At 66.8% G+C, this 86,937-nt stretch carries 87 protein-coding genes and 3 pseudogenes (1 of these 90 cut by a window edge); 44 read left to right on the top strand and 46 right to left on the bottom strand.

Translation table 11 applies throughout. The features are described 5' to 3' along the window. Positions 1–56: 56 nt before the first annotated feature. From AC3WL8_RS10390 to AC3WL8_RS10375, 4 genes are all read right to left on the bottom strand, one after another. Positions 57–443, bottom strand: coding sequence for a hypothetical protein (locus AC3WL8_RS10390; protein WP_492378249.1), 387 nt, complete (start codon positions 441–443; stop codon positions 57–59). A gap of 471 nt (positions 444–914) precedes the next feature. Then, positions 915–1,910: a lipoyl synthase gene (gene lipA, locus AC3WL8_RS10385; protein ID WP_013955210.1), complete on the bottom strand. Its 996-nt coding sequence runs from the start codon at positions 1,908–1,910 to the stop codon at positions 915–917. A gap of 40 nt (positions 1,911–1,950) precedes the next feature. Next, the gene (lipB, locus tag AC3WL8_RS10380) at positions 1,951–2,706 is read right to left on the bottom strand and encodes a lipoyl(octanoyl) transferase LipB (RefSeq protein ID WP_013955209.1); all 756 of its coding nucleotides are present in this window, start codon (positions 2,704–2,706) and stop codon (positions 1,951–1,953) included. Between the two features lie 171 nt (positions 2,707–2,877). Continuing rightward, positions 2,878–3,246 carry a DUF2917 domain-containing protein gene (locus tag AC3WL8_RS10375; RefSeq protein WP_013955208.1) on the bottom strand — a complete coding sequence of 123 codons (369 nt, stop codon included), beginning with the start codon at positions 3,244–3,246 and terminating at the stop codon, positions 2,878–2,880. Positions 3,247–3,494: 248 nt separating this feature from the next. Here AC3WL8_RS10375 and AC3WL8_RS10370 point away from each other — a divergent pair, with 248 nt between their 5' ends. Beyond that, positions 3,495–4,451, top strand: a complete 957-nt coding sequence (locus AC3WL8_RS10370; protein WP_013955207.1) for a transcriptional regulator GcvA — start codon at positions 3,495–3,497, stop codon at positions 4,449–4,451. Between the two features lies 1 nt (position 4,452). Here the strand turns inward: AC3WL8_RS10370 and AC3WL8_RS10365 are convergent, their stop codons facing one another. The 7 genes from AC3WL8_RS10365 to AC3WL8_RS10335 all read right to left on the bottom strand — a co-directional run bounded on the left by AC3WL8_RS10365 (position 4,453) and on the right by AC3WL8_RS10335 (position 12,562). Beyond that, positions 4,453–5,535, bottom strand: a complete 1,083-nt coding sequence (locus AC3WL8_RS10365; protein ID WP_492378248.1) for a tyrosine recombinase XerC — start codon at positions 5,533–5,535, stop codon at positions 4,453–4,455. 25 nt (positions 5,536–5,560) lie between these two features. Beyond that, a complete protein-coding gene (locus tag AC3WL8_RS10360) occupies positions 5,561–6,247 on the bottom strand; it encodes a DUF484 family protein (protein ID WP_436220569.1) in 687 nt (228 codons plus the stop codon). Positions 6,248–6,336: 89 nt separating this feature from the next. Beyond that, entirely contained in the window at positions 6,337–7,479 is a 1,143-nt protein-coding gene (gene rodA, locus AC3WL8_RS10355) for a rod shape-determining protein RodA (RefSeq protein ID WP_013955205.1), read from the bottom strand. Between the two features lie 11 nt (positions 7,480–7,490). Beyond that, positions 7,491–9,794: a penicillin-binding protein 2 gene (mrdA, locus tag AC3WL8_RS10350; RefSeq protein WP_013955204.1), complete on the bottom strand. Its 2,304-nt coding sequence runs from the start codon at positions 9,792–9,794 to the stop codon at positions 7,491–7,493. A 53-nt stretch (positions 9,795–9,847) separates the two neighbouring features. Continuing rightward, positions 9,848–10,360, bottom strand: a complete 513-nt coding sequence (gene mreD / locus AC3WL8_RS10345) for a rod shape-determining protein MreD (protein WP_013955203.1) — start codon at positions 10,358–10,360, stop codon at positions 9,848–9,850. Further along, complete coding sequence (gene mreC, locus AC3WL8_RS10340; RefSeq protein WP_013955202.1) at positions 10,357–11,322, bottom strand: rod shape-determining protein MreC; 966 nt, start codon at positions 11,320–11,322, stop codon at positions 10,357–10,359. The genes mreD and mreC overlap by 4 nt, the downstream gene beginning before the upstream one ends. Before the next feature lie 196 nt (positions 11,323–11,518). Continuing rightward, positions 11,519–12,562 (bottom strand): rod shape-determining protein, encoded by a 1,044-nt coding sequence (locus AC3WL8_RS10335; protein WP_008648066.1) that lies wholly within the window; start codon positions 12,560–12,562, stop codon positions 11,519–11,521. A gap of 602 nt (positions 12,563–13,164) precedes the next feature. Between AC3WL8_RS10335 and gatC the strand changes: the two genes are divergently transcribed. From gatC to tam, 6 genes are all read left to right on the top strand, one after another. Next, positions 13,165–13,464 (top strand): Asp-tRNA(Asn)/Glu-tRNA(Gln) amidotransferase subunit GatC, encoded by a 300-nt coding sequence (gatC, locus tag AC3WL8_RS10330; protein ID WP_035819367.1) that lies wholly within the window; start codon positions 13,165–13,167, stop codon positions 13,462–13,464. Between the two features lie 91 nt (positions 13,465–13,555). Further along, positions 13,556–15,061 (top strand): Asp-tRNA(Asn)/Glu-tRNA(Gln) amidotransferase subunit GatA, encoded by a 1,506-nt coding sequence (gene gatA, locus AC3WL8_RS10325; RefSeq protein ID WP_153954995.1) that lies wholly within the window; start codon positions 13,556–13,558, stop codon positions 15,059–15,061. Then, on the top strand, positions 15,058–15,543 hold the full coding sequence (locus AC3WL8_RS10320) for a hypothetical protein (protein WP_492378247.1): 486 nt from the start codon (positions 15,058–15,060) through the stop codon (positions 15,541–15,543). Before gatA ends, AC3WL8_RS10320 begins: the two co-directional genes overlap by 4 nt. 17 nt (positions 15,544–15,560) lie before the next feature. Then, on the top strand, positions 15,561–16,652 hold the full coding sequence (locus tag AC3WL8_RS10315) for a dienelactone hydrolase family protein (RefSeq protein WP_211980522.1): 1,092 nt from the start codon (positions 15,561–15,563) through the stop codon (positions 16,650–16,652). Positions 16,653–16,733: 81 nt separating this feature from the next. Further along, a complete protein-coding gene (gene gatB, locus AC3WL8_RS10310) occupies positions 16,734–18,191 on the top strand; it encodes an Asp-tRNA(Asn)/Glu-tRNA(Gln) amidotransferase subunit GatB (RefSeq protein WP_211980521.1) in 1,458 nt (485 codons plus the stop codon). An 85-nt stretch (positions 18,192–18,276) separates the two neighbouring features. After that, positions 18,277–19,047: a trans-aconitate 2-methyltransferase gene (gene tam / locus AC3WL8_RS10305; protein ID WP_013955196.1), complete on the top strand. Its 771-nt coding sequence runs from the start codon at positions 18,277–18,279 to the stop codon at positions 19,045–19,047. A 4-nt stretch (positions 19,048–19,051) separates the two neighbouring features. Here tam and AC3WL8_RS10300 read toward each other — a convergent pair whose 3' ends face one another. After that, positions 19,052–19,438 carry a VOC family protein gene (locus AC3WL8_RS10300; protein ID WP_492378246.1) on the bottom strand — a complete coding sequence of 129 codons (387 nt, stop codon included), beginning with the start codon at positions 19,436–19,438 and terminating at the stop codon, positions 19,052–19,054. A 31-nt stretch (positions 19,439–19,469) separates the two neighbouring features. Further along, positions 19,470–19,907: a PaaI family thioesterase gene (locus AC3WL8_RS10295; RefSeq protein ID WP_492378245.1), complete on the bottom strand. Its 438-nt coding sequence runs from the start codon at positions 19,905–19,907 to the stop codon at positions 19,470–19,472. Positions 19,908–20,081: 174 nt separating this feature from the next. On the opposite strand from AC3WL8_RS10295, the gene AC3WL8_RS10290 reads away from it, so the two are divergent. From AC3WL8_RS10290 to AC3WL8_RS10265, 6 genes are all read left to right on the top strand, one after another. Then, the gene (locus AC3WL8_RS10290) at positions 20,082–20,903 is read left to right on the top strand and encodes a CHAD domain-containing protein (protein WP_041228265.1); all 822 of its coding nucleotides are present in this window, start codon (positions 20,082–20,084) and stop codon (positions 20,901–20,903) included. Between the two features lie 72 nt (positions 20,904–20,975). Beyond that, positions 20,976–22,403: a tRNA uridine-5-carboxymethylaminomethyl(34) synthesis GTPase MnmE gene (gene mnmE / locus AC3WL8_RS10285; RefSeq protein ID WP_492378244.1), complete on the top strand. Its 1,428-nt coding sequence runs from the start codon at positions 20,976–20,978 to the stop codon at positions 22,401–22,403. Positions 22,404–22,510: 107 nt separating this feature from the next. Next, complete coding sequence (locus AC3WL8_RS10280; protein WP_211980519.1) at positions 22,511–23,755, top strand: glycosyltransferase; 1,245 nt, start codon at positions 22,511–22,513, stop codon at positions 23,753–23,755. 41 nt (positions 23,756–23,796) lie between these two features. Next, the gene (locus AC3WL8_RS10275; RefSeq protein WP_492378243.1) at positions 23,797–24,366 is read left to right on the top strand and encodes an OB-fold putative lipoprotein; all 570 of its coding nucleotides are present in this window, start codon (positions 23,797–23,799) and stop codon (positions 24,364–24,366) included. A 31-nt stretch (positions 24,367–24,397) separates the two neighbouring features. After that, positions 24,398–24,601, top strand: a complete 204-nt coding sequence (locus AC3WL8_RS10270) for a hypothetical protein (protein WP_013955189.1) — start codon at positions 24,398–24,400, stop codon at positions 24,599–24,601. A 139-nt stretch (positions 24,602–24,740) separates the two neighbouring features. Beyond that, positions 24,741–25,283, top strand: a complete 543-nt coding sequence (locus AC3WL8_RS10265) for an Sbal_3080 family lipoprotein (RefSeq protein WP_013955188.1) — start codon at positions 24,741–24,743, stop codon at positions 25,281–25,283. Positions 25,284–25,374: 91 nt separating this feature from the next. Here the strand turns inward: AC3WL8_RS10265 and AC3WL8_RS10260 are convergent, their stop codons facing one another. The 3 genes from AC3WL8_RS10260 to AC3WL8_RS10250 all read right to left on the bottom strand — a co-directional run bounded on the left by AC3WL8_RS10260 (position 25,375) and on the right by AC3WL8_RS10250 (position 28,495). Next, positions 25,375–26,349 (bottom strand): M14 family metallopeptidase, encoded by a 975-nt coding sequence (locus AC3WL8_RS10260; protein WP_211980518.1) that lies wholly within the window; start codon positions 26,347–26,349, stop codon positions 25,375–25,377. Positions 26,350–26,459: 110 nt separating this feature from the next. Then, entirely contained in the window at positions 26,460–27,428 is a 969-nt protein-coding gene (locus AC3WL8_RS10255; protein ID WP_013955186.1) for a Bug family tripartite tricarboxylate transporter substrate binding protein, read from the bottom strand. A gap of 122 nt (positions 27,429–27,550) precedes the next feature. Beyond that, positions 27,551–28,495 (bottom strand): LysR family transcriptional regulator, encoded by a 945-nt coding sequence (locus AC3WL8_RS10250; protein WP_211980517.1) that lies wholly within the window; start codon positions 28,493–28,495, stop codon positions 27,551–27,553. A gap of 98 nt (positions 28,496–28,593) precedes the next feature. On the opposite strand from AC3WL8_RS10250, the gene AC3WL8_RS10245 reads away from it, so the two are divergent. Further along, positions 28,594–29,424, top strand: coding sequence for a MerR family transcriptional regulator (locus AC3WL8_RS10245; RefSeq protein WP_211980516.1), 831 nt, complete (start codon positions 28,594–28,596; stop codon positions 29,422–29,424). Positions 29,425–29,475: 51 nt separating this feature from the next. Here AC3WL8_RS10245 and AC3WL8_RS10240 read toward each other — a convergent pair whose 3' ends face one another. Next, a complete protein-coding gene (locus tag AC3WL8_RS10240) occupies positions 29,476–30,180 on the bottom strand; it encodes a tetratricopeptide repeat protein (RefSeq protein ID WP_153954984.1) in 705 nt (234 codons plus the stop codon). 154 nt (positions 30,181–30,334) lie between these two features. Further along, a complete protein-coding gene (locus AC3WL8_RS10235; protein ID WP_211980515.1) occupies positions 30,335–31,306 on the bottom strand; it encodes a magnesium and cobalt transport protein CorA in 972 nt (323 codons plus the stop codon). A 231-nt stretch (positions 31,307–31,537) separates the two neighbouring features. On the opposite strand from AC3WL8_RS10235, the gene minC reads away from it, so the two are divergent. From minC to AC3WL8_RS10215, 4 genes are all read left to right on the top strand, one after another. After that, positions 31,538–32,362, top strand: coding sequence for a septum site-determining protein MinC (minC, locus tag AC3WL8_RS10230; protein ID WP_211980514.1), 825 nt, complete (start codon positions 31,538–31,540; stop codon positions 32,360–32,362). 66 nt (positions 32,363–32,428) lie between these two features. Beyond that, positions 32,429–33,244, top strand: coding sequence for a septum site-determining protein MinD (minD, locus tag AC3WL8_RS10225; protein ID WP_013955180.1), 816 nt, complete (start codon positions 32,429–32,431; stop codon positions 33,242–33,244). A 21-nt stretch (positions 33,245–33,265) separates the two neighbouring features. Further along, positions 33,266–33,520 carry a cell division topological specificity factor MinE gene (gene minE, locus AC3WL8_RS10220; RefSeq protein WP_010811451.1) on the top strand — a complete coding sequence of 85 codons (255 nt, stop codon included), beginning with the start codon at positions 33,266–33,268 and terminating at the stop codon, positions 33,518–33,520. Between the two features lie 365 nt (positions 33,521–33,885). Continuing rightward, positions 33,886–34,989, top strand: coding sequence for a porin (locus AC3WL8_RS10215; RefSeq protein ID WP_013955179.1), 1,104 nt, complete (start codon positions 33,886–33,888; stop codon positions 34,987–34,989). Positions 34,990–35,038: 49 nt separating this feature from the next. Here AC3WL8_RS10215 and AC3WL8_RS10210 read toward each other — a convergent pair whose 3' ends face one another. After that, complete coding sequence (locus AC3WL8_RS10210; protein ID WP_492378242.1) at positions 35,039–35,200, bottom strand: hypothetical protein; 162 nt, start codon at positions 35,198–35,200, stop codon at positions 35,039–35,041. Positions 35,201–35,384: 184 nt separating this feature from the next. On the opposite strand from AC3WL8_RS10210, the gene AC3WL8_RS10205 reads away from it, so the two are divergent. Next, positions 35,385–36,065, top strand: a complete 681-nt coding sequence (locus tag AC3WL8_RS10205) for a response regulator transcription factor (protein WP_211980513.1) — start codon at positions 35,385–35,387, stop codon at positions 36,063–36,065. A gap of 32 nt (positions 36,066–36,097) precedes the next feature. On the opposite strand, the gene AC3WL8_RS10200 is transcribed toward AC3WL8_RS10205, so the two are convergent. The 3 genes from AC3WL8_RS10200 to AC3WL8_RS10190 all read right to left on the bottom strand — a co-directional run bounded on the left by AC3WL8_RS10200 (position 36,098) and on the right by AC3WL8_RS10190 (position 38,446). Beyond that, on the bottom strand, positions 36,098–37,081 hold the full coding sequence (locus tag AC3WL8_RS10200) for a Bug family tripartite tricarboxylate transporter substrate binding protein (protein WP_492378241.1): 984 nt from the start codon (positions 37,079–37,081) through the stop codon (positions 36,098–36,100). A 105-nt stretch (positions 37,082–37,186) separates the two neighbouring features. Further along, positions 37,187–37,486, bottom strand: a complete 300-nt coding sequence (locus AC3WL8_RS10195) for a hypothetical protein (protein WP_013955175.1) — start codon at positions 37,484–37,486, stop codon at positions 37,187–37,189. A 45-nt stretch (positions 37,487–37,531) separates the two neighbouring features. Next, positions 37,532–38,446: an EamA family transporter gene (locus AC3WL8_RS10190; RefSeq protein ID WP_211980511.1), complete on the bottom strand. Its 915-nt coding sequence runs from the start codon at positions 38,444–38,446 to the stop codon at positions 37,532–37,534. A gap of 106 nt (positions 38,447–38,552) precedes the next feature. Here AC3WL8_RS10190 and AC3WL8_RS10185 point away from each other — a divergent pair, with 106 nt between their 5' ends. Then, the gene (locus tag AC3WL8_RS10185; protein WP_492378252.1) at positions 38,553–39,104 is read left to right on the top strand and encodes a MarR family winged helix-turn-helix transcriptional regulator; all 552 of its coding nucleotides are present in this window, start codon (positions 38,553–38,555) and stop codon (positions 39,102–39,104) included. A 3-nt stretch (positions 39,105–39,107) separates the two neighbouring features. Here AC3WL8_RS10185 and AC3WL8_RS10180 read toward each other — a convergent pair whose 3' ends face one another. Beyond that, positions 39,108–40,343, bottom strand: coding sequence for an MFS transporter (locus tag AC3WL8_RS10180; RefSeq protein WP_041227674.1), 1,236 nt, complete (start codon positions 40,341–40,343; stop codon positions 39,108–39,110). 127 nt (positions 40,344–40,470) lie between these two features. Between AC3WL8_RS10180 and AC3WL8_RS10175 the strand changes: the two genes are divergently transcribed. Then, positions 40,471–41,343 carry an AraC family transcriptional regulator gene (locus AC3WL8_RS10175; RefSeq protein WP_492378240.1) on the top strand — a complete coding sequence of 291 codons (873 nt, stop codon included), beginning with the start codon at positions 40,471–40,473 and terminating at the stop codon, positions 41,341–41,343. Positions 41,344–41,360: 17 nt separating this feature from the next. Here the strand turns inward: AC3WL8_RS10175 and AC3WL8_RS10170 are convergent, their stop codons facing one another. The 3 genes from AC3WL8_RS10170 to AC3WL8_RS10160 all read right to left on the bottom strand — a co-directional run bounded on the left by AC3WL8_RS10170 (position 41,361) and on the right by AC3WL8_RS10160 (position 44,498). After that, positions 41,361–42,608 carry a M20 aminoacylase family protein gene (locus tag AC3WL8_RS10170; RefSeq protein ID WP_211980509.1) on the bottom strand — a complete coding sequence of 416 codons (1,248 nt, stop codon included), beginning with the start codon at positions 42,606–42,608 and terminating at the stop codon, positions 41,361–41,363. A gap of 269 nt (positions 42,609–42,877) precedes the next feature. Beyond that, complete coding sequence (locus AC3WL8_RS10165; protein ID WP_013955169.1) at positions 42,878–43,726, bottom strand: fumarylacetoacetate hydrolase family protein; 849 nt, start codon at positions 43,724–43,726, stop codon at positions 42,878–42,880. Between the two features lie 25 nt (positions 43,727–43,751). Next, a complete protein-coding gene (locus AC3WL8_RS10160; RefSeq protein ID WP_492378239.1) occupies positions 43,752–44,498 on the bottom strand; it encodes a GntR family transcriptional regulator in 747 nt (248 codons plus the stop codon). A gap of 188 nt (positions 44,499–44,686) precedes the next feature. On the opposite strand from AC3WL8_RS10160, the gene AC3WL8_RS10155 reads away from it, so the two are divergent. The 6 genes from AC3WL8_RS10155 to gstA all read left to right on the top strand — a co-directional run bounded on the left by AC3WL8_RS10155 (position 44,687) and on the right by gstA (position 51,051). Continuing rightward, positions 44,687–45,985 carry an MFS transporter gene (locus AC3WL8_RS10155; protein WP_013955167.1) on the top strand — a complete coding sequence of 433 codons (1,299 nt, stop codon included), beginning with the start codon at positions 44,687–44,689 and terminating at the stop codon, positions 45,983–45,985. Positions 45,986–46,089: 104 nt separating this feature from the next. After that, positions 46,090–47,286: a serine hydrolase domain-containing protein gene (locus tag AC3WL8_RS10150; RefSeq protein ID WP_492378238.1), complete on the top strand. Its 1,197-nt coding sequence runs from the start codon at positions 46,090–46,092 to the stop codon at positions 47,284–47,286. A 70-nt stretch (positions 47,287–47,356) separates the two neighbouring features. Then, on the top strand, positions 47,357–48,085 hold the full coding sequence (locus AC3WL8_RS10145) for a maleate cis-trans isomerase family protein (RefSeq protein WP_114132353.1): 729 nt from the start codon (positions 47,357–47,359) through the stop codon (positions 48,083–48,085). A 4-nt stretch (positions 48,086–48,089) separates the two neighbouring features. Next, a complete protein-coding gene (hydA, locus tag AC3WL8_RS10140; protein ID WP_492378237.1) occupies positions 48,090–49,511 on the top strand; it encodes a dihydropyrimidinase in 1,422 nt (473 codons plus the stop codon). 31 nt (positions 49,512–49,542) lie between these two features. Next, positions 49,543–50,280 (top strand): aspartate/glutamate racemase family protein, encoded by a 738-nt coding sequence (locus tag AC3WL8_RS10135; RefSeq protein ID WP_013955163.1) that lies wholly within the window; start codon positions 49,543–49,545, stop codon positions 50,278–50,280. A 144-nt stretch (positions 50,281–50,424) separates the two neighbouring features. Then, on the top strand, positions 50,425–51,051 hold the full coding sequence (gstA, locus tag AC3WL8_RS10130) for a glutathione transferase GstA (RefSeq protein ID WP_013955162.1): 627 nt from the start codon (positions 50,425–50,427) through the stop codon (positions 51,049–51,051). Here gstA and AC3WL8_RS10125 read toward each other — a convergent pair whose 3' ends face one another. The 3 genes from AC3WL8_RS10125 to AC3WL8_RS10115 form a co-directional block, all read right to left on the bottom strand. Further along, positions 51,052–51,837: an oxygen-binding di-iron domain-containing protein gene (locus AC3WL8_RS10125; protein ID WP_492378236.1), complete on the bottom strand. Its 786-nt coding sequence runs from the start codon at positions 51,835–51,837 to the stop codon at positions 51,052–51,054. A gap of 145 nt (positions 51,838–51,982) precedes the next feature. After that, positions 51,983–52,627 carry a glutathione peroxidase gene (locus tag AC3WL8_RS10120; protein ID WP_492378235.1) on the bottom strand — a complete coding sequence of 215 codons (645 nt, stop codon included), beginning with the start codon at positions 52,625–52,627 and terminating at the stop codon, positions 51,983–51,985. An 80-nt stretch (positions 52,628–52,707) separates the two neighbouring features. Continuing rightward, the gene (locus AC3WL8_RS10115) at positions 52,708–54,273 is read right to left on the bottom strand and encodes an MDR family MFS transporter (RefSeq protein ID WP_249221228.1); all 1,566 of its coding nucleotides are present in this window, start codon (positions 54,271–54,273) and stop codon (positions 52,708–52,710) included. 248 nt (positions 54,274–54,521) lie between these two features. Here AC3WL8_RS10115 and AC3WL8_RS10110 point away from each other — a divergent pair, with 248 nt between their 5' ends. Next, positions 54,522–55,562, top strand: coding sequence for a Rieske 2Fe-2S domain-containing protein (locus tag AC3WL8_RS10110; protein ID WP_492378234.1), 1,041 nt, complete (start codon positions 54,522–54,524; stop codon positions 55,560–55,562). Positions 55,563–55,612: 50 nt separating this feature from the next. Here AC3WL8_RS10110 and AC3WL8_RS10105 read toward each other — a convergent pair whose 3' ends face one another. Both AC3WL8_RS10105 and AC3WL8_RS10100 read right to left on the bottom strand, forming a co-directional pair. Continuing rightward, a complete protein-coding gene (locus AC3WL8_RS10105; protein WP_013955157.1) occupies positions 55,613–56,053 on the bottom strand; it encodes a CBS domain-containing protein in 441 nt (146 codons plus the stop codon). Between the two features lie 154 nt (positions 56,054–56,207). Further along, complete coding sequence (locus tag AC3WL8_RS10100; protein ID WP_492378233.1) at positions 56,208–56,921, bottom strand: TetR/AcrR family transcriptional regulator; 714 nt, start codon at positions 56,919–56,921, stop codon at positions 56,208–56,210. 67 nt (positions 56,922–56,988) lie between these two features. On the opposite strand from AC3WL8_RS10100, the gene AC3WL8_RS10095 reads away from it, so the two are divergent. Further along, a complete protein-coding gene (locus AC3WL8_RS10095) occupies positions 56,989–58,104 on the top strand; it encodes a DUF2855 family protein (protein WP_492378232.1) in 1,116 nt (371 codons plus the stop codon). A gap of 32 nt (positions 58,105–58,136) precedes the next feature. Here AC3WL8_RS10095 and dbpA read toward each other — a convergent pair whose 3' ends face one another. The 3 genes from dbpA to AC3WL8_RS10080 form a co-directional block, all read right to left on the bottom strand. Beyond that, entirely contained in the window at positions 58,137–59,546 is a 1,410-nt protein-coding gene (dbpA, locus tag AC3WL8_RS10090) for an ATP-dependent RNA helicase DbpA (protein ID WP_013955154.1), read from the bottom strand. A 33-nt stretch (positions 59,547–59,579) separates the two neighbouring features. Beyond that, entirely contained in the window at positions 59,580–60,485 is a 906-nt protein-coding gene (locus tag AC3WL8_RS10085) for a DUF72 domain-containing protein (RefSeq protein WP_492378231.1), read from the bottom strand. Positions 60,486–60,626: 141 nt separating this feature from the next. Beyond that, entirely contained in the window at positions 60,627–61,799 is a 1,173-nt protein-coding gene (locus tag AC3WL8_RS10080; RefSeq protein WP_211982074.1) for a DUF4382 domain-containing protein, read from the bottom strand. A 553-nt stretch (positions 61,800–62,352) separates the two neighbouring features. On the opposite strand from AC3WL8_RS10080, the pseudogene AC3WL8_RS10075 reads away from it, so the two are divergent. Next, positions 62,353–64,134 (top strand): annotated as a pseudogene (locus tag AC3WL8_RS10075) (methyl-accepting chemotaxis protein). A gap of 126 nt (positions 64,135–64,260) precedes the next feature. Here the strand turns inward: AC3WL8_RS10075 and AC3WL8_RS10070 are convergent. Continuing rightward, a pseudogene (locus AC3WL8_RS10070) lies at positions 64,261–65,071 on the bottom strand (Fic family protein). 109 nt (positions 65,072–65,180) lie between these two features. Then, a complete protein-coding gene (locus AC3WL8_RS10065; RefSeq protein ID WP_211980499.1) occupies positions 65,181–65,624 on the bottom strand; it encodes a helix-turn-helix domain-containing protein in 444 nt (147 codons plus the stop codon). Between the two features lie 74 nt (positions 65,625–65,698). Between AC3WL8_RS10065 and AC3WL8_RS10060 the strand changes: the two genes are divergently transcribed. The 3 genes from AC3WL8_RS10060 to AC3WL8_RS10050 all read left to right on the top strand — a co-directional run bounded on the left by AC3WL8_RS10060 (position 65,699) and on the right by AC3WL8_RS10050 (position 68,478). Beyond that, on the top strand, positions 65,699–66,589 hold the full coding sequence (locus AC3WL8_RS10060) for a class I SAM-dependent methyltransferase (RefSeq protein WP_211980498.1): 891 nt from the start codon (positions 65,699–65,701) through the stop codon (positions 66,587–66,589). Next, entirely contained in the window at positions 66,582–67,085 is a 504-nt protein-coding gene (locus AC3WL8_RS10055) for a DUF2938 domain-containing protein (protein ID WP_211980497.1), read from the top strand. The genes AC3WL8_RS10060 and AC3WL8_RS10055 overlap by 8 nt, the downstream gene beginning before the upstream one ends. 538 nt (positions 67,086–67,623) lie before the next feature. Continuing rightward, entirely contained in the window at positions 67,624–68,478 is an 855-nt protein-coding gene (locus tag AC3WL8_RS10050) for a hypothetical protein (RefSeq protein ID WP_492378230.1), read from the top strand. A gap of 22 nt (positions 68,479–68,500) precedes the next feature. On the opposite strand, the gene AC3WL8_RS10045 is transcribed toward AC3WL8_RS10050, so the two are convergent. After that, positions 68,501–68,824, bottom strand: coding sequence for a nucleotide pyrophosphohydrolase (locus tag AC3WL8_RS10045; protein WP_013955146.1), 324 nt, complete (start codon positions 68,822–68,824; stop codon positions 68,501–68,503). A 145-nt stretch (positions 68,825–68,969) separates the two neighbouring features. Here AC3WL8_RS10045 and AC3WL8_RS10040 point away from each other — a divergent pair, with 145 nt between their 5' ends. From AC3WL8_RS10040 to AC3WL8_RS10010, 7 genes are all read left to right on the top strand, one after another. Continuing rightward, positions 68,970–69,629 (top strand): methyltransferase family protein, encoded by a 660-nt coding sequence (locus tag AC3WL8_RS10040; protein WP_013955145.1) that lies wholly within the window; start codon positions 68,970–68,972, stop codon positions 69,627–69,629. A gap of 134 nt (positions 69,630–69,763) precedes the next feature. Continuing rightward, on the top strand, positions 69,764–70,558 hold the full coding sequence (locus tag AC3WL8_RS10035; protein ID WP_035828185.1) for an IclR family transcriptional regulator: 795 nt from the start codon (positions 69,764–69,766) through the stop codon (positions 70,556–70,558). An 80-nt stretch (positions 70,559–70,638) separates the two neighbouring features. Continuing rightward, on the top strand, positions 70,639–71,394 hold the full coding sequence (locus tag AC3WL8_RS10030) for a glutamine ABC transporter substrate-binding protein (protein WP_013955143.1): 756 nt from the start codon (positions 70,639–70,641) through the stop codon (positions 71,392–71,394). Positions 71,395–71,412: 18 nt separating this feature from the next. Then, on the top strand, positions 71,413–72,081 hold the full coding sequence (locus AC3WL8_RS10025) for an amino acid ABC transporter permease (protein WP_492378229.1): 669 nt from the start codon (positions 71,413–71,415) through the stop codon (positions 72,079–72,081). Further along, positions 72,078–72,839 carry an amino acid ABC transporter ATP-binding protein gene (locus AC3WL8_RS10020; RefSeq protein WP_492378228.1) on the top strand — a complete coding sequence of 254 codons (762 nt, stop codon included), beginning with the start codon at positions 72,078–72,080 and terminating at the stop codon, positions 72,837–72,839. The genes AC3WL8_RS10025 and AC3WL8_RS10020 overlap by 4 nt, the downstream gene beginning before the upstream one ends. A gap of 2 nt (positions 72,840–72,841) precedes the next feature. Continuing rightward, a complete protein-coding gene (hutG, locus tag AC3WL8_RS10015; RefSeq protein ID WP_492378227.1) occupies positions 72,842–73,786 on the top strand; it encodes a formimidoylglutamase in 945 nt (314 codons plus the stop codon). Between the two features lie 179 nt (positions 73,787–73,965). Further along, positions 73,966–74,181 carry a saccharopine dehydrogenase NADP-binding domain-containing protein gene (locus AC3WL8_RS10010; protein ID WP_035828191.1) on the top strand — a complete coding sequence of 72 codons (216 nt, stop codon included), beginning with the start codon at positions 73,966–73,968 and terminating at the stop codon, positions 74,179–74,181. Position 74,182: 1 nt separating this feature from the next. Here AC3WL8_RS10010 and AC3WL8_RS10005 read toward each other — a convergent pair whose 3' ends face one another. From AC3WL8_RS10005 to AC3WL8_RS09990, 4 genes are all read right to left on the bottom strand, one after another. After that, positions 74,183–74,875 (bottom strand): helix-turn-helix domain-containing protein, encoded by a 693-nt coding sequence (locus AC3WL8_RS10005; RefSeq protein WP_492378226.1) that lies wholly within the window; start codon positions 74,873–74,875, stop codon positions 74,183–74,185. A 15-nt stretch (positions 74,876–74,890) separates the two neighbouring features. After that, positions 74,891–76,261, bottom strand: a complete 1,371-nt coding sequence (locus AC3WL8_RS10000; protein ID WP_492378225.1) for an MFS transporter — start codon at positions 76,259–76,261, stop codon at positions 74,891–74,893. Between the two features lie 185 nt (positions 76,262–76,446). Then, positions 76,447–77,835 (bottom strand): GABA permease, encoded by a 1,389-nt coding sequence (gene gabP, locus AC3WL8_RS09995; protein WP_492378224.1) that lies wholly within the window; start codon positions 77,833–77,835, stop codon positions 76,447–76,449. Between the two features lie 170 nt (positions 77,836–78,005). Continuing rightward, the gene (locus tag AC3WL8_RS09990; protein ID WP_013955135.1) at positions 78,006–78,356 is read right to left on the bottom strand and encodes a DUF2958 domain-containing protein; all 351 of its coding nucleotides are present in this window, start codon (positions 78,354–78,356) and stop codon (positions 78,006–78,008) included. A 579-nt stretch (positions 78,357–78,935) separates the two neighbouring features. Between AC3WL8_RS09990 and AC3WL8_RS09985 the strand changes: the two genes are divergently transcribed. Both AC3WL8_RS09985 and AC3WL8_RS09980 read left to right on the top strand, forming a co-directional pair. After that, entirely contained in the window at positions 78,936–79,229 is a 294-nt protein-coding gene (locus AC3WL8_RS09985; RefSeq protein ID WP_492378223.1) for a helix-turn-helix domain-containing protein, read from the top strand. Positions 79,230–79,472: 243 nt separating this feature from the next. Next, positions 79,473–79,721 (top strand): annotated as a pseudogene (locus AC3WL8_RS09980) (IS4 family transposase); the annotation flags it as partial. A gap of 31 nt (positions 79,722–79,752) precedes the next feature. Here the strand turns inward: AC3WL8_RS09980 and AC3WL8_RS09975 are convergent. The 4 genes from AC3WL8_RS09975 to AC3WL8_RS09960 form a co-directional block, all read right to left on the bottom strand. Continuing rightward, positions 79,753–80,676, bottom strand: a complete 924-nt coding sequence (locus AC3WL8_RS09975) for a hypothetical protein (RefSeq protein WP_492378222.1) — start codon at positions 80,674–80,676, stop codon at positions 79,753–79,755. Continuing rightward, complete coding sequence (locus AC3WL8_RS09970; RefSeq protein WP_492378221.1) at positions 80,651–82,156, bottom strand: hypothetical protein; 1,506 nt, start codon at positions 82,154–82,156, stop codon at positions 80,651–80,653. Before AC3WL8_RS09970 ends, AC3WL8_RS09975 begins: the two co-directional genes overlap by 26 nt. A 25-nt stretch (positions 82,157–82,181) precedes the next feature. Then, positions 82,182–83,969, bottom strand: coding sequence for an OmpA family protein (locus AC3WL8_RS09965; protein WP_492378220.1), 1,788 nt, complete (start codon positions 83,967–83,969; stop codon positions 82,182–82,184). Between the two features lie 828 nt (positions 83,970–84,797). Continuing rightward, the gene (locus tag AC3WL8_RS09960; protein ID WP_148271554.1) at positions 84,798–85,061 is read right to left on the bottom strand and encodes a hypothetical protein; all 264 of its coding nucleotides are present in this window, start codon (positions 85,059–85,061) and stop codon (positions 84,798–84,800) included. A 200-nt stretch (positions 85,062–85,261) separates the two neighbouring features. On the opposite strand from AC3WL8_RS09960, the gene AC3WL8_RS09955 reads away from it, so the two are divergent. Next, complete coding sequence (locus AC3WL8_RS09955; RefSeq protein WP_492378219.1) at positions 85,262–86,068, top strand: YdcF family protein; 807 nt, start codon at positions 85,262–85,264, stop codon at positions 86,066–86,068. A 285-nt stretch (positions 86,069–86,353) separates the two neighbouring features. Here the strand turns inward: AC3WL8_RS09955 and AC3WL8_RS09950 are convergent, their stop codons facing one another. Then, positions 86,354–86,611, bottom strand: a complete 258-nt coding sequence (locus AC3WL8_RS09950) for a hypothetical protein (RefSeq protein ID WP_371827382.1) — start codon at positions 86,609–86,611, stop codon at positions 86,354–86,356. Between the two features lie 286 nt (positions 86,612–86,897). On the opposite strand from AC3WL8_RS09950, the gene AC3WL8_RS09945 reads away from it, so the two are divergent. Next, positions 86,898–86,937, top strand: partial view of a bifunctional diguanylate cyclase/phosphodiesterase gene (locus AC3WL8_RS09945; protein WP_035817987.1) — the 5' portion only. It continues 2,603 nt past the right edge of the window; the window shows 40 of its 2,643 coding nt (coding positions 1–40); the start codon lies at positions 86,898–86,900; its stop codon lies beyond the right edge, outside the window.

Here is an 86,937-nt window from a genome sequence, read left to right as displayed (position 1 = left end):
CGCACTTCAGGGCATCTTCGGAGGCAACATTCCTACACTTAACTGTGAGAGGTGCATTATGAGATCACCGTCGGGATGCCCAGTGTCCTCACCCCGCCCGCAGGCTTGGGAATGTCCACCGCACGCACCGCCTGCGGGATGTACTGGCCGACCAGCAGCGCCGCTTTGACGCTCGGCCAGTGCACCTTCAGCCAGTCGCGCAACGCCGTCACTTCCAAGGCATCCACCCCGGCCGCGCCACCGTTGCTGACCACCTTCCGGTACGCCAGCCACATGTTGCCCTTCTCGACCACCGCTTCCATCAGCGATGGCGCCTGCGCTTTCGTTTGCCCGACAGCCGCCGTGCCAGCCTCCGCACCCCCATCGGCCCCAGGCAGGTTCCGCCCGCCTTCCTCCGCTGTGGGCTGCACTCGTTCGTGCATTTGGGCTTCGTCGGTTCGCATCGAGGTCTGTCGTCCTAATCGCGCTCGTTCATGTTCGGCCCTTCAGTGCCAACCGCGCACCTAGTATGGCCTCTGCTGACTTCTGCACCGCCATCCCAACACCTCTCGACGTCGGTAGCACCATGGCAGCGATGCAGATCTCCCCGGGTATGACGCACTCACCTTCACGCTTATGCCTGTCGGATTTACGCCGTATCGTTCCGCGCAAGTACTGGGCTTTGGCAATTTGGGCTACCTCACCCCGATACGTCGCCTCGTATCCGCTTCCTGTTCGTCAGGCCAGCGCTTTGCCTCGGACTTCCTTCAGACTCCCGGTCGCCCGGGAAACCCTTGTCTCTGGCTAACACTTCCCCTTGCCGGGCGTGTAGGGGACTCCCACCCCCAAGTCAGTGCGCCCTGCCGGGCGCACCCAAAGAAAAACGGCCGGGAAATCCCGGCCGTCTCGGCTCAATCAGTGTGCAGCGCTGTTGCTCAGGCAAACCCCGCCTGATGCGCCTGTTGGTCAGCATGGTACGAGCTGCGCACCATCGCGCCCACCGCAGCGTGGGTGAAGCCCATCTTGTAAGCCTCTTCCTCGAACATCTTGAACGTGTCGGGATGCACGTAGCGCAGCACCGGCAGGTGGTGGTTCGACGGCGCCAGGTACTGGCCGATGGTCAGCATGTCGATGTCGTGGGCGCGCATGTCGCGCATGACCTCGAGGATTTCCTCGTCGGTCTCGCCCAGGCCCACCATCAGGCCGGACTTGGTCGGCACGTTGGGGTTGCGGCGCTTGAATTCCTGCAGCAGCTTGAGCGAGTGCGCATAGTCCGCGCCCGGGCGGGCCTGCTTGTACAGGCGCGGCACGGTTTCCATGTTGTGGTTCATCACGTCCGGCGGGCACGCCTGCAGGATGTCCAGCGCCTTGTCCAGGCGACCACGGAAGTCGGGCACCAGCACTTCGATGCGGGTAATGGGCGACAGCTCGCGCGTCTGCGAGATGCAGTCGACATAGTGCTGGGCGCCGCCATCACGCAGGTCGTCGCGGTCGACGCTGGTGATGACCACGTAGTTCAGCTTGAGCTGGGCGATGGTGCGGGCCAGGTTGCCCGGCTCGTTCACATCCAGCGGATCGGGGCGGCCGTGGCCGACGTCGCAGAACGGGCAGCGGCGCGTGCACTTGTCGCCCATGATCATGAAGGTGGCGGTGCCCTTGCCGAAGCATTCACCGATGTTCGGGCAGCTGGCTTCTTCGCACACCGTCACCAGGTTGTTGGCGCGCAGAATGTCCTTGATCTCGTAGAAGCGTGAGCTGCCGGTGGCGGCCTTGACGCGGATCCAGTCCGGCTTCTTGAGCTTTTCGGCCGGCACGATCTTGATGGGGATGCGTGCGGTCTTGTCGGCCGACTTCTGCTTGCGGGTCGGGTCATACTGCTCCGCGGGGGACTGCGGGGCTTCGCTGGAAGTGGCGATCAGGGCGTCGCTCATACATTTCTCCGCACGCGCTCAGCGTGCATTTCGCTTTTGACTAGGAGGCCAGGGCCGTCTCACCCGGCTGCTTTGCTTCAGCCGGGGCGGCAGTTCCTTCGGCAGCCAGCGCGCGGGCTTCATGCGCTGCCAGCACCTCGCACAATGCTGCCGCCAGGCGCTGTGCGATTTCCGGTTGTTGTGCCGCGGTCACGGGCAAGGGGTCGCCGTTGGCATCCGCCGCCGCGAAGGTGGCGCCCGCGCTGGCCATGTCGACTGTTTCCAGCCCGGCATAGCCGCAGGGATTGATGCGCAGGAACGGCGACAGGTCCATCTGCACGTTGAGGCTGACGCCGTGATAGCTGCAGCCGTTGCGGATCTTGAGGCCGAGCGCGGCAATCTTTGCGCCCTGGTGCGGCCCGTCGGACAGGTAGATGCCGGGGGCGCCGGGCTTGCGTTCGGCTGCGAGATTATACGCCGCGAGCGTGTCCAGCACCGCCTGCTCGATGCTGTGCACCAACTCGCGCACCATCAGGCGGCGGCGGCGCAGATCGAGCAACAGGTAGGCCACGACCTGGCCGGGACCGTGATATGTGATCTGCCCGCCACGATCGATCTGGACGACGGGAATCTGGTCGTCCGGGGCCAGCAGGTGCGCGGGGTCGCCCGCCTGGCCCAGGGTATAGACCGGCGGATGCTCGACCAGCCAGACCTGGTCGGGCGTCTCGGGCGTGCGTGCGGCGGTGAAGGCGCGCATCGCGTCGAAACACGGCTGATAGTCCTCGCGGCCGCGTTCGATGACTTGAATCGGATGCATGGCGAGAGTGTAACGAAAAGGGCCGGCTTGCGCCGGCCCTGCCTCGGTCACTTCTGCTGCCCGCTCAGGGCGTCAGTCCGGAGGGAATCGTCCGATGCGTCACGCGACCAGACCAGGCGCAGATGCCCGCGGTCGCGATGTGATGTGGACGATGCTCCGTCAGCCTTTGCCTCAGGATGCGGTGACCTGGTCCTGGTTCGGCGTCCACTCCGTGCCTCGAACCAGGCGGCGCAGGCTGCGGTACACCAGGTGCGGCACGTCAGCGAGCGCCAGCGCCGGGCGGCGCGCTTCCGCGATCAGGGCGAGGCGCACCGGGTGCAGCGCACGCGGGTCTACACTCAGCACCACCTCGTCACCCGAGCGCAGCAGCAGGCTGCCGCCACAACGCAGCCAGTAGTCCTCTGAATCTTTCTCGCGGGTCAGCCATACGTCGGTGCCGCGGGCCTCTTCGACATGCAGGCGCTGGGCAGCATGCACCGACAGCGTGGTGACTTCGCCAGGATTCAGTGTGAACACGGTCGTTGTGAGCACGGTTTTCATGGTGGTTCTCCGTTCAGCCGGCCTCGGCGGGAATACGCTAGGCGCAGTACGAATTCGCGGCGGGCCACCGGAACTGGCCCGGCAAGGGGACCAGGCCAGTTAAATCCTACGAATATCGCCGTGAAGTAAATAAGTACTGCGGGGGCCGGTGATGGAATATTAGTGATTGCCCGGCCACTATCAAAACGATATATTTTCCTTGTTCTTGTTAGACAAATTCACATACACACGACCGCCTGGAGACCACCATGGCCTGGAAGAGCGCCTGGGAAAAGGACCTGCCGCGCGGCTGGCACCGCGAACTGCCGCGCCTGCCGGCGCTGACCGCGCTGCGCGCCTTCGAGGCCGCGGCGCGGCACGAGAGCTTTTCGCGCGCGGCCACGGAGCTGTTTGTCACGCACGGCGCGGTCAGCCACCAGATCCGCGCGCTGGAAGAAGAACTGGGCATGCCGCTGTTCGAGCGCCACGGCAAGCGCGTCGCGCTGACGCCGTCGGGGCGCCTGTATGCCGAGCGCGTGCGTGACGCGCTGCTGCAGATCGCCGATGCCACGCGCGCGCTGCAGGCCGGCAACCGCGACAAGCGCCTGACCATCAGCACCATGCCGTCGTTTGCCGCGCGCTGGCTGACGCCGCGCATCGGCAGCTTTATCGAGCGCCACCCGGAGCTGGATGTCGAGCTGCTATCGTCGAACACGCTGGTCAACTTTGCGCATGAGGAAGTCGATATCGCGCTGCGCATGGGCAGCGGCGACTATCCCGGCCTGTATGTGGAACGGCTGCTGGACGACGTCTTCTTCCCGGTCTGCAGCCCCGGCTTCAATGGCGGCCGCCTGCCCGAGCGGCCGCAGGACATGGCCGGCCTGCCGCTGCTGCGCGGCGAGGGCGATCCGTGGAAGCCGTGGTTCGAGGCCGCCGGGCTGGATTGGCCGGAACCGCGCAAGGGGCTGCTGCTGGAAGATTCCTCGCTGCTGCTGCAGGCCGCATCCGAAGGCCAGGGTATTGCGCTGATCCGCTCCTCGCTGGCCTACAACGACCTGCTGGCCGGGCGCGTGGTGCGGCTGTTCGATGTCAGCATCGCCTGTCCCTGGCTGCTGTACTTCGTATGCGCGCCGGGCTCATTGAACCTGCCCAAGGTGCAGGCGTTCCGCGGCTGGCTGCTGCCCGAGATCGAGCGCTTCCGCGAGGTGCTGGCGCAGTGGGAGTGAACTAGTCTTCCGACGCTTCGTCGGCGTCAGCAGGATCGGCGGCCGCCGCGTCTGCTGCCGGCCTGGCGCGCGCCCGGCCGGCCCGCGGATGGGCCTTGTCGTAGACCTTCGCCAGGTGCTGGAAATCCAGCGCGGTATAGACCTGCGTGGTCGAGATGCTGGCATGGCCCAGCATCTCCTGCACCGCGCGCAGGTCGCCCGACGACTGCAGCACGTGGGTGGCAAACGAATGCCGCAGCATATGCGGATGCACATCGGCCGGCACGCCGGCGCGCAGCGCCTGTTGCTTGAGCCGCAACTGCACCGTGCGCATCGACAGGCGCCGCCCGCGCGGGCCGAGGAACAGGGCGTGCGCATCTTCCGGCAAGGCGCCGGGGCGCAGCAGCGTGTCGCGCACCGCCAGCCAGTCGCGCAGCGCCTCGACGGCCTTGCTGCCGACCGGCACCGAGCGCTGGCGCGAACCCTTGCCGGTCACGGTGACTTCCGCCCCGGCCAGGTCGAGCCAGCCGCTGGAGCGGTAGCCGTCGGCATCGGCATAGCGCAGGTCCAGCTGTACCAGCTCGGACAGCCGCAGCCCGCTTGAATAGAACAGCTCATAGACCGCATGGTCGCGCAGTGCCTGGGCATCCGTGCCAGCAGGATGCGCGACGAGTGCCACCGCGTGTTCGACCGACAACGCCTTGGGCAGCGCGTGGCCCGAGCGCGGCGCGCGCACGCCGTCGACCGGATTCACCGTGACGCCATGGCCGTGGCGCGCCGCCCACTGGAAGAAACCGCGCCAGGCCGACAAGGTGCGCGCGATGCTGGTGCCGACCAGCCCGGCGCCATGCAGCCGCGCGGCAAAGTTGCGGATATGGTGGGTCTGCAGTGCCAGCAGGGCCACGCCAGGCGCGTAGCGCGCCGCGTGCCCCTGCAGCACGCGCAGGTCGCGGCTGTAGCTGGTCAGCGTGTGCTCAGCCAGCTTGCGGCTGCCGCGCAGCCAGTCGAGGTAGCGCGTGACCAGCGGCTCGGGTGCCGGCGGCGGGGTGTCGCTGGCAGGCGCGACATCCGCAACCACGCTGCGGGGCGGCCGGCGTGCAGTCATGGCGTCAGGCGTGGGCCGCCGCGCCTCAGTCGCGCAGCCGGTGCAGCGCGGCGCCGGCGACTTCGCCGATCTGCGACAGGTAGGCGGTGCCCATGCCTTCGTGGAAACGGCGCGGATCGGGCGAGCCCAGCACCAGCAGGCCAAAGGCTGCGCCGCGCACGTCGGCACCGGGCTCGGCATCCCCCGCGCGCACCGGCACGCGCAGCGTCACCATCGCCAGCGAGGTGATATCGTCGCGCTCCAGTAGCCCCGCCGCCTCGAAGCCGCCGTTGCTGCCGCAGTACGGCGCACGCAGGCCTTCGGCAAAGATGCGCAGGTCTTCGCTGGCGCCCTGCGCCACTTCCATATGGACGTATTGCTCGGCCACGTCCCACAGCCTGAGCGCCACCGCCGGCACGTCGAACACCTGCTGCAGGCCGTCCTGCACCGCATAGGGCAGCGCGTGCGAATCGGCTTCGGCCAGCAGGCGCAGCTGCCAGGCATGCATGCGCTGCTGGGTGCGGTCGTTGTCATGGCCGTGGCGGACCAGGTCCGCCAGGCGCAGCTCAAGGCCCTTGTTCTTCTCGCGCAGGATTTCCATCTGGCGTTCCTGCAGCGACACGGCGCGGTGGCTGTGCGGGCTGGTCAGCTGCACCGCGGCCAGCAGCTCGGCGTGTTCTTCGAAGAATTCGGGGTGGCTCTGCAGGTAGGCGGCAACGTCTTGGGCGTTCATGGGGCGTGGACCGGTAGAGGTAAAGTGGGTGGCAGTTTAGCAAAGGGGGCCGGCGGCACAGCCGCGGCCCCCTTTTTACGCCGGCTGCGCTACGTCTGGATCAGCCGCTTCTGCCGCGAAATACTCATCAGAATGCCGATGCCCGCGCCCAGCGTCACCAGCGCGGTGCCGCCATAGCTCATCAGCGGCAGCGGCACGCCCACCACCGGCAGGATGCCGCTGACCATGCCCATGTTGACGAAGGCATAGGTGAAGAAGATCAGCGTGATCGATCCCGCCAGCAGCCGCGAGAACAGCGTCGGCGCATTGGCCGCGATAAACAGGCCGCGGAAGATCAACAGCAGATACAGCACCAGCAGCACCGCATTGCCGATCAGGCCGAACTCTTCCGAGTACACGGCGAAAATAAAGTCGGTGTGCTTTTCCGGAATGAACTCCAGGTGCGTCTGCGTGCCCTTGAGCCAGCCCTTGCCCTCGACCCCGCCGGAGCCGATGGCGATGATCGACTGGATGGTGTGGAAGCCCTTGCCCAGCGGATCGCTGGTCGGGTCCAGCAGCGTGCAGATGCGGTGCTGCTGGTAGTCGTGCAGCACCGGCCAGTTCACGCCCGGCGCGCACATATCGTTCTGGAACGTGATCAGCAGCGTGACCGCCACCACCAGCAGCCCCAGCAGCGGCAGGATCAGCTTCCACGACAGGCCCGCGAAGTAGATCACGTACACGCCCGCGGCCATCACCAGCAGCGCCGTGCCCAGGTCGGGCTGCTTGGCGATCAGGCCGACCGGGATCAGCAGCAGCACCAGCGCCACCACGAAGTCGAACCACTTGACCACGCCCTCGCGCTTCTGGAAGTACCACGCCAGCATCAGCGGCATCGAGATCTTCATGATCTCGGACGGCTGGATCACCATGCCGACATAGAGCCAGCGGCGCGCGCCCTTGCGGATCAGCCCGAACATGGCGACCGCGATCAGCAGCGCCACCCCGACCGTGTAGATCGGCACCGCCACCCGCATCAGCGTCTGCGTGGGCAGGTAGGCGATCACCATCATCACCACATAAGACAGCAGGATATTGCGCAGCTGGTCCTCGACCCGGCCCGGCATGTCGATGGCGGCCGAGTACAGCGCCACGATGCCGGTGGCGAACAGCAGGAAGACGATCAGCGAGAGTGGTTTGTCAAAACCGGTCAGCGCGGTCTTGATCAGGGACAGGACGCGGCGTCGATCCATGCGCGTCTCCTTCAGCGAGTGGCGTCGGCACCGCTGGCTGCCTTGGCAGCCACGGGCTTGACGCGTGGTTTGGGCGCGGGCGCCTTGGCCGGCACGACCGGCACGGAAGCCGGCGGCACCTTCGGCTTGCTGTGGCCCAGCGCCTGCAGCATGCGTTCATCCAGCGTCTGCACGGCCGAGGCCGGTGCGATCGCGGCCGGGTCCAGCGCCGCCGCGATCGCGTCAGACGCCGCGGCGTGCGCGCCCGAGGCCGCGGCCACCGCGCTGGCGGCCGCGCCGCTGGCCGGTGCGCTACCGCCCGACATCACGGTAGCGCTGGCGATGCTGGCAGTCTGGCCGGTGGTAAACACGCTCGGCGTGGCCACCGGCGGGCGGCCCGCCATGCGCTCGGCTTCCGGCGGAGCGATGGCTTCCAGCTCTGCCGGCCATTTGCCGGTCAGGTAGTAGTCCATCACCTTGCGCGCGATCGGCGCGGCCACCGCGGCGCCGAAGCCGGCGTTCTCGACGATCAGCGCAATCGCGATCCTCGGGTTGTCCGCTGGCGCGAAGGCCGTGTACAGCGAGTGGTCGCGCTTGCGCTCGTCCAGCGCGTGGTGGTTGTACTTCTCGCCCTTGCCCAGGCTGTAGGTCTGCGCGGTGCCGGTCTTGCCCGCCGATTCATAGGCCGCACCGGCGAACACGCGCGCGGCCGTGCCGGAGTGCGTCACCGCCACCATGGCGCGCTTGATCACGTCGATATCGGCCTGCTTGAGCGGAATGCGATAGCTTTCCTTTGGCACCGTCAGCGTGCGCTTGCGCGTGACCGCGTCTTCCACGGCCTTGACCAGGTGGGGCTTCATCACGCTGCCGTTGTTGACGATGACCGAGGTGGCCTGCGCCAGCTGCAGGATGGTGAAGCTGTTGTAGCCCTGCCCGATGCCCAGCGAGATGGTCTCGCCGTCGTACCACTTCTGCTGCTCGGGCTTGCGGTACGCGCGGCGCTTCCAGTCGGTCGACGGCAGGATGCCGCGGCTTTCGCCCTCGATGTCGATGCCGGTGATCTGGCCGAAGCCGAGCGGCTTCATGAAGTCATGGATGCCGTTGACGCCCATGTCGCGCGCCAGCGCGTAGTAGTAGGTGTCGCACGATTGCACGATCGAGCTGTGCATGTCGACCCAGCCGTGGCCGCCCGGCTTGTCGTCGCGGAAGGTATGGTTGCCCAGCGTGAAGAAGCCGGGATCGTGCATGCCCCAGGCCGCGGTGCGCTTGCCGGTGGTCAGCGCCGCCAGCGCCATGAACGGCTTGTAGGTCGAGCCCGGCGGGTAGGTGCCCCTGAGGGGCCGGTTCAGGAGCGGCTTGTCGGGCGAGTTGTTGAGCTCATTCCAGGTATTGGTGTCGATGCCTTCGACGAACAGATTGGGGTCGTAGGTCGGCTTGGAGACAAAGGCCAGGATGTCGCCGGTGGCTGGCTCGATCGCTACCAGCGCGCCGCGGCGGTCGCCGTAGAGCGCCTCGGCCAGCTGCTGCAGGCGGATGTCGAGCGACAGGATCAGGTTGTTGCCGGGCGTGGCGGGTGAGGTCGAAAGCGTGCGGATGGGGCGCCCGCCCGCGCTCACTTCCACTTCCTCGAAACCGGTCAGTCCGTGCAGCTCGCTCTCGTAGCTCTGCTCCAGGCCGATCTTGCCGATGTAGTTGGTGCCCTTGTAGTTGTCGGCATCCTTGCGCGGATCGTACTTGGCGCCCTCGGCATCGTTGGCCTCGTCCATGGCCTCGATGCGTTCCTGGTCGCGCTGCGAGATGCGGCCGAGGTAGCCGATCACGTGCGAGGCCGACTCGCCCAGCGGGTACTGGCGGAACAGCCGCGCGCGCACGTCCACGCCCGGGAAGCGAAAGCGCTGCGCGGAAAAGCGCGCCACTTCCTCGTCGGTCAGCTGGCTGCGGATCGGCAGGCTTTCAAAGCTGCGCGACTCTTCCATCAGCCGCTTGAAGCGGCGCCGGTCGCGCGGCTGGATATCCACCAGCCCGGACAGGCTCTCGATGGTGTTGTCCAGCGTATCGGTCAGCTTGGACGGCGTGATCTCCAGCGTGTACGCCGAATAATTGCGCGCCAGCACGAGCCCGTTGCGGTCCATGATGATGCCGCGGTTGGGCTCGATCGGCGCCACCGAGATGCGGTTGTCCTCGGCCTTGGCCGAGTACTGGTCATGCTTGTACCACTGCAGCCACAGGAAGCGCGTGAACAGCAGGCCAAAGCAGATCACCGTGAACAGGGCCGCAGCCGCCACGCGGATGCGGAAGCGGCCGATTTCCAGTTCGACGTTGCGGATTTCGGTCATGGTACTGCGTAGGCCAGGGATGAGCGTTTAGGTGCGGTCAGATGCGTGCGGCGTCAGATCGGACGCGTCTCGTCGACATCGCTCGAACGGCGCTGCGGCGCCAGCAGCAGGCTGGTGGCCAGCGGCCACAGCAGCGCCTCGATCGCCGGCGCCAGCAACAGTGGCCAGCCCGGCAGCGGCGCGCCCATGGCCAGCCGGATCAGCACCGGCACCGCATGCACGATGAACAGCAGCGGCAGCACGTGCAGCGCCTGGGTATAGACGGTGAACCACAGCACGCGGCGGTGGATGGTGATAGCAAAGTAGGCCAGCAGGGTGTAGGCCAGCGCGTGCTCGCCCAGCAGCCGGGCATCGTGCACGTCCATCAGCAGGCCCAGCAGGAAGGCCACGCCCATGCCCACCTTGCGCGGCTGGTGGATGTTCCAGAACACCAGCACCAGCGCCACCATGTCGGGGACCCACAGCGTGGTGCCCCAGGGCATCAGGTTGAACAGGAACGCCAGCACGAAGCTGAAGGCGATAAAGGCGGGATTGACCGGCCGCAGCAGGTATTGGGGATTGGTCACCGTGGTGCCTCCTTGGCGGGCGCGGCCTTGGCAGCCGCCGCGCTGTCGGCGGCTGCGCGCGCCGCGGCGGACTTGGCGCCCCTGACCGGCGCCTCCGGCTTGGCCTCGACCGTTTCGCGCGCGGGGATGGCCGCGTCGTAGCGCACCACCAGCAGCTGGCGGTGCGCGCGCACGCCGGCCACCGGCTCGCAGTACACGCGCGAGAACGCGGTATCGGCCTTGCGCTCGATATGGATGATCTTTGCCACCGGCAGGCCCGGCGGGTAGGTGCCGTCCAGGCCAGAGGTCACCAGCAGGTCGCCCTGCTGCAGGTCGGCGGCGGCGGCCATGAAGCGCAGGTCCAGCTGGCCCGCGCGCGCGCCGCCGAAGGCCACGCTGCGCAGGCCGTTGCGCACCACCTGCACGGGGATGGCCTGGTCCTTGTCGGTCAGCAGCGTCACCTCGGACTGGAACGGCGACACGCGCGTGACCTGCCCCACCACGCCGCGCTCGTCGATCACCGGGTAGCCGGCACGCAGGCCGTGCTGGCTGCCCTTGTCGATCACGATGCGCTGGCTGTAGGGATCGCGCGCGTCATACAGGATCTCGGCGGCCGTCACCGGCGTGGCCGACTGCTGCGCCAGCCCGAGCAGCTTGCGCAGCTGGTTGTTCTCGGACTCAAGCTGCGCCTGGCGCACCGCGGCCTGGGCCTGCTGCACGGCGTTCTGGCGCAGTTCGCGGTTCTCGGTGGCGAGCATCGCCGACGACTGCGCGTAGTCGAACATCGTGCGCAGCGCGTCGCGCGGCGTCAGCACCAGGCGTTCGACCGGCATCAGCACGGTGGCGGCAACCTGGCGGCCCACGCTGAGCGCGTCGAAACGGGCATCGACCACCAGCAGCGCCAGCGCGATGGTCACGTACAGGACCAGCCTGGCGACTGCCGAGGTGCCTTGCTTGAAGAGCGGCGGAGGGGAGTAATCCATTTACCCGAACAAAGGCCGGAGCCCACGCGGAAACGCCCCGCCGCCCGCCGTGCCGCGCCCGAGGCCCTTGCGGGGACGGGAGCGGCACAGTCGGGCGGCGGGAGCTGCCGGGGCCTGGCCCCGGCGGATGAGGCGCCGCGACACCGCCCTGATCGCTGGATCCGGCAGGCCGCGCATCGCCACGTGAGCGTCCTTCTTACTCGTAGGAGAAGATGCTGCCGAGCTTGTCCATGCGTTCCAGCGCCATGCCGGAGCCGCGCACCACGCAGGTCAGCGGGTCTTCGGCCACCAGCACCGGCAGGCCGGTTTCTTCGGCCAGCAGGCGGTCCAGGTCGCGCAGCAGCGCGCCGCCGCCGGTCAGCATCATGCCGCGCTCGGCGATGTCGGCGCCCAGTTCGGGCGGGGTCTGTTCCAGCGCGATCTTCACCGCCGACACGATCTGGTTCAGCGGATCGGTCAGGGCTTCCAGGATTTCGTTGGAAGACACCGTGAAGGCGCGCGGGATGCCTTCGGACAGGTTGCGGCCCTTGACTTCCATCTCGCGGACCTCGGAGCCCGGGAAGGCCGAGCCGATTTCCTTCTTGATGGCTTCGGCGGTCTGTTCGCCGATCAGCATGCCGTAGTTGCGGCGGATGTAGTTGACGATGGCCTCGTCGAACTTGTCGCCGCCCACGCGCACCGAACCCTTGTAGACCATGCCGCCCAGCGAGATGATGCCCACCTCGGTGGTGCCGCCACCGATATCCACCACCATCGAGCCCGACGGCTCCGACACCGGCAGGCCGGCGCCGATCGCGGCCGACATCGGCTCCTCGATCAGGTACACCTGGCTGGCGCCGGCGCCCAGCGCCGATTCGCGGATGGCGCGGCGCTCGACCTGGGTCGAGCCGCACGGCACGCAGATGATGATGCGCGGGCTCGGACGCAGCAGCTTGCTGTCGTGCACCATCTTGATGAATTGCTTGAGCATCTGCTCGGTGACGGTGAAGTCGGCGATCACGCCGTCCTTCATCGGGCGGATCGCCTCGATATTGCCCGGCACCTTGCCCAGCATCTGCTTGGCTTCCTTGCCCACCGCCGTGATGGTTTTCTTGGCGTTGGGGCCGCCTTCCTGGCGGATCGCGACGACCGAGGGCTCGTCCAGCACGATGCCCTTGTCGCGCATGTAGATCAGCGTATTGGCGGTGCCGAGGTCGATCGCCAGGTCGTTGGAGAAGTAGCTGCGGAGAAATCCGAACATCAGGAATCCTGTCTGTGGTGGTGTTCGCGGGTAGGCGAAGCGGCCGGCACCGCGGGCGGTCCGGCCACGAAATACGTTGTGTTGAATACGGAATGGTTCCCGGCTTCCCGGTCCGCCCGCCGTCCGGCACGGGGCCTGCCCGGGCCGGGATGGGATTGGGAACGGCACCGCCGGCGCACTGTGCGCGCCGGCACTACGGGAACCTTTGATTAGACCCCGCGGAAAAGTTCGCGGAAATGTGCAGGCACCGGCGCACAATGTCGTTGACATGCGACATGCGCTGGCCGGTTGCAGAGGCCTAATCAGAGGACCCAGGTTCGCCCTTCGGGCGCCTGTGGATGCCAGGCGCAGGCGTGCCGGCCAACGGCCGCTTTGCGGCCATGTGACGTGGGCGTTGCCAAGGGTCGGTAACTCGCAATGATACCTTATAATTCCTGCTGCTTCGGGCGTTTACGGCCTGAAAATACCTGTAATTCCGACGACTCCGGGGCGCCACTCCGGCGCCCCCGGTCAGGCCACGGGCCGTGCGACTCAGCCGCCCCATGAGCCAGCCGCCGGCGCAGCCCGCGCCCCCCGCATCCGAGCATCCGAACCACCACGCCATGGCCCTCGCTCTATCCGACGTCAAGCGCATCGCCCACCTGGCCCGCATCGAAACCAGCGATGACGAGGCCGCCCAGACGCTTGCGCAGCTGAACAACTTTTTCTCACTGGTCGAGCAGATGCAGGCGGTCGACACCACCGGCATCGAGCCGCTGGCCCACCCGCTGTCTGCCGTGCGCGACATGGTCCAGCGCCTGCGCGAGGACGTGGTCACCGAATCCGACCGCCGCGCCGACTACCAGCGCCCCGCGCCGGCCACCGAAGACGGCCTGTACCTGGTGCCCAAGGTCATCGAATGACCGCCGCCCGGCCCGGACCCGACGCACCCGTGCATGCCTGTCCGCCGCCGGCCACCCGCCAGTACGCTACCCCTGATGCCAACCGACTGTCATGCCCTTTTCCGCTGATTCCGTGACCTCCCTGCGCCAGCTTGCCGATGCGCTGGCCGCGCGCTCCGTCTCCGCCGAGGAACTCGCGCGCGAGTACCTGGCCCGCATCGAGCAGGCCGCCGCGCTCAACGCCTTTATCCACGTCGATGCCGAGCGCACTCTGGCCCAGGCGCGCGCCGCCGATGAACGCCGCGCCCGCGGCGAGGCCGCGCCGCTGACCGGCGTGCCGATCGCGCACAAGGACGTGTTCGTCACGCGTGGCTGGCGTGCCACCGCCGGCTCGAAGATGCTGGGCAACTATGAAAGCCCGTTCGACGCCACCGTGGTCGAACGCATGGGCGCGGCCGGCATGGTCACGCTGGGCAAGACCAATATGGACGAGTTCGCGATGGGCTCGTCCAACGAGAACTCGCATTTCGGCCCGGTGCGCAACCCGTGGGACACCAGCCGCGTGCCCGGCGGCTCGTCGGGCGGCTCGGCCGCAGCAGTCGCTGCGGGCCTGGCCCCCGCCGCCACCGGCACCGACACCGGCGGCTCGATCCGCCAGCCGGCGTCGTTCTCGGGTATCACCGGCATCAAGCCGACCTACGGCCGCGTGTCGCGCTACGGCATGATCGCCTTCGCCTCGTCGCTGGACCAGGCCGGCCCGATGGCCCATAGCGCCGAAGACTGCGCGCTGCTGCTCAACGCCATGGCCGGCTTCGACCCCAGGGACTCCACCAGCATCACGCCCGCGCAGGGCGGCGTGGACGAGGACTACACCCGGCTGCTGGGCCAGCCGCGCGCCGGCGCCACCGCCGAGCGCCCGCTGGCCGGCCTGCGCATCGGCCTGCCGAAGGAATACTTCGGCAAGGGCCTGTCGGCCGACGTCGAGCAGGCCGTGCGCGCTGCGCTGGCCGAGTATGAAAAGCTGGGCGCCACGCTGGTCGAGGTGACGCTGCCCAAGACCGAGCTGTCGATCCCGGTGTACTACGTGATCGCGCCGGCCGAGGCCTCTTCCAACCTGTCGCGCTTTGACGGCGTGCGCTACGGCCACCGCGCGGCCGAATACCGCGACCTGCTCGACATGTACAAGAAGAGCCGCGCCGAAGGCTTCGGCGCCGAGGTCAAGCGCCGCATCATGGTCGGCACCTATGTGCTGTCGCACGGCTACTACGACGCCTACTACCTGCAGGCGCAGAAGATCCGCCGCATCATCGCCGACGACTTCCAGCGCGCCTTCGCCCAGTGCGACGTGATCATGGGGCCGGTGGCGCCGACGGTGGCGTGGAAGCTGGGCGAGAAGACCTCGGACCCGGTGCAGATGTACCTGGCCGACATCTTCACGCTGTCCACCAGCCTGGCCGGCCTGCCCGGCATGAGCGTGCCGTGCGGCTTCGGCGAAGCCGGCATGCCGGTGGGCCTGCAGCTGATCGGCAACTACTTCGACGAAGCACGCCTGCTGCAGACCGCGCACGCGTTCCAGCAGGCGACCGACTGGCACCTGCGCCGTCCGGGCAAGGCATGAACATGACCGCACGCTCCTCGCTGACCCTGCGCCTGATGGCCGCGGCCGCGCTCGCCGCGGCGGTGGCCGGCTGCATCCCGCTGCCGGGCGGGCTGGGACGGCCCGCGCCTCCGGCTCCGATCGCCAGCCGCAACATCGACCTGGCCGGCGATTGCCGCCGCACCGAGGAAGACGGTTTCCGAGAAGATGCCCAGCTGCGCGTGTCGGACAACAGCGTGCAGCAGCTGTCGTGGAAGCTGTGGGTAGGCAAGCGCGGCTCGTGCAGCTTCAACCTGGCGGACTTCCGCCAGGTCCAGAAGAAGCCGCATATCGAGCTGCGCGCCAATGACGGCAGCGGCTGCAAGCTGATGGTCTGGCAGGACCCGCGCCGCGTCACGCTGGCGCACGCCAATTGCCAGCAGCGCTGCACCCCCGGCATCTACGAAGAAGCCTGGCCCGTGATGTTCGAGCCGGGCAGCGGCGCCTGCGCCCGCACGCGCTGAAGCCACCGAAGCCAGTCATGACCCACGCACCCGCCACCCCGCAACGCTCACTGTGCGCCGCCCGCCCGGCGGTGGCGGTGCTGCGCGCCGTGGTGGCACTGGGGCTGGGCGCATGGCTGGCCGGCGCATCCGCGCATACACCGGACCTGCCCGCCCCCGCGCTGGCACAGCCGGCGCCGCTGACGCCTGCCGGCGTGCTGGCGCCGAATGCGGTGAGCCGGGCCGCGCCAGGGTCTGCGGTAACCGCATCCGTGCCCGCGCAGCGCGTCGAGCTGCGCGGCGATGCGGCCACGCCCGCGCTGACTGCCTACTGGTTCCTGCCGCGCGAAGGCATCAGCCAGCGCGCACTGCCCGTGGTAGTGGCATTGCACGGCTGCGGCGGCCTGCTGTCCGCGCGCCCCTCGCGCGCGAGCGCGGCAGGCGCCGCGGGAACCGACAAGGCGGACGTTTCCGGACTGCTGCAGCAACGCTACCGCGAATACGCACACTGGCTGACCGAGCGCGGCTATGCCGTGCTGATGCCCGACAGCTTCAGCGCGCGCGGCAGGCCCCACGGCATCTGCTCCGACCCCATCGACACGCGCGGCATCGACGACCGCACGCGCCGCGCCGATGCGCTGGCCGCACTGCGCTGGGTGGCGCAGCAGCCGGCGGTCGACACCGCGCGCATCGTGCTGCTGGGCTGGTCCAATGGCGCACAGGCGGTGCTGGCCACCGTCGATGCCAGCCGCCCGTGGCCGGCCGGCACGCCCCAGGTGGAGCGCGCCGTGGCGTTCTACCCGGGCTGCAAGCGCGCGGTGCAGCAGCACAACTACCGCCTGCGCGCGCCGATGCTGCTGATGATCGGCGGCGCCGACGACTGGACGCCCGCCACCCGCTGCGCCATGCTCCAGAGCGCGGTGCTGGCGCGCCAGCCGGGCGCGCGCTTCCGGCTGGAGATCTACCCGGGCGCCTACCACGGCTTTGACGGCACCAGCGAGCTGCATATGCGCCGCGACGTGCCGGCAGGCATACGCAAGACCCAGGGCGTCACCGTCGGCGGCGATGCGGTTGCCCGCGTGGCCGCGCTGGCCCAGCTCGACTCATGGCTTGCCAGCCCCGACCCTTGAGGACCGGGGCAAGACCAGACTGAACCCCGGAGCGGCGCCGCCGCTCCACCGCAACAGACAGAACCGAACAGGAATACCGCCATGCAATGGGAAGTGGTGATCGGCCTCGAAACGCACGCTCAGCTTTCGACGGCCTCCAAGATTTTTTCCGGCACCTCCACCGCCTTCGGGGCCGAGGCCAATACGCAGGCCTCGCCGGTGGACCTGGCGCTGCCGGGCGTGCTGCCGGTGCTCAACAAGGGCGCGGTGGAGCGCGCCATCCAGTTCGGCCTGGCGATCGGCGCCACCATCGCGCCGCGCAGCATCTTTGCGCGCAAGAACTACTTCTACCCCGACCTGCCCAAGGGCTACCAGATCAGCCAGTATGAGATCCCGGTGGTACAGGGCGGCACCATCACCATCCAGGTCGAAGGCAAGAAGGGCGAGTTCTACGAGAAGACCGTCAACCTGACCCGCGCCCATTTGGAAGAAGACGCGGGCAAGTCCCTGCACGAAGACTTTGCCGGCATGACCGGCATCGACCTGAACCGCGCCGGCACCCCGCTGCTGGAAATCGTCACCGAGCCCGACATGCGCAGCGCCGCCGAAGCCGTGGCCTATGCCAAGACGCTGCACTCGCTGGTGGTGTGGCTGGGCATCTGCGATGGCAACATGCAGGAAGGCAGCTTCCGCTGCGACGCCAACGTGTCGGTGCGCCCGCTCGGCCAGAAGGAATTTGGCACCCGCCGCGAGATCAAGAACCTGAACTCGTTCCGCTTCCTGCAGCAGGCCATCGAGTACGAAGTGCAGTGGCAGATCGCCGAGATCGAGGACGGCCGCAAGATCCAGCAGGCCACCGTGCTGTTCGACCCGGAAACGGGCGAAACGCGCGCCATGCGCACCAAGGAAGACGCGCACGACTACCGCTACTTCCCCGACCCCGACCTGATGCCGCTGGAGATCGACGCGAGCTGGGTCGAGCGCGTGCGCGGCGAGTTGCCGGAGCTGCCGGCAGCGATGCAGGCGCGCTTTGTCTCGCAGTACGGCCTGTCGGCCTATGACGCCACCACGCTGACCGCCACCAAGGCCTTCGCCGCCTACTACGAGGCAGTGGTGGCCGACGCCGGTGCCGCCAACGCCAAGCCCGCAGCCAACTGGCTGATGGGCGACGTGGCCTCGCAGCTCAACCGCGAAGGCATCGCCATCGATGCCGCGCCGGTCACGCCGGCGCAACTGGCGAAGCTGCTGACGCGCATTGCGGACGGCACGGTGTCGAACAACACTGCCAAGAAGGATGTGTTCCCGGCGATGTGGGCCGGCGAGCATGGCGGCGATGCCGATGCCATCATCGCGGCCAAGGGGCTGAAGCAGATGTCGGACAGCGGCGAGCTGGAGAAGATCATCGACGACGTGCTGGCGGCCAACGCCAAGTCGGTCGAGGAATTCCGCGCGGGCAAGGAGAAGGCGTTCAATGCGCTGGTCGGGCAGGCGATGAAGGCCACCAAGGGCAAGGCCAATCCGGCGCAGGTGAATGAGCTGCTGAAGAAGAAGCTGGGGTAATGGGAAAAGGGCGGGCTGACAGCCCCAGCGAACCGCCAGCGGCAGGCGTATCCTACTGGCCTGCCCTAAGCATCAGGAGATCCCCATGAGCTGGTCCGCCCACCAATACGTCGCCTTCGAAGACGAACGCACCCGCCCGGTCCGCGACCTGGTGGCTGCCATCCCCAATCAGACCGCGCGCAGCGCGGTGGATATCGGCTGCGGGCCGGGCAATTCCACCGAGGTGCTGCTGGCGCGCTATGCGGGGGCGTCGGTGACCGGGCTGGACAGCTCGCAGGACATGGTCGACGCGGCGCGCAAGCGCCTGCCCGACGTGCAGTTCCGCGTGGCCGACATCGGCGCCTGGGACGAGGCCGGGCCCTATGACGTGATCCTGGCCAATGCCGTGCTGCAGTGGCTGCCTGACCACGCCAGCCTGTTCCCGGCACTGGTATCCAGGCTCGCTCCCGGCGGCACGCTGGCCGTGCAGATGCCGGACAACCTGGAAGAACCCGCGCACCGGCTGATGCGCCAGGTGGCGGCGGATGGCCCGTGGGCCGAAAAGCTCGCCGGCGCCAGCAAGGCCCGCGCCGAGCGCGCCCCGGCGCAGTGGTACTACGAGCTGCTGCGCCCGCTGTGCCAGCGCGTGGATGTATGGCTGACCACGTACCACCATCCGCTGGCGGGCGGCCCAGCCGCTGTGGTCGAGTGGTTCAAGGGCAGCGGCCTGCGCCCCTTCCTGCAGCCGCTGGACGAGGCCGAGCGCGCCGCCTACCTGGCGCGCTACGAAGCCGAGATTGCCAAGGCGTACCCGGCGCTGCCGGACGGGTCGGTGCTGCTGCCGTTCCCGCGCCTGTTCATCGTCGCGACACGCTGAGGCCCTACGCAGGCTTGTGGCAGACCGCTTCGATGTTGTGCCCGTCCGGGTCCAGCACGAAGGCGCCGTAGTAGTCGGAATGGTAGTGCGCGCGGATGCCCGGCGCGCCGTTGTCGCGCCCGCCCGCGGCCCGCGCCGCGCGATAGAAGGCATCGACGGTCTCGCGGCTGTCCACGCGGAAGGCCACGTGCAGCGGCGGCTGGTTGGGCGTGCCGCGGTGGATCCAGAAGTCGGGTTGCCCCGGCGGGCCGAAGCCGGCCACGTCGGTGCTGCCGGTGACGCTGGCCGGGAACTCCTTGTCCAGCACATAGCCGATGGCGCCCAGCGCCGCCTGGTAGAAGGCGCGGCTCTTGCCGTAGTCGCTGACGCTTACGCCGGTGTGGTCGATCATGGGTCGCTTCCTTTCAAGGGTGGGAGGGCGCTCAGGCCAGGTCCAGCACGCTCATGGTGGCGTTCAGGCGGCTGACCAGCACGGATTCACCGTGGACCTCGGCAAAGACATCCGCCTCCACCACGATGATCGCGCGGCCGGACTTGAGCACATCGGCACGGCAGCGCAGCCGTTCGCTGCGCACGGCCCTGAGCAGGTTGATCTTGAACTCCGCGGTGACCACGTGCTGGCCTGCCTCCAGGATGGTCGATGCCGCCGCGCCCGCGGTGTGGTCCGCCATGGTGGCCTGCACGCCCGCATGGACGATGCCGCCATGCTGCAGGTGGCGCGGCGTAATGGCCAGCGTGGATTCGCACCAGCCTGGCCCGCAGTCCGCCAGCGAGATGCCGACGTCGTTGACGAAGGCGGTCTGGCGGAAGCCCGCCTCGATGGTGTCGCGCAGCAAAAGCCGTTCCTGTTCGGTGGTCATGGCTGTTCCTTGTCGGGTCACTGCATCACCGGGATGTGCGCATTGCAGCGTGAAGGCACGGGGCTGTCAACCATCCATGCGTCTTTTACGCCGCGCCGAAGCGGGCCGGCGTGCTGTCGCCTACACTGGAAGCATCCGCGACCCGCATGCGCGCCTGAGCGCATGCAGCCCGCCATGATCGCCGACGCCCATCCCCCCACACTGCACCGCAAGACGCGGCCCGCCGCCGCCTTTGCCGCGCTGACGCAGGCAAGCCTGGCGCGCATGGAAGCAAGCCTGGCCCAGTTGCTGCACCGCGACGAGGCCGAAGACCTGCACGCGCTGCGCGTGGCGGTACGCCACGCGCGCGCGGTGCTCTGGGCCCTGGGGCCGTCGTTGCCGCGGCAGGAGCGTGATCGCTGGAAGCATGACCTGCGCATGCTGGCGCGCGCCACCAGCGATGTGCGCGACTGGGACGTGTTCCTGGCCGAAACCATTGCCCCGGCACGCAAGCTGGAACCGGACGATACCGTGCTGTCGGCCATCGCCGACACCGCCCGTGAGCGCCGCGACACCGCACGGCAAACCATGCTGTCGGCCCTGGCCGGCTACCGTGACTGGCCACTGCCCGCGCTGCATCGCGACCTGGCGCACCTGGACCATCTGGCCGCCCGCGCCCGCAGTGACGGTGGCCGCCTCGGGCCCCTTGCGCGCAAGCGCGTGCGCCGCGGCCGCAAGCGCCTGCGCGCGCTGGCAAAGGCTGCACGCCGCGGCAATCCTCGCGCGGTGCATGAACTGCGCATCGCCGGCAAGCGACTGCGCTATGTGATCGAGGCGTTCGCGCCGGTGCTGCCATCCCGCTACAGCAAGGACCTGCATCGCAAGCTGGTCAAACGGCAGGCGAAGCTCGGCCGCTTTGTCGACGGCATCGTCGCGCGCCGGCTGCTGGCCGACTGCCTGCAGGCGCAGGCAATGCCGGACGAGGCGCCGCCGCAGCCGCTGCCCGGCGCCAGCTGACCACCCCGCCCGCCATGGCGGCCTGCCCACCGCGTGCCACGCCAACTGCACCCGATCTGCGACAATACCGCCATGACTGCTCCCCAGGTTCCCATTGCCGCCATCGCCACCGCGCCCGGACGCGGCGGCATCGGCGTGGTGCGCGTGTCGGGCCCCAATGTCGGCCCGGTGATGCGCGCCGTCTGCGGCCAGGCGCTGAAGCCGCGCCACGCCACCTACCTGCCGTTCCTCGATGGCCATGGCAAAGTCATCGACCACGGCCTGGCGCTGTATTTCCCGGCGCCCAACTCCTATACCGGCGAGGAAGTGCTCGAGCTGCAGGGCCACGGCGGCCCGGTGGTGATGCAGATGCTGCTGACGCGCTGCCTGCAGGCGGGCGACGGCATCGGCCTGCGCCTGGCGGAGCCCGGCGAGTTCACGCGGCGCGCCTTCCTCAACGACAAGCTCGACCTGGCCCAGGCCGAGGCTGTCGCCGACCTGATCGAAGCCAGCACCGAGGCCGCGGTGCGCTCAGCGGCGCGTTCGATGGAGGGCGAATTCTCCAACGCCATCCGCCAGCTTGTGGATAAGGTCATCCACCTGCGCATGCTGGTGGAAGCCACTCTGGACTTCCCCGAGGAAGAGATCGATTTCCTGGAGCAGTCCGACGCCCGCGGCCAGCTTGCCACCATCCGCACCGAACTTGGCGGCGTGCTGGCGCAGGCGCGCCAGGGCGCGCTGCTGCGCGAGGGCCTGTCGGTGGTGCTGGCGGGCCAGCCCAACGTGGGCAAGTCGTCGCTGCTGAACGCGCTGGCCGGCGCGGAGCTGGCCATCGTCACGCCCATCGCCGGCACCACGCGCGACCGCGTGCGCGAGACCATCCAGATCGACGGCATCCCACTGCATATCATCGACACCGCCGGCCTGCGCGAGCACGCCGCCGACGAAGTCGAGCGCATCGGCATCGAACGCACCTGGGACGCCATCCGCCGCGCCGATATCGTGCTGCACCTGGTCGACGCCACCGACTACCTGCGCCACGGCCTGTCCGAGACCGACGACGCCATCGACGACCAGCTCAGCGGCCAGCTGCCGCCGGGCTCGCCGATCGTGCGCATCGTCAACAAGATCGACAAGGCCCCCGCGGTTGGCGATGTCGTCTTCGGCGGCAACCGCCCGCATGTGGTTGCGGCCAACGGCCCCAACCCGACCGAGATCTGGATCTCGGCGCGCACCGGGGCCGGCATTGAACTGCTGCGTCGTGAACTACTGCGGCTGGTGGGCTGGCAGTCAGGCAATGAAGGCAACTTCCTGGCGCGCGAACGGCACCTGACGGCGCTGCGGAATGCGCAATCGCACTTGGATATCGCCGCGGAGCAGGCCGAGCACCAGGCGCAGGCGCTGGACCTGTTTGCCGAAGAGCTGCGGCTGGCGCAGGATTGCCTGAACAGCATTACGGGTGAGTTCACCAGCGATGATCTGCTGGGGACGATCTTTACGCGTTTCTGCATCGGCAAGTGATACCCGCAGCCGCGGCCCCATGTCGCGGCGCGGAAGGCGCCGGTACAAGTAAACTGCAGGCTACTCGCTGACATGCCGGCGCCGGGCCCTTCGGCGCCTCTCCCGCCATGCGCCTGACCCTCATCACCTTCGGTACCCAGGGCGACTGCCGCCCCATGGTCGCGCTGGGCCTCGGCCTGCGCGCCGCCGGCCACGACGTGCTGATGCTGGGCGAACGCTCGGCAGCCACGCTCGCGGCAGAGCACGGCCTGGCCTTTGCGCCGATGGCGGGCGATATCCAGCAGACGCTGGCGCCCGGCGGCGCGCTGCACAAGCTGATGACCGAAGGCGGCAACGTCGCCGAGGCCACGCGGGCATTCGCGCGCATTGCCGAGGACAACACCGAGGCGTGGATGGCACAACTGGCGGAAGCCGCGCGCGCTGCCGATGGCATCGTGTTCTCGGGGCTGACGGCGTATGTGGCGCTGTCGGTGGGCGAGCAGTTGGGCAAGCCGGTGATCGGCGCGGGCATGTTCCCGATCTCGCCGACGCGGGCCTTTCCGTCCGCGCTGCTGCCGCCGTTCAGGATGCCGGGGTGGGCCAATCGCGCCAGCCACCACGTGATCAACTTCGTGCTGTGGCGCATGTTCCGTAGCGCGACCAATGCTGCGCGCTCCAGGCTGTTCGGCGCGTCGGCGCGCAAGGCGATGTGGGCGGACTTTCCGACGCTGTACGCGATCTCGCCGCAGCTGGTGCCGCGTCCGCATGACTGGCATGACGACTGGCTGGTGAGCGGCGCGTGGACCATGCCGCCGCAGCCGGACTGGCAACCGGACGCGCCGCTGCGCGACTTCCTGGCGGCCGGCGAGGCGCCGCTGTATATCGGCTTTGGCAGCATGGCGGGCTTTGACCGGGACAAGGTGGTGACGGCGCTGATACAGGCGGTCGATGGCCGGCGCGCGCTGTTCTATCCGGGCTGGAGCGGCATCGACGTGGCGGCGTTGCCATCCAGCTTCCACGTGGTAGGCGCCACCCCGCATGACTGGCTGTTGCCGCGCGTGTCGGCGGCAATCCATCATGGCGGTGCGGGCACCACGCATGCAGCCGCGGCAGCGGGCGCCCCATCGATCGTGCTGCCGTTTGCGGGCGACCAGTTTTTCTGGGCGGGCCGGCTGGCGGCACTGGGCGTGGCGCCGCGCTATGTCGCCGGGCACAAGATCGACGCGCCGCGGCTGGCGTCGATGATCGCCTTCGCGGAGCAATCGGCCACGCGCGAACGGGCCGCCACGCTGGGCCGCGCGATGGCCGCCGAGCGCGGCGTCGACCATGCCGTGGCGGCGATTGAGCGCTTTTGCGGCAGGCAGGGCGCATAATCCCGTTCCGCCTTCCGCATTCACTGACGCAGGACCTTCCGATGTTGAACCGTACCCAGCAAATCCTTATTGCCATCGTCGCCGTGGCTGTCCTTGGCATGTTGTGGTTTGCCGGCAATGACCGCCGCGACGATGTCGGCGGTGCCGCACCCGAGGCGCAGGCCGAAGCCAGCGCGGTGCCGGCAAGCGTCGTGCGCGGGGTGCCGCGCGATGGCACGCTCGACCCGATCAGCATCGACCCGGAGCGCCCCGCGGACCGGCTGCCGCAGCTCCAGGCCGACACGCTGCTGAATGACTACCGCGGCAACCCCAAGGAAGCCGACACCCGCTACCTGGACCAGTACCTGATCGTCGAAGGCGTCGCCAGCGGCATTCGCCGCGAGGGCAACCAGGTCTTTGTCGATATCCGCACCAACGATCCCGGCGTGAATGTGCGCGCACTGCTGCTGCAACGCCAGATCTGCGGCCCGGCAGGGCGGGTGTGCGAGGTGGAAGCCCGAGCCACCATGGTGCGGCGCGGCCAGAAGGTCGCGCTGGAATGCAACGGCGCCGGGCTGGCGGATGGCGCACCGCTGCTGCGCGACTGCCTGCTGCGCGGCGGCGCCAACTGATCGCGCTTGTCCTAGATTCCGGAGTCCCGCCATGCAATCCGTTCTGTCCGTCCTAGCCATCCTGATCATGGTTGCCACCATCGTCGGCGTGGTTTCGCCCGCCTGGCTCAGCCAGACGCTGTTTGGCGGCAGACCCGTCACGCGGCTGCAGGTCGTAGTCATCGGGGTCTGCCTTGCCGGGCTTTGCCTGGTCCTGGTGGGTCGGCTGGCGCAAGGCGGCGGCGCGGGCGGCTGAGCCGCCACCCCGGCGCAGAAGCGGCCGTTTTGCGCTTCTGTTTGGACGATTGGATCGGCGTACCGGCGCCTACAGTGTGAAGGTATGCGGTGGCCACTGTGTCTTGCAGGGCAGCCCGCCCCAGCCACACAGGACATCCATGTACAAAACTCTGCTGGCCGCAGGCCTTGGCCTGCTGATCACCGCTTGCTCGACCTACCAGGCAGTGACCCCGGTCGACCGGCCCGACCGCACCGATCCCCTTGTCGCGTTCCAGGTGCCGGCTGGCGGCGGCCCGCTGGGCAACTACGGCGCCAACGGCACGCTGCTGTGCGTGGTGGTGAATCCGGTCACGGGCAATGACTTTGTCGAGAGTTTTCTCTCATCGCTGCGGCGGCGCAATTTCGAGGTGAAGGTGCTGCAGGCGCAGACCTCGATCGCGGCGTGCCCGGTGGTGGCGCTGTACACGGCGCGCAGCGCCTGGTACTGGACTGCGTACCTGAACAGCGCCGATATCACCGTGTTCCGCAACGGCGACCGTGTCGGCAAGGCCATTTATAACGCCAACCGCAGCGCGGGCGGGCTCAACCTGAGCAACTTCGTGCAGCCGTCGTCCAAGCTGGATGAACTGGTCGAACAGCTGTTCCCCGGCATGCTGCCGCCGCCCCCGCCGCCGGCGGGCACGGCCGCCCCGGCGGCCTAGCCTGTCTGCAGTCAACCGAAGGAGGGCCGGACCATGCCGCTCTGCGCAGCCTCTTGCCGGGCGCAGCCGCGCCCGGCCCAGCGTACCCGCATCAGCGCTCCAGCCGGCCCAGGCGCACCACGGTCACGCCCGGGCGCAACTGGCGCAGCGACGGCATCACCAGCACGCAATCCGGATACGGCGTCACTACCGGCTCGCCGTCGCGCCAGCCGATTACGGTCCCGGCCTCGGTAAAGGTCTCCAGCCCGGTATAGGGGCCGGCAAAGCGGAAATCCATGCTGGTGGCCACCACCGGCTCGGTCACGCGCACCACACGCTGCGTGGCGGGCAGCGGTTGCAGCCAGCCCGCGGGCAAGTCCATTGCATCGATCACGCCGGCATGCAGCAGGAAGCGCGCGGTGCTGTCCTGCGCCACGGTCACGGCGGCGGGCTCCCAGTGCTGGCCGCATTCGATCAGCAGTGCATTGCGCGCGCTGGCGGCATCGCCAAAGCCATCGTAGTCGCGCATGCGGCGGCCTTCGGGGTGGCCTTCGTCGACGATCACATCGGCCGGCGCGCCCAGCGCGCGCGCCAGGGCGATGCCCTTGTCGAGCGGGCCGGAGACGATCAGCGGCCGGCTTTTCTCGTGCATCGAATGCAGGTCCAGCAGCAGGTCGACGGTATCGATCACCGGGCGCATGGCGCGAGCGCGGCGCAGCTCCGATGAATCCAGGCTGGCGTCATCCAGCACCCTGGCGGTCCATACGCGGTTGAAATCCTGGTCGACAAAGCGCGATGCGTCGGGCCTGGCGGCATCGAAGCGGTGGTACGCGTCAACGTTGGCAAACGCCAGCGTCAGCCGGCCGCGGCGCGGGCGCAGGCCGTGGTCCAGCAGCGCCTTGACGGCGATGGCGCCGCAGACCTCGTTGCCGTGGGTCAGCGCGTTGACCATCACGTGCGGGCCAGGCTGGCCGCTGTCGAAGGTGAACAGGTAGGGGATGCCGGTGTTGCCGGCGGCGCAGGCGCGGATGTCGGGGAATGCGACATTGACGGGGTAGGCGTCGATCGGTGCGGTGGGCTGGGTCATGAGAATCGGTGCGTTCAGGGTGCCTGGCGGGTCGGTGCCGCCGGGTCGTGTTCTGGGGATCAGGTTGAGGATGGGCGGCGGGATCTTGCCAGCGCCGCCTGCCCCAGCTCTTACTCGTGAATGCCAGCCGTCTGCACGATGGTGCGATAGCGCCCCGTCTCGCGCTTGATAAAGCTGCCGAACTGCGCCGGATTGGCCGGCGCCACTTCCACGCCGGCTTCTGCCAGCTTCTTCTTCACATCCGGCATGGCCAGCACGGCCTGCATCTCAGTGTTCAGGCGCTCCACCACCGCTTGCGGCAGCTTGGCCGGGCCCATCAGGCCGAACCACACGCCCATGTCGACGCCCTTGAGCGCGGGCGTCTCGGCCAGCGCGGGCACGTTCGGCGCCACCGGCGAGCGCTTGGCGTTGGTCACGCCGTAGGCCTGCACGCGGCCGGCCTGGATATGCGGCAGCGCCGACGACAGCACCATCACCGCCAGGTCGATCTGGCCGCCGAGCAGGTCGGTGGCCATGGCCGACGCGCCCTTGTATGGCACGTGCGTGATATTGACCTTGCCCTGCTGCTTGATCAGCTCGCCGGCCAGGTTCAGCGGCGTGCCCACGCCCGACGAGGCATACGCCAGCTTGCCCGGCTGGGCCTTGGCCAGCGCGATCAGCTCGGCCGCATTCCTGGCGGCCAGGCCGGGCTTGCCGACCAGCACCATCGGCTGGGTGCCGACGAAGGTCACCGGCGCCAGGTCCTTCTCGCCGTCATAACGCACGGCGGGGTTGGTCAGGCGGGCGATCGACACTTCACTGCCCGAGCCCATCAGCAGGGTGTAGCCGTCGGCCTCGGCCTTGACCACCTTGGCCGCGCCGATGGTGCCCCCGGCGCCGCCCAGGTTCTCGATCACCACGCTCTGGCCCAGGCGCTTGCCCAGTTCCGGGGCGATGGTCCGGGCCACCAGGTCGACGCTGCCGCCGGCGGTGTAGCCCACCACCAGCGTGATCGGCTTGGCGGGCCAGGCGGAGGCAACGGCGCCGGCGGAAGCGGCAAGGCAGAGTGCGGCAGCGGCCGCGCGCAGGATGGTCTTCATGGTCTTGGCTCTGGGGGTCCCGGAATGGTTGTTGTGGAGCGATGGTAGTGAGCGCGCAACCGGCCCGGCGTGCAGCTTTGGCAAGGGGGGTTGCCGATTCGGCAATGGTGGCCGAAGGCGCATCAGCGCGGTGCCCGCACCGCCGCCTGCCAGAAGGCCTCGGCCAGCGGGCGCATCGGCGCGCGCGGGCGGTACAGGCGGATATCGAGCGCCAGGTCGCCGCCATCATCGCTGCGTACGCCGCCGATGGCGCGCACCAGGCGCCCGGCGTGCAGGTCGTCGGCAATCAGCCGTGCCGGCAGCCAGGCCAGGCCCATGCGCTGGCGCACCATCTCGTGCACCGACTCGGCAAAGTCGCTGACCGCGATCACGTCCAGCCGCGGCGCCAGCTTGCGGCGCGCGATCTCCTGGTTGACCATGCGGCCAAGTGTCAGGGTCTCGGCGTAGGCGATCATCGGAACCGGCTTCGCCGCAGCTTTGCCGGTCGCCAGCCGGTGCAGCGGCGCGCCGCGCCCATCGGCAGCGCTCACACACACCAGCCGCTCCACGCCGGCCAGGTGGAACTGGTAGCGCGCGTCATCCAGCATCACCGGCAAGTCCGGCGGGCTGTAGCAAAGCAGGAAGTCGGCATCGCCCTCGGCAAACATGGCCAGCGCGTCATGCATCGGGAAGGTCGACAGCCGTGTGCGGAAGCCGGCCGCCGCGGGGTCGTGCCGCAGCGCCTCGCGCAGGCCCGCCAGCCACACCGGCACCATCGAGCGTGCCAGGGTCTTGCCGGTGGCGATGGTGACCGTGCTGGCGTCGGCGCGGTGCGCGGCGCGCAGCGCCAGGCGGGTCTCGTCCAGCGTGCGCAAGGCGCTCTGCGCGGCTTCAAGGAACTGGCGCCCTTCGGCGGTCAGCCGCACCGGGAACGCGCTGCGGTCGATCAGCGGAGCGCCGGCCCAGACCTCAAGCGCTTGCATGCGCCGGCCAAACGCGGGCGGGGTCACGTTGCGCAGTTCGGCGGCGCGCGCCAGGCTGCCGGCCTGGGCCAGGCAGACGAAGTCTTCGAGCCAGCGGATATGCATGGAGGGCGGACCGTTGAGGGTGGGGCGGCAATGCCCTCATTATCGGCAAAACCGGCCGCCACCTTTGCCTGCCGCATTCCTCGGTTAGAATTTTTCGCATGACACTGATCCGGCGCCGCCACCCATCGTCCCCGACCAGCCAGGCGTCCGACACCACGCCGCCCGCCCCGGAATACACCATCGACGAGCTGGCGCGCGTGGCCGGCACCACGGTGCGCAACGTGCGCTCCTACCAGGACCGCGGCCTGATAGATCCGCCGCAGCGGCGCGGGCGCGTGGGTATCTACACGCAGGCGCACCTGGGGCGGCTCAAGCTGATCCACCACCTGCTGGCGCGCGGCTACACGCTGGCCAATATCACCGAGCTGCTCAAGGCCATCGTCGAAGGTCACGACCTGCGCTCGATCCTGGGGCTGGAGACCGCCATCAGCAGCCCGTGGACCAACGAGACGCCGCGACACTACTCCTACCTGGCGCTGGCGCGGCTGTTCGGCCGCGCGATCTCGCGCCCGGCCCTGGCCAAGGCGATCTCACTGGGACTGCTGGAACCGGACGGCCTGGGCTATCTCGCGCGCAGCCCGCGCGCGCTGGCCGCGGGTGCGGAGATCGCCCAGGCGGGCTTTGCGCTGGAAGACGTGCTGGAGATCATCGCCCAGTCGCGCGGGCATTTCCAGGCGGTATCGGACCATATCGTCGCTACCGTGGTGCGCGAGCTGGACCGCTTCGGCGTTGGCAAGCTGCCGCCGCCGCAGGACGTGCCGCGGCTGGTGGAGATCCTGTGGCGCATCCGCCCGCTGGCGCTGGTGATGGCGGAGACGGAGATGATGCGGGCGCTGGAGATTTCGGCCAACAAATACCTGGGCGACCGGGTGGCGGCGATCATCGAGCATCTGCATGATGAGGAAGGCGGGGGCGGCGGACACAGGTGACAGGCATGCGAGGACATGGTTAACGCTTCCGGGCACAGTCAGCCCGCTGCGCTACCTCGCTGCCCTTCCCCGCACCGACTCCTCCAGCAACGACCGCAACTTCGCCAGCGCGCCCGGATCGCCGTGCGCGGCTGAGCGCGCATACCAGATCTTGGCCTGCTCGAGATCCCGGTCGACCACCCCGGGCTCGCCGTGCTCGTAGAAGCTGCCGACGATGTATTGCGCACCGCCGTCGCCGGCACTGGCCGCGCGGCTGTACCACGTGAACGCCTGTCCGTAGTCGCGCGGCACGCCCCGGCCAGTGAAGTAATTCGTCGCCAGCGCCATCTGTGCCTGCACATGCCCACCCTGTGCGGCCAGCGCATACCAGCGGTTGGCTTCCTCCAGTGACTTCGGCACCAGTTCGCCGCGCTCATAAAGGTCGCCCCAGGTGTACTGGGCATGCGTCATCTGGTTGTCGGCCGCTTTTTTCAGCCAGACCAACGCCTCCTGCGGGCGGGCGGCGGTGCCCTCGCCGCGCAGCAGCATCATTGCGTAGTTGAATTGGGCCAGACGGTTGCCCCGCCGGGCCGCGTCGGCAAAGCCGCGCAGGGCCTGGTCGAAGTTGCCCGCTTCATACGCGGTGACCGCGTCGCGGGTCTGGGCCTGCGCGGGGGCAGACGGCTGCGGTGCGGAGGTCGCCGGCTGCATGCACAACAGCCATGCGGCGGTGGCGCCGGCGAGCAAGGCGGCAATCGGGGGGCGGGCAATCGACATGGCGGACTCCGGGTACAGCGCCTTCCTGATTCCAGTGTAGGAGTCAGGGCACCGCGCCGGTAGGCAGGCGCGGTATCGCCGGAATATCCATGCGAATAATCAATCAGCCACAATATCTGCCACGATCATTCATCGTGCAGATAAAACCAGGTATTCAGATCCACCCGGCCCGATGCAGCCGCCGCCACAGTCCCCCGCAGGCGACCGCGGTCACGCCGATCACCGCCGGGTAGGCGAAGGGGACTGTCAGCTCAGGCATGAAATCGAAGTTCATGCCGTACAGGCTGAAGATCACGGTCGGGATCGCCAGGATCGCGCCCCAGCCAGCCAGGCGCTTGACCACCTCGTTCTGGCCCACGGTGACCAGCGCCAGGTTGACCTGCACGGCGGTGGTCAGCATTTCGCGCACCACGTCGAGGGTGCGCACCAGCCGGCTGGCGTGGTCTTCGATGTCGCGGAAATAGGCGCGCAGCTCCTTCGGCACCAGGTCTTCGTGCAGCCGGATCAGCTGGCCGCACATGTCTTCCACCGGGCTGACCGCATTGCGCAGGCGCAGCACCTGGCGCTTGATCTGGTACAGGCGCTCGATCGCCTTGCGGTCGAACTCGTCGCGGAAGATGCCCTCCTCCAGCGCCTCGAAGGTGTCTTCCAGGCGCGTGACGATGGGCATGTAGTGGTCGACGATAAAGTCCATCAGCGCGTACAGCACATAGCCCGGGCCATTGGCCAGGCCGTGCGGGTCCTGCTCGCAGCGCTCGCGCACGGGCGCATAGGTGCTGCTGACACCGTGGCGCACCGAAACCACATAGTTGGGGCCGACAAAGAGATGGGTCTCGCCGACCACGACTTCATCTTCCACCAGTTGCGCCGTGTTGAGCACCACGAAGACCGAATCGCCGTAGGACTCGAGCTTGGGGCGCTGGTGCGCATCGAGCGCATCCTCCACCGCCAGGTCGTGCAGGCCGAACGCCTGCTGGGCCTGGCGCAGCAGCGCGAGGTCAGGCTCATGCAAGCCCAGCCAGACAAAGGTGCCCGGCACGTCCAGCACTGTGCGGATCTCCGCCATGCCCACCGTGCTGAGCCGCTTGCCCTGCCGGTAGGCCACGCAATTGACGATGGCGCCCATGGAAAACTCCGCTGATCAGATGGCGCAATCGTAACAAGCCTTTACGCTGCGCCGGACTTGATGCGCGTTGCCCCGCGCGGCAAACCACGCTGGCCGCACTTACCCGGCGCTACGGTGTGCCGTGCACGCGCATATGGAACCCACGCGCCACCTGCTGTACATATCGATCCAATTGTTACAGTTCGCGACAGATACGACGTTAGAATGTGGCATTTCCACGGTCACCCGGCTATGTCCCAGAAGAAATCGCCACGCTTCGAGCTGCGCAGTGGCAACGTAGACGCCCTCCTTCTCGCCCTCCAGACCGCCGACATGGCTGCGCTGCGGGATGACCTCCTCTCCCGCTTTGAAGCCACCCCCGACTTCTTTTCCAATGACGTGATCGCGCTGGACCTGCGTGCGCTGGAAGATGACAGCGAAGTCGCGCTTGGCACCGTGATCGAGACGCTGGCCACGCTCAAGGCCCGCGCCATCGGCGTGGTGGCCCGCCCCGGCCAGCGCGAGTGGGCCGAGCGCTTCGGCCTGCCGCTACTGGACAGCCAGGCCCGCCGCGGCAGTGGCGCCGATCGCGCCACCGACCGCGCCACCGACCGCGCCGCCGAGGCCAGGGCCGCAGCCGCGGCGGAACAGTCCGCCGCCGAACAGGCCGCGCGCGAGGAATCCATCCGCGCCGCCGCGCAGGCCACCACCGACGCCGCCGTGGCCGCTGCCATCCGCCAGACCCAGACCATGCTGATCGACAAGCCGCTGCGCTCGGGCCAGCAGGTCTACGCGCAGGGCGACGTGGTCATCCTGGACGTGGTCAGCTACGGCGCCGAGGTGATTGCCGAAGGCAACATCCATATCTATGCCCCGCTGCGCGGCCGTGCGCTGGCGGGCGTCAAGGGCAACACCGGCGCGCGCATTTTCAGCACGTGCATGGAGCCTGAACTGATTTCCATCGCCGGCATCTACCGGACCGCGGAGCAGACGCTGCCGGCCGATGTGCTCGGCAAGACCGCCCAGGTGCGCCTGGCCGATGAAAAACTGATTCTCGAAGCGCTGCGGCTCAAGTAACCGCGCAGCCCTCGGGACCGAATTGCAGAGAGCGCAAGCTTCAACTTATTACTGGACCAAAGAGCCATGGCAAAAATCATCGTTGTGACCTCCGGCAAGGGAGGCGTCGGCAAGACCACCACCAGCGCCAGCTTTGCCGCCGGCCTGGCCCTGCGCGGCCACAAGACTGCCGTGATCGACTTCGACGTCGGCCTGCGCAACCTTGACCTGATCATGGGTTGCGAGCGCCGCGTGGTGTACGACCTGATCAACGTGGTGCAGGGCGAAGCCAACCTGCGCCAGGCACTGATCAAGGACAAGAAGTGCGAAAACCTGTTCATCCTGCCGGCCTCGCAGACGCGCGACAAGGATGCGCTCACGCGCGACGGCGTCGAGAAGGTCATCAACGGCCTGATCGAGATGGATTTCGAATTCATCATCTGCGACTCGCCCGCCGGCATCGAGTCGGGCGCGCTGATGGCGATGTACTTCGCCGACGAGGCGCTGATCGTGACCAACCCGGAAGTGTCGTCGGTGCGCGATTCGGACCGCATCCTGGGCATCCTGGCGTCCAAGACCAAGCGCGCCAGCGAAGGCGGCGACCCGATCAAGGAACACCTGCTGATCACCCGCTACAACCCCAAGCGCGTGCATGGCGGCGAAATGCTGTCGCTGACCGACATCCAGGAAATCCTGCGCATCAAGCTGATCGGCGTGGTGCCGGAGTCTGAAGCCGTGCTGCACGCCTCGAACCAGGGCACGCCCGCCATCCACCTGGAAGGCAGCGACGTGGCCGACGCCTATGGCGACGTGGTGGACCGCTTCCTCGGCAAGGACAAGCCGATGCGCTTCACCGACTACCAGAAGCCGGGTCTGCTCTCCCGCATCTTCGGCAACAAGTAACGGTCAAGGAGGGCTCACCCCATGTCGATCCTTTCCTTCCTGCTGGGAGAGAAGAAGAAGTCCGCGTCGGTCGCCAAGGAGCGGCTGCAGATCATCCTGGCGCACGAGCGCACCGGCCATTCCGCGCCCGCCGACTACCTGCCCGCGCTGCAGCGCGAGCTGGTGGCGGTGATCTCCAAGTACGTCAAGATCGGCGACCAGGACCTGCGCGTCAGCCTGGAACGCCAGGACAACCTCGAGGTGCTCGAGGTCAAGATCGAAATCCCGCAGAACTGAGGACGGATCCGGCGCTGCCGGATTCGTTCCTCCTCCTTCGGTTTTCCCGCACTTCCCGTCTTTCCGCCGACCGCGGCGCCGCTTGCGCGCCGGGGTCGGCCGGCCTCCGTTCTCCCTTTCGTGATTCCCCGCCAGCCCAGTGTGCAGGCCAGCTTGCCAGCGCTGCCAAAATGCCCCAATTCGGAATTCTGTAGCGGCGAGACAACGGATTTGCACCAAAATCCTGCTTGAAAGCGCAGCTTGGCGGAGTTTTGTGTCCTTGTAGCTTACGTTTTGTTAAATTTTCGCGGCGTCTACAAGACACGTAGACCTCGTCCACGCCGTGATCCGGCGGAGAGAACAGTACAAGACAGAAAAGGAGCACCATGAAGAAATCGGCCATCGTCCTCGCAGCCGGCAGCCTGTTGGCAGGTTCGGCGTTCGCCCAGTCGTCCGTTACCCTGTACGGTATCGTTGACCAGAGCATTCGCTTCACCACCAATTCCGACGCCCAGAACCACAGCCAGACCCAGCTGAGCAACGGCGCGGTCACCAACAGCCGCTGGGGCCTGAAAGGCAGCGAGTCCCTGGGCAACAACCTGAAGGCCATCTTCCAACTGGAAAACGGCTTTGATCCGGATACCGGCAAGGCCAACCAAGGCGGTCGCCTGTTCGGTCGTCAGGCATATGTTGGCCTGAGCGGCGATTTCGGCGCCATCAAGCTGGGCCGCCAGTACACCGAAGGCTTTAATTTCTTCGGTGACTACGATCCGCTGACCATCGGCAACTACGACCAGAACGCCTGGCCCTTCTTCCTGACGCAGTTCCGCAGCGACAACGTGATCAGCTACTCGGGCAAGTTCGGTGGCCTGAACGTTGGCGCCAGCTATGGCTTCGGCGAGAAGCCTGGCAGCTTCACGCACGCACAGACCAACCCGCCCAATGGCAACGCACCGTATTTTGGCGCCCGCGCTGCATACGAATCCGGCCCGTGGGGTATTGGCGGCGTGTACCAGGAATTCCGTGACACGAACGGCAACAAGCAGCAAATGTGGGGTGCCGCCGGTAAGTACGCCTTTGGCCCGGCCAAGGTTTTCCTCGGCTACATCGGTGGCAAGGATAAGACCGGCCTGATCGACGCCGCTTTCTTCACGCCGGCGAACAGCGCAAATCCGATCCCGGCTGGTGGCAATTACACGGCAAGCCCGCGTAAGGACAACATCGGCTACATCGGCGCGACCTACCAGGCCACTCCGGCTCTGGCGCTGACCGGCGTGTTCTATGGTGATCACATCAAGAACACCAACGGTCTGGCCGATGTCAGCGGCAACCGCTACACCGGCGTTCTGCTGGCCGAGTACTCGCTGTCCAAGCGTACCCAGGTCTACGGCACCGTGGACTACAACAAGGTGACCGGCGGCGCGAAGACCCAACTGCCGGGCAGGGACAACCAGCTCGGCCTGGGCGCAGGTATCCGCCACATCTTCTGATCGTTGTCTGATCAGTCTGGCGCAAAGGCACCTTTCGGGGTGCCTTTTTTCATGCGCGCGGCCGGCGCCGCAGCCACAGGTACCAGCCGGCCGGCGAGGCGGCTTCGCCCATCGACTGCAGCGGCACCAGCACGCCGCCATGGCCCGCCACCACGCGCTGCGCGCACAGCAGCGCCAGCCGCGCGGCGCTAACAGGACACCAGCGGGACAATTAAGACCGCGTTGCCTTCCGCACGAATAGGAAAGACCTCAATCTCGACTTTCAACAATCTTTTACTTCTCGCCTCAGCGGGCCGCTCCTACCATGGGCTTCGCTGCGTGCCGAGCGGGACCGCAGTGCCATGCTCTGTCCATCCATCGGCGCATTCCGATGCGCCCGCGCAGGAGCCACTCTCGTGAACATCGCCGCGCTGCAGGCGGACCCGACCCTCGCCGTCAGCATCGAACAGACCCTGCGCCTGAACGGGCACCAGTGCGCGCGCTATCTCAGCGGACGCACCATGATCGGCGCGCTGCGCGGCAGGTCGTTCGATCTGCTGATGCTCGATTGCGATGCGCCGGGGATCCCGGCCCTGGAAGTGCTGGCATGGGTGCGCCGCACGCTCGGCAACGAGATGCCCGTAATTCTGACCGGCACCTCCAACGAAGAAGCCTTCGTCGCGGCCTGCTTTGCGCAGGGCGCCGACAGCTACGTGCCCAAGCCGCTGCGCACGGCCGAGCTGGCCGCGCGCGTGCTGGCGCTGTTGCGCCGCGCCAGGCCGGCGCGCGACGAATGCGACCTGGAGCACGGCGTATTCCGCTTTGCCACCGCGGAGCGGCGCGTGTGGGTCCAGGGCAAGCCGGTGCTGCTGGCCCCCAAGGAATTCGACCTGGCGGTGCTGCTGTTCCGCAACCTGGGTTCGCTGGTGCTGCGCCAGACCATGGCCGACCAGGTCTGGCGCTACCACATGGACCCGGCCTCGCGCACCGTGGACAGCCACCTGTCGCGCGTGCGAACCAAGCTGGCGCTGTGGCCGCACAACGGCGTGCGGCTGTCGTCGGTGTATGGACTGGGCAGCCGACTGGATGCGGCTTAGAACCCGTTTCAGAATGAAATGGGTTCTAAGCCTCAATCGGCCTTGATGCCCGCTTCCTTGACGATTCGGGCGTTCTCCGCGGACTCTTCGCGGATGGCCCTGGCAAACTGCGCCGGCGTGCCGCCGGTCGGCACCTCGCCGCCCTTGAGCAGGCGTTCATGGACTTCCGGCTCGGCCAGCGCCTTGTTCAGTTCGGCGTTCAGGCGGCTGATGATGGCCGCGGGCGTCTTGCCCGGCGCGAAGATGCCGAAGGTCGAGGTCAGGTTGGCCTTGGGGTAGCCCAGCTCGGCCAGCGTCGGCACCGAGGGCAGGCTCTCCAGGCGCCTGGGCGCGCCCACCGCCAGCGCGCGCAGGCGGCCGGCCTGCATATGCTGGGTCAGCACCGGGCTGGCGTTGGTGCTCATCACCTCGAACTGGCCGCCGAGCGCGTCGTTCATCTGCTGGCCCGCGCCCTTGTACGGGATCAGCGTGATATCGGCCTTCGACTTCTGCTTGATCTGTTCCAGCACCACATGGCCGACCGTGCCCAGGCCCGACGTTGCCCAGCGCACCGAGCCCGGCTTGGCGCTGGCCTGGCCGACCACGTCGGCAAAGCTCTTGCCGCTGAAGCCGGAGGTGGCCACCACCAGCACCGGCGAGTACATCACGCTCATCACCGGCGCCACGTCCTTCTGCGGATCGTAGTTGACGCGCCCGACATGCGGGTTGAGCGTCAGCGGGCTGGTGGCGGCAAAGCCCAGCGTGTAGCCGTCCGGCGCAGCCTTGGCGACGGCATCGATGCCGATGCTGCCGCCCGCGCCGGCCTTGTTCTCGACCACCACCGAAGTGCCCATCTGCGCCGACAGCCGCTCGCCGAGCGCGCGCGCCACGGTGTCGCTGATGCCGCCGGTCGGGTAGGCGACGATCAGGCGGATCGGGCGGCTGGGATAGGCGTCGGCAGCGGCGGCAGGCAGTGCGGCAGCACCGCTGGTCACGCACAGGGCGGCCAGCAGGGACGAGCGGAAGGGGAAGGCCATGATGGAAATGCGGGAGAGATTTCGACAGGAAGGCGCCGGGCGCGGCAGCGGATTGACGGCCTGGCGCGGAGCAGTCGCTATCTTAGCCGATCGAAACCTGCGCGCTCAGCGCACCAGCGGGCGTTCCGGCACCCACGAGACAAAGAGTTCATTGGCCCGGTCATACAGCCGCCATACCGTGCCGCAGTCGCGGCAGGTAAAGGAAAGCATGCTGAACGGCACGCCGGCGGCGCTCTGGCTCACCAGCGGCACCGTGCCGCGCAGCGCCAGGCAGGACGGCGGCTCGCGCCGGCGCGGGTCGGCGGCGAGCGCCAGGCAGCGCTCGCAGGCAGGCGTAGCAGACGGTGCTGACGCGGCTTGAATGGATGGCGGGGACGGGGGCACGGCAGACTTCATGCCCGCCATGATGCCGCAAAACGCCGCCCGGCAGCAGCCGCTGACGCAATCGGATCAGGCCGGCTGCGTGCGCGCCACCGCGGCGGGCGTCGCCGCGCGCTGGCCCAGCCACACGCTGCCCAGCACCAGCAGCGCGCCAGCGGCCTGCATCGCCGTCAAGGCCTGGCCCAGCACCAGGAAGCCGAGCACGGTGGCACTGACCGGGCTCAGCAGCCCCAGCGCCGCCACCGCGGACGACGGCATGCGCCCGACCCCGCGGAACCACAGCGCATAGCTGAAGCCGGCCCCGACAATGCTCAGCCACGCATAGCCAAGCCAGTTGGCCAGCGTGAAATGCCCGGGCAGCGGTTCCAGTACCAGTGCGAACGGCAGCAGGAACAGCCCGCCCGCGCACAGCTGCCATGCCGTCAGCACCAGCGGCGAGACTGGCGGGCGCCAGTGCCGCGTCAGCACCGTGCCCACCGCCATCGATACCGCCCCGGCCGCTGCCGCCGCCACGCCGATGGCGTCGAGCCGCGCGGCCGGGCCCAGCACCAGCAGCGCCACGCCCAGCAGCCCGCCCACGCCGGCCATCCAGGCGGCCGACCGCGGGCGCGCACCGAGCCAGGCCCACGCCAGCACCACCACGATCAGCGGCTGGATCGCGCCGACCGTGGCGGCCACGCCGCCCGGCAGCCGGTACGCGGCGATAAACAGCATGGCCTGGAAGAAGCCGATATTGAGCACGCCCAGCACCGCCGCGCGCCACCACCAGCTGCCGCGCGGCAGTTGCCGACCGAAGGCGAGCATCGCCAGCCCGGCCGGCAGGGCCCGGATCACGCCTGAGAGCAACGGCTGCCCCGGCGGCAGCCACTGGCTGGTGACCAGGTAGGTGCTGCCCCAGATGGCCGGGGCCAGCCCGGTCAGCAGGATGTCCCTGACGGTCACGCCACCGGGAGCGGTCCGGATGGAGGATGCAGTCGTCTTCATTTCAAGTTTCTTGACATCAAGATAAATCAACTTTACGAAGCCGATTGTTTGATGTCAAGATACTTCGATGTTCCTGCCACCCGCGTATCCGCACGCCTGCTCCTCGATGACTACCCGCCGCAAACCCGAAGACACGCCTGACCACGTCGACGGCATTCTCGCCCAATGGGCGCGCGAGCGCCCGGACCTGGATGCCTCGCCGATGGGCGTGATCGGCCGGCTGGGACGGCTCAACCGCCATACCAGCCGCGCCATTGAAGCCGCGCTTGGAGAAACCGGCCTGCAGCCGTGGGAATTCGATGTGCTGGCGACGCTACGGCGCGCGGGGCCGCCGTATACGCTGTCGCCGGGCGCGCTGATCGGTTCGTTGATGATCACTTCGGGCACCATGACCAACCGGCTCGACCACCTGGAGCGGGCCGGGCTGGTGCGGCGCCAGCCCAATCCGGAAGACCGGCGCGGGCTGCTGGTGGAACTGACCGAGGCCGGACGCGAACGCGTCGACCGCGCGCTGGAACTGCACGTGGCCAATGAGCACCGCCTGCTGGCGGACCTGACCGCGGCCGAGCGCGCGCAGCTGGCCGCGCTGCTGCGCCGCTGGCTGCGCATGTTCGAGCCGCCACCGGGCGGTGGCGGCGAAGGCAACGAACCGGCCTAAGCGTCAGGCCCGCTGCGGACGCTCGCGCAGGTCGGGCAGGAAGACCGTCAGCAGGCCCAGCAGCGGCAGGTAGGCGCAGTACTCGTACACCGCGCGGATGCCGTGCGTATCGGCCATGCCCCCCAGCACCGCGGCGCCGATGCCGCCCATGCCGAAGGCAAAGCCGAAGAACAGGCCCGACACCATGCCCACCTTGCCGGGAATCAGCTCCTGCGCGAACACCAGGATCGCCGAGAACGCCGAGGCCAGGATAAAGCCGATGATGAAGGTCAGCACCGTGGTCCAGAACAGGCCCACGTGCGGCAGCATCAGGGTGAACGGCGCCACGCCCAGGATCGACGCCCAGATCACGCGCTTGCGGCCGATGCGGTCGCCGATCGGGCCGCCCAGGATGGTGCCCGCCGCCACCGCGGCCAGGAACATGAACAGGTGCAGCTGCGCGTCCTGGCGCGCCAGCCCGAAGCGCTCCATCAGGTAGAAGGTGTAGTAAGAGGTCAGGCTGGCCATGTAGAAGTACTTGGAGAACACCAGCACCATCAGCACCACCATGGCCCGCACCACCACGCGCGTGGGCACCGGGCTGGCCACCGCGCCCGCGGCCTTGCGCTTGCGCGCGCCCTGCGCCAGCTGGCGCGCATACCAGCCGCCGATGCGCCACAGCACCACCATGCCCACCAGCGCCGCCAGCGAGAACCACGCCAGGCTGGCCTGCTGGTGCACGATCAGCGCGGCCAGCAGCGGCCCCATGGCGCTGCCGCCGTTGCCGCCGACCTGGAAGATCGACTGCGCCAGCCCGTGCTGACCGCCAGAGGCCATGCGCGCCACGCGCGACGACTCAGGGTGGAAGATCGACGACCCCGTGCCGACCAGCGCGGCGGCCACCAGCAGCACGCCGTAGGTCGGCGCCACCGACAGCAGCAGCAGGCCCGCCAGCGTGAACGCCATGGCGATGGCCAGCGAATGCGGCTTGGGATGCTTGTCGGTGTACAGGCCCACCACCGGCTGCAGCAGCGACGCCGTGACCTGGTAGGTCATGGTCAGCAGGCCGATCTGGGTGAAGCTCAGGTTGAAGCCCCCCTTGAGCATCGGATAGATCGCCAGGATCAACGACTGGATCATGTCGTTGAGGAAGTGGGCGAAGCTGATCGCCGACAGCACGCGGAAACCGGTGCGTTCGGCCTGGGGGGATGTCGCGGATGGTGTCGCGCCAGCAGGCGCGGAGTCGATGGTTGTGCTCATTGGCGGCTCTCGACAGACGGAAAGCGGCCAGCGGGGGCGCCGGCCTGGATGGAACTGAGCACCGATGCTAGCTGGCGCCCCGGCGCCTGTCCTGCGAGAATAGGTCCGCAACCTTGGAGAAAAGGACATGCCGCGCGCCCCTCGCCCCCTTTCTGCTTCCGGCGCGGCCCGCCGCCGCGACCAGCATGCGCCCCCCGCCCCCACGCCCGAGACGCTGGCGCTGGGCGACACCTACGCCGAGCCCCCGCCCTACGTCCGCTTCGACCGCAGCCCCCTGCCCGTCACCGCCATGGCCGCCGACTACCTGCCCGGCCACGTGACCAACCCGCACCAGCATCCGCACGCGCAGCTGATCCATGCAGTGCACGGCGTGATGGTGGTGGCCACCGCCGAAGGCCAGTGGATCGTGCCGCCCACGCGCGGCATGTGGATGCCGGGCGGCACCACGCACTGGATCCGCATGGTCGGCCGGGTGCAGATGCGCACCGCCTATATCCGCCCCGATGCCGCGCCCGACCTGCCGCAGCGCTGCACCGTCCTGGGCATCTCAGCGCTGCTGCGCGAGCTGATCCTGGCGGCGATCGACATCCCCCTGCCCTACGCCCCCGACACGCGCGACGCGCGGCTGATGCGGCTGTTGCTCGATGAAGTGATGCTGGTGCCGTCGCTGCCGCTGCACCTGCCGCGCCCGGCCGATGGCAGCCTGCGGCAGATCTGCGATGCCATCACCGGCGCGCCCGATACGGCGCTGACGCTGGCGGACTGGGGTTCACGGCTGGGGGTGGACCCCAAGACCATCCAGCGCCGCTTTGCGCGTGAAACCGGGATGACCTTCGGGCAATGGCGCCAGCAGGCGCGCCTGCTGGCGGCGCTGGAGAAGCTGGCTGCCGGCAGCAAGGTGGTGGATGTGGCGCTGGACCTGGGCTACGACAGCCCGAGCGCGTTTGCGACCATGTTCAGGCGGCAGTTCGGCGTGCCGCCAAGTGCGTTCTTCCGCTGAGCGGGGCGCCGGGCCGGTCAGCGCGCCAGGTAGCGCTCCACCAGCCGCGTCCAGTAGGCCGCGCCGACGGTCAGGTTATCGTCGTTGAAGTCGTAGCCGGCGTTGTGCAGCAGCGGCTGGTTGGCGCCGTTGCCCAGCCGCACGAAGCAGCCCGGGCGCTGCTGCAGGAAGTAGGCAAAGTCCTCGCTGCCGGCAATGCGCGCGGCCTGGTCCACCACCTTGTCGGCGCCGACCAGCTCCTCGGCCACCTGGCGCGCGAACTCGGTCTCGCGCTCGCTGTTGACCAGCACCGGGTAGCCGCGCACGTAGTCGACCTCGGCCACCGCGCCGTAGCCCTCGGCGTGCGAGGTGGCCAGCTGGCGGATGCGGTTCTCCACCGATGCGCGCACCTCGGGGTTGAACGAGCGCACGCTGATCTCCATGCGCGCATTGTCCGGGATCACATTAGGCGCGTGGCCGGCGTGCAGCGTGCCGATCGTCACCACTGCGGTCTCGTTCGGGTCGACATAGCGCGCCACCACCGACTGCAGCGCCATCACCAGGCTGCCTGCGACCAGGATCGGATCGACCGACTGGTGCGGGCGCGCGGCGTGGCCGCCCTTGCCGCGGATGGTGATGGTGACCGTGTCGCACGCCGCCATGAAGGGGCCCGAGCGGAACAGGAAACTGCCCTGCTCCACCCCCGGATGGTTGTGCAGCCCGAAGATCGCATCGCAGGGAAAGCGCTCGAACAGCCCGTCGGCCAGCATGCGCTCGGCGCCGCCGCCCGCGCCGATTTCCTCGGCCGGCTGGAAGATCAGGTGCACGGTGCCATCAAAGTTGCGCGTGCACGCCAGTTGCTTTGCCGCGCCGAGCAGGATCGCGGTATGGCCGTCGTGGCCACAGGCGTGCATGCGGCCGGCATTGACGCTGGCGTATGGCAGTGCGGTGCGCTCGTGGATCGGCAAGGCGTCCATGTCGGCGCGGATGCCCACGCTGTGCCCGCTGTCGCCGCAGCGCAGGGTGCCCACCACCCCGGTGCCGCCCACGCCGCGCGTGACCGTATAGCCCCACGCCTCCAGCAGGCTGGCGACCAGGCCTGAGGTGCGGACCTCGTCGAAGGCCAGTTCGGGATGCTGGTGGATATTGCGCCGGATGACTTCGAGTTCAGCGCGGCTGTCCAGGGTGTCGGCCAGCGCGCAGTACCGGTGCTTGAGTGGCGACGCGGGAGACGCCGTGAGGGTGGTGCCGAGGTAGGACTCGATTTCGGGGGCGTGCTCAGACATGGTGTTTTGCTCTCTGGCGAAACCTGTATAACCAGTATTTCACGCAGAAAACGCTAGCGAAACGCTAAGTGTGCGTTTACCTGTAAAACCATGTAATCGGGCCCGTTTCGGCACCGGAACTGTTGCCCTAATCGTACGCTTTGTATGGAAACCCAACGCTTTGTGTGAAAGCGTATCGATGGGGAACCATTGCGGATGGTGTATTTGCCCGCAGCAGCGCTGCCGGCATGCGTCACCCCGAAGGGTGACGCGCTGCCACGGCCCTGCCCTCAGCGCTCGCCGTAGGGCACCACCTGCTGCGTCTGCTCGCCCAGCCCGTCCACGCCAAGGCGCATGGTGTCGCCGGCCTTCAGGAAGCGCGGCGGCTTGAAGCCCATGCCCACGCCCGGCGGCGTGCCGGTCGCGATCAGGTCGCCCGGCAGCAGCGTCATGAAGCGGCTGACATAGCTGACCACGGTGGCCACGTCGAAGACCATGGTGGCGGTGCTGCCCTTCTGCACGCGCTCGCCGTTGACCTCCAGCCACAGGCCCAGCGCCTGCGGGTCCGGCACTTCGTCGCGCGTCACCAGCCACGGGCCGGCCGGGCAGAAGGTGTCGCAGCCCTTGCCCTTGTCCCAGGTGCCGCCGCGCTCGATCTGGAACTCGCGCTCCGACACGTCATTGACCACGCAGTAGCCGGCCACGTGGTTCAGCGCCGCTTCGCGCGAGACATTGCGCGCGGTGCTGCCGATGACCACGCCCAGCTCGACTTCCCAGTCGGTCTTCTCCGAGCCGAACGGCAGCATCACCGCGTCGTCGGGACCATTCAGCGAGCTGTTGGCCTTCAGGAACACGATCGGCTCGGCCGGCAGCGGCATGCCGGCCTCGGCGGCGTGGTCGGCATAGTTCAGGCCGATCGCCACGATCTTGCCGACTCCGCTCCAGGGCACGCCATAGCGTGCGCCCTCGATCACCGGGAGCGACGCGGGGTCCACCTGCGCCAACTGCGCCAGCGCCGCCGGCGCCAGCTGCGCCGCGCCGATATCGGCCACCACGCCGGACAGGTCGCGCACGCGGCCTTGCGCATCGATCATGCCCGGGCGCTCGGCGCCGGGGTTGCCTACTCGAACCAGTTTCATCGTCGTCGTTGTCTTCAGGGGTTGTTCAGGCGGATTTCTTGAGCGCGGCGCCAGATGCGCCAGATGCGCCAGATGCGCCGGTTGCGCCGGCTTCGGCCAGGGTCTGCGCCACCACGCTCAGGACTTCCTTGGCGGTGTTCTCGGAGTGGGCGCGCAACACCTGCGCCAGGCGCGGCCGGCCGGGTTCGCGCAGCGCGGCCATAATGGCCTCGTGTTCCTCATGCGACTCCTGCCAGCGGATGGTATCGGCATTGGCCGCACCGCGCGCACGGTGCACCTTGCTCATCAGCGCGGCATAGACGCCGGCCAGCACCGGATTGGCGGCGCCGTCGATGATCAGCTGGTGGATTTCCTGGTTGATGCGGAAATAGTCGGTGCGCCGGCCGGCGGCATGCGCATCGATCATGGCCAGATGGCGCCGCTCCAGCTTGGCCATGGCCGCCACGCCCAGGCGCTGCGCGGCCAGTTCGCCCGCCAGCGCCTCCAGCCCGTGCAGGGTCTCGAAGGTGGCGCGCAACTCCTCCAGGTCCAGCGGCGCCACGCGGTAGCCGATGTACTGCCGGTGCAGCACCAGCCCCTCGGACACCAGCACCTTCAGCGCCTCGCGCAGAGGCGTCTTGGAGACATCGAAGGTCTCGCAGAAGGCCCGTTCATCGATCCTCGCGCCGGGCGGCAGTTCGCCCTCTTCGATCATGGTGCGCAGCCGGGCGGCGATTTCGGCCGACATGCCGAGCGTGCGCAGGCGCGTGGTTTGGGAAAGCGTTTGTGTCACAGACGTCACCAGAATGGGGAAATGCACCACGACAAGGCTACCACATACCAAAATTGTGCATGCGCAATATCGCAAAATCAATGACTTACACGCGTTGTAATTACAGATTACGTATCCTATACTCCGACCTGTTGCGCAAAACGCCAACAGAACTGCCTCACCCAAGGACTAAAACAGGAGACGCCGTCATGGAGACGACAAGCCGGGCGACAGTGATCACAGAGGCCAAGACCTCGGTGCGCTGGAAGATTTTTTTGATGATGCTGTTCCTCGTCGCGATCAATTACATTGACCGCGCCTCGCTGTCGGTGGCCATGCCACTGATCGCCAAGGAGTTCGACCTCAGTCCCGCCATGCAGGGGCTGATCCTCAGCTCCTTCTTCTGGACTTACGCCTTCATGCAGATCCCGGGCGGCATGCTGGCCGACAAGTACAAGCCGCGCATCGTGATTGCCTGCGCCACCGTGTTCTGGGGCTTCTTCCAGGCGATCGCGGCGGTCTGCACCAACGCCACCTCGCTGCTGATCACCCGGCTCGGGCTGGGCGCCTCCGAAGCGCCGATCTACCCGGCCGGCGGCAAGCTCAACGCCATCTGGATGACGCAGAACGAACGCGGTCGCGGCGCCACGCTGCTTGACGGCGGCGCGCCGCTGGGCGCAGCGCTCGGCTCCCTCATCATTGCCGGGCTGATCAGCGAGCTCGGCTCGTGGCGCATGTCGTTCGTGGTGGCCGGCGTCGGCACCGTGCTCGCCGGCTTCGTGGCGTGGTGGTACATCCGCAATTCGCCGCGCGAACACAGCGGCGTCAATGAACTCGAAGCGCGCCACATCGAGGAAGCACAAGCACGCGAGCACAGCGCCGAGCCGGCCAACCTGTCCGGCCGTTCGCTCGACTTCTTCAAGTACCGCTCGGTGTGGTGCATGGCCATCAGCTGGATGTGCTTCAACGCCGTCTTCTACGGCCTGCTCACCTGGATGCCGACCTACCTGAGCAAGGCCCGCGGCTTTGACCTCAAGACGATGGGCGGCGCAAGCTTCATCATCTTCATGAGCGGCTTCGTCGGCGAACTCGTCGGCGGCTGGATCGCCGACAAGTGGAAGGAAGCCGGCGGCCGCCCCAACGTGGTGATGCGCACGCTGTTCGGCATTGCGGCCGTGGTCGCCACCGTGTCGATCTTTTCGGTGGCCTATGTCACCGACGCGGTGGCCGTGGTGGCGCTGCTCTCCTCCACCCTCTTCTTCCTGCGCTGGTGCGGCCTGTTCTGGTCCGTGCCGTCGATGCTGGCCACCCGCAACAAGATTGGCTTCCTGGGCGGCCTGATGAACCTGGGCGGCAATATCGCCGGCATCAGCGTGCCGATCATCGTTGGCCTGATCGTGCAGGCCACGGGCTCCTACTTCCTGGCGCTGATGTTCTTCGCGGCAGCCGGCGTGGGTCTGTTGTTCGCTTCCACCGCGATCGACTACGAGACCAAGATCCCGGTCTGATCCGCTGCGCAACCCAAGGACCCACACTCAAACATTGCCTCATGCAAGGCAAACCACACACGCTGCGCCGGCCGCTACCGGCGCAGCGGTGGAGGAGACATGTCATGAACCGCTTCCCACGTATGCTGGCAGCCGCCCTGCTCGTGCTGGGCGCAGCGCAGGCGCACGCCGCGCCGGCAGCGCCATCGGCACCTGCCGGTGATGGACTGCCGACCGCACAACCCGAAGCCGTCGGCGTCGATTCAGCAAAACTCGTCGCACTGTCCGAATGGATCCGCCGCGACAAGCTCGACGTACGCAGCCTGCTCGTCATCAAGGACGGCAAGCTGGTGTTCGAGCGCTATGGCGACGGCCTGTCGCGCGACTACAACCACGAGCTGTATTCCGTCACCAAGTTCATCAGCGCCCTGCTGGTCGGCACGCTGGTCGGCGACGGCAAGCTGAGCGCCGAAGACACACCCGCGCAGCGCCTGGCGGCAGCGCGCCCCGACCTCGCCCCGGCACTGGCAGACAAGCAGGCGATCCAGCTGCGCCACCTGATGTCGATGTCCAGCGGCCTGTCGTACAAGCTGGTGGAAGGCACCGACACGCTCCACTACGGCGTGCCGGACCGCCTGCGCGTGGCGGCGACCGCCGCGGTGCGCACCAAGGCCGGCGCCGAGTTCGACTATATCGACGTCAATCCCGTGCTGGTCGGCGCCACCGTCACGCAGGCCGCCGGGCAGCCCGAAGACCAGTACGCCAAGGCGCGCCTGTTCGGCCCGCTCGGCATGAGCCACTACCGCTGGGACGGCGCCGACGGCAAGGGCGCGGTATCGGGCGGCTGGGGCCTGCGGCTGCGCTCCATCGACATGGCCAAGCTCGGCATGCTGATGCTGAACGAAGGTCGCTGGAACGGGCAGCAGATCGTGCCGGCCTCGTGGGTCGCACGCATGACCACGCCTGCGGGTCCGGCGAAGGACTATGGCTTCTACTGCTGGGTCAACAACATCGTGCAGAGTGAGCGCGAATTCAGCGCGATGGGCTACAAGGGCCAGTTCATCACGGTGCTGCCGAAACAGAACGCGGTGATCGTGATGAACAGCATCATGTCCACGCAAGGCGGCCTGCGCGATGCGGCGTACCTCGACCTGTACCGGCGCATGGTCAATGACTACGTGCTGCCCGCGCTGCAGGCCGGCAAGTCGGTCAAGCCCGACGCCGCGCGCCAGGCTGCACTGCGCAAGGAACTGGAACTGGCGCGCAGCAGCCAGGGCGTACCCGGCACCGCCCTCGCCTTCAACGACAAACCCGAACAATAAACAACCGAAGCGGCGCCGCCCCCGGCATATCCAGGCGGACGGCGCCCGCTCACTCCTGAGAATGACTGAAATGACCAAGCAAATCCGCCTCGGCATGCTGACCCCGTCTTCCAACACGGCGCTCGAACCGATCACCAGCGCCATGGTCAGCGGCCTGCCCAACGTCAGCGCGCATTTCTCGCGCTTCACCGTGACCGAGATCTCGCTGCGCGACCAGGCCCTGGGCCAGTTCAACCTGGACAAGATCCTGGCCGCCGCCAGTCTGCTGGCCGATGCGCGCGTCGATGTCATCGCCTGGAACGGCACCTCTTCCGGCTGGCTTGGCTTCGACAAGGATGAAGCGCTGTGCAAGCAGATCACCGAAGCCACCGGCATCCCGGCCACCACCTCGGTGCTGGCGCTCAACGAGATCCTGGAAAAGACCGGCGCGCGCAACTTCGGCCTGGCCACGCCGTACCTGGACGATGTGCAGCAGCGCATCATCGCCAACTACGAGCGCAGCGGCTTCCACTGCGTGGCGGAGAGCCACCTGGACCTGCATGTGAACTACAGCTTCGCCGAGGTCGAGGAAGACACCATCCGCGAGATGGTGCGCGGCCTGGCCCAGCACCAGCCGCAGGCCATCACCACCTTCTGCACCAACCTGCGCGCCGCGCACCTGGCCGAAGAACTTGAAGCCGAAACCGGCATTCCGCTGTACGACACCATCTCCACCGTGGTGTGGAAGTCGCTGCGCCTGTGCGGCGTGGACACGCGCGAGCTGCGCGGCTGGGGCCGCCTGTTCCGCGAAGTGGAGTAAGCCGATGTCCGCTCACGAGAGCCTCGACCTGGTGATCCGGCGCGCGGACGTGGTCACTGCCTCTGACCGCTTCCGCTGCGATATCGGCGTGCGCAACGGGCAGATCGTCGCGCTCGGCCACGCGCTGCCGCAAGCCGCGCGCGAGATCGATGCCGATGGCCTGCTGGCGCTGCCCGGCGGCGTCGATGGCCATTGCCACCTCGACCAGCCCATGCCCGACGGCCTGCGCATGGCCGACGACTTCTTCACCGGCACGCGTGCCGCGGTGTGCGGCGGCACCACCACCGTGATCCCGTTTGCCGCGCAGGAAAAGGGTGCATCGCTCAAGGCTGCCGTGGCGGACTACCATCGCCGCGCCGAAGGCCGCGCGGTGATCGACTACGCCTTCCACCTGATCGTGGCCGACCCCACGCCGGCGGTGCTGGCCGATGAACTGCCGACGCTGATCCGCAAGGGCTACAGCTCGTTCAAGGTCTACATGACCTATGACGACCTAAAGCTGTCCGACCGCGAAATGCTGTCGGTGCTGGACGTCGCCAAACAGAACGGCGCGCTGGTGATGGTGCATGCCGAGAACGCCGACTGCATCTCGTGGCTGACCGACAAGCTGGTCGGGGAAGGGCGCATCGCACCGCGCTTCCACGGCCTGGCACGGCCCGCCGCGGTGGAGCGCGAGGCCACGCACCGCGCCATCACCTTTGCCGAACTGGTCGACGTGCCGATCCTGATCGTGCATGTCTCGGGCAAGGAAGCGATCGAGCAGATCCGCTGGGCACAGGGCAGGGGGCTGCAGATCCTGGCCGAGACCTGCCCGCAGTACCTGTACCTGACCGCAGACGACATGGCCCTGCCCGGCGACGACGGCTACGAAGGCGCCAAGTGCGTGTGCAGCCCGCCGCCGCGCGACCCGGAGAACCAGGCCGCGGTCTGGCGCGCGCTGACCAATGGCGTGTTCAGCGTGTTCTCGTCAGACCATGCACCGTTCCGCTATGACGACCCGCAAGGCAAGCAGCCGGGCGGCGAGCGGCCTTCGTTCGAGCATATCCCCAACGGCGTGCCGGGCATCGAGACGCGCCTGCCGCTGCTGTTCGACGGCGTGGCGCGCGGCAAGCTGTCGCTGCACCAGTTTGTCGAGCTGACCTCGTGGCGGCCGGCACGGCTGTATGGCCTGTATCCGCGCAAGGGCACCATCGCCATCGGCGCGGATGCGGACATCGTGCTGTGGGACCCGAACAAGCGCGTGCAGATCCGCAACAGCGCGCTGCACCACGCGGTGGACTACACGCCGTACGAAGGCATCGAAGTGACCGGCTGGCCGGTGCATTGCTTCTCGCGCGGCGAGATGCTGGTGCGCGATGGCCAGTACCAGGAACCCCAGGCCGGCCGCGGGCAGTTCCTGCCGGCGGGCGCGCCGATGCTGGGCTGATCGCCAAGCCTGCAGCCAACCTACTCCGACCATGAAACTCCTGATCGTCAATCCCAATATCAGCGAATCCGTCACGGCGCTGATCGAGGCGGAAGCGCGGCGCACCGCCGCCGCCACCACCACGCTGCAGATGGCCACCGCGGCCTTCGGCGTGGCCTATATCGAAACCCGCTTCGAGGCGCTGGTCGGCGGCTATGCCACCGCCTGCGCCGCCGCGGAACACGCCGGCCAGTTCGACGGCCTGGTGGTCGCCGCGTTCGGCGACCCCGGCCTGGCCGGCCTGAAAGAGCTGTTCGACGTCCCTGTCGTCGGCATGACCGAAGCCGCGCTGGCCAGCGCCTGCCTGCTGGGGCAGCGCTTCTCCATCATCGCGATCTCGCACCGCATCCAGGCGTGGTACCGCGAATGCGTGGCGGCCAACGGCCTGTCGTCGCGGCTGGCCAGCGTGCGTTCGCTGCAGGAGCCCCTGCGCGATATCGGCAGCGTGCAGGAAGACCATGCCGCGCGGCTGGAACAACTGGCCCTGCAAGCCATCGAGCAGGACGGCGCCGACGTGATCATCGTCGCCGGCGCGCCGCTGGCGGGACTGGCACGCTCGCTGCAAGGGCGCATCCCGGTGCCGGTGGTGGATGGCGTGTCGAGCGCGGTGCGGCATTGCGAATCGCTGGTGGCCCTGCGCGCCGGCAGCGCCACGCAGGGCAGCTTCGCGCGGCCGCCGCGCAAGCCCAATGCCGGCCTGCCGCCGGCGCTGGCAAAGCTGCTCGACTGAGCGCAACCGAGCGCAAACTGAGCCCTGTGCAAATCTGCAATGCGCGTCCGCAAGGACGCGCATTGCTGCATAAGGGGGGCGATCCTAGACTGCCTGCACGGCCGCCGCATGGCGTGGCGGCCAGGCAACCACTACAGGATCGCAATGAAGCTCTACTACACTCCGGGCGTCTGCTCGATGGCCGTCCATATCGCCCTGCGCGAAGCCGGCCTGCCGGTCACGCTGGCCAAAGTCGACCTGCTCCACCACAAGCTGGCCGTGCCTGAAAACGGCACCGACGACTACTACACCATCAACCCGCGCGGCTACGTGCCGCTGCTGCAGCTCGACGACGGCTCGCGCCATACCGAAGCGGCATCGCTGCTGCAATACATCGCCGACCTGGTGCCCGAACGCGCGCTGCTGCCCGCCGCGGGCACGCGCGAGCGGCTGGAAGCCACCGGCTGGATCACGCTGGTCTCAACGGAACTGCACAAGGTCTTCAGCCCGTGGCTGTGGCACAAGGAAACCGCGCAGAGCACGGTAGAGGCCTGCAAGGCCAAGCTGCAACTGCGCTTTGCTGAGCTCGACAAGCACCTGCAGGGCCGCCAGTACCTGACCGGCGACACCTTTACCGTGGCCGACGCCTACTGCTTCACCATCCTAGGCTGGGCCCGCATGCTGATGATGCCGCTGACGGCATACCCCACTCTACAGGACTACCTGTCGCGCATCGCCGCGCGGCCGGCGGTGCAGGAAGCCATGCGCGCCGAAGGGCTCGTGCGCGACTGATCAGCGCATGGCGGGTGCGGGCACGCGATAGTGGTCCTGCGTCAGCAGGTCCAGCCCGCACGCCAGCGCGTCGATCCAGTCAATAAAGCGCGCCACCATGTGCTTGCCGCGAAACGACGGCCCGTGCTGCGGCACGATCCATTCGATATCCATCGACCGCGCCATGGCTGCCCACAGCCGGCACGCGCGGCTGCCGCTCATGTAGCGCTGGTGGAACGGCAGCATCAGGCGAGTATGCGCATCGAAATCCGTCACCGTGGTGCCGGCCGCTTTGGCGCCTGTCATGGCCGCGCCGAGATCGCCCGAGAACAGGATCTTGCTGATCGGATCGTAGAACTGGAAATTGCCTTCGGAATGCAGGAAGTGCGCTGGCACCGCGACCAGGGAGCTGTGCCCGAGCGGGATATGCATGCCCGCATCGGGAATCGTCACGATGCGCCCTGCCGTCTTGCCGGCCTGGCAGAAATGCGGCAGGAAGCGCGCCCACACGCTGGAAATCAAGATGCGGCAGTCAGAGCCCGTCAGCCAGCGTCCGACCGATGCGACGATGTCCGGATCGGCATGCGAAGCCAGCACGTAGTCGAGTTGCTTGGGCGGAAAGTAGCGGCTGATGGTGAGATACAGCTCGCTGTAGGTCATCTGCCCGCCGGGATCGATCAGCGCGCCATGCCCGTGGTCGACGACCAGGAACTGGTTGGTCTGCACCGCTTCGCCATGCGCTTCCTCGACCAGGTCGGTGAACATCAGGCAAGTGTGCCCGTCCCCGTCGTACAACGTGATTCCCATTGCCTCGCTCCGCTCGTCGCAAGCGGCGACGTTACTCAGCGAATCCCGTTGCAAACTTGATGCAAATCAATGGGGGAGGGAACACGCGCCCCCCAGCGGCCGGACTGTCGTCAGGGGTGTACACCCCGGCCGGGCGTCGCGCGCGTCAGCGCGGGCTGGCCAGCAGTTCTTCGATCTTGGCGACGAACGGCTTGTCGTCAGGCGTGGTCTTGCTGTTGTAGCTGCCCACCACCTGGCCGTTGCGACCGATCAGGTATTTGTAGAAGTTCCACTTGGGCGCGGTGCCGGTTTCCTTCGCCAGCAGCGCGTACATCGGGTTGGCCTCGCTGCCGCGCACGTGCGACTTGCCCAGCATCGGGAACTTGACGCCGTAGGTGTTGTAGCAGAAGTCCGCGATCTGCTTCTCCGAGCCGGGCTCCTGCGAGAAATCGTTCGACGGGAAGCCCAGCACGACCAGGCCGCGGTCACGGTACTTGCTGTAGAGCGCCTCCAGCCCTTCGTACTGGGGCGTGAAGCCGCAGTAGCTGGCGGTGTTGACCACCAGCACGACCTTGCCCGCGTACTGGCAGAGGTTTTGCGGGGCTTCATCCTGCAGGCGCGGGAACTTGAAGTTGAGCGACGCCGGGCAGGCGCCTGTTGCCTGCGGTGCAGGCGCGGCGGCCGGCTTGTCGGCGGCGCGGGCAGGGTGCGGCAATAGCGCGGCGCCGGCAGCGGCCAGCGCCAGCGCGCCGGCGAGGGCGGCCGGGCGCAGTTGTCGGAGTGTGGCGGACGAGGGGAAACGACGAGTCATGGCGATGAGGCTCCGGAAGGCGGCTCGCTGTATCGGGTACGCCATAGTCTACGCCGGTAGCGGCTTTCCGGCAGGCCGGCTCAATCCATCGCCAGCGTGGCGGCGTGTTCGGTGACGCTGCCGCGCAGCTCTAGGTCCGGCATGCGGCGCACGATCAGCAGTGCCAGCACCGCCGCCGCCGCGCCCGCGGCAAAGATCAGGTGGAAGCCCGACTCTACGCCGCCCGCCAGCACCGCGCGCACGGACGGCGACAGTTGCGCAAAGGCCTCGCTGCCGTGGCGCAGCGCGCCCAGGTCCAGCGCCTGCGTGACCCCCGATGCCGCCAGCGCATGGCGGAATTCCAGCGTCAGCAGCGTACCAGCCAGCGCCCCACCGATCGCACTGCCTAGGGAGCGCAGCACCAGCAGCGCGCCGGTGCCGGCGCCGGTATCGCGGCGCTCGAGCACGTTCTGCACACTGATCAGCGTCGACACCATGGTCATGCCCAGGCCCACGCCGGCCAGCGTCATCGCCGCCAGCACCACGGCCAACGGCATCGCGGGGGTCACCAGCGCCAGCACGATCAGCCCCAGCGCGGCAGCGATATAGCCGCCCGTCAGGATGCCGCGCATGCGGCCCACGCGGGGCGCCAACCACGCGACGATAAAGTTGCCCGCCACGGTGGCCAGCAGGAACGGCATCACCAGCAGGCCGGAGGTCGATGCATCGGCGCCACGCACCAGCTGGAAGTGCAGGGGCAGGGCAAAGATGCACAGGAAGATATCGAGCGCGGCCAGCGCCGAGGCGGCCACGCCCATCACATAGGCACGGTTGGCAAACAGGCGCGGCGGCAGCATCGGGTCCGCGGCGCGGCGCTCCTGCCAGGTCAGCAGGACCACGGCGGCCACGGCGGCCAGGAGCAGGGCGCCCAGCTCTGGCGAGAGCCAGTCGTAGACGTCGCCGCCCCAGCTCATCGCCAGCAGGAAGGCGACGATGGCCACCGCCAGCAGCAGCGCCCCCGGCCAGTCCACGCGCGCACGCCCGCCACGCGGCGGCAGCATGGCCAGCCCGCGGTAGCACATCAACATCGCCAGCAGGCCCAGCGGCACGTTGACCCAGAACAGCCAGCGCCACGACATATGGTCAGAGACCCAGCCGCCCACCAGCGGCCCGGCGATCGACGCCACCGCCCACACCGTGGCCAGGTAGCCCTGGTAACGCCCGCGCTGGCGCGGCGCCACCACATCGGCAATGGCCGCCTGCGCCAGCGACATCAGGCCGCCGCCGCCCACGCCCTGCAGCGCGCGGAACAGGATCAGCTGGCCCAGCGTCTGCGCCAGCGCGCATGCCACCGAGGCGCCGATAAACAGCGTGATCGCCACCATCAGCAGGCGCCGCCGGCCAAAACTGTCCGACAGCTTGCCGTACAGCGGCGTGGTCACCGTCGACACGATCAGGTACGCCGTCACGATCCACGACAGGTGGCTGAAGCCGTTCAGGTCATTGGCGATCGCCGGCACCGCCGGGATCACCACGGTCTGGTCGAGCGCGGCCAGCAGGATGCACAGCACGATGCCGCCGATCACCCGCATCACGGCGCGATGGTCGTGGGCGGGCAGGGCCGGCGTGGTGTCCCGGGCGGATGCGGCAGAAGAGGGGGAAGACATGGGCAGGCACGAGACCGCAGCGGTGTGCGGTGAAAGCAACGTCAAATGCAGGGAATATCGGCCAGGAACCGCGTGAGAGGGGCGTGGCGCCATCGCGGGAGGCCTAATTCAGCGAACGCATAATTATATGCGGCCAGCAAATATCGTGCTTGCGACGCAGGGCGATTGAAACGTCACTTGCGCGACACGATCAGGGCACCACAGTCGATGCAAGATCACATCACCGCTATCGAAGGTAAGATTTCGTCATGACCGAGACCCCACGACAAGCAACAGGTCAGGCCCCCGATGCGGCCGGGCCCGAACTGGGCCAGTGGCACCCCGTGCTGGCGATCGAACAGGCCCGCGGTGACGGCCCCTTCCCAGCCCGGCTCTTTGGCCGCGCGCTGGTGCTGTGGCGCAACGCCGACGGCTGGCACGCCTGGGATGACCGCTGCCCGCACCGCGGCGCGGCTTTCACGCTGGGCGCCGTGCGCGACGGCCTGCTGCATTGCGGCTATCACGGCTGGCGCTTTGCATCCGGCGGGCGCTGCACGCGCTATCCCGCCCACCCGGAACTGGTGCCCGCCCCGCGCGCCTGCGCCACCACGCACGCGGTGCGCGAGGGCTACGGGCTGTTATGGGTGCGTCTTGGCGGCGACGGCACCGAGGCCGTGCCCGAACTGCCGCCCTTCCCCGAGTACGACGACGCCGAACGCCGCCACGTGGTCTGCGGCCCCTACGACGTTGCCACCTCGGCACCACGGCTGGTGGAGAACTTCCTCGACATGGCGCACTTCGGCTATGTCCACGACGGCTACCTGGGCGACCCGGCGCACACCGAAGTGCCGCCCTATGAAGTGGAAGCCATCGGCGATGCGCGCAAGCCCGACGCGCTGCGCACCATCGGCTGCCGCGCCTGGCAGCCGCGCGCGCACGCCAGCGCCGCCGGCGGAGCCATGGTCGAGTATGAATACCGCGTGGTCGCGCCCTATGCCGCGATCCTGACCAAGGTGCCCGACCTTGGCGACAACCATCGCGGCGCCATCGCGCTGTTTATCGGCCCGCGGGACGAGGAATCGAGCCGCGTGTGGTTCGTGATGTCACTGGTGACGGAGGATGACGACGCCAGCCTGCGCGAATTCCAGGACACCATCTTCCTGCAGGACAAGCCGATCGTGGAATCGCAGCAGCCGCGCCGCCTGCCGTTGCGCACCGGCGTGGAGGTGCCGCAGCCGGCGGACAAGCTGGCAGGTGCGTACCGGCGCTACCTGGCGGCGCACGGGGTGAAGTTCGGCACGCTGGGCTAGTGGACGGGGCGGGCGCATCCCGTGCGACCTGGCCCCCGAACACGACAGGCCTAACGCCCGCCGCCAGTGATGTAATGCTCCAGCTGCTCGATGATGAACTGCTGCTCGGAGATGATGTCCTTCACCAGGTCGCCGATCGACAGCATGCCGATCAGCTCCTCGCCCTCCATCACCGGCAGGTGGCGCAGCCGGTGCCGGGTCATCAATGCCATGCATTCGTCGGTGGTCTGGCTGGCGCCGACGTAGATCACCGCGTTGGTCATGATGTCGCGCACCAGCGTCTCGCGCGAGGTGCGCTGCATCAGGATCACCTTGCGCGCGTAGTCGCGCTCGCTCACGATCCCCTGGATCGCGCCATGCTCGATCACCAGCAGCGCGCCGATGCCTTTCTCCGCCATCAGCTGCAGCGCGGCATAGACGGTCGCCGTGGGCGGGACGCTGTAAATGGCCTGACTCGGCTTGGACTCCAGAACCTGGCGTGCGGTTTTCATCACCAACTCCTTTTCGGTCGACAATGCAATGCGGCTGGCGGTGCCTGCTTGGGCGCCAATGCAATCAGAGTAGCAAAGTAACGCCCGCCGTTACAGGGTGACTTACGCGAATCTTTGTAAGCAAGGTTGTGACGCCCGCATGGCAGCCGTCTGGTCAAAGTTGCGCATCGGTCTCTTTTCCGTCCAGTGCCGCCAGGCACAGCGCCTGCATCTCGGCCACCCATTGCGCCGGCTGCAGCGCCGCGCCCTGCAGCAGCAGCCGATAGCGGCGCGCCCCCCAGACCGCCAGCACCAGTGCCTGCACCTTCGCGGCATCCGGGGCCGTAGGCAAGTCGGGGCAAGCGCACAGCGCCCGGCGCCAGGCCTCGCAGAACTCTTCGAACACGCGCCGGTGGTGCTTGGGCTCGGCGATGCGCGGCTCCAGCCCGATGATGTCGGCATCGAAGACGATGCCCGTGGCCTCGTCGTCCGCACCGCAGGCGATGGCGACCAGCCGCCGCACGTGGGTGCGCCAGTCGGCATCGGTTCGCTGCGTAACCTCGGTGTCGATGCGCGTCAGCATGCTCTCGACCGTGTGGCGCACATAGCCCGACGCCAGCGCTTCCTTGCTGGGAAAGTACTCGTACAGCGTGCCCACCGAGAACCCCGCCTCCAGCGCCACCGCGCGCGTGGTCACGCCGTCCCAGCCATCGCGGCGCCAGATCCGAACAAAGGCGTCGTAGATGGCGTTGACGGTGAAGTGCGCGCGCTGCTGCGAAGGGCGCTTGAGCGGTTTGCTGCGCGGCGTGGCGGGCCGTTTCAGGTCGCTGGCGGCGGGCGCTTCGTTTCCGAACCCGGGGGCGTTGGCGCGGCGATAGATTCTTGGCATCGGCCTCACGGAAGTCATGGCGAACATTGCACGCCGGACGGACGGGCCGCGAACCAGGAGAAAAGACATGGCAGCAACTGAACCGACCCTTGCCATCACGCGGCTGTTCAGCCGCAAGGATGCCCTAAACGAAAGCCGGCTGGAAGCCGCGCAAGAACCCGCCACCGCCGCGGCCGGCGAAGTGCTGCTGCGCCTGGATCGCTTTGCCCTGACCACCAACAACATCACCTACGCCGCCTTCGGCGAAGCCATGCAGTACTGGGATTTCTTTCCCACCGGCCAGCCACAGTGGGGCCATATGCCGGTGTGGGGCTTTGCCGATGTGGTGGCCACCGGCGTCGACGGCATCGCCCCCGGCGAACGCTTCTACGGCTACTTCCCCATCGCCAGCCATCTCCGCATGCAGCCCGAGCGCGTGACCGCGCGCGGCTTCTACGATGCCGCGGCGCACCGCGTCCGGCTGACCTCGGCCTACAACCAGTACACCCGCGTGCAGAACGACACCGCCTACGCGCCGGAGCTGGAGCACTACCAGATGCTGTACCGGCCGCTGTTCATCACCTCGTTCATGCTGGCCGACTTCCTGGAAGACAACCGCTTCTTCGGCGCACGGCGGCTGGTGGTGTCCAGCGCCTCCAGCAAGACGGCCTATGGCACCGCCTTCTGCCTGCGCGACCTCGACGGCATCACGCTGACCGGGCTGACCTCGGCCCGCAACCGCGCCTTTGTCGAAGACCTTGGCTGCTACGACAGCACCGTCACCTATGACGAACTGGCATCGGTGCCGGTGGACGAGCCCACGCTCTATGTCGACTTCTCCGGCGATGAATCGCTGCGCGCGCGCGTGCATGCGCATTTCGGTGACAGCCTGGTGTACGACTGCTTTGCGGGCTCGGCGCAGAACACCGGCTTCCTGCGCGACCTGCACCTGCCCGGGCCCAGGCCCGAGTTCTATTTCGCGCCGGTGCAGATCCGCAAGCGCAATGCCGACTGGGGACCGCAGGAAGTGAACCGGCGCTTCAACGCGGCGCAGCGCCGCTTTATCGACCATGCGCGCGATCCGGCCAATCGCTGGCTGGCGCTGGTGGAGGAACGGGGGTTCGAAGCCGCGCAGGCACGGATCGCGCGTCTGGCGGCGGGTAGCGGCGCGCCGCAGGAGGGGTACGTGGTGGTCGTGGGGTAAAAGCAGAACGGGCCCCGCATGGGGCCCGTCTTTCACTCCGTCAGCATCCGCACCTTCACCTTCTTGCCCTTGACCTTGCCGGCATTGAGCCGCTTCACCGCCTCGCGCCCGATGCTGCGCTCCACCGCGATATAGGTCGACATCTCCAGCACATTGATCTTGCCGATCTGCTCCTTGGTGAAGCCGGCATCGCCGGTCAGCGCGCCCAGGATATCGCCGGGGCGGATCTTCTCCTTGCGGCCGCCCAGCATCTGCAAGGTCACCATCGGCGGCAGCAGGCGTTCGTTGCTGGCGGGCCTCAGGTCGGCCAGCGGGTGCCATTCGAATTCGCCGCCGTGGTGCTGCTCCAGGTTGCCCACGCGGCCCATCTCGTCCATGCTGACCAGGCTGAAGGCCCAGCCTTCCTGGTCGGCGCGGCCAGTGCGGCCGATGCGGTGCACGTGGACTTCAGGATCGGGCGTGATCTCGACATTGATCACCGCCTCGAGCTGCGCGATATCCAGCCCGCGCGCGGCCACGTCGGTGGCCACCAGCACCGAGCAGCTGCGGTTGGCAAACTGCACCAGCACCTGGTCGCGCTCGCGCTGCTCCAGCTCGCCGTGCAGCGCCAGCGCCTGGTAGCCCTGCGCGCGCAGCAGTTCCACCAGTTCCCGGCAGCGCGCCTTGGTATTGCAGAACGCCAGCGTGCTGACCGGCCGGAAGTGGTCCAGCAGGCGCCCCACTGCGTTCAGGCGCTCGCCTTCCTCGACTTCATAGAAGCGCTGGCGGATGGTGCTGTTGTCATGCGTAGCCTCCAGCTTGACCGACTGCGGGTTGCGCAGGAAGCGGTGGCTGAGCTTGTCGATGCCGGGCGGATACGTGGCAGAGAACAGCAGCGTCTGCCGGTCCTTCGGGCAACGGCTGGCCACATAGGCGATGTCGTCGAAGAAGCCCATGTCGAGCATGCGGTCGGCCTCGTCCAGCACCAGCGTGTTGATGCCGGACAGGTCCAGGCTGCCGCGGTCGATGTGATCCAGGATGCGTCCGGGCGTGCCCACCACGATATGTGCCCCATGAATCAGGCTGTCGACCTGCGGGCGCATCGGCGAGCCGCCGCACAGCGTCAGCACCTTGATGTTCTCTTCGGCGCGCGCCAGGCGGCGGATTTCCTGCGTGACCTGGTCGGCCAGTTCGCGCGTGGGGCAAAGCACCATCGCCTGTACGTCGAAGCGGCGCGGATCGAGCCGGTGCAGCAGCGCCAGCCCGAAGGCGGCGGTCTTGCCGCTGCCGGTCTTCGCCTGCGCCACCAGGTCCTGGCCCGCCAATGTGATCGGCAGGCTGGCCGCCTGAATCGGCGTCATTTCGTCATAGCCAAGCTGCGCCAGCGTGGCGAGCATGGTGGGCGACAGCGGCAGGGTGGAAAAAGCGGTGCCGGCTTGCGGCTGGGCGGGGGTCGAGTTCATGCGCGATTATAGCGATCCAGGGATGTCGATCCGTCAGTCATCGGCCGGCGGCGTCCAGTCCAGCCGCTCCAGCAGCGCCTGCGCCGCGGCCGGCGCGCGTTCCTTGGCGCCGTTGATAAAGAAGACAAAGACTTCGCGCTTGCGCGCGGCGGGCTTGCGGTCTTCCACCGTCGGCAGGTCGGCTGGCTGGTGGCCCTGCGCCCACGTGCGCACCCGTTCAGCCCACGCATCCAGGTCCCTGGGCGCGTAGCCGGCCTTCAGCTTCTCGCTGCTGGCCATCAGCCGAGCATAGACAAAGTCTGCAGTGAGATCCGCCATCGACGGAAACTTGGGCGAATCGGTAAAGACCGTGGCGGCCTTGTATTTGCGCGCGAGCTTGAGGTAGTCCGGCGCCTGGAAGCTGTCGTGCCGCACCTCCAGCACGTGGCGCAGCTTCACGCCTTCCACCGAGTCCGGCAGCAGCTGCAGGAAGGCCTCGAAGTCTTCCGCATCGAACTGCTTGGTCGGCGCGAACTGCCACACCACCGGACCCAGCTTGCGGCCAAGCTCGGCAATGCCGCTGTCGATAAAGCGTTCGATCGATTCACCGGACTCGGCCAGCACGCGCCGGTTGGTGGCAAACCGCGAGGCCTTCACCGCGAACACGAAATCATCCGGCGTCTCGTCGCGCCATTTGGCGAACGAGGTGCGCTTCTGCGTGCCGTGGTAGGTGCTGTTGATTTCAATCGCGCTGAGGTGGCGGCTGGCATAGGCCAGCTCACGTGCCTGTGCCAGGCCGGCGGGATAGAAGTTGTCGCGCCACGGGGCGAAATTCCAGCCACCGATGCCAACCCGCACCGGCTCGGTGGACGTGGAGGCCTTGCGTGACCTGGCCCTGGATGTGGCCTCAGACGTTGCTGCAGGCTTGGATGCGGCCTTCGCCGCGGTGCGTGCTGCCATGGCGCGATCTCCCGAAACGCGAGACTGGCAGTCTAGCGGGAAACTGCGCCAGACGGTGGCGGCGCAACCGGGCCCCTGGCCAACAAAAAAAGCCGGAAGAGGGCCAGGCCCTCTTCCGGCTTCGTTCCCGGTCCCCCGGAATCAGAACGAGAAATTCACCACGGCGTCGGCGACGTTCACGTCCGCCGGCTTGGTCTGCACCGTACCCGTGGCGCTGGTGGCCTGCACGCTGTACTTGCCCGCGGCGGCGCCGTCCGCTTGCAGCGGAATCGGCAGCGCGGCCTGGTAGGTGCCGATCAGCGGCGCGGCCACCGGCAGTGCCGGTTCGGTTGCAAACATGCTGTAGGCGCCGGTATCGCTGGCGGCAGCCGTCGCCGCAATCTCGAAATTGCCGCCACTGACCAGTTGCAGCGCGCGCAGGGTCGCTTCGGCCGAAGCCGGCGTGACCGTACCCGAAACCCGGCGATAGGTCGACGCCGGCAGCGACATCGGCGCCGCCGCGGTCGAGATCGCCGTGGGCGTGCCCACCACCACTGGCACGCCGCGCACAATGCCCGCCGCCTTGCCATTGGCAGAGCCCGGCACCACCACCACGTCAACCGGGCCGGCCGTGCTGCTCTGCTCGATCGGCGACAGCTTGAAGTTGCCGTTGGCGTCCGCCACCGTCGCCTTCACCACCACGCCGTTGCGCTCGGCATACACGCGCGCACCCGGTGCCCCGCTGACCACGCCGTTCACTTCACCGCTGACGATCGTCGGGATCGCCGTCACCACCGGCTTCAGGCCAAAGGTGCCATTGCCGCGCGTGACCACCGACTTGCACGCGTCAAAGTCCAGCACCAGGTCGGTCAACGTATCCTTTGCCACGGTGAACGGCCGGTTGATCTTGATGCCCGACTGGACCGCGCTGGGCGTGTCCAGCGCCTGCTCAGTGCCGCCGACGGGCACCACCGAGTTGGCCAGCGCACCGGCGCCGCCGCCACGGTTGGCATCGAGCACCAGGCGCACCTGCTGGTAATTGCCGGCAGGCAGTGCGGTCTGGCCCAGCACCGTCAGCACGCCGTTGGTCAGCGACAACAAGTCGATCTTGCGCGCGGGCACGACGTCGATATCGACCCAGCCCCCGGCGCTCGCCTCGGCGCTGGCGCTGCTGTGCACGCGCACCTTGTTGACGGTCACGAAGACATTGTTGAAGCCACAGGCCGGCGCATCGGTCATCGAGACCTTGAGCGTCCCCTGCCCGCCGCCATCATCGCCGCCACCACCACCGCAGGCGGCCAGCGCCAGGGCACCGCTCAGAGCGAGCACGCGCATCGGCGCGGAAGTCAAAGAAAGGACTGACACGATAGGCTCTCCGTTTGGTTTATTTGTGAGTTGATCGGAGGATATGTTGCTAATCGCATAACGGCTGTAAATCTTTGTAATACGTTGTGAAAAAGTCGTTAGCTTGTCTGCATGACTGATCAGCAAGGCTTGACGACAGATGTACTCTCGCCCAAGCCGCCGTCGGATGCGCTGCGGCAAGCGTTCTGCTGCGGCTGCCATCACACTCATGAACGCCCGCATCGGCAATCACCGCTGCGTTGCAACGCCGCTTGTATTGCAACGCATCGGATGAGGCGTCTGATCACGCCGAACCCCCTCCTGCGTGCATTCACGTTACGAATTTCAGATCCACCAGTGCATTCCCGAGCCGGGTAAGCGCACTATCGCGCACCAAATTGGCGCGTTGTGTCGTCAACCTGATCGCATTCGACCGGATTTCGCCTGCCTGCCTCAAGTCGGGCGCACCCGCTCCGTATACAGCGGGATGGAAATCCCACACATAAAACGCCCCCCAACGATTCCCTACGAAGGATCTACCCTGATGTTCATTACCATCCGTGCGCGAATCGTGGCCCTGTGCGTGGCCATCGTCATCGCCGCGCTCGCCATCAATACGGCGCTGAACCAGTTCGTCGCCAACCGCCATAACGAAGACGCCATCGACAGCAGCCTGGCGGCCGTGCAGAGCGGCCACACCAGCGCCATCGTCGACTGGGTGGCCTCGCACAGCCAGATGATCCAGTCGCTGCAGGATACCGTGCTGCAGCCCGAACCCGATGCTGCGCTCAAGCAGGTGGCCGACGCCGGCCGCTTCACCAAGGTCTACGTCGGTTAGGCCGACAAGACCTCCAAATTCTCCGACCCGAAAGGCGTCCCGCCCAGCTACGACCCGACCGCCCGGCCCTGGTACAAGCAGGCCGCAGCAGCCGGCAAGCCGGTGGTTACGCCGCCCTATGTCGCTGCCAGCACCGGCAAGCTGGTGGTGACATTTGCCACGCCCGTGATCCGCGATGGCGAGGTCAAGGCCGTGGTGTCCGGCGATGTGGCAATGGACACCGTGATCGCCAACGTCAAGGCGATCCGCCCTACGCCGGCAAGCTTCGGCATGCTGGTGGCCAGGAACGGCGACATCGTCGCCCACACCGAAGACAAGCTCACGCTCAAGCCGGTGACCGAACTCGTGCCCGCGCTGAACGCCGACAAGCTCGCCGCACTGGCCGGCGCAAGGACGCCGCTGGAAGTCGAAGTCGGCGGCAGCGCCAAGCTGCTCGGCGCGCGCGCCATCCCCGGCACCGACTGGATGGTCATCGTCGCCCTGGACAAGGCCGAGGCCACCGCCGGCATGCGCTCAGTGCTGATCGCATCGGTGATCGCACTGGTACTGATCGCAGGCGTGGCCGCCGCCGTAGTCTGGGGCGTGGCAACGATGTCGCTGCGCGGCCTGTCAACCGTGCGCGATGCCATGGACGCCATCGGCTCCGGCGACGGCGACCTGACCCAGCGCCTGCCCGCCGACGGCAACGACGAAGTCGCGCAGATCGCGCGCGCCTTCAACACCTTTGCCGACAAGCTCTGCACCATCATGCGCCAGATCCGCGACGCCAGCGAATCCGTGCGCGCCGCCTCCGACGAGATCGCCGCGGGCAACGCGGACCTGTCGCGCCGCACCGAATCCGCCGCCGCCAGCCTGCAGCAGACCGCGGCCTCGATGGAAGAAATCACCGCCACCGTCAGCCAGTCTGCCAGCTCTGCCCAGCACGCCAACGAATCCGTCACCGCTGCCTCGCGCGTGGCCGCCGACGGCGGCGTCGTGATCGGCGAAGTGATCACCACCATGGGCCAGATCGTCTCCGACATCATCGGCGTGATCGAAGGCATCGCCTTCCAGACCAACATCCTGGCGCTCAATGCCGCGGTGGAAGCCGCCCGCGCCGGCGACCAGGGCCGCGGCTTCGCCGTCGTGGCGGGCGAAGTGCGCGCCCTGGCCCAGCGCAGCGCCCAGGCCGCCAAGGAAATCAAGACCCTGATCGAATCCACCGTGGACAGCGTCAGCTCCGGCTCCGGCCAGGTCCGCCGCGCCGGCGACACCATGAGCGAGATCGTCAGCAACGTCTCCAAGGTGACCGGCATTATTTCCGAGATCACTCATGCAGCCATGGAACAGACCCGCGGTATTCAAGAGGTGAATATGGCAGTGAGCCAGCTGGATCAGATGGTGCAGCAGAATGCGGCGCTGGTTGAGCAATCCACGGCTGCTGCGGCGGCGCTGCAGACGCAGGCCGGGAGCCTGGCGGGGGCGGTGGGGCAGTTCAGGTTGGGGTGAGATTGGTCTTCCGGGGAACAGCCTCGGGAGCGAGAGCGGCTGGCTGCCGAGCAATAGCCGAATAAGGTGGCATACAACTTTTCTGGCAAAGGGCGCTTCGAGCAGATCAGGCTTTGATAATCGATATCAATCAGTCAGTTCGTATGACGTGCTACGCCCGCCAGCGCCAGACTTTCGCAGCGCCCCCAGCGCCACCAACTCATTGATATCCCGCAGCGCTGTGTCCGGCGAGCACTTGGCAATCGCAGCCCACTTGCTGGACGTGAGCTTGCCATCGAAGCCATCGAGCAGCCGGTTCAGCAGTTTCGTCTGTCGCTCGTTCAGTGGCGTCGCGCCCCAGCGCTGCCAGAAGCGCGCTTTGGCCAGGACTGCGTCCAGCGTGTGCTGTGCATTCTGTAGGGCCCGCAACAGCGCATCAAGGAACCAGGCGAGCCATTCGGTGACGTCCAGCGAGCCCTGCTGCGTACGCTCCAGGATGTCGTAGTAGTCCTTGCGTTCGCGTTGGATCTGCGCGGACAGGCTATAGAACCGCTGAGGGCTACCGTCTGCCCGGGACAACAGCATGTCACCGATTGCCCGTGCGATACGGCCATCGCCGTCGTCGAACCGATGCAGCGTAACGAACCACAGATGCGCCAGGCCGGCCTTCAGTACTGGCGCATCTGCCTGGTCGGTGTTGGCCCAATCGAGAAATCGCGCGACCTCTGGCTCAAGCCTGTCTGCCGGCGGCGCTTCAAAATGGACGCGCTGGCGCCCGTAGGTGCCGGACACGCCCTGCATCGCCCCGCAAGGCCATTCCTACATCGGCAAGGCGGCCCAGGAGCATGCCCTGGGCGCGTGTCACATCAGCCAGCGGCCGAGCCAGCGCTGCCAGGTCGTAGTGGAATTGTGACCAGTCAGGCGATTGCCAGATATAGAGCCATTCTCCGCGTTTCATGCGGAGATTATGGCAACTATCTCCGCATGCGCCAATTATTCACCGCAAATTCCGCGGGGAATATCAATGCAATCTCCGCATACGGCCCACCAAGAGGATCTTTCGACTCTTAATGTGGGCCACCGGGAGGCCCCGAGGCGTGATCCCGCCGCCCACCAATCGCCCCCGACGCCGCCGCGCGCAGAATCCGCTGGAACGTCGGGCACTCCATATGGCTTGGCGCCGGGCAAACCGCCGCATGCCGCAGCCCGTCGCGCATCGCCGTCAGCTTGCGGATGGTCCGGTCCAGCTCATCCGCCTTGGCCGCCAGCACCTGCCGGTCGATGTTCGGCTGGCCCTGTGGCGAGAACATCTGCGCGATGTCATCCAGCGAGAAACCGGCGGCACGCCCCAGTGCAATCAGCGCCAGCCGCTCCAGCACGCCGGCATCGAACACGCGCCGCATCCCGCGCCGGCCGATGGAAGCGATCAGCCCCTTTTCCTCGTAGTACCGCAGCGTCGAGGCCGGCACGCCTGCGTGCCGGGCCACTTCCGCAATATCCAGGCTTGTCACCGCTTGACCTCAAGTCCACTTGAACTGGCACAGTGTAGCTTCCAAGCCAGTACGGCGTGCAAGGGGATATGACCATGGGTGAGCAACAACAGACCAGCATCAACGGCGGCGACCAGGCCGCACTGTGGAACGGCCCGTCTGGCCATGCCTGGGTCGCGGAGCAGGCGGTGCTCGACGACATGCTCCGGCCGCTGGAAAGCCTGCTTGTCGATGCGGTCGGCAAGACCTCGGCACAGCATGTGCTCGATGTCGGCTGCGGCACCGGCAGCACTACGATCGCGCTGGCGCGTAAGCTCGGCGCGCAGGGCAGATGCACCGGCATCGATATTTCCGAGCCGATGCTCGCCGCTGCACGAGCACGCGCGCAACAGGACGGCTCGACCGCCAGCTTTATTCGCGCCGACGCGCAGGATTACGCCTTCGCGCCAGCAAGCTTCGACAGCATCGTGTCGCGCCTGGGCGTGATGTTCTTCAGCGATCCGGTCCGGGCCTTTGCCAACCTGCACCAGGCCGCAACACCGGATGCCACGCTCCAATGCATCGCCTGGCGCAGCGCCGCAGAGAATCCGTTCATGACCACCGCCGAGCGCGCGGCAGCGCCGCTGCTGTCCAACCTGCCGCCGCGGCAGCCGGGTGCGCCGGGGCAGTTCGCCTTCGGCGACCGCCAGCGCGTGCAGGCCATCCTGGAAGAGGGCGGCTGGACCGGGATCAATATCCAGCCGATCGACCTCGTCTGCACGCTGCCGGAGCCTGCGCTGGTGGACTACCTGTCCCGCCTGGGTCCCGTCGGCCTGGCCCTGCGCGAGGCTGATGCAAGCGCACGCGCCAGCGTCATCGAAACCGTCCGCGCAGCATTCGAGCCTTACGTTCATGGCGCAACCGTGCGCTACACCGCTGCCTGCTGGATGATCACCGCCCGGGCTTCGGCTTCATCACTGACGGCCGGGAAGACTGCCCATGCCTGATACAGCGATGGCGCTCCTGCTCAATGCGGTCGTGATCGGCACTGGCGCAACGCTGGTGATGGACGCCTGGGCCATCCTGCGCAAGCGGCTGCTGGGCGTTCCTGCGCTGGACTATGGACTGGTAGGCCGCTGGCTCGCGTGGCTGCCGCGAGGACGCCTTTGCCACCATCCCATCGCGGCATCGCCACCGGTGCGCGGCGAGCGCGGGATCGGCTGGATCGCGCATTACCTGACCGGCATCGTGTTCGCGGCCATCCTGCTGGGGCTATGGGGACTCGACTGGGCGCGTCATCCGACGCTGGCACCCGCGTTGAACGTCGGCATCGGCAGTGTGGCGGCACCGTTCCTGCTGATGCAGCCGGCGATGGGTGCCGGCATCGCCGCGAGCCGCACGCCACGGCCAAATGTGGCACGGGCGCATAGCCTGGTGACGCATGCGGTGTTCGGGCTGGGGCTCTATGTGGCAGGTTGGGTTGTGAGCCTGGTCGCGATCTGACAAACGGGTACAACAGCAGACTGCCGTTGTCCGAACCAGGGAGAGTCAGAGGCCACGCACGCCGCGGCATTTGGGGAACGTGGCGCAGCCCCAAAACGGATTGCCAGCGTTCGCCCTGTTTGGCGATGCGTTGGATCATGGCGCTGCCGCAGCGCGGGTAGCCTGGCACGGCGGCAGGCGGCATCTCAGTTGGCTTCGGCGGCTCCGCGGCGCGTGTCGGCGCGTTCGCGGCGGCAGGCGGCTGTGCGGTCGATCCCGTCGGCGCTGCAGCGCCGACGGGATCGACCAGCACGGTGAGTGCCTGGCCATCGATCTGGCATGTCGCCCCTGCGCACGCGGGGGACGATGGGGAAGGCAAGAAGGTATAGCCGCGGTCTTCCGGATCTGTGGCCTCGGCCACGCATCCGAGGCCGCGCCCAAAGTTTGCTGCACGGTTCTGTGGGATAGCGAACCGTAGATGGATGGCGCCGTACCAGAATAGAAGTCCATCGGCGCCCGCTTCAGCGCCGGACGATCCCCACTATCACGGGGCGACAGGATGACAAGGCTTTCGGGCCGTCTGGCCGCGTGCATTGCGTTCGGTCTTCTGCTGGCTGCCAGTGCGCAGGCGTCGGATATTGCCTGCAAGACCACGCTGCGTCCTTCCCGCTGCGACGATCCGCTCGCCGCCGGCACGTCCTGCCAGCAGTCAGTGCCGCACGCCGCCGACCTGATCTGCGATCACGCGATGCTCCAGCGCGAACACGAGCGCATCCATGCGGACCAGCAGCGCCGGCTGCGCGCCGGTGCGATCCATGGGAGGGACATCGCCGCCTGGCGGGAGCGCCGGGACGCCTGCACGTCGGTGACATGCCTGGACAGGGTCTTTGCCAGCTGGCGCCGGCAGCCAGGCAAGAAACCGCCGCAGGCTGCCGCGCCGCAACCAACGCCGCCGGCGGCGCGGGCGCGGGAGGTGTCGAGGAACAAGCAATCTGCGGTCACGGTCGAGGCCTCGCGGCCAGCCGTCGCGCCACCTCCAGCAACTCAACCAGTAGCGGAGCAGCCTCCAGCCCTGCCATCGGCAGAGCCATTAGCCGAACCGGGAATGCAAGCGCCCCCTGTCGTGATCCAAAGAGCCTCCGGCCCGACGCCCCAGCAGGCGTCCATCCGTCCGACGCTGGCGTCGCAATCACGCGGTTGGACATCGCTGGGCACGCTGGCGTGGCTGGGCATGTGCAGCGCGGGCGTCGCCTGCTGGTCCCGGCGTACGCGCGGCGAGTGGCTGCCGGGGGTCACCCGCCTGCGCGAGCGGACACGGGATGCGCCGCCCATCGTGCTTGTGGTGAGCGGACTGCTCGCTTTGAACGGAGTGCTGCTGTTGTGCGTCCTGGCGGGGAGCCGGCCATTGTCGTGAGCTCACGCCGTCGCCGGGCGCCTCATTCCGGCAGCGGGTACTTCCTGGCGTTCATCTCCATCTTGGCGCGGATCGCCGCGTCCAGATCCACGCCCAGCGCCGTCACCAGTTGCGCCAGGTAGATGGTGATATCGGCAAGCTCCTGCTCCACATGGTCGCGCTCGTCGGTAGACATGATGGCGCGCGATTCCGCATCGGTCTGCCACTGGAAGATCTCGACCAACTCGGACACCTCCACGCTCAGCGCCATCGCGAGGTTCTTGGGGCTGTGGTACTTGCCCCAGTTTCGGGCCTTGCCGAAGTCCTGGGCAGCTTGCTGGAGGTTCTTGATGTCGATCAGGGGCATGGTGGTGTGACGAAAGCGGTTCACTGCGCCCCGGCATACGCCGGCGCAAAACGCAGATTTAATCACGACCCGGCCGCCCTCGACACCCGGGCCGCCTGAGGCTTACCCTTCGCTTGTGCATCCACCGTCTCAACGGAGGTTCCCCATGCGCCCGACTCCCGGCATGGCGATTGCCACGCTCGCCGGCACGCTCGCCTACCTGGCCATCGCCATCGCAGGTTGGGGCGGCATCGCCCCCTTTTTCGCGCACCCGGCGCGCGTGGCCCTGACCCTGGTCCTGTTCGCCCTGTCCGTCGCTGCACTCTTCTCCGGCGGCAACATCAGCAGCGGCATGCGCGAGGACCGCGGCAACCGCTGGGTGTTGGCAGTCTTTGGCGTGCTCGGGCTGCTGGCGGCGTACCTGCCGCCCTTTACCGACCGCATCGGCTTCTGGACGCTCGATGGCGACACCATGCGCTGGATCGGCGTGGCGCTGTTTGCCGGCGGCGGCGTGCTGCGGCTGTGGCCGGTGTTTGTGCTGGGGCGGCGCTTCAGCGGGCTGGTGGCAATCCAGCCGGGTCATACGCTGGTGACCACCGGGATCTATAGCGTGATCCGGCATCCGAGCTACCTCGGCTTCCTGGTCAGTTCGCTGGGATGGGTACTGGCGTTCCGCTCCGGCGTGGGCGTGTTGCTCACGCTGCTGATGGTGCCAGTGCTGCTGGCGCGCATCCGGGCGGAAGAAGCGCTGCTGCGCGACCAGTTTGGCGACGAGTACGCGTCGTACTGCGACCGGACCTGGCGGATGCTGCCAGGCATCTACTGATCGCGGCGCAGCGGCGCCCCACGCACTTGGCCGATCAAATTGCCAGCCATCAAGGGTTATCCCTAGTCCTTCATTCCCATTTTCCGGGACTCTAGGTTTTGATTTCTGGGAATCAGGTCCTATTCTTGGGCCCTATGTTGAATGCCGTCGACAACCCCACCGCCGTGAAGCCCGCGACACCCACGCCTGCCGAACCCGGCCAGCCCGCGGGCGGTGCCGATCGCGTGCTGTTCGTGCTGGCGGCGCTGGCGCAGCACGGCGCGCCAATCACGGTGCGCGAGCTGGTTGCCAAGACCGGCCTGCCCAAGAGCACGCTCTACCGGCAGCTGATGATGCTCAAGCGCTGGGGCTTTGTGCTGGAGTCCGACGGCGAATACGCGCCGGGCCCGATCAGCCTGCAACTGGCGCTTGGCTTTGACATGGCCTCGCACCTGGCGCGCGAAGCCTTGCCCGACATGCAGCTGCTGGCGCAGCAGTCCGATGAAAGCGTAGGCCTGGTCGTCGCCGTCAAGGATCACGCGGTGTGCCTGGAGATGGTGGAGAGCCGCCAGTCGCTGCGCTGCTCATTCGAGAAAGGCCGCGGCGTGCCGCTGCGCGCCGGTGCGTCGGCCAAGTCGCTGCTTGCATTCATGCGCGATGAAGCGCGCGAGCGCCTGGTCCGGGCCCAGTGCGAGCCAGGCGAAGCCGAACGGCTGCTGGCCGAGCTGACCGCCATTCGCGAGACCGGCTACGCCGTCAGTGAGGGCGAGGTAGATCCGGGCGTGTGGGGCGTGAGCGCGCCGCTCTTCTCGCGGCGCAGCAAGGCCGATGCGCTGGGCTCCATCACGCTGATGGTGCCGGCCACGCGGCGGCAAGGGCGCGAGACCGCGCTGATCGACATGACCGTGGCAGCGGCGATGCGGATTTCCGCCCGGCTGCAGTCTTACTGAATACCAAGCAAATCGTTACCGCCGCCGTCGGCACACCCATGCGACGGCAGATCCCTCGTTCCCGAGAATAGGAGACTTCCATGAACCTTCGTCGCAAATGCCTGATGGCCGGCCTGGCAACCCTGACCGCCCTGACCCTCGGCACCGCCGCGCACGCGCAGGACAATGCCGTGCTGCGCGTGGCCACCGACGCCACCTTCCCGCCGATGGAATTTATCGAGAACGGCAAGCGCACCGGCTTTGACGTGGAACTGGTGGAGGCCATGGCCAAGACAATGGGCAAGCGGGTCGAATGGACCGACATCGACTTCAAGGGCCTGATCCCGGGGCTGGTCTCGCGCCGCTTCGACATGGCAGTGTCCGGCATCTACATCACCCCCGAGCGCAGCAAGGTGGTGGACTTCACCGAGCCGTACTACACCGGCGGCCTGGTAGCGCTGGTCAAGAGCGGCAACACCACCGTCCACGCCCCGGCCGACCTGAACGGCAAGAAGGTCAGCGTGCAGGTGGGCACCAAGTCGGTTAGCTTCCTGCGTGACACGTACCCGCAGGTGCAGCGTGTGGAAGTCGAGAAGAACCAGGAAATGTTCAACCTGGTCGAGATCGGCCGCGCCGATGCCGCCGTGACCGGCAAGCCGGCCGCGATGCAATACGTCAAGACGCGCGGCGGCCTGCGCATGGTGGAGCAGCCGCTGACCACCGAGGAATACGGCATGGCCGTGCGCAAGGACACGCCCGAGCTGACCCGCGCCCTCAATGCCGCACTCGCCAAGGTGAAGGCCGATGGCACCTATGCCAAGCTGACCCAGAAATGGTTCGGCACGGCCGCCAAGTAAGCCGCGCGGATCATCATCATGGAATTGGATTTTTCTCCTGTCTTTGCCGGCTGGCATGACATCCTCCACGGCGCCGTTATCACCGTGGAGGTGACGGCCTGCGCGCTGGTGCTGGGCTGCGTCATGGGCCTCTTGGTCGGCATCGGCCGGCTGGACCCGAATCGCCGCCTCATCTACAGCATCTGCACGGCCTACGTGACCTTCATCCGCGGCACGCCGCTGCTGGTGCAGTTGTTCCTGCTGTTCTTCGGGCTGCCGCAGTTCAACATCCTGCTGCCCGCCTTTGTGTGCGGCGTGATCGGGCTGGGCATCTATTCCGGCGCGTATGTGTCGGAGATCGTGCGCGGCGCCATCCAGTCCGTGGACAAGGGCCAGATGGAAGCCGCCCGCTCGATCGGCATGTCTTCCGGCCAGGCCATGCGCGCGGTGATCCTGCCGCAGGCCATCGTGCGGATGATTCCGCCGCTGGGCAATGAGTTCATCGCCCTCATCAAGAACTCGGCACTGGTGTCGCTGCTGACCATTGCCGACCTGATGCACGAGGGCCAGAAGATCATCAGCGTGTCGTACCGGTCGCTGGAAGTCTATCTGGCGATCGCGCTGGTTTATCTGATCCTGACGAGCGCGGCCGGGCTGATCCTGCGGCGCGCCGAACAACGGCTGCGCATGGGAGGCATGGTGCAATGAGCGATTCCGCAATCATCCGGATTCGGAACCTGGGCAAATCGTTCGGCGGCCATACCGTCTTGCGCAGCATCGACTTCGATGTGGAGCCGTCGCAGGTCGTGGTTGTGATCGGCCCCAGCGGCTCGGGCAAGAGCACCTTCCTGCGCTGCTGCAACGGCCTGGAACAACCCGAGGCCGGCACCATCGACATCGTCGGCAAGCGCCTGGTGACCGACGGCCAGCTGATCGGCGAGCACGAGCTGAACCAGCTGCGCACCGAAGTGGGCATGGTGTTCCAGTCGTTCAACCTGTTCCCGCACCTGTCGGTGCTGCACAACGTCACGGTCGGTCCCCGCATGCTGCGCGGAGCCTCGCGCGAGGAAGCCGAGCGCAAGGCGATGGGCCTGCTTGAGAAAGTAGGCCTTGCGCACAAGGCCCACGCCATGCCCGCCAGCCTGTCCGGCGGCCAGAAGCAGCGCGTGGCCATTGCCCGTGCGCTGGCCATGGAGCCGCGTGTGATGCTGTTCGACGAGCCGACCTCCGCGCTCGACCCCGAGCTGGTGGGCGAAGTGCTGCAGGTGATGAAGGTGCTGGCCGCCGAAGGCATGACCATGGTCGTGGTCACCCATGAAATGGGCTTCGCCCGCGAAGTGGCCGATGTGGTCGTCGTCATGGATGGTGGCGGCATCATCGAGGCCGGGCCGCCGTCGGTCATCTTCTCGGCGCCGACGCAGGAACGCACGCGCGGCTTCCTGCAGGCCGTGCTGACGCGGGCGTGACGATGGCTGGGACCCAGAACCTCTGGCAGGGCCGTATCGACGACGGTGAGCGTGGCGACACCGCGCGCCTGTTCCGCATCGTGCATGCGCTGGAAGCGGCAGGCGTGACGCCCCTCAACGGCGCGCCGGTGTTGCTCGGCTTCAATTGCGACGCCGGCGTGCTGCGCAACCAGGGCCGTCCCGGCGCCGCGCACGGCCCCGACGCCATCCGCCAGGCGCTGGCCAACGTGCCGGCGCACGGGCTGGCCGTGTTATACGACGCCGGCAATGTCAGCTGTGACGACGGCGACCTGGAGTCCGCCCAGCTGGCGCTGGCGGGCACCGTGCGCGGCGTGCTGGCGCGCGGCGGGCTGCCGCTGGTGCTGGGCGGCGGCCATGAAGTGGCTTGGGGCACGTGGCAAGGCCTGCGCGCGCACCTGGATGCGCAGGACGATGGCGGACGCGTGCTCATCATCAATATCGACGCCCACTTCGACCTGCGCACCAGCCGGCCCGCCAGCTCCGGCACGCCGTTCGACCAGATCGCCAACGCCTGCGCCGAGCGCGGGCAGCCGTTCGACTATATCTGCCTGGGCGTGAGCCGCCTCAGCAACACGCCGGCGCTCTTCAGGCGCGCCGACGCGCTGGGCGCCAGCTACGTGGAAGACGTGGACATGCAGGAGCGCCACCTCGATTCGCGTCTCGCGGAACTGGCGGCGCGCATTGATGCCACCGACCACCTGTACCTGACCATCGACCTCGACGCGCTGCCGGCGGCCGTGATGCCGGGCGTGTCGGCACCTGCCGCCTATGGCGTGCCGTTGCCGGTGGTCGAGGAAGTGGCCTTGCTTGCCCGCCGCAGCGGCAAGCTGCGCGTGGCCGACCTGGCGGAGTACAACCCGCAGTACGACCGCGACCACCAGGGCGCGCGCGTGGCGGCGCGCCTGGCCTGGCGCCTGTTCGGCTGACCACGTCCCCCCCCGCTCCGCAGTTGGCAACCGCGGCGCCCGGCGATAGTATTTCCTTCGCTAGATTGAGCGATTCTGATCAGAATTGATAAAGCGATGCGAGGGCAGTCCTGCGCTGGCGCGGCCGCCTTGCCGCGCCCCCGGGCCGCCCGTCGCCGCTTACGGGCGGAAGGGTCTGCGTGATCGAACAAATCGTCATCGTCGGCCTTGGCTGCATCGGCCAGGCCGTGCTGCCACTGCTCGAACGAACCTGGCCGCGGCCCCCGATTGCCGTGGTCGACCGGGTGCTGGACGGCGGCCGCCGGAAACTGGCCGCCAGGCACAAGCTGGATGCCATCGAGTCCACCATCACGGTCGACAAGACGCCCGGATTTATGCAACAACGCCCCCTTTAGCCTACAGACGGATATCAACGGAAGTTGGCGTGGCGAACAGCTTGGGTTCCTTGCCGAGCGGAAACCCGATCACGTACAGGACGTTAGCTGGCATTGGCCTGTCCGGGTCCGAGCTTCCCTTCAGCAGCACTTGGCGCTCGGCATAGCAGAGCGAAACGCCAAGGGTCTTGAGCACATCGATGTTGGCTTGCATCGTGTCCGACGCCTCGCGCTTCTCTGCTTCGGTATAGGCGTCCAGGGCATCGCGGTAGTTGCGGAAATATTCCATCAGTGCGGCGAAGCGTTTGTCCGCTTCGCCGCCCATTTCGAAGGCCAGCTCCGACATGTCCATCGTGCTGGTCTGCGCCAGCTCCGCCAACTGCTTACCCGTGGTCAGCCGAATCGCCGCGAAGGTGACGTGCTCGAGGTCGAACTGTTCCTGCGCTGCCTTGAGTTCGTCTTCTGGTGGAATCGCGAACGGCTTGTTAAGCGTGTCGATGTCCAGGAAATCGAACGCGCTGGCCAGCGCCCGGCAGGTGTCGGGGCCGGCGGGCCAGCCTTGCTCGACGCGCTGAACGGTTCGCACGTTGAGCCCGGCGATCACGGCCAACTGCTCTTGAGTCCATTGCCGGGCATCGCGGAACACCTTGATGCAGACAGCCAGCTCGGCGGGGGTCAGCAGGCGTACTAGTGGCGTGTTTTCCGTCGTATTCATTTCGTTGCTCCTTCGTTATCGACTGACGTGGCCAGCCGTGCTGGCCACGCCATTGCGCATGGCATGGCCGCACCTGGCGAGGGGCCAGAACGCAAGCAAGAATCCGACAGCGGCCAGCACTGCCACATAGTGAGCCGGCGCCATTGCGTCGTGCTGCAGCCACAGCGTGAGAATCATCGGCGTGAGGCCGCCAAAAACTGCGTAAGACATGTTGTAGGCGAACGAGAGACCGGTGAACCGCACTGGTGCCGGAAAGGCGCGCACGCCGGCAATCGGCACGGTGGCGATGGTGCCGACGAACAGACCCAGCAGTCCGTAGTGCCAGAACAGCGTGCCAGGCGTGCCGGGCAGGCTGCCGTAGAAGAGGTAAGCGGTCATGAGAAGTCCGCCCCAGCCGATCAGCATGACGGCACGGGTGCCGATGCGGTCGCATGCCCACCCGACAATCACGCAGCCGATGGTCAGCGTGAGGGTGGCGAACGCATTGGTCTCGAGCGCGAGCGCAGCGGGTATGTGGTGGATCTTCTGCAGGTAGGCTGGCGTGTAAAGCACCACCACGACGATGGAGGTCGAAAGTACCCAGGTCAGCAGTGCGACGAATAGACTGGCCGAGCGGTGCTCGCGCAGCACGGTGCGGATCGGCAGTTCGCGCGCCAGATTGCTGCGGTCAGCCAGCTCGCGGAACACGGGGGTCTCGTGCAGAAACCGGCGCAGGTACACCGACACCAGTCCGAACACGCCGCCCAGAAGGAAGGGAATGCGCCAGGCGAAATCGCTCACCTGTTCAGGCGTGTAGTGTCGATTGATGGCGACCGCAACGAGCGAACCCAGCAGGATGCCACCCGTGATGCCCGAGGTCAGGGTCCCGATGCCGAAACCGTAGTGCCGGCTCGGCACGTGTTCGCCGACAAACACCCAGGCACCGGGCATCTCGCCCCCAATGGCCGCGCCCTGCAGCACCCGCATCGCCAGCAGCAGCAGCGGCGCCACGACGCCGATGCTGGCGTAGGTGGGCAGCAGGCCGATCATCAGCGTGGGCGCTGCCATCAGCAAGATCGACAGCGTGAACATGCGCTTGCGGCCAAGCCGGTCACCAAAGTGCGCGATCACGATGCCGCCAAGCGGGCGTGCCATATAGCCGGCGGCGAAAATGCCGAACGCCTGCAGTTGTCGCAGCCAATCAGGCATGTTGGGCGGGAAGAATAGCGCGCCCAGCACCGTGACGACGAAGACGTAGATGACGAAGTCATAGAATTCGAGCGTGCCGCCGAGGGCGGCAAGACCCAAGGTCTTGTAGTCGCGAGCAGCCAGCGTGCGCGCCGGTGCGGGTAAGACGCCGCCCGGTACGCTCAGGGGATTCACATGGGGTTCCTGTTGTGGATTCATGTTCAGGTCTCTTTGCATAGTGGTATGTACACCGTCGGTCAGAGCCCGGCTTCGTGTGGGTCTGGCGGGCCCGCCACAATGGGCGATCCGGTTCGCTCAGCGGTCCGCTCAGTCGACTTTCGAGCCATTGACCCACGCCAGACTTGTGTACTCACGTAACCACCGCGTCGACCGAACGTACCTGTTCACAGGTCATCCATCGCCAGTGCTTGCCCGTCTGCGCTTCGGTTACGCGAATTTAGCCAGGCACCAGCCAGCACACCCGCAAGCAGCGTCGCTGTCGCGAGAATTTCCATGCGATGGGCGGGATGCCAGACCATCGCCGCGAGGACACCGAGAATCACCACGACGACCGACCACGTCAACCACGGGTAGCCCCACATACGCAGCGGCAGCTCTGCCGCGCGTCGTTCCAGTACTGCGCGCATGCGCAGCTGCGATACTGCGATCACGAGGTAGACCAGAAGCGCCACGGCGCCAGAGGTAGCCAGCAGGAACGCGAAGACGCGTTCTGGCATAAGGTAGTTCGCCAGCACGCACACGAAAGCGAATGCGGTGGACACCAGTACCGCGGCGCGCGGCGTGCCACACGCAGCAGTCCGGCTTAGGCCGCTCGGGGCATCGCCCCGCGTCGACAGCGAGAACAGCATGCGCGAGGCGGTGTAGAGCGCCGAGTTCAGGCAGCTCATTACCGCTGTCAGAACGATGACGTCGACGATCGCCTTGGCGTGCGGCACGCCGAGGATCTCCAGCGCGCGCTGGTACGCCCCATGGGTGACGAGCAGCGGGTCATTCCACGGCACCAGTGCAACAACAATGAAGATCGAGCCCAGGTAGAACAGCGAAATGCGCCACACCACCGAGCGCGTCGCGCGCACGATTTGCCGGGCCGGGTGTTCCGCTTCGGCCGCCGCAATGGTGACGATCTCCGCCCCCATGAATGCGAACATCGTTGTCAGGACGACAGCGATGACAGCATGTGCGCCATTCGGCATGAACCCACCATAGTCAACCAGCCGCGCCACGCCCGATACCTGAGCCCCCGGAAGCAAACCCAGCACCGCCAGACCGCCTACGGCAATGAACGCCACGATGGCGACCACCTTGATGAGCGCGAACCAGAATTCGAACTCACCATAGTTCCTGACCGAGAACAGATTGGTGCCGGTCAGCGCGAGCGTGATCGCCAGCGCAAACGTCCACTGGGGTATGGCGGGCAACCAGGCGCTCAGAATGGCCGCCGCCGCAGTCGCTTCAATCGGGATCACGAGGACCCAGAACCACCAGTACAGCCAGCCAATCGTGAAACCGGCCCAATGTCCGATGGCGCCGTCCGCGTAGGTCGAAAACGATCCGGTATCCGGCTGTGCCACAGCCATCTCGCCCAGCATGCGCATGACCAGCACCACCAGCAGCCCAGACATGGCATAGGCCAGCAGCGCGGCCGGGCCGGCCTCGGCGATAGCTCGCCCGGAGCCTACAAACAGTCCGGCGCCGATGACGCCTGCAATCGAAACCATCGTGACGTGACGCGCCTTGAGTCCATGGCTCAGCCCTTTCCCTGACGGGTTCATGTCTCTCTCCTAGGTAAAGCGCGACCTATATGAGCCGCTACGCTGGTGCTCCTATGACATGGAAATTGACCGCCGCTGGCGTTCCAGCAAGCCGCGGTCGTCTGACCCCAAATGCGGCATGCCGCATCGCATTGACGCGAACAACGGGGTTCTGCAGATTGCCCACTCGATCAATCGACGATCGAGCCACTGGACTGTGCCAGCCGGGCGTACTCGCCTAACGACCGCGTTGGCCGGAAGTACCGGTCACGAAGAATCGGCCTCTTGAGCGGCCCAACGATGGATGCCAGGTCGGACAGCTTCACATGGCCCAGTTCGGGCATGCCGATACCCACGTCGCACAGACCGTAGGCGGTGTCACCGTCGGCCGGGTCGAGCGCGGCCAGTAGCCAGGTCGCATGCGCATCGGGGGTAAACAGCCGCACCACGGGCAGTGGATCCCTGGCCTTTCCGGTTGCATATGCGTGGCCGTTTGCGAGCAGCTGCTCGCGTTGTTCGGCGGTGATGAGAGGTTGGATCATGTTCGTTGCCTCCTGAAAGGTTCACTCCACGGCAGAGCGAGACGATATTGGGCGCACGCCCAAAGCCCGGTGTCCACACGCCGGCCCCGTCCGGAGCGGGAGCGGGCCGGGGTTGACGGCTAGCGGCGTGCGCTAGCGTTGAGCACTTTTCCGCAGGGGCGTAAATCGTCGTGGCCGTGCACGAATCCGAGGAAAAGGAAGAGCCCTGTCGGGCGCGCGCGGGAGCACCAAGCCGCGTCCGTGCACTCAAGTAGGTGCTGCACTGTAAGCATTCACATCCGAAGAGCTCGCCTTGGGAAGCCATAGCAGGTCGCCGCGAAAAATGGCGGGCGCCCGCGCAGCGTTTGGCGAACTCGCTGCGTCGCAAAGCTCACTGCGCCTCGGCGCATGATCCGTTGGCGTAGCGAGATGCATCCGAGCAGCGGCCGCCGCCGACGAACAACTTCACCGCACTGACGTCATTTCTCATCGAGAGATCAGTGTAGAAGCATATTTTCGAGATGTAAAGTCTGTAGATTTATAAACTGTAGATTCTATCTCTGTAGATTCATCAGATTCTTAAGGTGATGCTCTCGCTCCATGGACGAGACCATCAATTCTGCCCAGCGCACAATACGGGCGCACTTGGCTGCTAATGTGAAAGCCTTACGCGGCAAGCAGGGGGTATCGCAGGAGGCTCTGGCCAGCCGCGCAGGCTTGCATCGCACCTACATCAGTCAGGTGGAGCGCGAAATCGTTAATGTCTCTCTCGACAACTTGGTCCTGCTTGCTAGCGCGCTTGGCGTGGCGGTTGGGGAATTGTTCGTGGAACCGACGGAGCCGGTGGTACCGCTGAAGCCGGGCCGCAAGCGTTCGGTGTCTACTGGCAAGTAGCGGTGCCCCAGCCGGATTAAGGTGAACGTGCCAATGGAACTGTTCAAAAGTCCAATCACGCCACGCAGAAGGGGCAATGTGCCTACGGCTCCACCCCGGAAGGGGCAAGTGGTAAAGGGCCCTCTAGGCCGGGTCAGCCTTTGGGTCAGCGCATTCCCTCGGCCAGCGGGGCGTCTCGCCGTCCCACCTTGCCAGTTGAGAACGGTTCTGAGAGAGCAGATGCGCTCAGCGTGCGGGATGCCCCGCACCGTATGTCAGCAACTCTGGGTGCAACGGGTTGATCTGCCGATCAGGTAAGGGCAAGACGGTCGCGAGTTTGATGCGCCTGCCGGCGTCAAGCCAATCGGGTGGCGCATGCTGACAAATCGTAGCGCAGCCAGGCTGGACGATGCGATCCAACTGATCGACTGGAACCGGGCGCACTGGGAAACAGAGACGCTGTTCAACATCTTGAAGAACGCCTGCCGCGTTGAAGCGCTCCAGTTGTCGGCGGCCGCCGTGAACGACGGGCCTGGGACGAGGACTAACGTATTGGTGTAAGCAACGCAGGCGCTCCGAACCCAACCAGCCTCGCATTGCTGCGCTCAAAGAACCCATCCCAGAACGTTCTAAGGGCCTCGATGCTCTGTGGCGAACGATACGAGGCAGCAGCACTCCGCGCCCCCTTCGGTTCCGGAACAATCCCAGCGCCCATCACATAGACTGAAGCCCCACCAAAGTCAGCACGCACATTCACCTTCTCGACTTTGCGCAACTCTTGCGCGGCGTCGATCTGCCGCATACGTTCCTGGCTATAGAAACTCGAGATCGACGAGTTCTCCAGCATGTCCGACACGATTAGCACCGTCTTCTGCTGCGCTGCTGTATCTCGTACCGCCTGGGATACAGCAGCAATGCTTGCCAATACGTCGGAGCGGGCCAACGCTTCGCTGCTGCCCTGCAGGGCTTCCCGCACCGATTCAGCCACCAGCTTCGTGCCATACGCATATTGCGACTTCAGGCATGCATCGAAGTTCTTCAGCGTCTTGACCGCAGTGGCATCGCGCAGCGACTGGTCGACCAGCGGTGCCTCCAGCGTTCCGGCGGCCCGCTGCTGCAAGTAGCGCCCTTGTGCATAGGCCGAGAAGCTGTATACGCGGAATGTTGTGCCCGGCCGCAGCAAGCCCTGCAGATGCCGGCCCAGCTCCGAAACCAGTTTGTCGTCCAGCACCGTGGTCTGGTCGATCATCAGAAACAGCGCGCGCTGCGCCGCTGTCGGCGAGCCGAGCTGATTGGCGACGTAGCAGCTGGGTATTTCCGGTGCGGCGAACGCGGGCCCGCAGAGCATTGTGGTGGCCACAGCCAACCACGCTGCGCAGCGCTTGCCGAAACCGGCGGCTCGCCAGTCTGACACGGGCCGGCCGGCAGGCGTACTTGCCATATCAGAGCAGGGCTTCCAGGCGCGCACGTTCAGCCTCCTTGTCCTGTTCTTCCTCGGCCTTGCGGGCTTGTTCCGCGGCAAGCCGCGCTGCTTCCTGCGCTGCCTTGCGCTCGGCAAGCTGCGCCGTGACGTCATTGCGCACACTGTCCGGCAGGCTCTGCAGCAGTGCAACGGCATCCGCCTTTCGGCCGGCAGCCGTCATCGCATCGATACGTGCAAGCACGCTCGCGGTGTCGGTCGCGGGCAGGCTCTCCACAACCGGGGCGATGTCTGCCTGCGAAACATTGCGGGCAGCCGCTACGCGCGTGCGCGACTCCCTCGCCTCCATCAGGTAGTCGTCAAAGGCGTGTTCCAGCCGGAGCCCGTCATTGGCGCGCCGTTCGCTCATCTTTTGCTGCAGGGTCTGCAGCTTCGACTGAGCCACCTGCATCAGCGGCGTAAAGAAGGCCAGGTAGTCGTCATAGGTAGAGAACCCACGCGTACCGCGATAAGCGGCCTTGCTTTCCTTCCCGGCGAACCCCCACTTGTAGCCGCCGGCAATACCGACCAGCTGCGTGATGGCAAAGATGAACGCCAGCATCAGGAAGGCCGCGAGGCCTTCATCGGCATAGGCGGCGTGGCCGTCGGCCTTGGCCTTGTCGTCTGCCTTCTGTTGCTCCTGGGCAAGCTCCGCGGGCAGCGCCTGGCCAAGCTTGTCAAACGGATTGCCGGCACCTGGCCCTTCCGCAACCAACGCGGTTTGTGCAGTACGCTCCGTCTCCAGGTGCTTGACGCGCATCACTGTCGAAACGATCGACACAAACACGATAATGACCACCGCCACCCCCACCATGAAATAGCTGCGGCTGGTTCCGACACGATTCACGCTTTGCTTGTACTCGGGCTCAGCGTCATCCTTGTCTTGCGGGTCATTCAGCTTGATGTTGTGGCTGGCAAACTTGCCCGGCTGCCCCTCGCCGCGCCACTCCGAGTCCGCCTTGGCGATCAGGTTGCTGCGATAGAGCTGGTGGCCGGCACTGTGCATCACGAACACGAAGATGACGCACAGTACGAACACGATTGCCCACATCAGCAACTGGCGCGCGTTTTCGCTGCCGCCTTCGCCTGCCATCCACGTGCCCAGCATGTATGAGAAGCCCAGGCCTTCGGCAAGCACCAGCACGCAAAGCAGACCCATCATCCATCCTGGCGTCGGCGAGCGCCCCAGGTCGTGCGCCTTGGATAGATAGGTTAGCCGCTTGTTGAACTCGTCCTCAGTGGTGAAATGGATGAACTGCTTGTAGTCATCGCACAGCGTGCGCTCGGACAACGTCCAGGACTTGTCTTTGGCAAAGCGTGTGGTGTCGCGGGACAGCCGTGCGATCTTGCCGATCAACGGCAAGCTGTACCAAAGGTTCATCAATGCAAAGTCGATCCGAAACTTGTTGCCGAGATACACAATCAGCAACACGGCAAGCGCGAGCGCAGAATTCAGCGCCGCAAGGTTCTCGTTGATCCAGTGACTCATCGTATTATTCTTTTCTCGTTGTTGATCAGATCTTGCCGCCGCCTGCCATCCGCGGGCTGAATGCAGCAGAGTAGCTATTGCCGTCCTTGTCGTAGCGCAGCCACGACCCCCGCGCCTGGTCCGGCGTGGCGTGCGGGATCACGATATCGAGGCATTGCAGCGGCGCCTTGTTGACAAAGACGCGGTAGAGCAGGCCCTTGTCGCCACGATAGGTATTCACCTGTGCCTCGGTGCGCAAGTCGGCGACTTGCCCGGCATCGTGGTAGTCGCGATATACAAGCACTTCGGGGCTGCGCGCCGGCGCACCGCCATCGCGCAACACCGCTACACCTTTCAGTGCCACGAGATGGCCGTTGACGGTATCGGTCCAGATTGTGTTGTACAGGCCAGGCATGTAATCGGCTGTCCGATAGGCCTTGTCGTCGCTTAGCGATTTCACGGCACGCGCCTCACGCGGCCGGTCCTGGTCGCAACGGGCCAGCGGCGTGTCCGCTACAGCGGACGAGATCAAGGCAAAGCCGGTGGGCCGATCAAGCTTGCCGAGATCCGGCACCATCACGCTGCGCGCCGAAGGCGTGCCACCAAAGTCGATCGACGGGGCGCTGACGGTACGTATCTGTGTCACGGTGCTTTGCTTCTGCGCCGGGGCAGGCGAGGCAGCAGCGGAAGCGGACGTGACGGGTCGGTCGCCAGCCGGTACCTTCACTGCATCGCTGCGCGCGTCGCTTTGGCGCGGCGACGCTGCAGAAGCCGTACGCACGGGCGACTGTGTTTTAGGCCGGTCTCCGGCACGGGCGGTCGTTGCCGATTTCTTCTGCGCGGCGCCATTCGCCTCACCGCTGTCCCTGCCGGATTGCGTCCTGTCAGCGGCAGACTCGCGATAGAACGCCACGTTGGGTCTGCGAGCGGCAAGAAACTTTGCAAAGGCCGATTCGTCGGTCACATCCACGATCTCGACACGACGATTCTTCGCCCGCCCCGTCTCGTCGCGGTTGTCCGCCAGCGGCATCGTTTCACCCGCGCCCTGATAGTAGAGCTGCGACTCCGTCACGCCCGCATCGCGGAACAGTGCAGCGACGGCACGCGCACGCTGCTCCGACAGCTCTGCGTTCAGCCTGGAGCTGCCTGTATCGTCGGTATGCCCGATCAGCAGGATGCGCCGCGACTTCAGTGCCTCAACCGCCTGCCGTTCTTGTGCCGTGGATTTCGGGCCAAGCATCCTGGCCTGCGCCGCATAAGCGTACTGCTGGGCGATCTCCGTGAAGGCGACACGGGCGTCCGGCGCCAACACGCTGGATCCGGAAGCAAACTGAGAACTGCCGCCAGTGCCAGCGTCTCGTACCGACACAGACATGCCCAGACCGCCCTGTTCGCGGTCGCGTGTTGCAGGCGCCAACGCACTGCCGTCCGCGGCGATGTCGACCACAGTGACATCCAACCCGTGCTTCTTTGCAATGCGCGACAACTCGCAACGGCGGCGGTCCATGTCCGCCCCGATCAGCCCGCCAAGCGCCGCACCCACACCCGCGCCGAGCAGCGTACCGACCTTCTTGTTGCTAGACACAACATTGCCCAGGACCGCGCCGGCGATGACACCCGCCGCGATCCCGATATTGCGGGCATTGTTTGAGCAAGGATCGTCACTGGCGAACGTTTCCTTCAGATACGCGCCCGGAGCGGTGGCACATCCGGTGACCATCGAACATGCAACCGCAAGGCTGGTCCATCGCCACACGCCGCTTGCAGCAGGCCTCGCTGCCTTCCCTATTGCGCGTCGTGACGCGCCGACCGTTGTCTTATTCTCGTTGTGCATCGACCTGTGTTTCCTGAAACGCCCGGCCATGTCCAACGACAGGCGCAATGGCACGCCACACCAGTATCGGCAGCGATTGCGGAAACTTTAGGGGCGGATGCACCTGCGAACGCGACGGGTGCGTTATCCGAGAACATGGGAAGGGCGGTGACCCGGCGGCCAATGGTAGTGATCGGCCTGGCTTGTGCCAACCCTCCTCGGGCCATGCTTCGGTGGGGTTGGAATGAACTCAATGCGAAGCCTGTGTGGGATCCAATTGCTGGGGCTCACTCCATGCAGGCACGGCTTCGCTCTACTTGGTGATATATGCGGTGGTCTGAGTTTTCAGTCGAACGCGATGAGCCACTCATAGACCGTAAGCATCGCCATGGCGAGAAGTGGTGCAACACATAGCCAACGAAGCCGTCTCGACGCGTAGCGCAACCAGATTCCCATTATCGCGAGGCAGCAGGCAGCTAGCGCAAGTCCTGCTGCAATCAGGTAGTGTCGCTGCGTCTGGTACGCCCAGAGATTTGCCACCGGCCCCTCTGCACCAAATGGATAGTGCTGGGGTGAATTCCATGCCTGCCAGGCGTCAATCGCGATGATTGCCGTTACCGCTAGAAGCACGCCGCACGCCACCCACTTGATGCATGAACGCGAGGTCAGAGTCCTTTGCATAGCCTTAGCTCTCACAGCAGACGTGCGGGCAACGGGGGTTGATTGAGATGCCTGCTTCATTGAAGAACCTTCCCTCCACTTCAGAAGCGACATGCCCACTCGCGGTGGAACGTACCTCTGGCCTCTCGATGTCCTTCTTGTTGATTCCGAGGTGTTCAAGTAAGCCTGTCATTGAACGCGCCGCGCTTCGGCAAGCTGGCGTGGAATACCGAGGATTTCGTTCTGACGCAGGTACATGTAGACGGTGTACCCGGCCGGAAAGGCCCGACGGGAATTGATGCGCCAGTCGGCAAGGCGCTTCACCTCCGCACCGGATAGCGTGGCTGAGCCGGGCTCGAATACAGCGCTGAACTCCAGGTAGGGCGGTCGGCATGCATTGGCCGACGTAGCTGTGAAAAACAGTACTCCGATCGCGATGAAATGCCTCATCATGGTCTCCAGTCCGACGCCACGCACAGCTCCGGCAAGTACCAAGATGTATCGAACTCTTGTGCGCGCGTCCCTAAGGCAATCCTTAAAGTTGCCCTTCTTCCGCACACGGACGCCGGTAAAATTTGCGCCGCATGTTGCTGGTCGCCGCGCGAGGTCAGCACATGCATCGCTTCGCGTCACGGCGCTCTCCCAACGACTCAATGACTGCAATGCAGGAAATGAACACAAGCGCGCGCTGGCGCCGCATCGCCCTGGCGCTATTCGGCGCCGTCCTTCTCGCCGACGCCATCGCCTTAATGACCATAGGCCTGTTCAACTTCGGCATCGTCCTGCCAGGTTGCATCGGCGCGTCATTCCTGCTCCTTGCATGGCAGTGGCCCCTCGTAGCCCACTGGCGAGCAGCCAGCCACAGGCGCCAGCAACTATGGCAAGCAGCATGGATCGCGTTCGCCCTATGGCTGGCGACAGTGGCCGTCTTCTTCTACAACATCCACCACAACACCGAAGTCGCCATCCCAGGAAACTCCCCCGTAAAAGCCATCATCATCCTCGGCTCCGGCACACCAAACTGCGTCGCCTCGCCAACGCTGGTTGCGCGGCTGGATCAGGGCTTGAAGCACGCTCAGCAGTGGCCGCAGGCGAAGGTCGCGGTCAGTGGCGGGCAGGATTTCGGGCTGCGGTGCCGGGAAGCGGACATCATGGCTGAGTATCTGATCGCCCGCGGTGTCGCAGCAGACAGGGTCATCCGGGAAGGGCGCAGTACCAGCACGGAGGAGAACCTGATGTTCAGCCGGCACTTGCTTGAAGAGCAGGGCGTCGCCGCCACCGATCCCATTGTGGTGGTGACCAGCGATTTCCATGTACAGCGGGCGGTGCGGATTGCCCGGAAGGCAGGATTCGGGGAGGTCGCCGGAGCCGGGGCTGGAACACCACTCTACCTTCGGTATAACGCCTGGCTCCGTGAGTACTTCGCGGCTATTAGTGGATGGGTGTTGAGGGAGTATTGACTCCTGCGCAGCCCGGCCCTCAAGACAATGTGGCGAGCAACTTGTTGAAGTTGCGTTTTGCGCGATAGGTCTCGCGAATCTCCTCCAACTCGCGGCTGAATTCCGCTCGCTCCCTCAGCTTTATCCGCAGACTGCCGATAGCGCGTACGATTTCAAGTGCTTCGTCATAGCGCGCGTTGCGTGCACCGCTATCTACAGCGACGGGCAGTAGCTGCTGATAGCCAGTTGACGATAGCAACGCAACCCGCTCTCGCCCAGAGGTTCTGCATACGCTGGCAGGACATCCTAGAAGGTGTCCCATCCTCCCTCTGCCTGCAGCCGGAAGAGTCGCTCCGCGAGCTTCATCGGATCGGGGCCGGTCTGTTTGCATGCGTCGAGATGGACAGACGCCAGCGCGAGGATGGCAGGCATCACCCCGCCGCCGGAATCGTCAATCTGCTCGAGACTTTTTTCCGCGCCGGCAATCGCCAGTTCCGACAGTTCGACCACTTGCGCCGCGTGCGGTCCAGCGAGCCTCTGGCGCAACACGTCTGCCAGCGACATCAGGCTATCGCCGTATGCACCCTGGCTCCGACAGCGGCGCCGAAATGTCTGTGGCGAAAATGCCTTAGCCCCCTTTTGGGGGGCGTCAATCAGGCCGGAATGGCACATAGTCGCCCACGTGCCCACGAGTCGAACGGGGCATGATCACGACGTGCCGCTTTCGGCACACGCCGGCCCGGCTCCGCGCGGTGAGCACGGGACTGGAGTGCTGCTGCTTGTCGGGTTCGCTGACCTCGACTAGCCTGCTATCGATGTCGATTCTTCGCTGCGCTGCGATACCCATTTGATGCCAGAACGCTCGACCACCCGATATGGCAAGGCGCTGC

It is taken from the genome of Cupriavidus sp. FW305-F7 (genome assembly GCF_058782875.1).
This window is presented reverse-complemented; position numbering and strand designations above follow the sequence as displayed.

Coding starts and splice junctions, on each gene's coding strand:
- AC3WL8_RS10110 (WP_492378234.1), top strand. CDS start 54,522: ATGACCGAGACCCCACGACAAGCAACAGGTCAGGCCCCCGATGCGGCC.
- gatB (WP_211980521.1), top strand. CDS start 16,734: ATGCAATGGGAAGTGGTGATCGGCCTCGAAACGCACGCTCAGCTTTCG.
- mrdA (WP_013955204.1), bottom strand. CDS start 9,794: ATGACCGAAATCCGCAACGTCGAACTGGAAATCGGCCGCTTCCGCATC.
- AC3WL8_RS10320 (WP_492378247.1), top strand. CDS start 15,058: ATGAACATGACCGCACGCTCCTCGCTGACCCTGCGCCTGATGGCCGCG.
- AC3WL8_RS10025 (WP_492378229.1), top strand. CDS start 71,413: ATGGAATTGGATTTTTCTCCTGTCTTTGCCGGCTGGCATGACATCCTC.
- AC3WL8_RS09965 (WP_492378220.1), bottom strand. CDS start 83,969: ATGCACAACGAGAATAAGACAACGGTCGGCGCGTCACGACGCGCAATA.
- AC3WL8_RS09970 (WP_492378221.1), bottom strand. CDS start 82,156: ATGAGTCACTGGATCAACGAGAACCTTGCGGCGCTGAATTCTGCGCTC.
- AC3WL8_RS10335 (WP_008648066.1), bottom strand. CDS start 12,562: ATGTTCGGATTTCTCCGCAGCTACTTCTCCAACGACCTGGCGATCGAC.
- dbpA (WP_013955154.1), bottom strand. CDS start 59,546: ATGAACTCGACCCCCGCCCAGCCGCAAGCCGGCACCGCTTTTTCCACC.
- AC3WL8_RS10165 (WP_013955169.1), bottom strand. CDS start 43,726: ATGAAACTGGTTCGAGTAGGCAACCCCGGCGCCGAGCGCCCGGGCATG.
- AC3WL8_RS10120 (WP_492378235.1), bottom strand. CDS start 52,627: ATGACTCGTCGTTTCCCCTCGTCCGCCACACTCCGACAACTGCGCCCG.
- AC3WL8_RS10195 (WP_013955175.1), bottom strand. CDS start 37,486: ATGGCGGGCATGAAGTCTGCCGTGCCCCCGTCCCCGCCATCCATTCAA.
- AC3WL8_RS10215 (WP_013955179.1), top strand. CDS start 33,886: ATGAAGAAATCGGCCATCGTCCTCGCAGCCGGCAGCCTGTTGGCAGGT.
- AC3WL8_RS10000 (WP_492378225.1), bottom strand. CDS start 76,261: ATGAATCCACAACAGGAACCCCATGTGAATCCCCTGAGCGTACCGGGC.
- AC3WL8_RS10295 (WP_492378245.1), bottom strand. CDS start 19,907: ATGACCACCGAACAGGAACGGCTTTTGCTGCGCGACACCATCGAGGCG.
- hutG (WP_492378227.1), top strand. CDS start 72,842: ATGGCTGGGACCCAGAACCTCTGGCAGGGCCGTATCGACGACGGTGAG.
- AC3WL8_RS10290 (WP_041228265.1), top strand. CDS start 20,082: ATGATCGCCGACGCCCATCCCCCCACACTGCACCGCAAGACGCGGCCC.
- AC3WL8_RS10235 (WP_211980515.1), bottom strand. CDS start 31,306: ATGGGCGCCATCGTCAATTGCGTGGCCTACCGGCAGGGCAAGCGGCTC.
- AC3WL8_RS10185 (WP_492378252.1), top strand. CDS start 38,553: ATGACTACCCGCCGCAAACCCGAAGACACGCCTGACCACGTCGACGGC.
- rodA (WP_013955205.1), bottom strand. CDS start 7,479: ATGGATCGACGCCGCGTCCTGTCCCTGATCAAGACCGCGCTGACCGGT.
- AC3WL8_RS10280 (WP_211980519.1), top strand. CDS start 22,511: ATGCGCCTGACCCTCATCACCTTCGGTACCCAGGGCGACTGCCGCCCC.
- mnmE (WP_492378244.1), top strand. CDS start 20,976: ATGACTGCTCCCCAGGTTCCCATTGCCGCCATCGCCACCGCGCCCGGA.
- AC3WL8_RS10135 (WP_013955163.1), top strand. CDS start 49,543: ATGAAACTCCTGATCGTCAATCCCAATATCAGCGAATCCGTCACGGCG.
- AC3WL8_RS10050 (WP_492378230.1), top strand. CDS start 67,624: ATGACAAGGCTTTCGGGCCGTCTGGCCGCGTGCATTGCGTTCGGTCTT.
- AC3WL8_RS10100 (WP_492378233.1), bottom strand. CDS start 56,921: ATGCCAAGAATCTATCGCCGCGCCAACGCCCCCGGGTTCGGAAACGAA.
- AC3WL8_RS10360 (WP_436220569.1), bottom strand. CDS start 6,247: ATGAACGCCCAAGACGTTGCCGCCTACCTGCAGAGCCACCCCGAATTC.
- gabP (WP_492378224.1), bottom strand. CDS start 77,835: ATGAACCCGTCAGGGAAAGGGCTGAGCCATGGACTCAAGGCGCGTCAC.
- AC3WL8_RS10370 (WP_013955207.1), top strand. CDS start 3,495: ATGGCCTGGAAGAGCGCCTGGGAAAAGGACCTGCCGCGCGGCTGGCAC.
- AC3WL8_RS10375 (WP_013955208.1), bottom strand. CDS start 3,246: ATGAAAACCGTGCTCACAACGACCGTGTTCACACTGAATCCTGGCGAA.
- minE (WP_010811451.1), top strand. CDS start 33,266: ATGTCGATCCTTTCCTTCCTGCTGGGAGAGAAGAAGAAGTCCGCGTCG.
- AC3WL8_RS09960 (WP_148271554.1), bottom strand. CDS start 85,061: ATGATGAGGCATTTCATCGCGATCGGAGTACTGTTTTTCACAGCTACG.
- lipB (WP_013955209.1), bottom strand. CDS start 2,706: ATGCATCCGATTCAAGTCATCGAACGCGGCCGCGAGGACTATCAGCCG.
- AC3WL8_RS10250 (WP_211980517.1), bottom strand. CDS start 28,495: ATGCATATCCGCTGGCTCGAAGACTTCGTCTGCCTGGCCCAGGCCGGC.
- AC3WL8_RS10150 (WP_492378238.1), top strand. CDS start 46,090: ATGAACCGCTTCCCACGTATGCTGGCAGCCGCCCTGCTCGTGCTGGGC.
- AC3WL8_RS10145 (WP_114132353.1), top strand. CDS start 47,357: ATGACCAAGCAAATCCGCCTCGGCATGCTGACCCCGTCTTCCAACACG.
- AC3WL8_RS10175 (WP_492378240.1), top strand. CDS start 40,471: ATGCCGCGCGCCCCTCGCCCCCTTTCTGCTTCCGGCGCGGCCCGCCGC.
- AC3WL8_RS10170 (WP_211980509.1), bottom strand. CDS start 42,608: ATGTCTGAGCACGCCCCCGAAATCGAGTCCTACCTCGGCACCACCCTC.
- AC3WL8_RS09950 (WP_371827382.1), bottom strand. CDS start 86,611: ATGTCGCTGGCAGACGTGTTGCGCCAGAGGCTCGCTGGACCGCACGCG.
- minD (WP_013955180.1), top strand. CDS start 32,429: ATGGCAAAAATCATCGTTGTGACCTCCGGCAAGGGAGGCGTCGGCAAG.
- gatC (WP_035819367.1), top strand. CDS start 13,165: ATGGCCCTCGCTCTATCCGACGTCAAGCGCATCGCCCACCTGGCCCGC.
- AC3WL8_RS10260 (WP_211980518.1), bottom strand. CDS start 26,349: ATGACCCAGCCCACCGCACCGATCGACGCCTACCCCGTCAATGTCGCA.
- hydA (WP_492378237.1), top strand. CDS start 48,090: ATGTCCGCTCACGAGAGCCTCGACCTGGTGATCCGGCGCGCGGACGTG.
- AC3WL8_RS10265 (WP_013955188.1), top strand. CDS start 24,741: ATGTACAAAACTCTGCTGGCCGCAGGCCTTGGCCTGCTGATCACCGCT.
- AC3WL8_RS10030 (WP_013955143.1), top strand. CDS start 70,639: ATGAACCTTCGTCGCAAATGCCTGATGGCCGGCCTGGCAACCCTGACC.
- AC3WL8_RS10245 (WP_211980516.1), top strand. CDS start 28,594: ATGACACTGATCCGGCGCCGCCACCCATCGTCCCCGACCAGCCAGGCG.
- AC3WL8_RS10045 (WP_013955146.1), bottom strand. CDS start 68,824: ATGCCCCTGATCGACATCAAGAACCTCCAGCAAGCTGCCCAGGACTTC.
- AC3WL8_RS10190 (WP_211980511.1), bottom strand. CDS start 38,446: ATGAAGACGACTGCATCCTCCATCCGGACCGCTCCCGGTGGCGTGACC.
- AC3WL8_RS10200 (WP_492378241.1), bottom strand. CDS start 37,081: ATGGCCTTCCCCTTCCGCTCGTCCCTGCTGGCCGCCCTGTGCGTGACC.
- AC3WL8_RS10035 (WP_035828185.1), top strand. CDS start 69,764: ATGTTGAATGCCGTCGACAACCCCACCGCCGTGAAGCCCGCGACACCC.
- tam (WP_013955196.1), top strand. CDS start 18,277: ATGAGCTGGTCCGCCCACCAATACGTCGCCTTCGAAGACGAACGCACC.
- gatA (WP_153954995.1), top strand. CDS start 13,556: ATGCCCTTTTCCGCTGATTCCGTGACCTCCCTGCGCCAGCTTGCCGAT.
- mreC (WP_013955202.1), bottom strand. CDS start 11,322: ATGGATTACTCCCCTCCGCCGCTCTTCAAGCAAGGCACCTCGGCAGTC.
- AC3WL8_RS10315 (WP_211980522.1), top strand. CDS start 15,561: ATGACCCACGCACCCGCCACCCCGCAACGCTCACTGTGCGCCGCCCGC.
- AC3WL8_RS10300 (WP_492378246.1), bottom strand. CDS start 19,438: ATGATCGACCACACCGGCGTAAGCGTCAGCGACTACGGCAAGAGCCGC.
- AC3WL8_RS10115 (WP_249221228.1), bottom strand. CDS start 54,273: ATGTCTTCCCCCTCTTCTGCCGCATCCGCCCGGGACACCACGCCGGCC.
- AC3WL8_RS10005 (WP_492378226.1), bottom strand. CDS start 74,875: ATGAATACGACGGAAAACACGCCACTAGTACGCCTGCTGACCCCCGCC.
- AC3WL8_RS10085 (WP_492378231.1), bottom strand. CDS start 60,485: ATGGCAGCACGCACCGCGGCGAAGGCCGCATCCAAGCCTGCAGCAACG.
- AC3WL8_RS10270 (WP_013955189.1), top strand. CDS start 24,398: ATGCAATCCGTTCTGTCCGTCCTAGCCATCCTGATCATGGTTGCCACC.
- AC3WL8_RS10275 (WP_492378243.1), top strand. CDS start 23,797: ATGTTGAACCGTACCCAGCAAATCCTTATTGCCATCGTCGCCGTGGCT.
- AC3WL8_RS10180 (WP_041227674.1), bottom strand. CDS start 40,343: ATGAGCACAACCATCGACTCCGCGCCTGCTGGCGCGACACCATCCGCG.
- AC3WL8_RS10255 (WP_013955186.1), bottom strand. CDS start 27,428: ATGAAGACCATCCTGCGCGCGGCCGCTGCCGCACTCTGCCTTGCCGCT.
- AC3WL8_RS10105 (WP_013955157.1), bottom strand. CDS start 56,053: ATGAAAACCGCACGCCAGGTTCTGGAGTCCAAGCCGAGTCAGGCCATT.
- AC3WL8_RS10095 (WP_492378232.1), top strand. CDS start 56,989: ATGGCAGCAACTGAACCGACCCTTGCCATCACGCGGCTGTTCAGCCGC.
- AC3WL8_RS09955 (WP_492378219.1), top strand. CDS start 85,262: ATGACTGCAATGCAGGAAATGAACACAAGCGCGCGCTGGCGCCGCATC.
- AC3WL8_RS10080 (WP_211982074.1), bottom strand. CDS start 61,799: ATGCGCGTGCTCGCTCTGAGCGGTGCCCTGGCGCTGGCCGCCTGCGGT.
- lipA (WP_013955210.1), bottom strand. CDS start 1,910: ATGAGCGACGCCCTGATCGCCACTTCCAGCGAAGCCCCGCAGTCCCCC.
- AC3WL8_RS10365 (WP_492378248.1), bottom strand. CDS start 5,535: ATGACTGCACGCCGGCCGCCCCGCAGCGTGGTTGCGGATGTCGCGCCT.
- AC3WL8_RS10390 (WP_492378249.1), bottom strand. CDS start 443: ATGCGAACCGACGAAGCCCAAATGCACGAACGAGTGCAGCCCACAGCG.
- AC3WL8_RS09990 (WP_013955135.1), bottom strand. CDS start 78,356: ATGATCCAACCTCTCATCACCGCCGAACAACGCGAGCAGCTGCTCGCA.
- AC3WL8_RS10125 (WP_492378236.1), bottom strand. CDS start 51,837: ATGGGAATCACGTTGTACGACGGGGACGGGCACACTTGCCTGATGTTC.
- AC3WL8_RS10020 (WP_492378228.1), top strand. CDS start 72,078: ATGAGCGATTCCGCAATCATCCGGATTCGGAACCTGGGCAAATCGTTC.
- AC3WL8_RS10055 (WP_211980497.1), top strand. CDS start 66,582: ATGCCTGATACAGCGATGGCGCTCCTGCTCAATGCGGTCGTGATCGGC.
- AC3WL8_RS09985 (WP_492378223.1), top strand. CDS start 78,936: ATGGACGAGACCATCAATTCTGCCCAGCGCACAATACGGGCGCACTTG.
- AC3WL8_RS10060 (WP_211980498.1), top strand. CDS start 65,699: ATGGGTGAGCAACAACAGACCAGCATCAACGGCGGCGACCAGGCCGCA.
- gstA (WP_013955162.1), top strand. CDS start 50,425: ATGAAGCTCTACTACACTCCGGGCGTCTGCTCGATGGCCGTCCATATC.
- AC3WL8_RS10155 (WP_013955167.1), top strand. CDS start 44,687: ATGGAGACGACAAGCCGGGCGACAGTGATCACAGAGGCCAAGACCTCG.
- AC3WL8_RS10240 (WP_153954984.1), bottom strand. CDS start 30,180: ATGTCGATTGCCCGCCCCCCGATTGCCGCCTTGCTCGCCGGCGCCACC.
- AC3WL8_RS10040 (WP_013955145.1), top strand. CDS start 68,970: ATGCGCCCGACTCCCGGCATGGCGATTGCCACGCTCGCCGGCACGCTC.
- minC (WP_211980514.1), top strand. CDS start 31,538: ATGTCCCAGAAGAAATCGCCACGCTTCGAGCTGCGCAGTGGCAACGTA.